The organism is Pseudoalteromonas ostreae (assembly GCF_018069805.1).
Classification (GTDB): domain Bacteria; phylum Pseudomonadota; class Gammaproteobacteria; order Enterobacterales; family Alteromonadaceae; genus Pseudoalteromonas; species Pseudoalteromonas ostreae.
On record NZ_JAGPYN010000009.1, the window covers coordinates 1 to 115,343 of the forward strand.

Here is a 115,343-nt window from a genome sequence, read left to right on the forward strand (position 1 = left end):
TATTTAAACTCTAAGCAGAGTGTGTAAAGGATGGTGGGCGCAGGAGGATTCGAACCTCCGACCGCTCGGTTCGTAGCCGAGTACTCTATCCAGCTGAGCTATGCGCCCATTCTTTACTATACAAGATAACCATTTATAAAATAAATGGCGGAGAAGGAGGGATTCGAACCCTCGATAGAGCTACAAACCCTATACTCCCTTAGCAGGGGAGCGCCTTCGGCCACTCGGCCACCTCTCCGTCTTGTGGGGCGTATAATAAAGATTTCAGAAAATATGTCAAACACTTTTCTTGTTTAAAGTAACTGTATGGTTAGAGAACACCCATAACAGCCAAAAAAGAGTCAATTTTGTTTAATCGTTAATCAAATTAAGGGGTTTTAATATCAGTGGATACACCGAGAACAGGCACTAATTCGTCAGTTAATTGTTCGAGATATTGATCTTGGTAGCCTAATTGCTGAAATTCAGCAATACATGCTCGATAATAGGTTTCTCTTTGTAATTCAATACTGAGTACTTCAGAGGGTGAATCAGGTTTATTATCTTTCATATAAAATCCGTTTATATAAGTCTTTTAGATCGACGCGAGTTTAAAAAGCCATGCTTTATGCTGCTTTTTCAGTCAATAGTTTAGCTAAACTTAGAAATAATGCTCGTTCATTTTGATGATTTTATATAATTAATTTTTATTTTCAATAATTCAATACGTTAAAATTAAAATTTTATTATTACTAGGCCAGTATAATTTCCATTGACGGGACCCGCTACAGACACAAAAACGCCGCTATTAAAGCGGCGTTATAATATCAACTTAATCTAACATAGCATTAGTCAGCTTGTGGGCGCATATGCGGGAACAAGATAACATCTTTAATTGTTGATGAGTCAGTAAATAGCATGACTAAACGGTCGATACCAATCCCCTCACCTGCCGTAGGAGGAAGGCCATACTCAAGTGCGCGAATGTAATCTTCGTCGTAGTGCATTGCTTCATCATCGCCGGCGTCTTTTTCTTCCACTTGGCGAGTAAAGCGCTCAGCTTGATCTTGTGCATCATTAAGCTCAGAGAAACCATTTGCAAGCTCACGGCCACCAACAAAGAATTCAAAACGGTCAGTAACAAATGGGTTTTCATCGTTACGACGAGCAAGTGGTGATACTTCCCACGGGTAACCAGTGATGAAAGTCGGTTGAATAAGCATGTGCTCTGCTGTTTCTTCAAAGATTTCACATAAGAACTTACCTGGGCCCCACACACAATTTTCAGGAATTTTAACGTGCACTTGCTTTGCGTACGCTTTTAATTCGTCAAAGTGATTTTCTGGGTCGTTAAATACTGCAGCATCAAACTCAGGATTATATTTTAAAATCGCATCCGCCATACTTAAACGGGTAAACGGTTGGCCAAAGTCATACTCTACTGAGTCAACCACTTCGCCGTTCTCGTTTTTAGTCGTATTAACCACAATTGGGCTGCCCAATACGCTAGTTGCAACAGTACGCAACATATCTTCGGTGATGTTCATCAGGTCGATGTAATCAGCGTAAGCTTGGTAGAATTCGATCATAGTGAATTCTGGGTTGTGACGCGTTGATAACCCTTCGTTACGGAAGTTACGGTTAATTTCAAATACGCGGTCAAAACCACCTACCACTAAACGTTTTAAGTAAAGCTCTGGTGCAATACGTAAGTACATATCGATATCAAGGGCATTGTGATGAGTCACGAATGGACGCGCAGATGCACCACCAGGGATAACCTGTAGCATTGGCGTTTCAACTTCCATAAAGTCACGATCTGCTAAGAAGCGACGAATACCTTCAACCACTTGCGAGCGAATACGGAACGTTTCACGGGTTGCTTCATTAGTGATCAAATCAACATAACGTTGGCGGTATTTAGTTTCTTGATCAGATAAGCCATGGAATTTTTCAGGAAGTGGACGTAGTGACTTAGTCAGTAATTGATACTCTGTCATTTCTACGTATAAATCGCCTTTACCTGATTTATTAAGCGCGCCTTTAACACCAATGATATCGCCGGTGTCTAATTGACCGTATTTTTCTTTCAGATCTTTTTGGACATCTTTTGACGCATACGCTTGCACACGACCTTTCATGTCTTGAATTACAAAGAATGGTCCGCGTTTAGCTAGGATACGACCCGCGATAGACACAACGTGGTTAAGCTCTACTAATTCTTCTTTACTCTTATCACCAAACTCGGCCTGTAAGTCTGCCGTGTAATGCTCACGACGGAATTGATTTGGATGACCGTTGGCAGGGCAATTAGCGCGAATAGCGTCTAATTTGCCACGACGCTCAGCGATTAACTTATTTTCGTCTTGGATTTGATCAGTCATTTTTTAGCTCTTTTTTAGCTTGGTGGTTATAGGCCAGATTTTAAGCTGGCTTCAATAAATTTATCTAAATTGCCGTCAAGTACCGATTGGGTATTACGGTTTTCAACGCCGGTACGTAAATCTTTAATGCGCGCATCATCAAGTACGTATGAACGTATTTGACTGCCCCAGCCGATGTCAGATTTGGCATCTTCTTGGGTTTGCTTTTCAGCATTTTGCTGCTGTAGCTCAAGCTCAAATAATTTCGCTTTTAACTGCTTCATCGCTTGTGCTTTATTTTTATGTTGAGAGCGTTCGTTCTGACACTGCACTACCGTATTTGTCGGTACGTGGGTAATACGTACCGCAGATTCTGTGGTATTTACGTGCTGACCACCCGCGCCTGATGCACGGTATACGTCGATACGTAAATCAGCCGGATTAATATCAATCTCAATATTATCGTCAACTTCTGGATAAACAAATGCAGAAGCAAACGAGGTATGACGACGGCCACTTGAATCAAATGGGCTTTTACGTACTAAACGATGAACCCCAGTTTCTGTTCGTAACCAGCCATACGCGTATTCACCAACAAAGCGCACGGTTGCGCCTTTAATACCGGCAACATCACCGTCAGTGGCTTCTACCAGTTCAACTTTAAAGCCTTTGGCTTCACCCCAGCGTAAATACATGCGTAATAACATGTTACACCAGTCTTGAGCTTCTGTACCGCCTGAGCCTGATTGTAAATCAAGGTAAGCATCATTTGCGTCATGTGCGCCAGAGAACATGCGACGAAATTCTAAACCTTCAAGCTGTTCGTTTAGGTCTGTCAGTTCGCTTTGTGCTTCATTGAAGGTCTCTTCATCTTCTGCTTCAACTGCAAGTTCAAGCAACCCTTCAACATCATCAGTACCAGTTACTAGATTATCGATAGTTTCAACAACCGCTTCTAATGCTGACTTTTCACGACCTAGTGCTTGTGCTCGCTCGGGCTCATTCCATACGGCTGAATCTTCAAGTTCGGCGTTAACTTCTTCTAAACGTTCTTGTTTAAGAGCGTAGTCAAAGGTACCCCCGAAGCAGTTCAGTACGTTCGCGAATTTCCTTGATTTGATTAATCACAGGATTCACTTCAAACATGTACATTACTCCAAAATGGCTGGTTTACGCGGCTAATCGCCAGGTAAAATTATGCTAATAATTATTTAAATTTCGCTTTAAATAATAAAACGCCCGATTTTAACAAAAAACCGTGCGTTTTATTAGTACTTTATGCATCGATAATAGATATTTTTTAAGCTACTTTTTGCAGCTCACGGACAATTAACTGTAATGAAAATTTACCTCTAAACTCATTGATATCGAGCTGATAGGCCAATTTCACCAAGCGCGCTTCAGTATCAGGCCACTCGCGTACATCAATACCGAAGGCAATAGCATCAACCAAACGCCCTGAACGGTGTTTTAATACCAGCTTTAAGTGCTTTTCACCAACAATGCGCTGCTGTACGAGTTCAAAAGTGTGTTCAAACACGGGTTCTGGAAATTGCTGCCCCCATGGCCCTGCTTGTTTGAGTACATTTGCAAACTCCATGCTAAAGCAGTCATCAGCAAGCTCGCCATCGGTTAAGATAATACAGCGTTTATGCTCTTCACTTAACTGCCCACTTACCGCCTGCTCAAACTCACGTTTAAACTCACGAAAGTGCTGCTCATTAATGCTCAGACCGGCCGCCATAGCATGACCACCAAATTTACTGATCAAATGTGGATGCAAGGTATTTAAGCGCTCAAGCAAGTCACGCATGTGCAAGCCTTCAATCGAGCGGCAAGAGCCCTTTATTTCACCGCTGTCGCCACCAGCAAAAATTACTGTTGGGCGGTGGTATTTCTCTTTTAAACGTCCCGCTAAAATACCGATCACACCTTGATGCCAATCTTCTTGATATAAACAGATAGCATCAGGTGTTTGTTCATCGCTAAAAGCGAGCTTATCTAGCACGGCTTGTGCTTCAAGTTGCATGCCCTGCTCTATCTCTCGACGCTCATGGTTTAAACTATCCAGCTCAGCGGCAATACGCCTTGCTTGATTAATATCAGTGGCCAGTAAGCAAGCGATGCCTAAACTCATATCATCTAAACGCCCTGCGGCATTTAAACGTGGTGCAAGCGAAAAACCAAAATCACTGGCGCTTAAACGCGCTGCGTTACGATTAGCGACCTCAATCAGCGCTGTAATACCTGGACGTGTTTTGCCGCTACGAATTCGCGCTAAACCTTGGTGAACTAAGGTGCGATTATTGGCATCCAGTGCCACCACATCAGCAACCGTACCTAGCGCTACAATATCAAGCAGATCGGCTAAGTTAGGCGGTGGTTGCTGCGCAAAATGACCAACATCACGTAATGCACTTCTAAGCGCAATCAATAAATAAAATGCAACCCCCACTCCTGCGATTGATTTTGATGGAAACTCACAATCATGACGATTAGGGTTAACGATAGCGTCAGCATTGGGTAGTTGTTCGCCTTGCAAGTGATGATCGGTAACCAGCACTTTAATGCCCGCGGCTTTTACAATTGCGATGCCAGCAATACAGGAAATACCATTATCAACAGTGATCACTAGATCTGGTGCCATAGTGACTATTTGCTCGGCCAACGCGGGACTTAAACCATAGCCTAAGCTGAATCTGTCTGGCACTAAATAGTCTAAATGAGCAAAACCAAACATCGCTAAGCCTTGCATTAAGGTAGCGGTGCTGGTTGCGCCATCGGCATCAAAATCACCCACGATCAGCACTTTACTTTGCGCTCGCAGAGCATGTTGAAGTAAAGCGGTGGCTTTATCTATGTCTTTAAATAATTTGAAGTCATGTAAAGTGGCTGCGCTATTATTTAGCTCATCGGCATGATTAACTTGGCGGCTGGCATAAATTTGTTTAATAACAGGGTGCAAATGACTTGGCAGGTGTGAATCATCATGATGATCACGAGCAACAATTAATTTTTTCATGCAGGCGCGGTACTTTTAGATTAAGGAATAAAGACAAAAAAAGGCCTTAACGGCCTTTTTATAAAAAGCATAATACTATGACGATTTATTAGCGTCTAACGCAGCAGCTAATGCGGCCGCAGGCTGATAACCTGGGATCATCGTACCATCTTCTAAAATAATTGCTGGTGTACCGCTAATGCCAAAACTTTGGCCAAGCTGATAATGTTCTGCAACTGGGGCATGACAACCGGCCATTACTTTTGTATCAGCGCCCGATTTTGCTGCTGTCATTGCTTCTTGTTGATCTTTAGCACACCAAACATTCATTAGATCTGCATAGCCTGAGCCTTGTAAACCACCACGTGGAAACGCTAAATACTTAACGGTAATACCCGCTTCAAGTAAATCATCAAGCTCGCGGTGTAACTTACGGCAATAACCACAGCTAATATCAGTAAACACAGTTATGCTATGTTTCTCATTTTTAGCTTTGTAAACAATCATTGAGTCTTCGTATTGCGCTAGGCCTTCTTTACGAACGCCATTAAGCGCTTGCTCGGTTAGATTGTTACGGTTATTTAAATCAATCAAGGTGCCTTGCATTAAGTATTGACCATCTGCGCTTGCATACAGCACGCCTTTATCAGTGATCAACTCTTTTAAACCGGCCACTGGGCTTGGGCTAATTTGCTTAACAGTAACACCTAGCTCTGCAAACTTAGTCACGATTGGATCGTTGGCATCAGGAATGGCTGCAACGCCATTGGCAAACGCACTTATACTGGTGCCTAATATCGCACCGGCTAATACTAACTTTTTCATAATGTTCTCTTATATCCTGATAATTCTTAACTACTCAGACCGCCGAAGTACGAAAAAATTCTCACTAAGCGCGCGGATGATGTTGTTGATGTACCAATTTTAACCGTTCATTAGCCACATGGGTATAAATTTGTGTGGTTGATAAATCACTATGCCCTAACATCATCTGTACGACTCTGAGGTCAGCACCATGATTTAGTAAGTGTGTTGCGAACGCATGGCGCAACGTATGGGGCGATAAAGGCGATTCAACTGCTGCCAAAATAGCATAGTGTTTAATACGATGCCAAAAAGTTTGTCGAGTCATACCTACTCCACGCTTTGACGGAAACACAAAGTCGGTGGCATGTTTGATCATTTGCGCGCGCCCCACTTTTAAAAATTGCTCGAGCCAATACATAGCCTCTTCGCCAAGCGGCACTAAGCGCTCTTTATTACCTTTACCTTTAACAAACACCACCGCTTGGCGCAAGTTAATTTGTTCAATGCGCAGCCCAACTAACTCGCTAACCCGTAAACCCGTTGCATATAATAGCTCTAACATAGCTTTATCGCGCAAGCCCATCGGCTCTTCAACATTAGGCGCCGCCAAAAGTGCTTCTACTTCATTTTCTGACAACGTTTTCGGCAATGATAGCCCCGCCTTAGGCTGAGCAATATTTACCATTGGCGAATCAGTAATGTGTTTTTCACGTACAAAGTATTGGTAAAAGCGCTTTAACGCGCTAATACTGCGCGCCGTACTGCGAGGCTTTAAACCTAAATCAACACGATGCGCTAAATAGCTTTCAATATCTTGGCCGCTCACAGTGAGTAAATCTTGACCTTTTAAAAAGTGGCAAAATTTATCCAAGTCGCTGCGATACGCAGATAAAGTGTTATCGCTTACGTGTTGTTCTAAATAGAGGTTATCTAAAAAAGATTCAAGATAATCACTATTACCAAGTAGTTCGTCGTGATCTGTAATGGCTGAGTCTAATGACTCATGATCAGGTAGCGTGCTCACAGTTATTCTCATAGTTATCAAGGTATCAATTAATAATACCTTACGGTAAACTTCAGCCTATCATATCAGGCAAATACACAGTGATAAATACGATGCAAATTGGTTTATTTTATGGTTCTACCACATGCTATACAGAAATAGCAGCAGAAAAAATTCGCGATATTATCGGTCAAGACATTGTCAGCCTGCATAACATCAAAGATGAACCATTAAAAAATGCAGAAAATTACGACTTTATCATCTTTGGTATCTCCACATGGGATTTTGGCGAGTTACAAGAAGATTGGGAGTCGATTTGGGATGACATTAAAGATGTGGATCTCAACGGCAAAACCATCGCTTTATTTGGCATGGGCGATCAACAAGGTTATGGTCAATGGTTTCAAGATGCGCTTGGTATGTTACATGATGAAATAAGTAACCAACAATATACTTTATTAGGTTTGTGGCCGAACGACAGTACGTATGAGTTTGAAGCCTCTAAGGCACTCACCGAAGATGGCAAACACTTCGTTGGTTTAGCCCTTGATGAAGACAGCCAATACGAACACAGTGATGAGCGTATCGCTAACTGGGTTGAACAGATCATGACTGAGTACAGCGAGACATTATAAATCTCGCTGCGTAACACTGATACCCAAACCGCCTCAAAATGCAGAGCTCACGGTTTCATAAGGGCTTAATATCAAGGTGTTGCTTTGCAACAGTGGCAATCCCATTTAAGAAACAACAACGAATAACTAAGTTTACAACCCAAGGGTACGCTATAGACTTCATCCAAGCTGCTTATTTAAACTACTATCTTTAATAACTTACTCAGCTTCTGAACAGCTCAGTTATCCCACAAAGATGAATCAGCGGCCTTTTAGGTCGCTGATTTATTTCCAGCTCAATAGCTTACAAGCCAAATACCACTTTTTCACTTTTCAGCATACGCGCACTTAAAAAGCTAAAGGCTGCACATAATACCAGTGTGATCACTGTTGATAGCAGTAACTGTGGGACAGGAATGGGATTACCTTTAATAAATTCCATTAATGCAAACTGCTGTGCTGCTATCGGCAACCACTGCACCTTATCTGTCGCAATATCATAAGTGGTTATCATGCTTAACGCCATTGGGATAAATAACACCATAGTGACGTAAGATTGCGCTTCTTTAAATGACTTAGCCATAAAAGACACAAACACTTGTAAGCTTGCCGACAGCAACGCGATAGGTAGGCATATCGCGATACTAAATAACATAAATGCAGGGGTAATAGTGATGCTAAAGCCCATTTGCTGCCACGGCACCATTGCATACGAAAACTTAGAGACAACTAAAATTACCACTAAACCTAACATCGAAAACGTGGTGATAGCGCCTATTTTAGCAAGCACAATATGTAAACTATGTAATGGATGACTCAACAATAGCGATAAAGAATTACGCTCTCGCTCACCCGCGCTGGTATCAATTGCCAAATTCATCGCCGCGTAAAATAAAGCTAAAATAAGTGTTAATATGACAATACCCAAAATCATGCCGCCTTTTGAATCAGGTGTAGCTTGATCATGTACTTCAATCGCGAGTGCACGCATCAAACTCGGATCCATACCACGAGAGACTAATCTCAGGCTGGCTATCTCAGAGTTGTACAACGCCATTGCTTTTTCAACTTGGTTGATATGTTTACGCAATTTATCATCAGATTTATCTGCAATTAGCGTTACCGTTGCTGGGCGCCCTTCGCTCATTTTTTGTTGGTAGTCATCACTGATTGATAAAGTAATATCTTTACGCTCATTAGCATCAGTGCTGGAAAAAATATCACGACTATTAAGGTAAGCAATCAATCCTGGTGCACGATCGCTATTTTCAATATTAATTTTTAGTGCTTCAGGCGATGCAAATTGCTGTAGCAAAACACTCATTAATAAGCACACACCAATTGGCGCACCTATCGCATAATACAGCCCTGCCATTATCGAGCGTTTATCACGACTAGCATCCAGCACTTCTTTTTTAAATAATACTTTTAATAAATTAATCATGCTGCAATCCCCTCGTCACTACCAATTAATGCAACAAATGCTTCTTCTAATGTCTCTTTACCAGCTTGTTCACATAGCTCAGCCACGGAGCCTTGGGCTATTACTTGGCCATTGGTCATGATCACCACGTGATCACATAACGCTGCAACTTCTTGCATAACATGCGATGAAAATAACACGCAGTGTCCTTGTGCTTTGAGTAGCAGCAGCAGCTCTCTTAATATACGGGTACTCATTACATCAAGACCACGAGTTGGTTCATCTAAAATAATGTTTGATGGGTTATGAACCACGGCTTGTGCTAAGGCGGTTTTCATCCGTTGGCCTTGAGAAAAGCCTTGGCAACGGCGATCGGCAATATCATGCATAGCTAATTTATTGATTACATCTATTGTTGCTTGCTTAGCATCTGTTACGCTAAGACCACTTAACTGAGCAAAAAAACTAATGTACTCCCTTGGTGTTAATCGTTCATACAAACCACACGGATCAGGAAATAAGCCAAGCTTTTGCTTTGCTACCATCGGCTCTTTGGTAACATCAATACCGTCAATTTCAGCATTTCCGCTATCAGCCTTTAACAATCCAAATACGGTGCGTAAACAAGTGGTTTTACCTGCGCCATTTGGCCCTAGGAGGCCAGTTATCTTGCCGTCCTGTGCAGTAAAACTTAAACCATTTAGCGCATTAACATCGCCAATCTTCTTATTTAGGTTGGTTACTTTGATCATCACTTACTCCTTGTTAGCTGCATCAGTTGGGTGGCTATTGGCAACGGCTACGCCGTTAATATTCATAAAAAAAGATTTGTCATTTGCATCATTAATACAGCTTGTGTCAATGTCTTGCATACTTTGCTGGTCGATAAACTTGGCAATAATTTTCGGCGCACAGGTTTGTGAGCCAATGCCATGGGTGGCGGTCGGTGCAACTAAATGAGTGGCATTTGTCATCTCAACCATCGCAAGTTCGGCCCAACTTGCAGGTGTTGCAGGATCGCGTCCACCAGATAGAAGTAACGTTGGCGTGCTGGTTTTTAACGGTAGGTAAAATGCTTCATCAACGGCTTTTACATTCAAAATTGGGCAGGCTATGTCTAGTCCTGCAATCATTGCTTTACCCATATAACTTTTACTGTACTGAGCGCGGGTTTGCGTTGTTAAGCGTGGCCAATCTTCACCACAAACGATGGCGTTATGCATACCCATTGCTAAAGATTGTGTTAAATCAACATTCGCCATCATGCCTGCCAATGGTAAGTAGTTGCCGTTTAATGCTTTTTCAATAAGCATCGGTACAATCGCGCGTTGCGCATGGCCGTATAGCGCAAAGCGTATCGCACTGAAAAACTTCATTTTAGTGATAGTAAAATCAATAAGATCATTGGTACGTGGGTGTCTAACCTGTGTTTGTACAGGCTGTTGTTCAAGCTGGGTGAGTAATGCATTAAAGTTATGTGCTAAGTTGGGGTAATGGGCTGCGCATAAAACATCAGTTTCACAGCGCTTGAATAATGCAGCCAGTGAACCATCAACCGCTCCGCCTATGGCTGCCAGACTTTGTTGCATTGGCACAACACCATCTAGGGTACTGGTTAAAACAGCATTAGGAAATTGGCGCATATATTCCTGTGCTATACGTGTGCCATATGACACCCCATATAAATGAAAACCTTTATAACCTAATGCTTTTCGCACCGCTTCAAAATCCTTTGCCGCTACAGGCGTGGTAAAGTGGCTTAAATCAATATTGAGCCGTGCTTTACATTTTTGCGTATCTTCTGCTCCCATAACTTGAAGATCAGCAATCATATCATTAAAAGCAAACTGAGTTTTTAGATCATCACTATCGCATTGCAATTGATGTGAATAGCCTGTGCCGCGCTGGTCAACCAAGACTATGTCACGAGTTTCGCGAGCAAAACGTAAATTATGGTTGAATACTCTCGCTAAATCGATAGCTCCTTGTCCTGGACCACCGGCAAAACCAAGTACCGCTTCAGCAGGATAGCTGGGCTTGATTGCAGGTATAACTGCAAAATGGATATCAATTTCCCCTTCACTTGGATCATCTGACAATGGTTGAGCGATACTGCCACACATCAGTCGATCAGACAGTCCTTCCATATAACATGGTGTCAGTTTTGGTTGGTTATTTTGATTGTTTTCTGCGTATAACCCAATTGATACAATCATTAAAATTGGCATCATCACTATACTTATCAGTCTATTAGAACAATTTGATATGCTATTCATCACTTTTCCCTTGTTTGCATTTTACACTTAATGTGATAACTTATTACTTAGTGTATCGGTGTATTAATGTATTAATACAGTAGAGAAAGAGTAATGCTAGAATTTATCAATGTCAACCCCAATAGTGGCGATCCCATTTACAAGCAACTGCATGAACAAATTGTGCGTTTGATTGTAGGTGGCCAAATAGCTGCGGGTGAAGAGCTTCCGTCCGTGCGAAAAATAGCGGATCACTTTGCTGTAAACCCTATGACAGTTTCCAGAGCGATTGGTCAATTAGTCGATCAAGGCTGGCTAGAACGACGCCGTGGCCAAGCAACACGGGTTGCACAAAATACAACTCAACAAACCGACCAACAAGAAAGCTTACTATTTAAAGCCATCGATCAACTTATTCAGCAAGCCAAACAGCTCGATGTACCGCAAGCAACTTTAGCCGAACTAATAAAAAAACGGTGGGAATTATAACAATGACAAGACCACTTCTTAGCTATAAAAATGTCTCTAAACAATACAATCAGCGCCAGATATTAAATAACATCAACCTCAATGTCGAACCTGGCATGGTGATTGGCTTATTAGGTAAAAATGGTGCAGGTAAAACAACCTTATTACGCAGCGCCCTTGGGTTAATAACTCCAGATCAGGGTGAGATTCAGGTGCTAGGTGAATTAAGTCATCAATTAAGTGCCAGCAGTAAACAAAAAATTGGCTACGTAGCACAACAAACTTTTGGTTATGAAGGGTTTAAAATTGCTGACGCTTTGGCATTACATCGCAGTTTTTACCCAAATTGGGATATGCAATTAGAAGCAAAATGGCTCGCGCGCTTTGAATTGAATAGCAAAGATGCGATTAATGATCTTTCAATCGGCCAGCGTCAAACTTTGGCCCTTATTATGGCCATGGCTTATAGACCCCAGCTACTTATTTTAGATGAGCCAGTGGCGAGCTTAGACCCAATTGCTCGGCGTGAATTTATGAGTGATCTTTTCGATTTAGCATTAGATTCGGGCTCCGGAATTTTATTTTCATCCCATATCACCTCTGACATAGAGCGCGTCGCCAGCCACATTGCACTTATAAAACAAGGCGAGTTACTGTTACTCGACGAATTAGATGTCATTCGCGACACTGTTAGAAAAGTCAGCTTTAAAGAGTCGACAATTGATCTCAGTGCATACACGATACTTAACAGGCAGCAAAATTGTGCCATTATTTATGGCTATACAGGTGAAACTGTTGTTGGTGCTCTAGCAATCAATACACTGTCTCTTGAACAGCTGTTTGTGGAGTTACATGGATGATGCAAGCCAGTAAACGCACTTGGTATCAAGGAGTCGTCAGTTTTTGGTTAAAAGACGTCGGCTGTGCCATTTATTTAATCGCTGCAATTATAACGACTTTATTATGCTTTATAGCTACAGGTAGTGAAGATCTACTCGAACTCATGATCATGTTTTCAATTATTTGCATGTACACCGCGATAGCTTGGCAAAGTATTCGCTTGCAAGCTACTGAATGGCAAAGTTTAGTTGTTGGTTACCGTAAACATGTGATGTTTCAAGGTAAGGTATTCATTGTTTTTAGTAACTTAATTACGCTGTTGAGTATCATAATTGCTGATAATATCAATCTATTAGCAACGCTTACGCTCGCCAATCTTGTTGGCATTCTTATCTGGTTTTTAAATCGCTCATTCAGCCATTTATTTATCTCAGTGTGCAATTTTAGCTTCTTTACCACTACGTTAGTGTGTGTGCTTATTGAGCAACTGCCAGTTTGGCTAATACCCGTTAACGTCGTTGCTTTTATTGTTATTGTGTTATTTCATAAACGCTTTACACCTGCGTACAAATGGCGCCCTGATTCATTAGTAAATTATCGTAATGGTCTGCAATCTGGTTGGTCGCCAGTTCCCAGTGGTTTTTTATCAAATTACGGCAGCTCAATTAATAAAGGGTTATTCCCTCTTAGCTACTTTGTTGGTGCTAGTTTATCTCAGTATCTGATCCTCATTGCCCTTTTTTGCGCGGTGGCTGTGACTGCAAACCTGTTTATTAATATTATCGAACATGTCATTTTTGTATTAACGCTGCTCTTATTTACCATAGTAACCCTGTGTTTATGGAGTAAAATACAAAAACAAAACTCATGGGAGCTTTTATTTACCCTGCCTATTTATAACTCTAGTCAAAGCGTAAAACTAGCCCTTAGTCACAGTGCACTCAAATTAGCAGGCATGGTCGCTATCGCGTGTTTTATTACCGTGGTGGCGTTAGTGATTCCCCATCAAGAGTTACTAATATTCAACACGCTGGGCTATGCCTTAGGCTGTGCTGCTGGTGTGCTATTTAGCTTTGCAATCAGTAATGTATGTAAAAACATTAATTTATTGAGTGTATTTCTTTGCTTATCGTTTGGTCTAAACATGGGGTTGGCGAACTACATGTTCGAAAATGCTGATAATTTATTTATGCTGGTTTTGATCAGTGCATACACCGTCATGATGGCAGGCTTAAACCGCTTTACTGTTAGATACATGTAGCCAATTACTGACACCTTAAAGAGCGTGGTGAAAGATAAAAAACGGCCATGTAACATGGCCGTTTTGGTGCTTAAACAAAATAATCTGTTAACACTTAAAGTGAGAAAGTACGGCCTATCAACAGCACAATACGTTCATCGGCCGTATCGATATCTAAACTGGTATTCTCGCCCGCAACTTCAATATCAAAGCCTTCAAAACTTGTTTGATAGGCTAAGCGATAGTGATTGTATGATTTGCCATCGGTTCCATCCCATGCGTACTTGTCACCATCCAAAGAGTTTGAAATATCAAAGCTAGCCCGCAGTGCGTGGTTAGGCGCAAGCTCAATAGTGTGTGCAACCATAGAGATCACATTGCCTGCACCTGTACCAAAATAATCCCAACTATACCAAAAGTTAAGCTCTGTTTGCCCTAGCTCACTGGCGTAACCAAATTTAGTGTAGGCTTCAAAGTAATTGCCATCGCTTGAATTGCTTTGCCCATGGTAGCTATAATACGAAAGGCCATAATCAATACTGAGCGCTTCATTTAACTGCGCATAACGACCAAAGTATGCATCCCATTCAATATTTGTGTCGTCACCAAAGTCAACGTTTGACGCCCACGTGCCAGCATACATGCCTGACTCGCCAAATGAATAATCAAGGCTACCTTGTAACGCTGGGTCGTTTTGCGTTTGGCTCACACCATTAAAGGTATAATCTGATGCCCCGGTTACGGTTGCTGACCAATCAGCCAATGCTGAAGTTGAAAAAAGTGCAAACGGTAATGCGACTGCTAATAATGTTTTTTGTGTTGTCATGTTAATTCCTTCGCTACTGTATAAGCTAATATCTAGCTAACTGATTCGATTTTTGTGTAGTCAATTTTGTTGTCTTTCGGTGAACTATCAATATTACTCACTGTTTTAACTTTGCTATAACCAATATAGGTTGCACACGCAAAGAATAAAGCAATTACTAACATTCCGACCCACTGAATTTGTAAAAAATTCAGCTTAAATAATAGGGTTAATAATGAAAGAGCGACAACATTTAGCGCAATATATTTAAATTTACCTAAACGTTTAACCGTCATACCCATATTGTCTGTGTATAAACGGATCAGTGAATCAAGCGAGTTGATCACAAACACTACACCAACAAATACCATTGCAATATTTTTAATTCCTTCGGTCGGTATACCCGCTTCATGATAGTGGTAAAGTACGTTAAACCAAATTGCAATTGGGATTGAAGGGAAAATCAACATAGCGCCCAATACTTGATAGGTTTTTAATCCACCAACAAAGCGCGAAGTGAATTGACCAATCATAATACTCCACGCAAACCACCAAAATAAATAAAACTCATGATAATCATTGAGTGGCAGTACAAATTGATTAATATTGCCAAAGTAACTACCAATTAACGTTAAATTATTTGTAAAATCTGACACTTGGCCATTTTCACCCATAAACGCGCCAAACCACATAAAACCAATTAGCGCTATAAATAACCAGGTAGTTGAAATACTTAGAAAACGTACATATTTAATATCAGTGCTTGAATACACTGCAAAGCAAATAGCTGCAAATACAATTAAATAAAATGATGGGATTATTGACTCACCATCACCTAAACTCGGTAAATACCAAGGTAGGTTAGAGAGCAATAAGAAGGCGGTGAAGGCACAAGTACCAATAATAACTGCATTATTGATTAATTTAACCCAAGGAATTTCGAAAAATTTTACTTTAGGTTCTATTACACAGAAATAAAAGCACGTAAGAAAATAAAATCCCCAGATCAGAAAGCCCCAATAACCAAACTCGATGGCTAATGGATTGGCAAACGCGTACTCTGGGCTTGCTTTTATGTCTGCATAACCTGCAAACTCAGTGAGTGGAAACATGATCAAGCCAACATCTAAGCCTGATGTAAATAAGATGGCAATAAAGGTAAATGTCCTTACTGGTGTGACGCCAACACACTTTACATTGCCCCATTTTACTAAAATTGCCACAATTGCTAGTAGGGTGAAAATAATGCCTGCGCTAAGCCATAAGGTCATAATTTGCCCCCCAAAATAAATGAAAATACGTCATTTTTTCTCCGTGTTTTAATCTCGCATTAACGCATCACAAACTACTTATGATGCGCGCCACTGCAAGCCCTGAGACACAACATGTGTCTCAGGTGACTTTATTAGATCTCCGAACTACGCTGCACAGTTTGCCATTGTGAATCGATGGCAACCGCTGCATGCGATTTACTAAGTGGTGGCTTACCTAAAATTAAGTCAGCCGCTTTTTCTGCCACCATAATGGTTGGCGCATTTAAATTTCCGTTAGGAACCGTTGGGAAGATTGATGAATCCACCACATGCAGTCCCTCAATGCCATGTACTTGAGTGTTTGAGTTTACTACTGCCAGTTCATCTTCACCCATTTTGCATGAACATGAAGGATGGTAAGCACTCTCAACTGCCTGACGTACAAAAGCATCTATTTGTTCATCTGTTTGAATCTCTTTACCTGGTTGGATTTCGCCATCGCGGTAATCATCAAATGCACTTTGCTCAATGATTTCACGTGTTAAACGCACACAGGCTCTAAACCCTTCAATATCATCTTGATGCTGTAAATAGTTAAATTGGATCTTAGGTGCAACCGTTGGATCAGCCGATTTAATTGTTACTGCACCGCGGCTTTTAGGTTTGTTATGCCCTACATGGACTTGAAAACCATGGCCATCAAAAGCACTTTTACCGTCATAACGAATTGCCGCAGGTAAAAAGTGATATTGAATATCAGGCCACTCAACCCCCGGTTTTGAGCGAATAAATGCACAAGATTCAAAATGATTAGTCGCCCCAAGACCGCTGCGGTTTAATAACCAACGCGCGCCAATAAGGCCCTTTGAAATAAGGCCAAGCTTGCCGTTTAAGGTAATTGGCTGCTTACACTTATACTGGAAATAAAACTCCAAGTGATCTTGCAGGTTTTGCCCAACTCCAGGTAAATGGTGCTTAACCTCGATACCTGCGGCTTTAAGTATTTCGCTGTCGCCAATACCCGAAAGTTGCAAGACATGCGGCGAACCAATCGGACCGGCACTTAAAATAACGTCTTTACTGGCCTTTGCCTTAACAATATCGCCATTAACTTTGTACTGCACGCCAACGGCTTTTTTGCCTTCAAGCAACACCTTTTCAGCCAACGCACCAGTAACAATAACTAAGTTTTTACGTGACTTCACTGGGTCTAAATATTCACGACTTGCAGAGCTGCGCACACCGTCTTTAACGGTCATGTGCATTGGACCAAAACCCTCTTGCTGCGCTGCGTTATAATCGTCAGTGGCTGCATATCCGGCTTGCTGGCCCGCTTTGATAAAGGCTTTATAAAGCGGGTTCGCCATTTCATTACCGTTGTTCACACCCAAAGGGCCACGATCACCACGATAGTCGTTTTTACCTAAATAGAATGATTCTGCTTTTTGAAAATACGGTAAACAGGATTGATAATCCCACCCTTGTGCACCATGTTGTTGCCATTCATCAAAGTCTTTAGCATGGCCACGTACATACACCATGCCATTGATAGATGATGAGCCACCTAACACTTTGCCACGCGGACAGTGCATTTGACGATCATCTAGATACGGTTCAGCTTCACTATGAAACTGCCACGCGTATTTGTCTGAATTCATCGGAATTGATAGCGCGGTAGGCATTTTAATAAAAATGCTTTTATCGCTGCCGCCAGTCTCTAATAATAAAACGCGGTTGCTGCTATCTTCGGATAAACGATTAGCCAGTACACAGCCCGCCGACCCTGCACCCACTATGATGTAATCATACGTTAGTGCAGTCATTAAAATGGGCTCTCTATATTAGTCATACCGACATAAATCGATTTAGTTTGGGTGTAATGATCAAGTGTTTCAATGCCATTTTCACGACCGATACCTGACTGCTTATAACCGCCCACAGGCATTTCTGCAGGCGAATTGCCGTAGCTGTTGATCCAACAAATACCTGCTTGCAGCTGATGAATAACACGATGTGCGCGCTTAATGTCTTTGGTAAACACGCCTGCAGCAAGGCCTAAGTGAGTATCGTTAGCACGGTGAATTACATCATCTTCGTCATCAAAGGTTAATACGCTCATTACGGGACCAAAGATTTCTTCTTTGACGATCGTCATATCATCAGTGCAATCAATAAATACCGTTGGTGCAACAAAGTAACCGTTTGGTGCAGAAGCTGGGCTCAGTGCTTTACCACCCGTTAATAACGTTGCACCTTCGCTGATGCCTTTCTCGATATAGCTCATCACTAATTGTTGATGCTTTTTGGAAATTAATGCGCCAAAGTTAACGTTTGGATCGAGTGGATCGCCCGCTATAATATTTTCTTCAGTGCGTGTTTTAAGCTCATCAATAAATTGCTGATAAACATTTTTGTGTACATAAATACGGGTGCAGTTAGTGCAAATTTCACCTTGCGTATAAAAATTACCTAACATTGCAGCACTTACTGCCTGTGAAATATCGGCATCATCAAATACTAGCAGTGGTGATTTACCACCAAGTTCCATGGTGACATCTTTTAATGAACCCGCAGCACTAGCAACTACTTTTTTGCCTGTGCCTACTTCGCCGGTAAACGATACTTTCTCAATATCAGCTGATTGTGTTAACCACTGGCCGACTTCTGCTGCACCTTGCACCACATTAAATACGCCCGCAGGTACACCCGCTTCAGTGAATATTTCGGCAAGCTTGATTGCGCCAAGTGGTGTTTCTTCTGAAGGTTTAAATATCAATGCGTTACCCGCAGCCAGTGCCGGACCTGATTTCCAACAAGCTATTTGCAGCGGGTAGTTCCACGCACCAATTCCGGCACAAATCCCTAATGGCTCTTTGCGGGTGTAATAAAAATCTTCGCCAACCATTTGCTGTTGGCCAACTTGGGCAGGTGCTAGCCCTGCAAAATACTCGATTACATCAGCGCCAGTTTGCACATCAACACACTCGGCTTCTTGCCATGGCTTACCGGTATCTAGCACTTCTATTTTTGCAAGTAAATCATTACGCTCGCGCAATAATGCAACCGCTTTTAGTAAGATACGACTACGTTCAATCGGACTCATAGTTGACCATGCAGCAAATCCTTGTTTAGCGCTTTGAATAGCCGCATTTTGAATAAACGCATCTGCCACTTCTACATAATAAATTACGTCATCTGTTGCTGGGTTTTTAACTGCAAATGTTTCGCCACTTTGATTTTTTAAAAAGTGACCATTGATATAATTTTGATAAACAGGTGTTGTCACCTTAAGCTCCATACTGTTTGATAAGTGAACATACAAAGTTTTTTGCTAGCTGTTCACAATGTGCAAATTGATCTTGATCAGACTTACTTAGTACCGCTCTTAACCATAAGCCATCGATCATTGCCGCACATAACTGCGCAGCAAGTTTGGCTTCATCATCACCCATCAATTGTTTAAATGAGCTGACTAAATTACTAAGAAGTCGTCGGCTATTTACGTTCTGTAAGCGATGCAACTGAACATCGTGCATCGATTGCGCCCAAAAGCTTAACCAAGTTTTAGTGGTATCGCTGCGCTGTTGTAATCTGGCAAAATTAGCTTCTATTATCAGCATTAACCTTTGCTCAGGGGTCGTTGTTGGCGTTACTTGCTTGATCAGCTCGTGTTTTAGATTGGTTAATAAATAACGCACAGTGGCTTCTATCAAGCCCTGCTTACCACCAAAATAATGGCTAATAATACCCGATGATAACCCTGCTTTTTTACTGATACTATTAATGGTTGTTGCTTGTAAGCCAAGTGCAGCAACCGAACTTATAGTCGCGTCAATTAGCTGCTGACGACGAATAGGTTCCATTCCAACTTTAGGCATATTTTTATTAATTGAATGTTCAATAAAGATAAAGGTTAGAGTAATGGAACTGATTATTCAAGGTTGACAAACTGTGAATGGGCTAAAATCAAGTGAGTTAAGTGACCCTAAGTAACTGTACTAGCGTCGATAAATCGGCTTATGAAAAAGTTGCGAAAAAAATCGAAAAATAGCTGTTATTAATGTAAATGCGACAAAAATCAGCTTTATTGGGTTGAAAACTATACCTGCCCAGTCCCAGATATCACTTTTAAAATCACAAAATTATCTATCAAAAAACCAACTGTAGGAAACTCAATGTCTAATTTTAATGAATATATTGGTTTTTTGCTGCAAATTTACACCACTTTTACTTAGGTAAATTTCAAGCTGGTGCGGTGAATATAACGCTGATGCTGATTGGCATACTCACTATTTATAGCTTTGCCGTATTTTTAATCATCGTTTTTTGTTAATTGAATTACCACAGTTTTTAAGAGCTAATAACATTTATCGACACTCAATGCAGACACTTATTAGAGCAAAAACACGTCGATTTCATTAATAAAGTAAACCGACTTACTGAGCAAGGCCAGTGCATGCTGGCACGCATTTATTCTCGTAAACCTTTACTCGTAGCAATCACCACGCTTAGTGATGACGAATATCAAGCTTTAGCAAATGAGCTTATTAATCAACCGGCCGAAGGTACATTAGCAGTAAACCTTAAAAACAAGCTCCTTTTACGACTTCACCAACAACTTAAATTTCAAACTTTTTAAATAAACAATATTGAATAACAACTTTACCAAATAACGGCGAAAAGCATCAACGTGATAAGTTAGCGTTTAGGCATTTTCTCACCCGCTGATGCATTTAACTTATTCGGCCTAACCACTGTAAAAACTAAAACAAACTTTGATACTGCTCTATTAGATAATCTGTGTAAGCAATATCACCACGATAACGCGATAAATGCGTGGTATCACGGTACATTTTCGGGGTTATTTGCGGTATATTTTGATGGTTTTTCATTTTAATACCAGTGGCTTGCTCTATTTGCGCTATTACTTCTGCTAAACGTTTTTCAGCCTCTGGTGTTGTTTTTATCCACTTGCTATTTTTTGGCAGCATGATCACTTCAACGTTCTCAGATACACGTTGAAAGTTTTTTATAATATTAATAAAGTGCTCAACTAATAACGGCTCAAAATGCAGTTCTTCTATATCGGCACTGCGAATACGACTAAGGCGATCGTTTTTCATTTCGTTATCAGTTTGCGTAACGCGGTAATAGTCGTTAAATATAGCTAACGTTTCTGCTGATCGCTCTTGTGGGATTGTACCGCCCCCTTGCCATTCATAGCTCCATTCTGCGCCCTTATAATTAGGGTATTCTTCATCAAACTTCTCACCAAGCAATCGCCCTAAGCGACGACGCTGAGCAATAGTTTCATCATCATCTTTAAACGTTTGATGTGACTGAGGAGGAAACACCCCTCGGCCAAAAAAGCTGGTGATCATTTCTGCTGAGATATTACCGCGTAAATACTTTATATTGAATAACCGTACGCCACGAGTAAGATCATTTTTTGCAATTGCCATTAACTCCTCGTCATTGGCAAGCAACGTTAAAAACGAGTCTAATACTGGCGCAGCTCTATCCCAGCGTGTTTGCGTGGTTTGAAACGGATTAAACTCAATCATGGTTAGCTTGATTTTACGATCTTCTTTGACAAATTCATCCGCAATACGTCGTGATAAAAAATCTTGAAAATATGGATTTAACCCACCAAAGCCATAATTAAACGATTTAACCTGCTTACCCCGCTGCGCTAAATCAGCATCAAATTTTCGCGGCGAAAACCCAGCTCGCGTCATTGATGAACCAAAAAACATGACTATATCGTTCGGCTCTTTCACTATTTGTGGCAAAGCCGCCCGTGACTCAGTGACCCTACCTAATACGCCTTGTGAATTTGCCCCCATCCCATGTAAAATAAGATGAATACTGATAAGTGCGAAAGCCATGCATAAGCCAATAACAAGAATCGACTTTCCATATAATTTTTGTGATGTCATTATTGCTGTACCTTGATGATTAGAATTGGAAATAGATAAACTCATTACTTGGCTCCCCGATAAATAAACACACACCTTGTCCTAACATCATTAACAGCCAAAATAGCCATGGTTTATTTTCCAGCTTATCAGCGCCCTTAATCACGTAAAAGTCCATAATATGTACAAGTAACACCCATACACTGGTCATTACAAAAATAGTCATTGCGTTGTTTCCTGCTGCTATTGTTGAATTAAATACATGTAAATTAGTAATAATATCTATGGCAGAAGTTAAGTCGTTAGCTGCAAAAAACACCCAACCTATAAGGACTAAATAAAACGTGATGGCCCACTTAATGAAAGTGACAAGCAGCGCGCTGGATTGATTAAAACGTGCAAATATTTTCAGCCCAGCTAAATAGTGCGTGGCAGTAATAATAGCGCCATGAAATACGCCCCACGCAACAAAGGTCCACGCCGCACCATGCCATAAACCACCCAATAGCATAGTTAAAAACACATTACGGGTGCGGTTATTATTTCTGTTCCCGCCTAATGAAATATATAAATAATCTCGTAACCATGTAGAGAGGGAAATATGCCAACGACGCCAAAAATCAACCGGAGAAAGTGCGAAGTAAGGTACTCTAAAATTAAGTGGAATACTAAAACCGAGTATCAGCGCAATACCAATTGCCATATCGGTATAACCCGAAAAGTCACCGTATATTTGCCCTGCAAATGCCAATACGCCAGTCCAAAGCTCCAGTGTGCTTATGGGGCCTTTTGCCTCAAAAGCATGTTGTGCAGGGATAGCCAATATATCTGCACCAGTTTTTTTAATCAGCCCCACAGTGATCAGTAAAAAACCATGTTTTACAGCAGTGTATTTAGGCAAGGCAATGGCGTGCATTTGTGGCAAAATATGACTTGCACGAAGAATTGGGCCTGCAACCAGTTGTGGGAAAAACGATAAAGCAGCAACAAATTCAACTAAGCCTTTACGTGGTTTCATATCGCCACGGTAAACATCAATGGTGTAACTTAAACTTTGAAAAGTATAAAAAGAAATACCAACAGGCAGTACCCACCCTAATGTCTCAATGGAGGTATTGTAACCCAGCGTAGATAGCAGTTCAGACACAGAGTTGAGTACAAAGTCAGCATATTTAAACACCGCTAATAAGCCTAAATTAAGCAGCACAGATAACGTAACCCATTGCTTTTTACGTTGCTGTGTTGATGCTTTGAATATAGCTTGAGCAATAAAGTAATCGGCTACCCCACTGCCCACCAGCAAGGGAATAAAACTATAATTCCATGCGCCATAAAAAACTAAGCTGCCGACTAAAATCAAATACACTTTGGGCTTTTGTTTAAAAAAAACAAAACCGTAAAACAAAATAAAAATGGCAAAAAACCAAAAAAATATGGGGGTATTAAAGATCATGGTGTCACCTTCGTTGTTATTTTTTGTGTGATATGTATTCTTTGATAACGAATAAACATACTATTTCCTTTATTTAGGACGAGTTTGGCTAACCCACTAGAAGTAGGGTGAAAATCAATCAACAGTTAATTGAAGTAATTTAAATAAATTTGACGCAGGCTGACTTGCATTCGCTCATCAGCCAAGTTAGATCAACGCATTCAGGGGGGGGAGTGAAGTGAAATATAGATCATTCGCGTGCCCCATTGGCTATTAGTAGCGCTTTAATTGACTCAGTACGCGCACGGTTTAGGGGCGAGCGTCGCTGATAACCATCAGAAACCCCTGTCGTAACGGCTAAGTTTACATCAGCGCCCCGTGAAATTAATAGTTGGCTCATGTCGTAAAAACCAAAATATGCAGCATTAATAAGGGCCGTTTCATCTCGCGGCACAATTGCATTTATATCAGCGCCGTTATCTAACAATAGCGTTGCCAGTTCAATATTATTGCTCATCGCAGCAACTATCAGCGGGTTACCATCACCACTTGATGACTGATTTACATCAGCGCCTAAGTCAATTAATGCCTGTGTCATTGCTTTGTTATTTTGTTTCACGGCAATCATTAACGCAGTGCCATCACCAATCACTGGGACATTAATATCAACCCCACCATGTTGCAGCACACTTATCGCATCAATATCATTACGCGTGACCGCATCAATTAATAAAGTGCTCTCGATTTGTGGTAACAGTGAATAATGACGGGCATCTGCTACAGTATGTTTAATACTAATTTTGGGTGAAAATGCCTGCGTTGCTTGAATCGTTGTAGCAGCTAGCACTGCACACACCAAAGCAATTATAGCGATACGTGGCTTTTTAAATTGCTTATTTTCTAACACTGCACCAATGCGATAATTTAGCTCTTTTTTCTTACTAAAAAGCCCCATTGCCAACACACTTCTTTGCTGCATTACCATTAACTTTGCACAATCAATCAGTGATTGCGCATATTGTTGCGTATTTTTAATTTCGTTTACTGCGCGTAAATCACACGCTATTTCACGCTCTACATGAATTTGCTTATTAAGCAGGCGGATCACTGGGCTCCACCAAAATAAAATAGCAATAACTTCTTGAAATAAGCCAAACCAGTTATCTTTTCGTTTAATATGCGCGTTTTCATGAAGCACTATCGCTAGTAATTGCTCATGCTTGAGTTGCTCGGTAAGGCTTTTTGGAAGGATAATTTTAGGTTGCTTAATCCCTACAACTAAAGGAGAGGATACTTTGCTTGAAGTATAAACATCTGTATTAATATGGGCTGATAAATGTGGCGCTTTTTCAATTGTTGAGCTTATTAAATAGCGTGTTTGAAGATATGATGACAATACTGTAAATACTCGCCAAACGCTGCCTGTAAGCCAGGTGAATACAGCTATACTTAGCAAAAATGAAAAATTAAATATAATTTCACTGGGTAAATGCCAGTTACTCTCCTGATCACTCATAGCGACTTTATTATCCGTTGCTGAAAAGCTATCTTCAGTTTTTAAATCAACTGATTGCGCAACTGAATTTATAACGCTTGAAGTTTTATCCGCATCCATTGTGATCAAGGTAAAGGGGATGACTGTTGCGGCAATAAACGCCGTCATCCACAACCAGCTTTTCAACTCAGCCCCCGATGGAACACATTTATTAATTAACGTAAGTCCCAATAAAAGTGTAAAACCAATAACAAGGTGATGAAATGCTAACGTTGTTAATAAGGTATATTCAATCATCATTGTCCTAACGTCCTTATCTAGGTTTGTTAATCTTTACTTTGGTCAACTTTACGCTGTAATGCTTCTAAATCATCAAGATCAATGTCAGTCTCTTGCATTAAATGCTGTGCCAATACCTTAGGTGAGCCACCAAAAAACTTATTCAGCATTGAAGTTAATGCACTTTGCCGCGCTTCTTTTTGAGTAATCTTTGGTGTATAAATAAACGCTTTACCTTCTTTTCTAAAATCAGCATAGCCTTTTTCAGCAAGGATCTTACATAGCGTTTGTACTGTGGTGTAAGCGATTTGTTTTTCTTTTGATAGTTCATCTGTTATATCGCGCACAGACGCCTCATCACTTCTCCAAAGCACTTGCATAATACTTTGCTCACCATCGGTAAGCTGATTTGATTTGTTTCTAGCCATCGTATTTAACCTTTTTTAAAGTTCTACTAATTAATTAGTTTTAAATACTATAGCGTGCCCAATTCAACCTATCAACTAATTAATTAGTTTTTAAGCTTTTGTATCAGTACTCGTAACCCTAGCTAAAAACTCTTTAAAATTTGTAAATAATGGCTACATGATCTAAACCTTAAGAGTAGCCTTTAGAGGAAGCTCCTTATGCCGTCAACAAACACTATAGATAAACACTCCGAGTTTGCGCGCTGTTTAGAGTGCAATAAGGTCAGCACTTTTTCTGCTTTTCATTGGCTTGCCTTAGCGTTTAAAGATATGGCCAGAGCCCCTATTTTGAGTTTAATTTATGGGCTCGTTTTTACCCTCATTCCGTTGGCAATTGTCTATTTTGCAGTGTTCATAAATAGTTACTTAGTTGTTTTACCAGCCAGTGTCGCATTTGCTTTGATTGGCCCTGTATTTGCAGTCGCTCTCTATGACGTTGCCTGGGAGCTAGAAAAAGGTCATACACCAACGTTACTACATTCATTAAAGTCAATGTTCAGAAACCCAGTAGGTGAATGGGGATTTGCAATTTTACTGATGGTAATAATGATTATATGGATGCGCCTTGCAGCAATAGTTCATGCACTTTACCCAAGCCATGCTAATCCTACATTTGAAGAACTCTCCGCTTTTTTAACTTTAGGCACTATTATCGGCGGAATTTTGCTGGTTACTGTATTTGCTATTTCAGCATTTACCCCACAAATTATGATGGAAAGACGGGTAGATATAATGACCGCCGTTATGTCATCAATGAATGCAGTTAAAACCAACTTTTCAGCAATGGTTGTTTGGTCTGCGTGCATTTTTATACTGGTTGCACTTGGTTTTGTCACTGGTGCTACTGGCTTTATAGTTATTATGCCGCTGCTAAGCTATGCCAGCTGGCACGGCTATATTGCTGTAATTAAAACCAAGAAAGCTCGAGAGTATGAGTAAATTAAAACGCATTGATACTGTGATGACGATCAGCGGCGAAAGAGGAAAACTATTTCAACAAATTAAAAAACTTCGCTCTAAAGTTAACTATTACCCCTGTTAGGATTTATTTTTAGATCTAAAGTTGTGCATATTTAGATAAAAATCAGGAGAGATATTGCAATATTCTATATTGGATGAAGTCAATATTTATATCTATGCGCAGAGTAAGTGTTGCCCAAAACCATAAAAGCAAGTTAGCCTTCAACATGGCTATCAGCAAACATTGAATTTAAAAAGCACCTTGATAACCCGATTTGCATTAACTGTTTTAAATAACCTAGCAGGTCATCCTATTAAAATGACAATGCCACACTCACTTCATAACTTTGTGGCTCTTTCCTTACGTCATAGTAGCTATCTGGCGCATAGGTAGGGTTATAATGCTGCTTATCAAACATATTTTTTACACCAATAGTCCATTGCCACGCACTTTGCTTACTAGGGCGATAACTCAAATGAGTATCCAAAGTCCAGTAGCTGCCTTTATTATCTTGTTGTGCAATCTCTGGCACTTTTACACTGCTATGATAGCTTAGGCTTTGGTTACGCCGACTAAGGTAATTAATTCCCGCATAAAATGAAAATTGCTCATCCTCCATAAACAGCAGCCAATTTAATGTATCTTTTGCCAATGACGCTTGATCTGAATTAACTCGGGTATAATTAAATGAAGTGCTAATACGGTTAAAGTGAGACCAGTCTGCATAATATTGATTATTCCACTCAACTTCATATCCAGGAACGTGTAATTGCTCACTGCTATTTTCGTAAGGCTTACCATTTACAGACTGAATAAATTCACTCAAATAACTGCTAAACCCGCGCAGAGTAATATTATTATTAGCTGAAAAATGATAAACCCACTCACCTTCAAATGTCTCTATTTGTTCAGGATTTAGATTTGGATTTCCGGATATATTATTGTCACTGCGCACTTCATATTGCTGTAAAAAAGTAGGCGCTCGAAAAGCTGTTCCCCATATCAATTTACCAGACCACTGTTCATTACCTTGATAAGTCACAGCAATTCGCGGGGAAGTTTCTGAGCTGAACTCAGGGTAGTCATCAACCCGCACACCAACCGTCAATCCTAAGCGTTGTTCAAAAAATAGTGATTCTTGTTGAAAGTAAATAGCCCGATTATGGCTTGATGGTGTTAAATCACCATCTCGCATCACCCTTGATTCATACTCATTAACTTCTACTGCGTTTTGTTTTTTTATCGTCTCGTGATATTCACCAACTTGGCGTTGTTGAAAGTTCAGCCCGACAATAGCATGGTGATTTGGATTAAACGCGTAACTCCACTGACTACGCACACCATTTGATGTGGAATCCAAGTCTGAGTCAGAATAAAAATCACTATTGCCCTGTGGATCGGTAATCGTGCGCTCAAAGTAGCGTTTCACCTTGTAAGTATACACTTGGTTTTCTATCGATAATTTATCAAAACTAAGTTTATTTTGGATGTGCGCACTGAGTGTTTGATAGCGTTGAGATTTATATTGGTTTGACGAATAATGAGGGTACTCTGTCGTGTAATCACCATAATTTATAGCAAATTGCCACTGCTCGTTGCGTAATGACATTCCTAAGCTTTTAGCATCAACATTATTATCATGTGTTGATACAAAACCATTGCGGTCATATTGTTGAGGATAGCCTTTGCTATCTAAGAATCGCCCTGACAAAACAAATGTTCCGCCCACAAACTCTTTCCCGGTATTGAGAGTGGCTGATTGACGGTCATAACTGGCAACCCCTGCTGAGATGCGAGTTCGTTCAGGCGCTTTTGCTTTCGTAAAAATAGAAATCAAACCTGAATATGCATCACCACCATATAACGCGGATCCTGGACCGCGAATAACTTCTATTCGCTCAATATTATTTATTTGTATCTGTTCATCAGGAGACCAGCCTCCAATTAAACCTTCCCGCTGAGGTACGCCATCAATAGTTAACATTACTTTGCTGTTTCGACCTGATGGAATGCCTCGGATCCACACCATGTCTCGGCCATTTCGCCGCGACAGTATTTGTACGCCAGGCAACATTTTCAATATATCTGATAGCGTTCGCGCGCCCATACTTGCAATTTGGGTAGCGTTAACTGAGCTAATAATATTCGGCGCTTGGCTTATCTTTTTTACGGTTTGTGACGGGCTCACAACTTCAATGTTAAGTAAGCTCTCAAGCGGGAGCTCAAATAGGTTGATATCTTGCTCATTACTATATGAAAAAATTGGCAAAGTTGCCAAACACATAACTAATGAATTAAGCGGCAAATAACGAGTCAAACGTTCAGGCTTCATATCATACTTAATAAAACTAATAACCATAAAAAGGCTAGCTTAATTACCACTATATTGCCACAGAGAACACCAATTTTTACCCTAGCCGATTAATTTTTTTGAACAAATAGCAAAATAGCTATAAGAATAAATGCGCAGCTAGGTACACTTCTTGGCGCAGCAACTCTCGCCTTTGTTTAAGTGCATTGTTATATGAAGGTTTATTATCAGCATGAATGTAGCCAAAGAAAAATTCAAAATCTTGCACATGCTGTTGATAATATAAACGCTGCATTGGGGATGCAAAGCCCTGTCCTCTAAATTGCCCAGTAATAAAAATATCACTGATTAGTAAACCGTTAAACCCTAGCTCATCACTCGACTCAGCCATTATCATACCCAGTGGCTCGCCTCTATAAAACGCCGCGCTGCACAATCCGGCTGCAATAGCTTCGCTGATATCGTCTTTTTCGCTAATTGGTACTATTGTTGCCATTTCAGGATGCTGCATTAAAAACTGAGTATAGTCACGCTCATACCAAGGCCAATCTTTATCAAGTTCAAACGGCTGCAATGCAATATCTGCACAGAGTAATTCATCAACAGTCAGTTTAGGATCTTGTGCTGCTAACAATGAATCAACAGCGCGGCTACCGGCCAAACTTAGCAGTCGTTTGGCTGGTATTGATCCAGGTGCTGGCCATACACAAATATATCTAGGCGTACACCAGCAAAATACCTTACTAATATAGCGGATAAGCTGTGCAAGTAATGGTTCTGATAACGGATGCTCACTAAACACTTCAAACATAGTCTCGTCATCATCATTACGACAAACACTGACTATAAATAAACTGCCATCATCAGCTTCTACAACTTGCGCGTATAGATCATCATCTGGCACGCTGTCACTAATTTCCCGCCTTTGACGAAGCTCGGCAAAATGCTCTGCATTACAATCTTCATTCAGCGCAAGTAAGTCTTCACACTCTTTAGCGATTGCTTTTTCAGTATCTAAACCTATAATTTTATTTAAATTATAAGTTTTTAAAACACCCAGACCTAAGCGACGTAAACATTTTTCATCAATTTTATATAATGGATAATGACGCATAACTTCCCTTTAATGACTGTTTTTAGTTAATATGGGGACAATAAAGACGTAAATCAACTAAATGATAATTAAGTGATTAATGAGCTCTTTGTAATACGCAATAACGGTTGGTTAACGCATCTAGCAGCAACATATAAAATGCCTGAAAGATTATATTTATTATCTTGCTATCGGCCTTATTCACTCCTATAGTCTGCAAATTATCACTCCTTAATTTTGAATTACTTTGTCTATTAAATCCCGCGTTACTGTCAGTCAGTTTGGTGAATTATTAGGTTATGCGCCTGGTAATGTTGCTGTTTATTCGTCTGATTATGATACAGCTGATGAAACAATTTATCCTAACCGTAGCGCCTACCGTAGTTACCTCGATGGTATTTACATGGGCTATAAATGGCAATGTGTTGAGTTTGCGCGACGCTGGATGTATCTCAATCGTGGCTATATTTTTGATGATGTTGCAATGGCTTACGATATTTTTGAGCTACGCTCAGTGCGTGACATAAACAATCAAACCAGGTTGCCTTTACAAGCATTTCGTAATGGTGCAAAACACCACCCAGTGGTAGGAAGTTTACTCATTTGGGAAGAAGGCGGTGAATTTGAAGAAACAGGCCATGTTGCGGTGGTGGTTGAAGTACATCAGGATAAAATTCGTCTTGCTGAACAAAACGTGGCCCATCAGCTATGGCCGCAAGATCAACAGTGGTGTCGCGAACTCAAAGCGAAAGTCACAAAAGAAGGTGACTACTGGATTGAGTGCTCTTACAGTGACGCCAGTATTTTAGGCTGGATGACACAAACTGAGCACAGCGAATTTAGTGAACCGACGCCTGAAATAAACACTGATCTGTTTGCCATAAAAGCCCAATATGCCACTGATTATGGGCAAGCCACTAAGTCATGGCTTAACATTGCCAATGACGATGAAGCAGCCTACGTAGAGATGATGCATGGGCATAAATTGACTTCAGTTAATGCTGATCAACATCATTATTTTACAATTTCAAAAACCGCTCAACAAACTATTGAACATGCTAGCAATGAATTACATGGCTTGTTTATGCATGCAACAGACTATGTACTGCAGCATCCTGAGCTATTAAAAAAGTTTAATTTACCCGATGCGGTGCTCAATAAGATCCGCCAATCCTGGGATAATCGCTTAAATCAACTGATCACCAGTCGATTTGATTTTGCATTAACTCCTGCGGGCTTGAAAGTCTATGAATACAACTGCGATTCAGCATCATGCTATATGGAAAGTGGCAAAGTACAAGGTAAATGGGCCAAACACTTTGGTGTTAAAACGGGTATTGATGCCGGCCATGATTTATTTAAAGATTTAGTAAGGGCATGGCGAAAAAGTGAAGTAAACGGCCTTGTCCATATATTGCAAGATGATGAGCCAGAAGAACATTACCATGCATTGTTTATGAAAGAAGCCATTGAAGCCGCTGGTTTTGAGTGCAAAGTAATCATTGGTTTGACTGATTTACACTGGGACGCAGCGGGTAATATTGTTGACGCTGATGGCGAAAAACTCAGTTACGTTTGGAAAACATGGTCATGGGAAACCGCTCTTGATCAAATAAGACTAGAGTGTGAGGCAGATCAATCCCAAAGCGATGATTTTGAGCCGCACTGGCAATTTGGTAAAACCCCACGCTTGGTCGATGTATTACTTCGTAAAAATGTGATGGTTTTTGAGCCGCTATGGACATTAATACCCAGTAATAAAGCAATTTTGCCAGTACTGTGGAGTTTATTTCCAAATCATCCGTTTTTACTCAATACTGCATTTGATTTAAATGATGAGCTATTGCAAACAGGCTATGTCGTTAAACCGATTGTTGGTCGATGCGGTGCAAATATTCAACTCGTTGATGAACAACAACACGTAATAGAAAAAACAACGGGTCATTTTGCCTCTCAAGAGCAAATATACCAGCAGTTATTTGCCCTTCCTAAAGTAGCTGACTACTTTGTGCAAATATGTAGTTTTACCGCAGCAGGTAAATACGCCGGTGCTGGCGTACGCGTTGATAAAAGCATGATTATAAACGGCGACAGCGATTGTATGGCACTGCGTATCAGCGATGATAGTTACTATAGTTCGTAACTAAAGAAGAGCCATTCTAACAATAAAATGGCTCTCTTCACATAAAAAGCTGACTATTGCCTGTGACTTCTATGTGGCTACAAGTTTATCAAAAACTTACCTTAATATGTCCTAATGTTAAATCGAAGTAACATAAATAACTCCAGCATACTTATTAAAATGAAAATCCCTTTATGTGCAAATTCCCTACACCTAAATTTTTTCATAACACATGCTTTAAAGGGTTCTTTACGCAAACAACCCTCAGTGCTAATATAGGAACCAAGTCGATTTTGAATTTAATACTCATTTAAAATCAACCTATTAAATTAGAAATAAGGATCATAATATGAAATTAATTAAAACCACTTTGTTGCTTACAACTTTTGTATTTACAGCAATAACATCTAATGTTTCTGCCGCTACAGATCAATGGTACGTATATGCAAGTAAAGTAAATGGTTATAGAATGTGTGCCCAAGCCAGCCCTGGATCAGGCTGGTATAAAGCAAGTCCAAATGGTTATTCAACTAAAGGCGCATGCAACTACTATGAAAGATAGTATCTAATTAATACGCCTTAATTTGAGCTTTGCGAGCAAAGCTCTATTAACCATTGATACGATAGATTCTATAACTATTTTACGCCCGCTCATCTTTTGGTGAGTCCATCACAACATGCGAAGTGATAGTTCGTACCTGTGGGATTGATCCTAAAACATCAGCATGGAATGCTTTATAAGACTTTATATCAGCAGTTTCTACTCTAAGTAAATATTCAAATGCGCCAGTGACATTATGGCACTCTTTAACTTCATCAATAAACTCAAGTGCTTGTTCAAAAGCTCGTTGTGATTTCGTAGAGTGTTCATTTAAACCCACCCCCACATATGCGACAAAACCAAGTCCAAACGCTTGATTATTAATAACTGCTCGGTAGCCTTTGATCACACCAGCTTTTTCTAACTCTTGTACACGGCGCAAGCATGCTGATGGGGATAAACCAACCAAATCAGCAAGTTCAGCGTTGGCAATTCGACCACTGCGCTTTAACTCTTGCAATATCCTGTCGTTAATTCGATCTTTTTTCATATTTAGTTGCTAAAGTAAATTTATAATAGATTAATAAGCGCAAAAATTGCGAGCCATACAAAATATAATTGCACAATCATTATCAACTGAGCAACTATAAATGAATATTGAATTGGTATCAGCATTAGCATTATTTGCACTTGTATCTTCCATCACCCCAGGTCCTAACAACCTGATGTTAATGAACTCAGGCGCTAACTTTGGTTTTAAACGTTCATTGCCACATTTACTCGGTGTAACAATTGGCTTTGTGATCATGCTCGTATTGGTTGGTTTAGGTGTCATGCAATTGTTTGACTTTTTGCCATGGAGTTACCAGCTATTAAAAGTGCTTTGTATTGCTTATTTGCTTTATCTTGCTTATAAAATTGCCAGCAATAAAACTCCTATCGGTGCCAAAAATAGCGATACTAGACCTTTTTCTTTTGTACAAGCATCTTTATTTCAATGGGTTAACCCGAAAGCATGGACTATGGCATTAAGTGCAGTGAGTGTTTATGCCCCATCCAAAGGAATTGGCGCAGTGGTACTTGTAGGCCTTATTTTCGGTCTAATTAATTTACCCTGTGTCTGCTCATGGACGTTAGTCGGACAAAGGCTACAAGTATGGCTAAAAGATCGCAAGCGCCTACGAGCATTCAATATTTTTATGGCTGTATTGTTAGTCGCCTCGGTACTTTTTAGTATGCTGTGAGTAACCAAACAAATAAACACCTTAACAATGGCAAACTTTTGGGGATACTTACCTCGTCCGATTTTGTTTGCTTAGCGGCCGCTTTATTATTTTAATGCAAGGTGATAATAAGACCGCTATCCGTATAAAATAAATATAAACTCGTATATGCCAAGTAATCCTTGGCATATGACTACAACCAGCCTTTGTGTTTAAAAAATAAATAAGGGGCAAAGCCCGATAGCAACATAATGCCAATTGCAAATGGGTAACCCCATTCCCATTGCAGCTCTGGCATTATATTAAAGTTCATCCCATACACACTAGCCACTACAGTTGGCGGTAAAAAAACCACAGAGGCAATGGAGAAGGTTTTGATAATTTTATTTTGTTCAATGTTAATAAAGCCTTGTGTTGAATCCATCAAAAAATTCACCTTATCAAACAAAAAGGTACAGTGCGACATCAACGTATCTATATCGAGCACAATTTCTCGTAGTGATTCGCGATCCTCGTTTTGTACACTTAAACGACGTATTAAAAACGAAATATTGCGTCGCGTATCCATTAAACACAAACGCACTTTCCCATTGGCATCCTCTAAACGCGCGATACGACTGACCGCTTCTTCTAAATCAGAGTCACTTTCTTCTAGTACATACGCACTGAGTTTCTCTAATTGATGATGCATGTCCTCGATCATATCAGCATGATTTTCAACTTTTTGATCAAATAAGGTAACCAATAACTGTTTTGCCGTATCACACATTACTTGACCTTTACGTGCTCTTAAGCGTAACAATCGAAAGTCAGCCAGCTCATCATCACGAATGGTCAGCAAACAGTTGTCCTGTAGTAAACAGGCCACTGTTACCATATTAAAACGTCCTTCATTTGGTGACATAAATAATGCATGCACATGCAAGCCTTCATTATCGATAAAGCATCGCGATGAAGCTTCAATCTCTTGTACATCCCCTGACTCAGGAAAAGTTATATTGAGCGTTTTTGCGAGCGTGTTTCGCTCATCTTCCGTTGGGTTGATTGTGTCAATCCAGTGTGCATTTCTGATTGATGCTTCAATAGAGGTATCGGATGAAGGCTCTAACTCTTTGATCACCCCCTGCTCGATAGAAAAAAATCTCAACATACACTTCTCCTTTAATAACAAGATAGGTTGAGTATATGTAATTGATGATTAATCAACAATAACAATACACTCCTGCTTCGCAGTTATTATTAAGAGCAAGCAACTCACTAACACGTAACAACACCTTTTGTTTTGCAGATTTTACAAAAAAGTGCATATTTTTCATGGCATATCAAAGATAAGCTTTCATCCCCCTCCTTTTAAAAAACATATAAAACACTAAATATCAACAACTTAAAAAACAACTTTTATCGGCACAGCCATTGCTTTATACAAACTAACGCATGTTCATAGACTTTATTAAACGCTGTGAACATTCCTTATAAATGCAGGAGGAATAATGAGTAACAATAACGAAACAAACAAAATAGCTGAATTTACTGCCCCAGGTATAAATGAAGAATCTGCAAAAAATACCATTGCTACACTTGATAACCGCATGGTCGCACTCATCGATTTACAATTGACTCTAAAACATATTCATTGGAATGTGGTTGGCCCTAATTTTATTGGCGTACATGAAATGCTTGATCCGCAAGTTGAGGTAGTTCGAGAAATGACCGACACCATCGCTGAGCGAATTGCCACGCTAGGTGGTGTGCCAGTCGGTACTCCTAAATCCATTGTCGATCGCCGCTCATGGCAAGATTATTCAATTGGCAAAGGCTTGGTAAAAGATCACTTAGTTGCGCTTGATGAAGTATACAATGGGATTAATGCCGATCACCGAAGTGCGATTGGCAAGCTATCAGAGCTCGATCCTGTATCTGAGGATATGCTAATTAGCCAACTTGCCGATTTAGAACAGTTTCAATGGTTTGTTCGTGCACACTTAGAATCGTCGACTGGGGAGCTAAAAACCAAATAACCTCATAATACAACGTTAATATCCAGATAACCCTGCCCGTAGTGCAGGGTTTTTTATCGCTATTTTTTACCTACGCGCTCAGCTTCTTTATAAAAATAATAATCGTCTTCGCAGTCATATTTATCATAGTCTCGATGACTTATAGTAAACGTTTTAGGGTCAGCTCCAAGTACTTTTTTCTCGTGCCAATACACGGCATCAGCATCTTTTAGCAGCTTATCTCGATTAACAACCTCCATGCTATCAAGATCTACCCCATGTATTTTATGGTGACCAAAATACACTGTTTTCCCATCACAGCCGTACATAGCAAACCGCTCTAATAGCGCAAACTCCTGTACATCAACAGATTCCAATTGCGTGCCTTGATAGTAAACTGCATCAGTCGTTTTTAAAAAATCATTGTTGCTTAGCTCTACTCGCTCGTCGCTATAAGGGCCAATAAGCTGTTGTTTAAAATATAGGTGATTTTTATCGCTGGAGTAATTTCCGGATGGAGATAATAATGCAAAATGTTCAGGCACTACTTTTTCTAGTGGTTTAGCTAAGTAAAAAACCTGCTGTGAGTCACACCCAAATGCAAAATTACTTAATATCTCAAACTCATTAGCTTTGGCATTGGGTAATTCCTCAGCCCCTAAATACACTTTATTATCAATAATAAAGTAATCGTCTTCGAGCACTTTTAGTGTATTAATATCTTTGTATGGCACGCATTCAAGCCATGTTGTTGTATTAAAAGAACCATCAATATCCTGCTCATATTTGCCTTGATGCCAATATAAATGGTTATCGTCGTATATGTAGCGCTCATCGAATGCTTTTACGCCAACGCCACTGACAGCCGTTCTATTAAACGTATCATCGCATTTAATAAACACGCTATGTTGATCTTTCACTATAGACTCAGTTAAACGTGAAAACGTGTCGTAACTGATATTCTGGCGTACAAAGTTATAATAATGGTGGTTGCAGTCTTTTGCCCAAAAATCATTCATTAATACAAATGTGGCAGGATCTGCACCATCTAGAATGATGAACTGTTGTTCTGGTCTTAATTGGCTCGCGATGGCAAAAGACACGCTGTGCTTATGAATAAAAATATGGTATTTATCGCGAATAACATCGTGACCTATAATTTCAAAGCTATCGTAATCCACTTGACCTGAAATAACATGGCAACCGTAATAAAGCTGATACTTATCTTTTGCAAAGTTACGCGCGATGACTGAAAATGAATCAATATCAGCGCCTTCAACTAAGCTATTACCGAGTGAGAACCAATTTCCCATTGGAGAAAAACGGATCTGCTTTTTATTGACCGAGTAATAATATGAATCCGAACGTTCACTATCAACAGGTCCTGAAAAAACCATTGACGGGCTTACTAAAAAATTAAACAACGAGCTCTTATTTTTAAGCGTAGGAAATAGTGAGTTTAAAATTTGTAGCACGGTAAAAAAAGCAAACAATACAAAAATACAGGTCCAAAAATCCATTCTAATATTTCTATCCATAGGGGGAGTAAGCATCTTAACTCAAATTTTATGTAAGCTAAACTTTAGCTTACATAAAAATAGGTAATCAAGTCATCACAGATACATTACTAGGGTCTTAAGGTTATTCTATATAACCTAAGTTATTGCTATTAAGTAAAAAAAGACTCTGCGCTATACTGATTAGATTAAACTTACTATCAAAGTGTAAAAAGGAAACTATGCTGCTCTCTCGTTTGTATGATTTTATGCCCGGCTTAAATACGTTACTTCACTATGAACGAAAATGGTTTGCTGATGATGTAAGAGCTGCACTCTCTGTCGCAGCGGTGGCATTACCAGTTGCGATTGCCTATGCACAACTTACTGGGGTTAACGCCGCTGTCGGGCTATATTCATGCATCTTACCGATGATCTTTTACGCCCTGTTTGGTAGCTCTAAACAACTCATTGTCGGGCCTGATGCAGCTACTTGCGCCGTTATTGCAGCAGTAGTCACCCCCCTTGCTGCTGGCGACACTGTTAAGCATTGGCAACTCGTTGTCACGATGACCGCCATGACCGGCTTTTGGTGCCTAATTGCCAGCAAATTTAAATTAGGGGTATTGGCCGATTTCTTATCTAAACCAATCCTCATGGGCCTATTAAACGGAGTGGCCATTACCATTATCGTCGGTCAGTTTTCTAAAGTATTCGGGTTTACCTTCGATGATAAATATTTACTCGAACGATTAGGTGGCGTGCCCACGTATTTAGCACAAACCCATGTCCCAACCTTATTGATGGCGTTATTTACTGTTGCGACTTACTTTGCAATGAAACGGCTAAAACCGACCTGGCCGACATCCATGTTTGCTATCGCATTTGGTGCCCTATTAGTATGGGGTTTTAATTTAAAACAGTTTGATATCAACACCATTGGCACTGTAACCGGAGGCCTCCCTGTGTTTAACACACCTATTTATGATATTGGTATTATTCGTGAGCTTGTCGTGCCTGCACTTAACTTAGCAATCGTTAGCTTTGTCAGTATGATGCTAACCGCTCGCAGCTTTGCAGCTAAAAATGGTTACGACATCGATGCAGACAAAGAATTTAGAGCCTTAGGCATTGCTAACTTTGCCTCTGCTTTATCGCAAGGTTTTGCTGTAAGCGGCGCTGATTCGCGTACTGCAGTTAATGATGATGCAGGAGGAAAAACGCAATTAGTATCCATTATTGCTGCGGGGATCATCGCTATCATTGCATTGTTCTTAACAGCGCCACTTGAATTTATCCCCAGCGCAGCATTAGGTGTTGTGCTTATTATTGCTTCAATTCATTTGTTAGACTTAAACGCCGTATGGCAATTAAAACGTAAAGATAAACATGCCTTTTATCTTGCGCTAGCCACCTTGTTTGCCGTGTTATTTATTGGCGTAATACCGGGTATTACACTTGCGGTATTACTTGGTTTATTTCAGTTTATTCGCACCGTAATGCGCCCAACTGATAACATACTAGGCGTTGATATTAAAGGCGTTGTTAGGAGCCTTGATGCCACTGATAAAGCAAAAGCAGTACAAGGAGTATTTATTTATCGTTTTAATTCTCCGTTAACTTACTTTAACGCAGGTTACTTTAAACGGCGTTTGCTAGAACAATATGCGCGGCAAAAAGACGACACTCAATGCATTATTATTGATGCGGTGCCCTGCTTCACCCATTTAGATTTAAGTGTGATGGCCATGCTCGCCGATTTAGACGTGATCTTTAAAAAGCGAGGTATTAGGTTAGAAATCGCGGGGAGAAAGCGGCAACTCCTGTCATGGTTCGAAATTGCAGGTATGACTTCCGGTAAAGAAGGTATCTACGTACATTCAGATCTGTATATCGCCTTACAAAAAGTTCGTTTACAGTAACAACAATTATTTCGTTGCATCTATCTCCCAGCTCATTACCCTTTTGCATATTCTATAAGCAAAAGGGTAATAAGCCAGTACAATTACAATAGCATAATAGTCAAACTAGCTTAGTTTCGACAGCGGCTAAATAAATCTAGCTCTTCAGAATATTCACTTGTTTGAATATTCATCAAACCAAGTATGCTATGAAATATATTGTCATGTGAATAAGTCAACTCCTTTGCTTCACTCATTAGGCAGTCAAAGCTTAATGAATTTTGCTCAGAAAATTGCTGATTCATCCAAAATAACATCGGAACTTTCGTTTGCTCACTTGGGGCAAAAGAATATGGTACTCCATGCAAATAAACACCACTTTCTCCCAAAGATTCCCCATGATCCGAAACATAAATCATAGATAAATTATATTGTTCTTCTAGGCCTAATAATGTCTTTATAGTCTCACTCAAAATATAATCTGTATACAATATCGTATTATCATATGTATTTACTAATTCCTCATTGCTACAGTTTTGAATATCGCTCTTCGGGCAATCTGGTGTGAATTTTTTAAACTCATCAGGATAACGTCTATAATAAGTTGGGCCATGACTTCCGATCATATGCATCGCAATGAACTTATCTTTTTGCAATGGTATGCTAAGTTCTGCTTTTAATTCTTTTAGCAACGCAACATCGAAGCAGTAAAAGCCATCACAATCCTCACTCTTTGGACTTGTTGGTATTTCAATCGTTTTGATCCGATCACATACACCTTTACATCCTGAATTATTTTCAATCCAAGTAACATCAACATCTACTTTTTTTAAGATATCAACAACATTGTCAGAGTTCTTAGCTTGATTTCGAGAGTAGTTTTCTCGTTCCATATTTGAAAACATACAAGGAACAGAAACCGCAGTTGTTGTGCCACACGATGACACATTTTGGAATGGAATGATATCATACTGAGAAGTGTACTGATTTGTATCTCTAGTATATCCATTATATTTAAAATTAGCAGCTCTGGCAGTTTCACCTAAAATAAATACGACCAGATTATGTTTTTCTTTTGCAGGAGGTAGTTTTTTTACAGCATTGCTACCAAGACTTAAGTACTTTAATGGCTCACTAAAAAACTCACTATTTGTGAACTTTATTAAACTACTTATATAATATGTTGGAATTACAGAACGTTTAAATTGTTCATTATTTCTTACAAAAGAAGCATAGTTTTGATACAGAGAAAAAACAATAGATAATATAACAATCAAAGAAGCAACAACGATAAAAAAGCGCTCCTTTATCTCAACTAGGAAAGGCTTATATTCAACTTTAACTAATAAAAACAATACTGCAGGTATTACCCCTAGAATCATCACAGATATAAATGAATTAACATTAAAGTATGTTGATGCTTCTGATGCATCCGTTTCATAGAAATTTTGAAACATTGTACTATCAAATACAATTCCATATTCCTTTGTAGCGAAAAAAACAACTGCTGAAAAAACAATTAATATAGGAATAACTACAGAAACATATCTTGAGAGGAGAAAGCTAAATATCATTACCATAAGGAAGAATATTACAAATGGAAGCGTAACAAGTACAAAATAGTCAGGCTCGCCTGAAGCTAGTATCTTTTGGCTGTATTCGAACAACATGTGCGAATTCAAGATAAGGGTAAAATAAAGCGATATGATCAAAATAAGCGTCTTTGAGGGCAAAGACTTAAAAGAGTTAAGTGTCGTCGGTAAATTCATAACAAGTTCCTGTAGCAAACATAGTGGTAGGTAATTATACGGTAACCAATAAAAAAATAATAAAACCTTTTAGTGTCTATTCAGATGCCATCCCGACTTAATTAAAAACCAAACAAAACCTGTGTGCATTTCATTAAAAAACCAAGGAGGTCAATTAACACACAGGTTTTAATTAAATAAAAACCAATAATTCTTTGTTTTTTTATCTGACTGATATAGACAACCTTTTATTGGTTAAAAAACTAATTGTCACCAAGTAAATTGAACACTCACTCCTACTGTATCACCGCCAATAATTGGTTGAATGGAGTAATTAAGCTTGCCATCATTAATAGTGTTAGTTTTTTGCACAGCATCCATTACTTCATAAGCAAAATACCACCCTAAAATAGACTGAGATGTATAATGAGATCCATCATTAACCCTAGACCATGCTGCAAGGCCTGAAGCAAAGTAAGCAAAGTATTTTATGTAATCATTATCTGTGTTTCTTGCGATTGCAAGAAAGGGCACAGCACCTACAAATGCATGACCACTCACACCATTATTATCTTCAAAAGGTCGCCAATCAGATCCATCCAGTTCAATTGGTCTAGATGCACCAGTAAGGTACTGGGTCGACCAAACGAATGGTAAACCCAAAGTATATGCTCTAGCAACATCACTTCCCCAAGCGCCCACTTTAGAATCCGGATCAAAGTTGATTGCTTGACTAGCTAAAAATGATAAAGGCAAAAGGTACTTCCCCTCTCCCGCATACTTCACTATTTTAGAAATGTCATCCGTTTTATCGGAACGGATGTCTTCTTGATACCAGTCATAAATCTCCCGGTCAATTGAGCTATTCGCTGCGATTCCAGCCACCGCACCAACCCCCACAATACGAGTAAAGCGATCAAATTGATAAAAGTTTTTATAGTCATCTAGTACTTTGTCTTTAAACGGCAATACTTCATATGCCAAAGTACAGCTAGACCAAAGAACTAACAAGCTCAATGCTGAGAGCTGCTTACATTTCCTCAGTAAAAATTTTATAATTACGCACATAAATTATCCTTAATAATTAAAAAATACAAACACACAAAACACTGTAAATTTCAGGTACAATAGTTAATTTCACTTTTTAGCTCGCAAACTTGAATTATTCTTAAGAACTTTAAAATGAATACTTAATTTAAACGCTGATACCAGCCAATAGCAGCAGCAATCCATATTAATGAACAAATGACTAATGTGAGTGTCACAGCAGCGGAGGCCATGTCTTTTGCACGCCCTGATAATATGTGGTGTTCTAAACCCACTCTATCAGTCAAAGCCTCTATTGCTGAGTTAATAAGCTCAATGACTAGTACTAAAAGAATACAACCAACTAATAACGCCCATTGTGCGACACTTTCAGCTATGAAAATTGATAAAGGTAAACTGAAAAAAAATAGCCAAGTTTCTTGTCTAAATGCAGATTCTTCTCTGTAGGCAGCTTGCATTCCTTGTGCTGAGCAGCGTGTTGCTTTAATTATTCGCGCAACCCCCACACCATTTGGTTTATTAGTGTGCGTCGCCTTCGTCTTTGTGTTCATAACACCTATCTTGTCCCTCTTTGTTCTGTTGAGCATTATACTAAGAACGCACCGCCACAACAGAGCTAATTTGTTAAAATGTGTAGCCTACTCAAAAGCCACATTAACCACATGATTTAATTGAATTTTAATGTAAAGTGTCCAATTTAGCTGATGCTACCTTGGACACTCAAAATCACTTATTAGCTACTACCCAACCTCTGTGATAAGTTGGCTAATATGATTTGCTATATCAATTGATCCTTGGTTTAGCAGCATAGAGTTATGGTTCCCCGAAACAGAACATGAGTAAGCCGCAGCTGCTGTTAACAGCGCCCTATTCTCACATTCTATTCCACCATTTTCTTCATTAGCGTAAAGTAATATAACATCATCGCTAGAGCTTCCCGTCGGGCGATACTCTTCAGATAACGTTTCATGTATTTTACTTACTGCAATGAAACGGCGAGTAAGTGCTTTGTCCTCAAAGAAACGTTCAAGAAGTTCCGTGCCTGTTTCTTTTCCAGAGTTACTGGTTTTGCTACCTCTATTCAAAAACATTTCGACAATTTCAGCGGCGGCCTCCTCCTCTTCTTCAAGAGTTGGTTCAGAGGAACTTTGAGCTGGCAAACTTGCTTCATTTATCGGGCGAATATAACTGTCAATAAGTATCGAAACTGCACTCTGTGCTTGTTTTTGCAACTCTAAAGCAACCTCATAAGCCACCTGCCCGCCTGAAGAATGACCTGCAATAAAGTAAGGGCCAGAAGCCTGATGCTTTCGTATCTCAGATACAAAGTCTGTTACCATTGCTGATATTGATTGGTGAGGCTCTGCGTCTGAAAGAATTCCTCTGTGATCAAAGGCCATAACAGTAAACCTTCTATTTGCTGCAGAAGCAATGTCCATATATGCCAAAGCAAGCCCCCCCGCTGCAGGAATAAAGTAAACCGTTGGCGAATCAGCTTCCCCTTGATGCAATTTAGATAGCAGAGAGTTAGCATTTGCTTCTTCATTTTCACTATCAATTAACTGTGCTAAAGATGCCAGAGTATCTACTTCAAAAATATCTCTAACACTTAAATTACGATTAAATTGTTGCGTAATTTTTGTCAGTAACTTTACGGTTAAAATCGAGTGGCCACCACAGTTGAAGAAGTTTGCATTCGCACTCACGTCCTCCAAGCCCAGTAAATTACACCAAATATCTGCAAGCTTTCGCTCAGTAGGAGTGCAAGGCTGTACAAAGTCTTCACTGAGTGTAAATGTCGGCTCTGGTAAAGCTTTACGATCTATTTTATCTGCACCATTCAATGGCATTTCAGCCATGAGAGTAAAACTAGCTGGTATCATATACTCTGGCAGTGATTGTCTTAACTCTCTACGTATGTATATGTCATCAAGCTGTTTACTTTTATCTACGATATAAGCAGCTAAAAAATTGTTACCGTGTTTATCTTGTCTGATAATTACAGCGCATTCACAGACCCCTTCAACTTTAGCTAACGCAGCTTCAATTTCACCAATTTCAACTCTAAACCCTCTCACCTTTACCTGACTATCTATTCGACCAATATACTCAATAGTGCCATCTGGTAACCAACGCCCTAAGTCTCCAGTCTTGTATAAGGTCTTGCCGTGTACCTCAACCCCCTGATACTCCGAATAAGGGTTTGCCACAAAACTGTGAGAAGTTCGCTCTGGATTTCTCCAGTAACCTTTTCCTACACCTACACCAGAAACACATAACTCCCCTGGCACCCCTATAGGCTGAAGCTGTAACCCTTTATCTAATACATACATGGTTAAGTTTGGTAAAGGTCTGCCTATCGGTATACTCGGAGTCGATAGCGGTAACGTTTCGCGAATTACGTATTCTGTAATATCGTCAGACGCTTCGCTGGGGCCATAACCATTCATCACTGGAATTTCTGGGTACAGTGTCAACCAATGATTGACTAACGGTACTGCTGCGGCTTCACCAATCGACATCATCCACTGTAACTCAGTTAGACCACGTTCAGACTCAGGCAAGGTCTCTAAATAATCAATAAATAATTGAAGCACTACAGGTGCAGCCTGCATCAAATGTACATCATTGGACTGCAAGAGCCTCAGCAGCTTAGGCATATTACTCATATCATCTAGAATAACCGTTTTGCCTCCACACATTAACGGGGCGAGGAATTGCCACACTGATATATCTGAGGATGAAGCTGCGCTTTGTAAAAAGTTTTTCGCTAACAGCTGATGGTTTTCATCCATAAAGTCAAGTACATCAAATTCAGCATCAATGTGATTCAATGCACCAGCATGATGCACTAAAGCTCCTTTAGGGTGCCCAGTAGAACCCGACGTATATATCATATAGGCTAAGTCATCACCATTATTACACCATACGGGGTTTTCATCACTCCACTTAGCTAACTCTGCAAAGCCATTGTCCATTTCCAAAGTCTTTATTGAATCGTCCAAACTAAGATTGCTAAGCAGTTCCTGCGAACTAATCAAAAGAGTTAGCTCCGAATCCAACAACATGTACTCAATCCGTTCTTGAGGATTGACAGGATCAAGCGGTAAGTAGGCTCCTCCTGCCTTCATTATCGCTAAGATACTGATGAGAAACTCCGGTGAACGTTTCGCATATATGCCGACTAACGTATTTTTCTCAACCCCAGACTCGCGTAAATAATGCGCCAACTGGTTTGCTTTTTTATTTAACTCCAAATAAGTAAGGCTCGTATTATCTCCAACAACAGCAATATTATCAGCATGAGCATTAACCTGCTGCTCGAACCTTTGATGAATACAAGGTTCCCCTAGATACTTGACCGTCCTGCCATTAAACTCATTTAGAATATTACGTTGCTCATCTAACGTTAACATTGAAATTTTGCTTAAAGGCATATTAGGGTTTTTAACTAGTGCGCTTAGTAGTTGGTTAAAATGCCCAGCCATATTTTCGATTGTAGTTGCATTAAATAGATCAACGGCATAATCCCATACCAACGTCAGTCCGCCATTACTTTCACTAATATCTAAGCTAAGATCAAACTGTGCTGTTTTGAATGTCTGATCTAGTGCTTGAATGTCTAAACCGGGTAATTCCACAGTATCTTCTGAGCTGTTATCTAACGACAGCATAACTTGGAACAGCGGATTGTAATTGATGCTTCTCGCAGGCTGCAACTTGTCTACCAGCATTTCAAATGGTAATTGTTGATGTTCAAATGCTTCTAAAATAAGCTCACGGCTCTGGCTCAAAAGTTCGTTCATACATGGATCCGAAGAAAGATCCGTGCGCAATACCAGTGTATTAATAAAACAGCCAATTAATGGTGCAACTTCAAACTGCTCACGATTTGCAATTGGCGCACCAATTACAATATCTGACTCGCCACTATAGCGGCTTAATAATGCAGAGAACACCGCATTAAGAGCCATGAACAGGCTAGCATTATTCTGCTGTGCTAAGGATTTTAAATCAGAACAGAGATCTACATTTAATATACTGGTAAATTGAGCGGCGCGATAACTTGACTCTTCTGGACGCGCATGATCTAGCGGCAAGCTGTGGATCTGTGGTAAGTCCGCCAAATGAGCCAGCCAATAATCCAAATCGCGCTGTAGGTTATCTTGCAACCAGCTTCTCTGCCAATATGCATAATCGCCATACTGGATTTCAAGCTCATCTAATTGACTCTCTTTGCCGTCAACCCTTGCTGTATATAATTCTGCAAGCTCAGACAGCAAAACATTTTCTGACCATCCATCAGAGGCAATATGATGCATCGTTATAAGTAATATGTGGCGCGTTTCGCTTAAACGTAATACCACACCGCGCAGCATAATATCACAGCTCAGATCAAACGCAGTCTCTGACTCTTTATCCACCCACTCTTGAACAGCCTTTGATTGTTCATCCTCAGGATAATCAGCAAGGTCGATTAACGGTAACGAGAACTCATGACTGAGATTACGCTCAATAGTAGGCTCACCATCTCGCAACACAAAACATGTGTGCAAGACATGGTGACGACTAATAATACAAGACAATGCCTGGCGTAGTGCATCAATATCGACAGACCCATTGAGCTGATAAACTGAAGGCATATTATATTCACACCCATCAGGATCAGCCTGTTGAATAAACCACATTCTTTGCTGTGCAAAAGATAACGGTATTATTTCCTCTTGCGTTACTACTATTCGTGACGTATTCCCCGTAGTCGCTTGATCAATCATTTGAGAAAGTGCGATTAATGTTTGCGCTTCAAACACCGCCCTGACCGGAATATCAATCTCGCAAACTTCTCGGATATGAGAGACTAGACGTGCTGCAAGCAGTGAGTGCCCTCCTAACTCAAAAAAGTTGGCATCGGTACTTACTTGTTCAATCTGCAATAGCTCAGACCACATTGTGGCCAACATTATTTCTGTTTTACTAGTAGGTGCGCTATATTCGCTCTGGCCAGCAATAGTTGGCTCTGGTAATGCTTTCCGATCTATTTTATCCGCGGCGTTTAGCGGCATTTTGTCAAGAATAGTAAAGCTTGACGGCAACATATAATCTGGCAGCACCTTTGACAGCCCATTACGTAACTGAGCTGCTGTAAGCGTATTGTCTCCTTTTACAACTAAATAAGCTGCAATTGTGTTCTGGCCAAGCTTATCCTTGCGGATAATTACCGCACACTCACCGACATGCTCTAACTTGGCTAAGTTTGCTTCAATTTCACCAAGCTCAACCCTGAACCCACGTACTTTAACTTGGTTATCGATCCTTCCCATAAACTCTAAATTACCATTTGGTAACCACCGGCCAAGGTCTCCGGTACGATAAAGTCTGTTACCGTGTACTTCACTGCCATCTAATTCAAAATAGGGGTTTTTTACGAAGCTTTGCGCTGTACGTTGTGTATTGTTCCAATATCCAAGGCCAACTCCAACACCAGAGACACATAGTTCACCCGGCACTCCCACTGGTTGCAATTGGAGATTGTTATCTAAAACATACATTGTTAAATTCGGCAAAGGCTTACCGATCGGAATACTTGGTAGCGAGGCTGGTAAGTGCTCACGAATAACATACTCAGTAATGTCATCAGACGCTTCACTTGGACCATAACCATTCATTATCGCAATTGCTGGATAAAGATCAAACCACTGGTTAATAAGAGGTACAGGTGCAGCTTCAGCAATAATCATCATCCACTGTAAATGGGTTAGCGCGGATTGCGAAGGCGTTAACTTTTTCAGGTGATCCACAAATAATTGCAGCACTACTGGAGCTGCCTGCATAAGATGAACTTGATGTTTTTGTAACAACTTCAGCATTTTCTCGGTATTTGTCATGTCGTCCAAAATAACAGTCTTACCACCACACATAAGTGGCGCTAAAAACTGCCAAACCGAAACATCAGAAGAAGAAGCCGCACTTTGTAGAAAGTTTCGAGGTAATAACTCTCCCTGCTCATCTATAAACCCGAGCACGTCAAATTCAGCTAAGATATGGTTCATCGCACCAGCATGATGCACTAAAGCCCCTTTAGGTAACCCTGTTGAACCAGAAGTGTAAATCATATATGCCAAGTCATCGGGTGTATTGCACCAAGTGGGGTTATTATGATCATAATTATCCAGCATTTGGGGCTCATCATCTAATAGCCATGCCTGCTGTGTTAACTTGCCATCAACACTTTCTTCAAGTTCTTTTAGCAGCGTTTGTTCCGTTAATAAAACATTGATACTCGAATCACTTAACATGTAACGGATACGCTCTAATGGATTCACCGTATCTAAGGGTACATAGCCGCCTCCGGCCTTCATAATGGCCATAATTGCGACTAAAAATGAAGGTGATCGACGTGCATATATCCCGACCAGTTGACCAGCACACACTCCCTGCTCACGTAAGTAATGCGCAAGTTTATTTGCCTTCGTGTTTAACTCCATGTACGTAAGATAATAATCATCTCCCACGACTGCAATTTCATTGGGCGTACGGCTAACTTGTTGTTCGAAACGATGATGAATACACATATCACCTTGGTAATCAACTGACTTACCGTTAAATTCATTCAGTATTTGGGTACGCTCTTTACTACTCAAAATAGACAAGTCACACAGTGGCGCTTCTGGCTTGGATACGATTTCTGCAAGCAATTGTGTAAAGTGCCTTGCCATACGCACAATACTCTCATGCTCGAACAGCGCTGTCGCATACTCCCAATTGAATTGAATTTCATCGTCTGATTCAACAACATTTAAAGAGAGATCAAATTGAGATAAACATTCATCCTGCTCTAAAATGCTTACCTGTAACCCCTGTAGATCGACCTCATTGCGGCTGTTATTTTCAACCGACAGCATAATTTGGAACAACGGATTATAACTGAGGCTGCGACTTGGCTGTAATCGTTCAACAATTGCTTCAAATGGTGCCTGTTGATGCGACAACGCTTTCATCACATTTTCTCGGCTTTGTGCCAAAAGTGATACAAAGCTTTGTTTGCTATCAACATCGGTACGTATCACTAAAGTATTAACAAAGAAACCAATAATTGGCTCTAGCGCAGATTGTTCACGATTGGCGACAGGGGAGCCGATAACAATATCAGACTCACGACTGTAACGATTCAACAAAGCAGAGAAAGCGGCATTTAACAGCATAAACAAACTTGCATTATTTTCTTGTGCCAAGCGCTTGACTGACAATGATAAATCGCGATCCAATCGACAGTCGAATTGTGCCCCTTGGTAATTTTGTTCTGACGGCCTAGCCTTGTCTAATGGCAAACTGTGAACGGGTGGCAGATCTTGCAAATAGTTAAGCCAATAGTCTACCTGCTTAGTTAATTCATTATCTTGCAACCAAAGGCGTTGCGAATATGTATAGTCACCATATTGATATTGAAGTGGTGAAAGCGGGTTAGCATGACCATTAACAAAGGCGTTATATAGGGTACTTAACTCAGTAATCATCAGCTCTACAGACCAGCCATCTGAAGCAATATGATGCTGCGTTACCAGTAGCACATATTTCTGTTGTATGCCGTTATCAGCAGTAAGCTTTAATAACTTCGCACGCAACATAAGATCCCGATTTAGATTAAATGGGGTCTCTGCTTCTTGGTTGATATATTCTTCAACCTTCTTTCTCTGAGCACTATCTGACAAAGAGCTCAACTCAATAACGTCAATTTCAAGAGACACTTCTGTTAACACAACTTGAACTACATCTTGCCCCTGCTCAACATAGATGGTGCGAAGCACTTCGTGTCGATCTAGAATTACATTCATTGCACGTATCAGAGCATCAACATCTAGCTCACCAACAAGTTCAAACGCCGAGGGCATATTGTATTCACAACTATCGCTTTCTAATTGATCAATAAACCATAAACGTTGTTGGGCAAAGGATAACGGCAAGTTATGCTCTTTCGGCTTCGCCAGCAAGGGCATCACGGCTTCATTATTACGACCCATCGCCAACATAGTGTCAATTTGCAATGCAAGCTGTCTTAAGGTTTGTGCTTCAAATATCGTTTTTATTGCAAGCTCAATTTGCCACATGTCACGGATCTGAGAAGCTAACCTTGCAGCCAATAAAGAATGGCCTCCTAGTGCAAAAAAGTTACTCTCACAACCTACCGCTGTGACCGACAGGAGCGACTGCCAAATTAGAGATAGTTGTTTCTCTGTTTCTGTACTAGGTTCGACGAATTCCACCAGCTGTTCAAGGTCGACTTCTGGCAGTGCCCTTCTATCAATTTTATCGCTCGCAGTTAACGGTAATTCGTCAAGTGAAACATAGATAGACGGAACCATATGCTCAGGTAGCGTATTGCTCAGCCATTTAAACATGACAGAGCTAAGCGCAGTCTCACACTCAGTAACAAGATAAGCGACAAGTTGATCCAACCCTGAGCGACTCTTTCTTATTATTACAACAGCTTGGCTTACTTGTGGGTGCCTAATAAGTGCCGTTTCTATTTCTCCAAGTTCTATACGGAAGCCTCGCAATTTAACTTGCTCATCAACACGACCAATAAACTCTAACTGACCGTCTCGTCTGAATCGAACCAGATCTCCTGTCCTATATACTTTATCATCTAGCTTAGAACTAAAAGGATCAGCAAAAAAACGTTCTTTTGTCAGTGACTCATGACCTAAATAACCATCAGCTAAGCAGTCACCTCCAATTAACAGCTCGCCAACCACACCAACAGGAACACGTCTTAGCTCATTACTAACAACGTACAGTTTACGGTCACCACATGCTTGACCAATAGGAAGCGTCGCTAAAGTCTCCAAGTCATTTTCTGTTATTGTACACACTGTACTTGTGACCAACGCCTCTGTTGGGCCGTATGCATTAATGAAACGCTCACAAACATTGCGATGGTAGCAATCTTCGACTAATGCCTTAGGTATTACCTCGCCGCCAACAATTAAGAGTTTCAAGGCACGAAGTTCAAGGGTTTTTCCATCATTCACAGGCTTATCTAAAGAGTGCAAATAATTCAGGTATTGGCTTAAATATGCCAGTGGTAAATCAGCAATTGTTATTTTATGTTCATCCAAATAAAGACCGAATGCTTGAGCCGACATATTCTGTAATTCAAGAACATGCAGTTCAGCACCATTTGTAAGTGGAACAAAAATCTGCTCAAAAGCTGCATCAAAGTTAACAGAGGCTGATAATAAACATTTATCGTCGGACTGTATTTGATAGTATTTATTAATAGAGCTGATGTGCTTTGACGATGCTTTACGACTCACACTAACCCCTTTGGGCATCCCGGTAGAGCCAGACGTATAGATGACATAGTTTGGTGCAGCTTCTGATGTCACCAGCGTTGCTAAAGTCGATGATTGCATCTCTAATTGTTCAGCGATCACAGTGTCATCAAGTAATACAAACTCAAGATCTTTACTAGCAAGACTTGATGTGTTCGTTGACTCAGCGATAACCAAGCGCACACCTGAATCACTCACCATGTGTTCTAGTCGCGCTAATGGATAAGCTGGATCCAATGGTAAGTATGCTCCTCCAGCCTTAATAATCGCTAAGATAGCAACAATGAGATTACTATTTCTAGGCAAGCATAAGCCGACCAATACTCCGTTACTCACTCCTCTTTGTATTAAAAGGTTTGCTAACTGATTAGCCTGAGCATTTAACTCAGCATATGTTAAACGCGTACCGCCAGAAACCACTGCCGTAGTATGAGCACAGCAGTTCACCTGCTCATTAAACATCTCAAGCAACGTTTGCTCCACCGCACCTTCCTGCTCAACATTCACCCAGCTTTGCAGGCAGTGTTCATCACTTTCTGCCAGCAATTCTAACGATGCCAATGGTATCTTTGGTGTTGTAGTTACAACTTCTACAAGCTGAGCGAATAACTGCATCATTGCAGTGATCGTTTCTTGTTTAAATAACTCAGTATTATATTCCCAAACCAGCTCCAAACCGGTTTCCGACTCACTCGCATCAAGCGTAAGATCAAATTGCGCAGTATGACTCTCTATCTCTACTTGTGATAATACTACGTCATTCAGGCTTAGTTCTTTTAACTCAATGTTGTTTAGTGACAGCATTATCTGAAATAACGGATTATGACTGAGACTACGCTCCGGTTGTAATTCATCCACAAGGGCTTCAAATGGTACTTGCTGATGCTCCCAAGCAGATAACAGTGTTTCCCTGCTACGCTTAAGCAACACCTCAAAACTTGGGTTATCAGATAGGTCTAGCCTTAATACAACTGTATTAACAAAAAACCCTATTAAGCTCGAGGTTTCTGGTTGATCACGGTTGGCAACAGGTGCTCCCATTACGATATCTTGCTCTGCACTATACAAGCCTAAAAGATAAGAAAACAGTGCATGTAGACTCATAAATAAAGTAGCATTATTTTGCTTTGATAAAGTCTGCAAACGCTCTAGAGTGCCTGACTCTATAAACTGTTTAAGTTGAGCTCCTTGGAACCGTTGTTCCGCTGGTCGCTGATAGTCAAGCGGCAGACTATGAACTTGAGGTAACCCAGCCAACTGCGTACGCCAGTATTCCAAATGCGCTTGTAAAACTTCACCTTGCAGCCAATTTCGCTGCCAATGTGCATAATCACGGTATTGGATTGGTTGTTGTGCAAGTGGGTCAGGTAAGTCTGATGCAAACGCTGTGTAAAGCTTTGACAATTCATCAATAAGCAACCCGACAGACCAACCATCCGAAGCAATATGATGGAGAGTCAATAGTAATACATGCTCTTGCTCAGAAAGTATCAACAATTCAGCACGGATCATAAAGTCGCGTTTTAAATCAAAATATTTTGAAGCTTGCTCTGCGCCTTTGTGCGAAATAGCATGTATTTGCTGCTCATCATTCAAAGCCATTAAATTCGTTTTATGAATTGAAAACTGAACAGTGCTAGGTAATAAACTTTGGAATGGCTGTGAGTCACCTTCTCCACGCTCTGAGTTATCAACCTCCAAGTAGACTGTTTTTAATATTTCATGTCGATCAACGATCCTTACCAACGCCCTTTCCAGCGCTTCAACATCCAATCTTCCCTGAAGCCTTATTGCAGCGGGCATATTGTACTCACTGCCGCCAGACTGCATTTGATCTATAAACCATAACCTTTGTTGAGAGTATGACAGTGGTGCGAGAATATTGTCTGGTACGCGCAAAACAGGAGGCATTGCGAAAGTATCTGATACCTCGAGTGCTTCATCAATTTTACTAGCTTGTTCTTGCAATGTTTGGGCATCAAAAATAAGCTTAATATTAAGCTCAATTGACCATGTTGCTTTTAAAGATGCGAGCAACCTAGTCGCCATCAATGAGTGCCCACCTAAGATAAAGAAGTTACTTTGCTTGCCAACAGAATCTACTTTAAGTAAATCACACCAAATCTCGGCTAGGGCACGTTCAGTTTTGGTTTCAGCGGCCTCAAACTCATTCGACTCGATTATTTGTGGCTTTGGTAATGCTTTCTTGTCCACCTTACCATTAGCCGTCAACGGTAGTGAATCCATCAATGCAAATGCACTTGGCACCATATAATGTGGTAGATATTGCTTCACATGAGCGGTAAGTTCATTAACAGTCAAACTACCGTTCAACTTTTTGCTATCCACCACAACCCAAGCAATTAACTGCGTATCTCCCTCTTCAGTATGTGCTAGTACGACAGCATCTTTAACCTCAAGGTGTTTTGTCAAAGTGGCTTCTATCTCACCAAGTTCAATCCTAAAACCACGGATCTTGACCTGATCATCAACCCGCCCCATAAATACTAAGCGACCATCCGGTAACCATCGAACTAAATCACCCGTTTTATACACTCGTTCAGAGCGTTGATAACCTAACTCTAATTGGAAAAAGCTTTCCGCAGTTAAATCCTCTCGATTCAGGTAACCTCTAGCTAGCCCAACACCGCAAACGTACAACTCACCCACAACACCAACTGGCAAGGTTTGTCTTTCTGCATCCAACACATATAAGGATAGGTTATTTAACGGGTATCCTATCGCTACGGTTTGATTTGGGAATACCTTGCAAATCGAAGCGCAAACTGTACTTTCTGATGGCCCGTAAGCATTGTATAAAGGAAATTTTTCAGCCCACTTCCAAGCAAGTGATTGTTCACAAGCTTCCCCACCGACGATCAATGCTTCAAAACAATAGTCACGCTCAAAATCTAGGTGAGCAAGTAAAGATGGCGGCAAAAGCGCATGTGTAATTTGTTTTTCTAATAGGAAACCCGCTAACGCTTCTGTATCTATGCGCATATTATCAGAACATATATGCAAACTTGCACCGTTTGACAACGCCATCATCCATTCCCATGATGCAGCATCAAACCCTAACGAAGCGAACTGAAGAACGTGACTTTCTGCGGCAACAGAAAACATAGGCTCTTGATTTTGAATTAAGTTTACTGCTCCCTTATGCTCTAGCATAACCCCTTTAGGCATGCCTGTTGAGCCTGACGTATAAATAACATACGCAAGGTTAGTTGACGTTAAGGGAATATCCAGCTTTGGTTCCGTTACAGGAAAGCGATTTAATCTTGCCGATGTTTGAGTTTCATCGATAACAATTATGTGCTGTGATGCAAAGCGAACGGCAAACTCTTGCTGTGTAACAACGATGTCTACTTCACTATTATCGAGCATATATTGCAGGCGTTCATCAGGGTTTTTAGCATCCATAGCAACGTACGCTCCGCCCGCTTTCAATATACCCAGAATACCGACTAACATATCAATTGAGCGATTCAGAGATAAGCCTACTAATGTGTCTGGCTTAACGCCTTGCTCTACTAAACAATGCGCTAATTGATTCGCCTTTTGGTTCAGCTCATTATATGTCAATACTTGCTGTTGTGAGGTAACTGCAATGGCGTCACCATTATGTAATACATGCCGCTCAAATAACTGATGAATACAACTCTCATCTTCAAATGGCTGTTGCTGATGATTAAACCGATTTAGAATAAGCTCTTCGTCAGATGGCTCTAATAAAGGTAACCTTTGGATTTGTTGTTCTGGTTGGTTAGCGATGCTTTGTAACATTACATTAAAACTATCTGCAAGCTGACTAATACTTTCTTCAGTGAAGAGGTCAGTTGCATATACCCAATTAAAGGTAAGCTCCTGCTCCGACTCTTTCGCTTCTAATGTTATGTCAAATCGAGCATAATTATCGTCTAACATGTCGACTTCAACCTCTAAGCCTGGTAGCGCTAATTCTCCATAATCATTATTTTGCAACACTAACATAATTTGAAATATTGGATGAAAGCTAAGGCTTCGCTCTGGCTGCAACTTTTCCACCAACGTATCAAATGGCATTTGTTGTTGAGCAAATGATGCGAGCGATTGCTGCTTAGTGTGTATCAATAACTGCTCAAAAGACTGAGGCTCAGAGACATCGGTGCGAAGCACTATATTATTTATAAAACTTCCAATCATCGCTTGCTCATCAACGTTATCTCGATTAGCAACGGGTGTCCCAATAACGATATCTGTCTCGCCGCTATAACGTGCGATAAGGCAACTTAACGCTGCATTTAATACGCTAAACAAAGTCGTATTATGCTTGCGGGCAAGCTGGTTTAAAGCGACTAATGTTGGCTTCGGTAGCATTCGATCCAGTTGTTTCCCCCGATAGCTTTGCTGAGGAGGGCGAGGAAAATCAGTTGGTAAACTATGCAGAGCAGGTATACTCGCCAAAAGATCTGTCCAATAAGAGCTTAACTGTTTCAGCGCTTCCCCTTTTAACCACTCCCTTTGCCAACAAGCGTAATCACTATATTGCAATTCGATACTTGGCAGCGGGTTTTCCTTATTTTGAGTATAAGCTATGTATAACTCCATAAGCTCATTGACCATAATACCTTGCGACCACCCATCTGATGCTATGTGATGCATGACGAGAATCAAAACATTTACATCATCATCTAACTTGATAAGCTCTCCTCGGATCATAAGATCCTCAGAGAGATCAAATTGTAATCCTAACACCTGTTCAACTTGTCTATCTAACGCATCTTTTTGAGAGTCACGTTCCATGTTAGAAAAATCTTTACAGGGCAAAGCAAACTTATATTCTGTTTGAAGGACTTGATACGGCTTTCCATCTTGCGCATGGTATGTGGTTCGTAAAATATGATGCCGATTGACTATCGTATTGAAACACCACGTCAACGCATCATGATTTAAGTTACCCTTTAATCGCAAAACAATTGGCATATTGTACTCAACGCTGCCTTCTTGCATCTGGTCAATGTTCCATAATCGTTGCTGCGTGAAAGACAACGGTATCATGCTACCTTTCTCATGGTGTTTAACCATTTTTGGCACAGCAGATTTTTCTTTCAACTTTTTCGCTGCCATTAATGCTTTTAGTTTTGCGCGCTTTTCATCAACTGCAGAACGTTGTTCTACGTTGTAATTATTTTCACCTGAATTCATCTGATTATACCTCCACACCTTGTTCTGACAGCATTTCCAAATAGCGATCTAACTCTTCTTCAGATAAATTATCTAAATCAACATCATCACTCAGTGTTTCTAATTCTTTAGCATTTTCAATCAAAATGGCAATATCTGAAATTGAACTGGCTTCAAAAACAGCTTTAAGAGGGAGCTCTACAGCCCACAACTCTCGAATCTCATTTATCATCCTTGTCGCGAGTAAAGAGTGCCCACCGATATCAAAGAAATTATCATTACGACCAACTTTTCGACCCTTAAGCAACTGCTCCCACACAGCAGCCAGACCTTTTTCTATGTCTGTGGTCGGCGCTTCATACTCACTCTGATTATTTATATCTGGATCAGGTAATGCATTACGATCTAACTTGCCATTTGTAGATAAAGGAAAGCTGTCTAACTGCATAATGATGGCTGGAACCATGTAATGTGGTAAATGCTGGCGCAAGTAATCTTTTAACTCGGTAACACCAATTACAGCCTGTGCCTCCTGAGTATCTGTAACGACATAGGCAACGAGTTGATAATCATCTTCATCGCGCAATGCTGACACCACAACAGCATCTTTAACCAATTCATGGCGTGTTAACACTGACTCTATCTCACCAGTTTCAATTCGATAACCACGAACTTTTACTTGGAAATCTTTTCGGCCAAGGTACTCTAAACTGCCATCGATATCTCGCTTCACGAGATCTCCTGTCAAATACATCTTCGAATCAAAAGCGTCTTGTGGCCATGGATTATCAATAAAAACTTCCTTCGTTTTGTCATGTAAACCAATATACCCTCGACCTACAACAGGCCCAGAAACAGCCAACTCACCAACCACTCCTATTGGTGCAAGTGCTAAATCAGGTGTTACAACATGCAAGCGGGCATTAGCAATCGGCTTCCCAATAAGAACACGATCTACAGGTCCACTAATTGGTTGGAATGCAACATCATCAGAACATTCGGCAGGGCCATAAGCGTTCATTAATGGGATTTCGGGGTACTGTGCAAACCACTGCTTCACCAATACAGGGGTTAACGCCTCACCCGTTGGCAATACCCACTTTAGGCTTGGCAACTCAACGTTATAATGCAATGCAGCTTTCATCACTGAAGGAACCGGCTCCCAGTGAGTTATTTGGCTAATCCGTAAATGATCCAACAATGCTTGAGGATCCTGCGTTATTTCATTTGGTACAATGCTGAGCTTTGCACCAATTATTGGTGCTGTTAAGAATTGCCATACAGAAATGTCGAAGCACTGAGAAGCCGTTTGTGCTATCACACTCGCTTTTGTCAGCGAAAGAGGAGCAATTTTAGAGAGCATATTATTTACCATACCACGATGCTCTACCATGACCCCTTTTGGTGTACCTGTCGAACCAGAGGTAAATAAAATATACGCTAAGTCATTCAAACTAGGGAAGCTTAAGGTTATCTGATCAACGTATTGCAAAGTAGTAAGTTGTGAATAAGAATATACGTTCTCACTTTTCCAATTACGATTTAACCAACGGGACTCCAATGAAAGCTTATCACCCACCAGAATTAACGCAGGGTTACTATCACCTATGATTTGTAGCCAGCGATTGGACGGTTGTTCGGGATCTAAAGGCAGATAAGCTGCCCCTGATTTTAACACCGCAACCATCATCACTAAATAATCAAGCCCACGGTGGTCTAACACCCCAACAATATCGCCAACTTGAACACCATGATGGCATAAGTTCTTCGCAATGATTTCAGAAGCATCATTAAGCTCAGCAAACGTTAAGTGTTGGCCTTTACACGTTGCAACAATTGCATCGGGAGTTTTTGCAACCTGCCTTGCAAATAGTTCAGGCCAGCTAACAGACATAAGAGATGGATCCGATGTGTTATTCCAATCAACCAGTGAATGCGCCACCTCCTGCTCGCCTAGGTATTCAAGCATATTAACTTGGCTTTCTGGTCGCTCAACCAGCGTCGATACAATATTGTCTATATAATTGTGAATACGCTCGGAAAACCCCTCATCAAAACAGCCACTGTCTAAGCTAATACTGGCTTCTAGGCTATTCGTTAGCGGATCTCTGCTATAATTGGCGTCAAATAGATAGTTTGTCATCTCAAAATCATCAACCGCTACAACTTGAATTTCATCTCCCATATTTTTATAAACATGAAAATCAATGTAATTGAACAAGGAGGCCGAAAACTCCATACCTACAGCATCCTGTATAGCAGAAAGTGGGTATGTGCGATGCTCCATCAAGTCTAACAGCTCGCCATTTAGCTGGCGTATTAACTCACACCAACTCAACTTGAAATCTTTAACACGTAAAGGTAACGAGTTTAAAAATAATCCTAGTGCGCGTTCACTGCCTTCAACTTCTGGGCGTCCATTTGCCACAACCGAAGTCGTCACATCTGAATTACCACTAATTAAAGCTAACAATGTTGTATGAACAGCTAACAAAACACTCTTCTCTTGCACATTTAGCTGATGCGCTAGCGCTTTGATTTTTTCATTATGAGTTGAAGAGAACTTGTAAGTTAAGAGACGCTGCCCTTCCTGCTCTGCAGTTGCCCACCAAGGCAGCTGAGCATCTTGTAACTTTTCTTTCCAATATTGCTCTGATCCAGCACTTTCAACTGCATTTTGCTCTGCAGCAATAAAGTGACTATAAGATAGCACCGAGCTTGGCTCAGGCAGTGAGCCGCCATTGCATAGTGTCGAGTAATAATTAAAGAGCGTTGTATTAATATTAGCAACACTCCAACCATCCCATAATGAGTGATGGAAAATAATTTGATAATAAAACTCATCATCCTTTAAATGATGCACAACAATCCGCCATAGCGTTGAGTCGAAATCGAACCCTGTAATATTGTCTTGCTCGGTCCAGCTCGCTATATCTTCCTTCTGCTGCTGGTGATTTAATTCGCGTAAATCTCGATATTCAAACGGTATCGCCAACTCTTCAAATACAAGTAGCAAAGGGCGCTCTGTCGTATTACAAAATACAGTGCGGAAAGATTCGTGCTCAGCAACCAACGCCGCAACAGCTTGCTCAAAATACGTTAAATTCCAACGTGCTTTTAGGTGAAAACCAAATACATCTCTATACATCCCCGTTTCCGTATCAAGCAAGTTATGTACTATCATTCCCTGTTGTAAAGTGGACTGTGGATACGCATCAACTAGCCGCGCGCGCTGTGGGTGAGAATCAAGCCAATTTTTCTCAGTTGCATTAAGTAATGAGAATGCAGAAACACTTTGAGACTCAATTACCTGCGTTCGCTTCTCTTCAATCGCACTTGCCAAACTATGAATATTTGGGTATGCAAATAAATCTCTGATTGAGTAGTTAAGGCCCGCTTTTTTACTTGCAGAAACAATTGATATTGCACGAATTGAATCCCCACCAATATGGAAAAAGTTATCCGTTATACCCACACTTTCAATCTGCAATCCAGCCTGCCACACATCACACAAAACTCGTTCAATTTCGCTCTTAGGTGCAACATAATTATTCTCATCGTGGCCCATAAAAAACGGCTCTGGCAGTGCTTTCTTATCAACTTTACCGTTCGCTGTTATTGGTAGCTTCTCTAGCTTTACGAAGGCTGATGGCACCATATGCTCAGGCAATTGAGCACTTAATGCATCACGAACAAAGATGATAGACGACGACTCATCATACGAAACATCTTTGGACATAACGAAGTATGCTGCTAATTGCAATGGCTCATTTCTAGCAACCACTACCGCTTCAATCACTTCTGGCAAGCCGAGTAAACATGATTCGACTTCACCCAATTCAATTCTGAAACCTCTTATTTTTACCTGCTGATCACATCGCCCAAGATATTCTAATTCTCCATCTGTGCGATAGCGTGCAAGGTCTCCGGTGCGATATAAGCGCTCACAGGCATTAAATGGGTTTACAATAAAACGTTCATTGGTCAGTGTTTTTCGATTCAAATATCCACGGGTAACACCTTTCCCCCCAACATACATTTCTCCTGGGACGCCGACAGGTACTAAGTCTAAGGAGGGTGTTAAAAGATATATTGATAGGTCATTTAAAGGCGCGCCGATCAAACTCGCATTCCCACGCAACGTTATGTCACTACGATAAATACGACGATATGTAACATGCACTGTCGTCTCTGTAATGCCATACATATTAACCAGCTCTGGTTTCGCATCACCATGACGCTCAATCCAAGGAACTAATGCATTCAAATTGAGCGCTTCACCTCCAAATATCACACAACGTAATGACAGTGCTTTACACTGCTCCAAATCGACATTAATTAAATGACCGAATGCGGTAGGAGTTTGGTTCAATACCGTTACTTTTTCTGTATCTAACAAGTCATAAAATTCTGGTGTAGAACGAGCAACCCAATGTGGCACAATCACCAAACGTCCACCAAATGACAATGCTCCCCAGATTTCCCATACCGAAAAATCGAATGCATATGAGTGAAACAGCGTCCAAACATCAGTATGATTAAAACGAAAATCGGCGGCATTGGTTTCAAATAAACGACTTATCTGCTGATGCTCAACCATTACACCTTTGGGTTTTCCTGTAGAACCGGAGGTATAGATAACATAAGCCAAATTATTTAAGGTTGTGCTATTTTGTGGATTCGTATCCGGATAAGTTAACAACCGCTGCTGGTCATCAATATGTAAAATAAGCTGCTGCTCCAAAGGCAGCTTTGATTCTAAGTGAGACTGACACAAAATAATGTTTACACCTGAATCCTCTAGCATATGAGTAAGTCGATTTTCAGGGTAAGCTGGATCTAACGGTAAGTAGGCTCCACCTGCTTTTAAAATGGCAAGTATACCCACAATCATTTCTGCTGAGCGTTCAACACAAAGCCCAACTAACATATCTGCACCTACACCTTGTGAGATTAAATAATGTGCCAGTCGGTTTGCCCGCTTATTTAGTTGATCATAACTAATAGCTTCACTTTCAATCGTTAGCGCTATTGCGTCAGGGCGCTCATTCGCCTGACTTTCAAAGCGTTCATGAATGCAGTGTGTGCTCACAGAGCTTTGCACGCTGCCATTCCATTTATCTAGTAATGTCTGGCGTTCACATTCGTTGATTAAAGGTATGTCGCTTATCTTTAGATTTGGTTCAGAAATAACACTTTCTAGTAGTCGATTAAATTGCACCGACATAGCTTCAATACTGCGTTTTTCAAAAAGATCTGTTGCCCAAGTCCAATTGAACTGTAAGTAATCGCCATTCTGTTGTGCTTCAAGGCTTAAATCAAATTGAGAGCGAACGTTCTCAATAGGCATTTCAGTTAAGCAGGCTTCAGGTAGATTGATCTCACTTTGCTCATTATTCTGCAATGCCAGCATTACTTGGAATAATGGGTTATAACTCAAGCTACGTGTTGGTTGAAGCGCCTCTACAATCGCGTCAAAAGGGAGCTGACTATGGCTAAAAGCATTCAGTGCACATTCTTTAGAACGACTTAGCAACTCACTAAAAGAAGGATCGCCAGAAAGATCTGAGCGCATCAGTACAGTATTAACAAAGAAGCCAACCAACGGCGCTACTTGCGTCTGATCACGATTTGCTGTGGGCGTGCCAACAACAATATCTTCCTCGTTGCTGTAGCGACTCAATAAGCTTGCCAGCGCCGCATTTAACAACATAAATAGTGTAACGTTATTGTTTTTTGCAAATTGCTGCACCGCTAAGCTTGTCGATGCTGACAAAGTAGCTGATAGCATTTCACCGTTGTGGCTCTGTACCGCTGGGCGAGGTTTATCCAAAGGTATAGTATGCACTGGTGGAAGCCCTTGTAGCTCTTTCTTCCAGAAACTTAGCTCCGATTGTAAGCGTTCGCTTACCAACCAAGCTCGTTGCCAATGTGCATAGTCCGAATATTGAATTTCTAACTGTGTTAATGGATCATTTTGATCTTTGATAAACGCTGTATATAATGCTGACAACTCATCAATCAATACTTTCTTAGACCACCCATCAGAGGCGATATGGTGCACAGTAAGAATTAAGTAATAACGCGTGTCCGCCAATTTGAGCAGTTTAGCTCTGAGCATTAAGTCACAGCTCAAATCAAACGGCTTAAGAATTTGCGCACGAAGTTGTGCTGTATAATCTTTTTCTTGCTCTTCGGTATCAAGTGGAGAAAGATCTTGCTGTTCTAATACAAAATCAACATCAGATAAGCGTACCTGCTCAATCACATTATCAATTTCTCGATAAACAGTGTGTAGTACATGGTGACGCATAATTATGTGCTTTAATGCATCAGATAATACAGCTGTATTTAGCACTCCATCAATATGAAATGCTGCGGCCATATTATATTCAGTCGCACTTTCTTCGACCTGATCAATAAACCATAGCCTTTGCTGAGCAAACGAAAGCGGTAAACTTTCACCATGTGGAGCTTTACCTATTCTTGGTAATTCACTTTGGCTAGCCTGTTCAATTGTTATTGCTAAATCGGCTAAAGAGTCTGTCTCAAACACTGTCTTTATCGACAGTTCAACCTGCCAAGCCTCACGAATTACAGATACCAAACGAGAAGCTAATAAAGAATGCCCACCCAGTTCAAAAAAGTTAGCATGGGTACTCACACGCTCACGGTTAAGTAACTCCATCCATATATGAGCCAATTTTTCTTCTGTTTGCGTTTTTGGCTCTATAAATTCACCTTTTTCTTCAAACATTGGCTCAGGTAATGCAGAACGGTCAACCTTACCATTGGCAGTTAATGGCAGCTGAGCTATCTCGACGATTGCCTGAGGTATCATGTAATTTGGCAATTTCCCTTTTAGGAACTCTCTGACTTTGTGTAGATCCACCGCACTATTAGTAACAATATAAGCCACTAAACACAGTTGCTGGAACTTATCAGGCTTTGCATCAACAACAACTTTACGTACAGACTCATGACTTTGAAGTACACTTTCAATCTCACCAGGTTCGATACGATAGCCCCTAATTTTTAATTGATGATCTTTGCGCCCTATATATTCAAGACTACCATCGGATAACCTACGCGCGAGATCGCCTGTCAAATATAGCCGAGTATCTAAATCATCTTGAGCAAAAGGGTTGGCCACAAAAGTAGCATCCGTTTGTTCTGGCAAATTCAAGTAACCACGTCCGACAATAGGTCCTGAAACGGCAATTTCACCCACGGCACCAATCGGAAGTAATGCGAGGTGATTATCAACAATATGTAATCGAACATTTGCAACAGGCTTACCAATTAACACACGCTCAACTGGACTATGGATCGGCTGAAAAGCCACATCGTCAGCACACTCAGCAGGCCCATAAGCATTCATCAGCGGGATTTCAGCATAACGCTGGAACCAACGCTCAACTAATTGTGCTGTTAATGCTTCGCCGGTAGGTAAGACCCAACGCAAAGAAGTTAGCGGTAATTTATACGCAAGCGCAGCGTCTATCATTGAAGGGACAGGTTCCCAGATGGTTACCTCATACTTGTTTAAGTATTCAAGTAAGGCATTAGGATCACGACAAATATCATTTGGGACGATATTTACCCGCGCCCCTAATAATAGCGCGGTTAAGTTTTGCCAAATTGATATATCAAAGCACTGGGAGGCGGTTTGTGCAATAACATCATCATGAGTTAATGATAGCGGTTTAAATTTAGCTAGCATGTTGTTGATCAGACCAGCATGCTCAATCATCACACCTTTAGGCTTACCAGTAGAACCGGAAGTAAAAATTACATAGGCCAAATCTTGTAAGCTGGGGTAAACTTCGATAGGTGATTCATTTTCACACTCTAGCATTAGCTCAGCAAGTGTCTTGACCTTTTCCTTGCGCCATTTACGCTTCATAACTCGGTGCTCTAACATCATAGAGTCACCAACCAGCAACATCTCAGGTTCACTTTCTCCCAGAACATCTAACCAACGTTGTGAAGGGTGATTTGGATCAAAAGGTATCCACGCCGCTCCTGATTTAATAATACCAACTAGCATAGTTAAGAAATCAGGCCCTCTATGCTCTAGCACCCCAACAAGATTACCTGAACCTATATTTTTCATTCTTAAGGCATTGGCGACACGATTTGATGCGTTATCTAACTCACGATAACTTAAACAGTGCCCATCTTGCTGCACAGCAATAGCATCTGGTGTGTTTACAACTTGCTTTGCAAATAATTCAGGCCAACTGTGTTCAAGCAGTTCTTCTCTGCTAGTATCGTTGAAATCCGTAAGCAACGTGTCTCGTTCAGCCTGAGTAATCACTTCAATATCTTGCAATGAGTGTGGTTCTTCTTGCTTAGCTAGTTGCTCTAACACATGGATATAGCGCTTCCCTATTTGGTAAGCTTCATCTTTACTCACATATTCGTCTCGACAATACACATCCAGTGTCAATGAAGAATTAGCACCGTAGTCTGTCAGGCGAATATGAAGAGGGTCTCGCTCCGCATTCGTTGCCATACTTTCGATATCAACACCTAATGGGACATAGTTGTAAACAACCTCCGTTAAGAAGTCTCGCCCATGCGCTACAAGATTCAACATTCGTCCTAAATGATGCATCGGGAAGGCTTGATGCCTCATATTCTTACGTTGTTCTTTACTTATTGCCTTAATAAGCTCAGCAGGTGTTTGACTCGCGTTTAGTTCATAGCAACCTGGGAGGTCGGTAGTAAACATACCAACCGTATTACGTTGCTCTCTACTACGACGGCGGTGAGTAGGAGTAGAAACTACAACGTCATTGCGTTGTGCAACTTTAGAGAAATAAATTAGCAACGCAGCAAGGCCTAGTTGATTAATTTCTCCACCTAGCTGTTTTGCTCTAGTCATTAAAGCATTACGAAGTGATTCATCTAATTCAATAGTCACACGGTGACTCAGTGTTGTCCCTATTCTTTCTTGGTCCGAAAAGTTAGGTAAGAGCATTGGCTCATGCAATACCTGAAACTTTTCTCGCCAATACTGTGCATCTTGATTATATTTCTCAGATCCTAAATAAGCTTGTTCAGCGACGATAACATCTCGAAATGAACCTATTGTACTGAATGCTTCGATCTCCTGACCCTGAGCCAGTTTTTTAACATTATCTACCCATAATGCAATACCGAGTGCATCTACTAAGATGTGGTGTATTCTTAAACACCAAACATGTTGCTCCTCGCTAATACGATATAAACAGGATTCAATGAGTCGATCTTCACCCAAAGTAAAGACCCGATCAAACTGTTCTTTTGTGAGGGACTCAACAACTTCTTCGGCATTATCAACATTAGAATAATCATGGAACTCTAACGGAAAACTATCATAATAACCAAAACTCTGGACTAACTCTTTTCCTTGGTAAAATAATCGAGCACTAAACATATCGAACTGACTTACCAGTTCATTTAATCCTTGCTGTAATAGATAAAAATCAGCTTTCTTCAAACGAACAACACAACCAAGATTATAACATGGGTTAGTAGGTTTTATTATTTGGTCAAAGTAAATACTTTCTTGAGCTGTTGATAGGGGAAAAACGTTATCAATATTCATAACTATATTAAAGCCTTTTAATTCAAAATTCTAAGCTCAGTAATACCAAGCTTATCCTTGATAAAAATAGATAAAACTAAATACTAATCGTTACCTAAACGACTGCCTCTTCGAAACATTCATCTGATTCGTTTTTAACATTAATCAGTTTTGCTTTACCGGATTCAAACTTATAGAGTTTATCTGCTAATGAAAAATATCTATCATCGTGACTAATTACGATTACAGACTTTCCTTTACGCTTTAGTTCAGGTAGCAGCTCTTGATAAAAAAACTGTCTAAAATATGGGTCTTGATCGGCTGCCCATTCATCAAATAGACAAATTGGAGAATCTTCGATGTAAGATAAGACTAATGCCAAACGCTTTTTCTGGCCGTGAGATAGGTCTGTTGTCGATAGGCATCCATCTTTAACAGATACTTTATCCTCCAAATTAAGACGCTTTAGGTAATATTGCACCTCTTCATCTCTTGCAAGCTCACCATCACGGTTCAAGGCTTGTTTAAAGACATAGAAGTCAGAAAATATAGTGCTGAAATTTTTACGATATGACTCCCCACCATCGGCATAATTTATGGCCGAATCATCAATAGTAATTTCTCCATTATCAGGAATATATAAACCAGTAAGCAGCTTAGCAAACGTAGATTTACCACTCCCATTTCCTCCGGTTATAAATGTAACCTCGCCTCTTTTAAAACTGGCGTTTATTGGTCCAACTTCAAATTGAAATCCAGGAGACTCACCTTTTTTATATTTAAAAGTAATATTTTTAAGCGTTAACTCAGACCAATTGTCATTCGTTTTGACACTTTTTTCTGTATCAAATTCGGCCATATCTTCTGAAAGATTAAGGCTAGCTATCTTCCTATTTGCTACAATTCCATTACTAATTTCTTCAAAGCTATCAACCAAAAAGCTTAAAGGACCCATTAAATAAATCATGATCAAGACAAATCTAACCATCATCTCAACGGTAACCTGTGGGAAGAAATATTGACTGACAAAAACAACAGCTCCCATTGAAATAAATAAAGTTGCGTTTGCCCAATTTGTGATATAAACAAAAAACATTTTCGCCTTTACATCTGCAAACTTTATTTTTTCTGCTATTGGAAGCAATATCTTGTGATAAAAAAACCTCTTCCTATTGGTGTTAATATTTAATTCTTTGCCACCTTCAACCAACGCTTTAAAATTGGAAAAGAGCTCATCATCGCATTCCCTCAACTCTTCAAAACTCTTTATTCCTTTATTCAAAATTACTTTTGCTACTACCACAGCAAAAGTTAAAATGAACAAAACGACAAGAAACAATTCCCATGAAGAATATCCCATATAGACAAGACATAAGGCGACAGCTGTAAAGTTATAAGCAAATAAAGGTAGTATAGAAAGTGAATCAGAAATTGTTCTAACATCACCAGTAATTGTTGCATAAACCCTATGTCCCCCGATCTTCTCCAAATTAGAATAACTTGTAGCAAGCACTCGCTTGGCCATTATATCCCGGAGTCTCTCAACAATAGATGCGCTTAATTTTGTTAAAATAAACTGAGATAAAACACCAAAAAAAACCAATGCAATAACACCAAAAACCATAAAAGAAAGACCTTCTTTAAAGTTTTCAACACCATTATTTATATTAGAAAGGTAATCATTAATATGCGCTATTAATGCAATACCAGACAAAGCACTTAACATACTAAGAAAAGACGAAAAAAGTATAGAACCTTTATATTCAGAAATAAGTTTAAAAAGCATAAAAACTCACGAAATAATTTAAAACTAGAAACAAAAAAGTAAAGCGCAATGTATAAACCGCTTCCACTTCGACACATAAAGCTTATGATGTGTATAAATATTCAGCTTTTTGTCCCCCTAAACACACGAACTCATGTAAAGACTGATATTGCTCATCTTCAATTCGAGAGGTGCTTATCACAAAGTGGCTTTCATTTTTTACTCTCCAAATATAAAAAGGAGATATGCCTTCATTAAGAAGCAAATTATCAATCTCTTCATTAACACCATGAATAAATAAAAGATTGACGCTCTTACATTCATCATATTTTGAAATACACTCAGACTTTACTAGAAAGTGTTTTTCATCAAGGATCTCAAATTCATTGATAATATGAGCACTGTCAATTTCTGAACACAATCGACTGGGAAGCAGGCCTAAATTATTTATTCTAGAGACTAGAGGCGTATACTTTTCGGTTTGCACAACAATTTTTGTCCCCAAGCAATTAGGACTCATACTATTTTTAAGCTGAACCTCGCAGTCCATATCATAAATAGCTTCCAATGTTCGTTGATGAAGCACTGAACTGCCTGAATGAGCAAGTTGATTTGCTGTTTCCCAGCTAATTACAGAGTGGGGGAATGCGCTACTAATTACATTAGGATCTGCACTGTATACACCAGAGACATCACTCCAAAATACTAGTTTGGAGGCTGAAGTTAGACGGGCACAAACACTAGCCGAGTAATCACTTCCATTTCGTCCTAATGTCGTAGTTTTCCCATTTTCATCCGCAGCAATATAACCTGTGACAACTTTTATAACTTCATTATCTAGATTAAGATCTCGTAATTTATTGATACTAAGCTCAAAATCAACTTGGTTATGGTTCAAACTAAGAAAGTCTCTGGCGTCTATAAACTGAGCCTGAACGTCGAGATCGTTCAAAACGGCAGCCAGTAAACGTGCCGACCACACTTCCCCAAAGCACACCCAATCAGCTATTTCAAAAGCATTATCACAACTACTTTCAATCATATGCTTTAACTTATTAACATCTTCAAACAGAGAAACTTGCAGCTCCTCTTTTGTTACTTTATTGCTCACCGCACTTATTAATGACTCTTGATAATTAAATAAACTTTCTAAAGTAACACTTGCAGACGATGGGGATGCTTGAGATTTATTTGCAATTTCAATGAGATGATTTGTACTTTTTCCGGCCGCAGAAACAACTATTAAATTATTTTTATAAGAGCGAACATTATCTATCACTATATTAGCAACACGGACAAATGAACCAGGCTCCTTTAAACTAGACCCACCAAATTTATGAACACTAGTTTTCATACCTGACAAACAAGCTAATTTCATTATATTTCCTTACACATGAATGCAAAAACTAAAATTAAATTAAACTAACAAACTAAGCCTCTTCACAAAAAAATTTAAATGAAGAAGCTTTAAATTATGAAATATAGTTAAGGTAAGGCTTATACTTATTAAACAACCTGTCATTTTTAGGTTTTAATAATAACGCCTTAAAGGATTGATAATTATAGTAATGATTTTCTTTTGGCATCCCTTTAAAAACCGAAGAAAATGACTTCAAAACACTACCAAACGTATGAAAGTCAACATTGAACGATATACTATCTTCCAAGCTTCGAACATGGTGTATTGTTCCTGGAGGCATATAAAATATATCACCACTATTAACTTCCACCTGTTCTACTTTTACATTTTTGAAGTCTGGAAACTTTTCATAGTCTGGATTTTCTGGGTCTACTCCAAACCATCTCCATTTTTTCCTATAGCAGTACTTTCCATCCTCTGGTCGAATAATGGTAAATACTTTTTTTCCTTTGATCTGAAAAAATAAGTTATGAGTTAATAACGTATCAAAGTGCAAAGGCGTAACACTATTTTTCGCAGAAATGAAAAACTGTGCAAACCGAGACCAATCTTGGGCATACCAGTCAGGCATTACATCTTTTGGAAAGTTGCCAATATCTTCCAACAGCTCTTTGGCTAATAAAAATATTGGCACATCATGACAGTACGGGGCTACTTTATCGGTATCCTCACCTTCTTTTTCTTTGAAATTTTTAATTATTTTAACGTACTCTCCCATCAAAACATTTTTCACATCAATTTTTGATTCACTAAAAACCTTTGTTACTACAGGTATGTCAGGACAAACTTTTTCAAAATAATCTAAGTCCCATTTTTCAATCGCTGGCCAGCTCTTTGCGCCACCTTGAAATAATGCAGTATTAGCACTTAGGCACTTACTTCTAAACTCTGAAGATTCAAAACTGGAAAACTTCATAATAGACATATAATAATCCTTATACTTCAGCCTTGTTCTTACTCACATTCCAGTTCTATCTGACTAAAATACTTGTTATATTTTCTAATTATTTCTGATGCATCTTGAAACGCATCACCACCTTTCATATAAAAGTACTTCAGAACTTGAAACTCACTATCATTGCTAGGGTCATCCATTAAATAATCAATGTACTCCAGCGCTCCCTTCTCATGAATGAAATTCCATGTAATTGACACAGAGTCTTCGAGTACGATGACATCATGAAGCCATCCATGTGGAACATAAAGTAGTTCTCCTGGACCAAGAGTTCCATGAAAGTCTGGTTTATGGCTTAATTCATTTAAATTATCACCACGAACATCTACATACCCCCCGAACGAATTATCAGCCTTGTTAATTAAACTTAGCTCCTCAGCTCGATCTGGATGATACATCGCTACACTTTTCACACCGTAAAATTGGCTTACAACAGCATCGCTACAAAATGGATCTGTATGTAGCCGCGTTCTCGCACCGCGGGCCGCAACTAAAATTCCACGATATGGAAATTGGTCGGTGGTTGGATCAGGGTAATCCCCCTCACTTGCCATTGGGATTAGTAAATCTTTACCACTTAAGAAATCTGGTTTTTTCCAAAATGGTCTAACTCTCGAAAATGCTTCATCTCCCCAAGCATAATCAATATCCTTCAACTGGTTATACCAACGAACATAAGGAACGTTTGCTTCAAATGGTCCTTTTTTACCAAAATACTTATCTATATAGTTACTAAGTGTTGATAGATTCTGTAAATCGAACAGTGAGTCATATTCCTGAGTAGGTAAATCTCCAATTAGCTCTTTGAGGAAAGAGGGCTCCCACTTAGTAGCGTCAAAATCAATATTCTTTATGACCGCAGGGCGATTTTTCTTAATATACTGAGATGCAAATTCTTCTTCACTGATCCCATCGAGTACATCAAGTTCCATTTTATGCTTCCTCCGCTATCAATGTATGCTCAGCTGAACATAACTTGAAATCATTACAAACCGATACGATGATTTTACAAATTCTTTCCATCGATTCTTCTAACAAGTGAGAAGGTATGTTTAGCGCCGGCATAAACTTAAGAACGTGATCTCGCTCGCCGCATGTTTCGATGATTATTTTGTTTTCAAAACACTTTTTCGCTACCGCTACCGCTAGGATTTCATCATAAAACTCGAGTCCTTGAAAAAGCCCTCGCCCTCTAGACTCTTTAATGTACTCCTCACAGCTAACTAAAACTTTATCGAACGCATTGCGAATGATTGTTTCTTTATCACTCAACTCTTGCTCAAATGTTTTATCATGCCAAAAGAGCTCAAGCATTTTTGTAGACGCAATAAATGCCAAGTTGTTGCCTCGAAAAGTGCCGTTATCTTCACCTGGAGACCAAACATCAATATCTGGCTTAATTAACAAAATAGCCATTGGAAAGCCAATTCCTCCAATAGATTTGGATAAGCAGACTAAATCTGGTTGAATATTTGCGTGTTCGAAGCTAAAAAACGTTCCTGTTCGACCTACACCGGCTTGAATATCATCGATAATGAGTTTTATGCCAAAGTCATTCGCTAGTTGTCTAATACCTTGTAACCATTCAATACTAGCAACATTCACTCCACCTTCACCCTGAACGGTTTCTAAAATAATAGCCGCTGGTAAATCAACTCCGGAACTACTGTCCATAAATAACTTTCGATAAAAGGCAATAGAATCATAATCTTTACCTAAATATCCATCGTACGGAAGTCTTGTGACCCCTCCCTGAGAAACAGCTTGGCGCTTACTTCGATTACCAGTGAGACTTAAAGACGTACCTGACATGCCATGAAAACCATTTGTAAAACAAATAACATTGTGTCTTCCTGTCACTTTTCTGGCTAGTTTAACCGCCGATTCAACAACACTCGTACCTGTAGGGCTAGTAAACTGAATTTTATATGATAAGTTTCGAGGTGCCAGTATGTATTTGTTGAATGTAACAATGAAATCTCTTTTTGCTTCTGTATACAAATCGAGACTCATTAAAACACCATTTCTTTGCATGTAATTAATAACTGTGTTTTTGATTTCGGTATGGTTATGCCCGTAATTTAGTGCCCCGGCCCCACTCAACATGTCCAAATACTCAACGCCATCTGAGTCATAAATAAAACTTCCATGGGCTACATCGTAAGAAGCAGGAAAGCTTCTACAATATGTTCTTGCTTGCGACTCATATGACTTAAATACATCTTCATTCTTCATAATTTTCATAATCCTTATTTACTATTAATAGATTGATAACTCTAAAAGACATGCTGGCCAACCTTACTTGTCAAAACCAACTAAAAATCACACCAACTCATAATGCCGATAAAAGGTACACAAAACAACCACACTTGTAAACAAAAAAAACAATACGCTTTAAACTCATGCACATAAGTAACAATAAATAAAAAATAAGTGCGCATTTTGCAACAATTAAATTAATTGTAATAATCTAAAAACAACCCCAAATCTAAGTAAGATTAAGAAAAAGACTACACAAGATTTGTGTAACTTATATTAATGTACAGAAAGTTTTATCCACCCAGATACATCTCTTAAATGAACAAATATCAGCATGAAAATAAGGAACAATTGAATCCTTAAAAAGCTCTTTACACTATGACAAGATAAATGACGGGAGGTGAACCATAGAGTGTCTATTTCTAATCAAAAGTAATGCACTTAAATGGTCGAAATTATAATAACCCCGAACATAAAAAGTGCGCCTAGCATACTTTCATAAGATGTAGACAAATATCTCATGACGAAAAAACCGCTTATTTTGGTGCTTGAATAACAATCTATAAACGCTTAAATTTATAGCAAAATAAGAGTGACGTAGCGCAATAAGTCCTTTTACTATTGAATTAGAGAAGTACCCCACCAAGCATGTTTAAAATAAAAAATGACAGTTATACTGAATCTTTATTGGCACATACTAGATATAATTGCTTTTATAACAGGAAATAAACCACAGAAATGTGTGTTTCCAAGAAACCTTATTATTGACATTAACAAATCAATCAACTAACGACATGTAACGTACACTACTTAACCAGCAGCGAATTATTCGGCTAATATTGTTAAAACCGTTACTTTCCCTTCAGAATCGGCAAATAAAAAACGAATATTATTAGCCCTTAATGTAAAATAATCGCTATTCTCATATTTTTGGGTAGTAAATGGTTACTAAATCACCATATGTTGAAAACTACCCACTTATTGTGCAATCGCTAAGTGGTTAATAGTAGAACGACCCGACTACTCATTTACTACTTGGAAAATACTTTTAGTTACTCTAGTATCTATTTGTCTAGGCTAACTATTTGCATTTAAATGAAATCATTTCCTTCGTTGTATTTTGCTAATCTATTTTTAATTATTGGCACAGGTTTACTCACCACCTATTTAGCCCTCTATTTAGGGAAAAATGGCATCTCAACCTTTTGGATCGGATTAATGACCTCATGTTATTACATGGGGTTGTTGCTTGGCTCAAAGCTTGGTTATCACCTAATTAAATCGGTCGGCCATATTAGAACTTTTGCGGCGAGTACCGCCGCAGTTTTAGCGTGCGTTGCAGCACATGGTGTTAGTGATAATATTTTTTTATGGTTAGGCCTGCGGCTATTTGTAGGCCTTGGCATGATGTGCAATTACATGGTACTCGAAAGCTGGCTCAACGAACAAGCGGCTCCTGAATCTCGTGGTAGAGTGTTTTCGTTTTATATGATCACCTCTTATCTGGGTATGATTTTAGGTCAATTTGCATTAGCTGAATTCCCTGAGCTTGGCTATGCTCCTCTATTTTTAGTGTGCATGGCGCTGGCAATTGGCATTATTCCTATTTCAATCACTCGTAGAATTCACCCCAAGCCATTAAAACCAATTCAAGTAAGTCTATTTGACTACTTTAAAAAAGCACCGCAATCACTTACAGCCGTTCACTTTGCAGGCATTATCAATGGCAGCTTTTACGGCCTTGCGCCAACATTTGCCAAGTCATCTGGATTTAGTTCATCAGAAATTGCCATTTTTATGTCTGCCACTATTTTTGCAGGTCTGCTCGCGCAATGGCCGATGGGCGTCTTGTCGGATAAAATACGTCGTAGTGTGTTAATACGCACCAATGCAGTTGCGATTGGCGTAGTTAGTCTTGCTTTATTTTTACTACCTATTTCACAAACGCTCGCCTTCGCACTCACTTTTATGTTTGGTTTGTTTGCATTTACTTTATATCCATTATCCTCAGCATTAGCTAATTCACGCGTTGAAGATGAAGAGCGTGTTGGCGTATCGTCTGCGCTATTAGTTGCTTTTGGAGCTGGTGCAGCTCTTGGTTCAACTGCCAATGCACAAGTTATGACCTATTTTGGTCACCAAGCCCTTTATGCCTCCATCGCATTATTAACGTTAATAATGTATTTATTACTCACTTATATTAATTCGAAACAAAAAGTAGAACAACCAGAGCCTAGCGATTACGTTGTAGGCACATCAGATGTTACCAACTCGCCACTAGCTGCAACCATGGATCCACGGATTGAAGAAACCACCGCCCATGACCAAATGCTAGTGGTCGATGAAATTGATGATGAATATGAAGAAAACATTGCAGCCTTTGAGACGGAAGATGCGCAGGGAGATCTGTTTAAAGACCACTATGTATAAGCGCAAACTTTTTTATTTTGGCCTGACAACTGCCTTTATTTTATTTTTGGCGCTACTGAGCACCGCAATCTCGGCTCATTTAACGCGTGAAAATTTGCAGCAAAGTAATATTGCTCAGTCATTATTGGTCGAACATGAAAAGCTCTCGAGTATTTCTTACCGGTTATTTAAGCAATTAACCGATGAAATTATCTTTGGCCAAAATGCTAACCAAGCCTATGTTCGTAAAAAGCAAAACCTGATCCAACAATCAATCAGTCAAATTAAAAAACTAGAGATCGAACAGCGCAACGCGCTCGGCTTATCTTTTACCAAAGGTAGTATTGAAGACACAGATGAACTGGTACGACTCATTGATGAAATCACCGTTGAATTTAGAGCCGTAGTTAGTAGCGGTAATACAGCCCCTTTAAATCAGCAAGCACAACTAAAGCGCCTACTGGAAGTTACCATAGACGACCAATTTAGAGAGGCAATCAACTCAGCGGTAGCACGGCAAACCCGAGTGGTGGCGGCGATCAATGCAAAAATTGAGATGCTTAACAGCACTATCTTATGGTTTGCGATTGGCCTAGGTGCGCTCTCTATTCCATTAATATTGTACGGTTGTTATTGGTTGTTTAACCAGCTCTATCAACCACTAATACTAATTGCTAACGCAACCAACTCAATTGCGTTAGGGCATTACCAAAAGCCAATTTCGGTCACCCTCGATGATGAGTTTGAAGAGCTCGCCACCTCAATAAATCAACTTGCGCTGCGCCTGCAAGAGCACGAAAAAAACGCAATACAATCAAGAAAACAATTAGAACTTGAAGTTCAGCAACGTACCAGCGAGCTCACTGAAGCCAACCTGTTGCTCACTAAAATTGATTCAAGACGTCGCCAGTTTATCGCCGATATATCACATGAGTTGCGCACACCTTTAACAATTATTCGCGGGGAGGCACAAGTAACACTGCGCATGCAATCTGTGTCGGTTGATGACTTTAACCAAACGTTACAGTCGATACTCGGGCAGGCACTCAGTTTAAGCCGCTTAGTAGATGATTTATTACTGTTAACGCGGGCTGAAATGAACCAAATAAACCTTGAGATTACACCAACTATGATAATACCGTTGATCGCATCTGAGGTTATGAAATGGCAAAAACTCAATTTAGCTCGTGCAATCACATTTGAAGCCGGTACAAACTTAAACGAACTACTTGTGACTATTGATACACAACGGATACAACAAGTACTGGCGATTTTATGCGATAACGCAATTAAGTATTCAAAATCAGATCAACCAATCGAAATCACTCTACATAAAGCCAATTCAATGATCACCATTGCAATTAAAGATTATGGCGAAGGGATCTCAGCGGCTGAAGTTGACAATATTTTTGAACGTTTTGTGCGTTTTAGTAAACATAGTGAAGGATTAGGGCTTGGATTACCAATAGCAAAAGCCATTATCGAAGCCCATGACGGTAGTATTAGCGTTACCTCAACTCAAGGGCAAGGATCGATATTTTCAATCTCTTTACCGCTAGGAAACAAATGATGAATATTCTTCTCGCAGATGACGAATTACCACTATTACACTTTCTATCACGAGGATTACGCAGTGAAGGCTATGAATGTATAAGCATCAATGAATTACATGAAGTCCTGCCGTTTATTAAAAAAAACTCACCGCACATAGTGATACTCGATAGATTATTTGGTTCACAAGATAGTTTATCAATATTGGAAGCGGTCAAAGCCCTCCCCACCCCTCCTATGGTGCTAATGCTAACGGCATTAGATGAAGTGCCCGAGCGGGTTAAAGGGCTTGAAATGGGAGCGGATGATTATCTATGCAAGCCTTTTGATTTTGATGAACTATTAGCCCGTGTATTAGCGTTAAAACGCCGTATGACAGCACCGCAACAGCAACACCAAACAACGCTTAATATTGGCTCATTGGCATTGCTCATTCAGCAACGTATTGCATTACTTAATAGCGAAGAATTAGCACTGACAAAAATTGAATTTGAGTTACTACTATATTTTGCAGAAAACCAAGACAAGGTGCTGTCTCGTGAGCGGATACTTAGTCGTGTATGGCAAACTTACAGCGAACCCAATACTAATATTATTGACGTGTATGTCAGCCGACTCAGAAAAAAAATAGAAACTGAACCCACATTAGCCATTCAAACCTTGCGCGGAAATGGTTATAGGATGAGTCTAAAATAGTGCGAGTTGACTACTCGCACTTTGAATACAGAATTAAATCACTGAGAAGTAGGTGATAACAACTTAGGGTTTAGCACTAAATTACGCACCCCATGAGCATGATCTTCGTTAAATACATTCTCATTGCACCAATTACCAACACTATTAATATCGACTACGGCAACTTGTGGTCTAACACTCCAACTAACTTGTAATGGCGATGCTTTTTCATTGTACGCAGGGCCCGTTGTTGAACCTAAATACTCCACAGGGATACCGGTATTAGTAGGAATATTAGGTGCTTGATAATAACCATTAACTTGCTCAACATTTGCAAGTTGTGCAAAATTAATAGCATGTTTATCATTGGCCAACACGATTATTTGCCCTTCAACCCTAAGAGCTGGATTCATAGTATTATCGGCTAAACAAGCCCCCAAAGTTGGCCCAGGGTTCACTTTTGCTGACGAATATACAAAGTGCACAGCTAAGGTATCACCTACTTTTAATGAGCCAGTTTTTGTAGCACAAACATTACCCTCTACAGGCTTTAATTGTGCAGCTGATAACTTGCCATCGTAGACATAACCAGTATTATGCCCTTTACCATCTCCATTGCCCGCATAAGTGGTAAACTCCCCGCCTTTATGCTCCGCATTTTTATGAAAATGAATATTGCATAAATTAAGCTCGCTACGGTTTGGCGCCATCCCAAAGCGACGTAAGTTAGTACCATAATTTTGGTCTATATCTCGAGGTGATTGCGGCCCAAAACCTTTACCCTGAGTATTTTTATCAAGTGCTTCACGTTGCTCGGCCACAATACTGTCACTAACATTCTTTGCGCTCACAATCGTACTAGTTACTGCTGATGTAAACAAACCAATGACACATGCACATTTTACAAAAGCTGCTGTTTTAATCATTTTCACTTTCATTTATGCCCTTTATAAAGTTAATAAAACCATTGTATTGAAAGTATCTAAAAAAGACTTATCAGGAACATTAAAATTAGATTAAAAACACAAAATAGTATTATAAAAAAATTACTTGCAATCTATACAAGTTATAGCGCGCATAGAAATGCGTTAATGAAGCTTTTTAGGGCCTTGACGAACCATGTCTTTACCATTTTCAAATACGTCTTGCGTGACCCAACGACCAAGCAATAATTTATGCTCATCATCAAGCACTGCGATAAATGGACGACCATTACTATTATTGGTTGCTAACGCTAAACCTGAAACATTTTTTAAACCCAATCCACCACCTTCAACTAGGAGTAAAAATGCCTCTAGCTCTTCAAGTGTATCAATTACATCATTATCGTTAATCATGCTAATTACTCTGTTACTATTTGATAAACGAAGAATACCAGTTATAAAAGCTAGGATAAATGTTATTAATAATAATCGGGTCCCTGGATTTTTCTTAATAAATAAGAAAACACGACCACTTAGAGTATCGTGTTTAGTTCATTATAACGCTTGATAGTTTTTACCTTATCGCCTACAGATACTAACGCACCGTTATAAGTCAGATGAATATAGCGAGCGATTGTGCCATCGACATGCCGAATAAAGACATGATTCTCATGTAAATCTTTACCATTTCCATCATGAAAGTGCTCCTTAACAGCAGCAACACCGTGAATCGATTTGCGATAGTATCCAGTTGAAACAACAACTTGATGTTTTGTATCAGCTCTATCAAGGTAACATATAAGGTGAGTCAACTTGTGTAGAGTAAAGACGACAATCAATGTCGGGTTGAACAAACACTAGTAAAGGCGAACTAAATAATGCGCTTAAAATCAATATGTTTAACCGAACACTTAACTATTTTATTTGCACAAACGAGGCATTCATATGATAGTAGGCCTTATAAATAGCAGTAATCGCATAGGACAAATATGATCAAACTACTTTTAACCTCAAGTATAATTCTATCCTCCTTTTCCGTCTTTGGTGCCAACCTAACAGTTGAAGAACAACGTATTGAAAAAGCAAACAGCGCGATGCCGCAAGTTTTAACTGCATTTTCAGAGCAAATAAAACTATTTAAGAACAATTGGAAAAGTTTAAAAAGCTATAAGCAGGCAACCGACTTAGTTCATGATCATTCAAGCCGGCTATGGCTCGACGCAAAACAACGCATTATAGCTAGTAAGAGTTATGATGATCGCGAGCTTTACTGGGCTCGTCTACTTTTAAGCAAAATAATCCGTACCACAAAACCTGAATTTGTACTAACAGCTGCCGAGCAAAGTACATTATTAACAATGTTAGAAATTGGCAGTCGCGGCCGCACAGACCTTGCCTACTCTAAAAACACCACAAAAAAGATTTTATTAACAGGTTTTGATCCATTCTTATTGGATAGAAACATCAATCAAAGTAATCCATCCGGTGTTGCCGCATTATTACTCGACGGCCAAGTAATTACTTATCAAGGTATCAGTGCCGAAATAAATACTGTTATGGTGCCTGTTCGCTATAAAGACTTTGATCAAGGTATTATTGAAGAACTACTCGCCCCTTATTACGCACTGAATAACGTAGACATGGTAGTTACCGTTAGCATGGGTAGTAAACACTTTGACCTAGAACGCTTTCCAGGTAAACGGCGCAGCGTAACCGCCCCCGACAATGCAAATATAGTTTACGGCGGTACAGCAAAAGCACCACTTATTCCAAGTTTAAACGACCGTCCATTACCAGGGAACGAATTTGTAGAGTTCAGCCTACCCGTCACGCAAATGCAGCAAGCCAAAGGGGCATTTCCAATAAATGACAATCACAACGTTATTACACTCGAAAAAGCCTTTGCGCCTAAAATGTTAGCGGTACTAAAAGATGCGATTGCAGTAAAAGGCGGCGGTGGCGGTTACCTGTCTAACGAAATTTCGTACCGCAGTATTCGCCTGCGTGATCAACTCAATTCAGATATTCCAACTGGGCATATTCATACTCCGCGTGTAGCGCAGTTTGAACCAGAAACAGAAGCTAAAATAGTTAAGCAAATTCAAGCAATGTTAGAACAAAGCCTTGTAGCTTTATAAAACGATTTATAAAGTAAATTATTGCTAAAAATATGACTACAGGCTTACTCCTCTAGTTAGTTTAAATGCTATTTCGCGCCCCATGCAGCAATCAATTTTTCAAACTGAGCCTGCACATTGTTATTATTGATACCTTGTGTTTGTTGGTTAATTGCATTAACGAGCTCAGTAAATGACGTTTGGTTATTGTTACTGGTAACCGCCGCAGTTAGCGCATTCACAGCCGCTTTATTATCTAAACCTTGAATATTCACACCAAGGCTTTGTAATAATTGGCTGTAATCGTGGCTTAGGTTGTTTTTACTGAGTTTAGCTGCAATCTCTTCCAGTGATTGATGCAAATAACCAATTTGCTCCACCGCCATCATCACTGGACTGCCGGCGCCATCAAGTTTATTTAAACGTACAAAGTCACCTTTAATTTGACTAAAGCGCTGCTGCTGCTCTGCGCTTAAGGTGCCACGCAGTTCACCGAGTTTAAGTAAGTTCTCTTCAGAGCCTTTACTGAGTGTTTGCGCTTCACCACGATAATGGTCACAAATTAAGTTTTCTAGCTCTTCGTCATTCATGGCAGCAACGACTTTTTCTGCCATTTTATTCATATTACGGTAGCTGCCTTGCAATTTAAATGGCGGCTCTGTGCGATAATTATTATCTTGCGCGGCTGAGGCAATATACTGGGCGTTCACTTTTAGTACGGTATTGCGAATAGTGATTAATCGGCTGAGTACCGCTTTAATTTCGTTAACTTCCGCTTGTGAATAGCCGTGCTCAAGCTCATTTAATGAAATATCTTCGCCTTGGCACATCCGCACTAACTTATACAAATCTTCCATGTTGCGGTTAGCCAATGGCGCTAATACTGCATTAGATGTTAGCGCATTTTCTATAAAGCTCATGGCAAACTCTTGCTCACACCCGGCTAAGGTATCGCCAAGATTATAAATATCGGCGCGGTTTGCCAACATATCAGGAATTTTAAAGCTCTCACCAGATTCCGTATACGGGTTACCTGCCATCACTACGGCAAACTTTTTACCGCGTAAATCATAGGTTTTACTTTTACCGTTCCACACCCCGTCAATACGTCTTGAGCCATCACACAAAGAAATAAACTTTTGTAAAAACTCAGGGTTAGTATGCTGAATATCATCTAAATACAGCATCACGTTATTGCCCATTTCAAAGCTCTGATTGATTTTTGCAATCTCTTTTTCAGCAGTAGCATTAATGGCTTGAGCAGGATCGAGTGACACCTGATCGTGCCCTATCGACGGGCAATTTACTTTTACAAAAGTCAGCCCTAAACGGTTAGCAACGTATTCAACTAAGGTGGTTTTACCGTAACCTGGCGGCGAGATCAGTAATAGCATGCCCATTAAATCAGTGCGTTTGTTTTTACCTGCTGAGCCAATTTGTTTTGCTAAGTTATCACCAATAATTGGGAAGTACACTTTATTGATCAGCTGATTACGTACAAACGAGCTAAGTGGCCTGGCTTTAAATTCATCAAGTTGCAGACGCTCTTTTTGCGCCGCTAAAATATCACTGCGCAATGCATGATATTGCTCAAAAGCAGGTACTTGCTCAGTGATGTATTTACGAGTTCTGGCATAAAACTCTGCATAATCAACATGTAAAGTTTGCTCTTGCACGCGTTTATGCTGCCCCATTAAACGCTCAACTTGGGTGTTTGGGGTGACGTCCAACACAGTGTATTTTAATGGTGTGGTGGCACTGAGATGCAAGTAGTTAGCCGCTTCCGCCTGCACCATCGCCGACACTTTAGGATTTTGCATGCAGTACGCATTAAGCCAACTTAAAAATAATAATGCCCGCTCATCAGTTTGCTTTACGTTTTCACAGGCCTGAGCAAGCTCGTTGCTATAACCTTTAGCTTTAGCGTCACTACTAAACTGTTCAGCCAAATTTTTAGCTTGCTGAGAGACGATAAACAACTGTTGATCCGCGGTTTTTTGTTGCGCTAATTGCTGCACTAAATAAGCGGCGGCTAAGTCAGTGGATAAATCAGCAAAGCGTGCTGATAATTTGCTAACTTGAGTTAAAAAGTCGTTGATCTGTTCACTTAATTGCGCGGTTAAGGTGCTGATAAAACTAGTCGCGGCAAAGTGTTTATCCATCAAAATAGCATTGCTTGCTTGATGGAAATACTCACTCTGCTGCGCGGCAGATAATTGCGCACTAAACAGCTGCGCAACAATGCGGCAACTGGCCGGATAAATAAGTAAGTCTAGACTATTTTTTTGCGTCAATAAGGTGTCAATAATTGCCCATGCATCGTGGTCATGAATGCCTTTTTCATAACCTTCTTGATAGCGTGGTTCAGCAAATTTTTTCACCAGCTGCAATAATTGTTTATCTCTTTGTGCTTGCTCTAATTGTACAAAAGTCAGCGAGTGCTCACTGTTTTCACAAGCGAGTAATATTTGCGCAGCTAAATACTCACCACGATAAACCGCCTCACTTTCCGAAACTAATGTTTGTTGCCACAAATGACGGCTTTGCTGTAACGTTTGTAAGCTTTTCTCATCTGTTATTGGCTCAAAATAATCAGTACCCGTTAAGTGTAGCATCAGCTGCTCGTCACGCGGCAATAAGGTTAAATCGAGTAATTGCTTATTAACACTAAAAGCGTGCTTACCAATACTGACCGTATTGCCGCCGTCAGTGAAAATATCTTGTTTATCACGTAACGAACGTATGCCCTGATCTTTACTGGCTTTTAGCTTTGATTGGATGTCATCGGCACGAATTTCATCGCCTAACTCTTTAAGCTCACTAGTCAATGCACGAAGCTTGCTGATCATAGGATCGGCGGCAAAATAAGTATTTAATGCATCAAGCTCAGTAAAGCTTTGCGCACGGCGGTTAACGCCTTGCAATATACGCTCAGCAGCATTGGCTAAATTTAGAGCGCGGCGCTGACGGGTATCAATTAAGCTTTGTTTATGCGCTTCAAAGTTTTCGTATACGTCATCACGTTTGGCAATGATCTCTGTCAGGTATTCGTCAAAATCACTAAATTGCGATTCCAGCTCTTCAAGCTGAATTAGTAAACGCGAAAGCTGATCGTCACATGCCTCTGGAGTTTTGGCATTATTCAATGCATTGGTAATGCTTTGCGAAAACAGTTTAAAGCGTGCGGCAAATTCAGCTTTAGCTTCAACACTGCCAAGGCTCTTTTGGCGGATTTCAATACTCGCTTTAGCACGATTAACCAACGCATAAACAGCACTGATATCTTCGAGGATTTGTGTGCGCACACGGCTGTCGTCGATGTCTAAATCAAGCATAGTGTGGTTAAGTAAATCCAGCTCTACACTTTGCGCATCTAATTGGGTAATATAGGTCTTCAGCTCGCTAACGCTTTCGCTTTTACTGCTTAGCTCTTCAAGCTCTTTAAGTTTTTCGTGGTACGGCGCCAGCGCGCTGTCTTGTTGTAAAAACGCAGCAGTTGCTTGGCTTACTTCCACCAACCGTGTATCAATCTCACTTTGTAAGTTATTCAGTGCAGCAATATCTATATATTTAATATCTTCAAGGCTTATTACTTGGCCTTTGAGCATTTTTAATGCATCAATACCTTGCACAAATTGCGGTGCGACTTTAAAGCTATCAGGGCGTACTTCTCGGGTTACATCAGTGTAGTGCTTATTAATATCCACCAAGGCTTGCTTGGCTTTGTTTTGAATTTCGGTGACTTTTTCAAACTCATCAAGCACTTGCTCGGCAGTTTCAAAAATACTATGCAGATTTTTCGCGATTTCTGCAAATTCGCTTTCGTTAAGCCAATGATAACGGTCAAAAATATTTCGGCTAAGAGCAATCAAATCTTCATAATGAAATAAGGTCGGGCTTTGCTCGCTAATAGCTTTGCAGACACTGTATAAATCAGAAATACCGCGAACTAAATCTGGGTTCCCGATTTTGCCAAAAAAACTAGTAAGTGGCGGCGCATTAGCTGCAAACTCGGCGGATACAAATGGGCTTTGCCAAATTTGAATTGGGTGTACTCGCTCCGCTTGGTCTTTATCAGCCTTAAAGGTGAGTGTTATACCATCGTTGTAAATAGCATAGCCGTGACAATAAATCGGGTTTTGTAGGTTTTTATCAATAATATTATAGGCAAAAAGTGCGTAACGGCCTTCACTTGGCTCGTAAAACACGTATAAAACATCTTCGCCGTTCGGTGACTTTATATGTCGGTGAAATTCTAAATCGTCTATTTGCTCTTCAAACGAGCGTGCTTGTCCTGATTGTAAGTAGTAACCGCCTGGAAAAATAATGCCGTGATCTTCAGGTAAAGTAACGCATGCACTGCCGATTGCATCTTGGCGCATGACCTGCTGAGTGCGGGTATTATAAATAAAATAGCGCCATATTTTTTCACGGTACGGCTGAATTTTTAGCAGCACTAAATCACCGACCAGCGCGTATTCTACTTCGCTATCAGCAAGGGATTGGTTTTTATCATCAACAGGCTCTTGATAAATCCCTTCACCGGTGTCGGTGCTGTTTTCTATTTTAATGGTCAGTGAGCCGCCGATCGTTTCAACAAACACTTCATCGGCGATGTTGATATGAGCGTGGCGCCCTTCTATGTGGTTACTTCGGTCAGTTTTGAGCCATTCAAAATCATAGTCATGTGCGTGTTGAATATCACGCTCACCACGGTTATCGATATAATTAATGGTGTTGTCTGGGTGAATTTCCCAGCGAAAAACCCGTACATCCGATAACTTGTCACCGATTTGGAATAACGCAAACAGCTTGCCATTTTGTTGGTATAAATGCTGTAGGCTAGTTTGTTTGTAGTAGGTATACAGTTCTTCAAAATCACGAATAAAACGACTATCGGTTAAAAAACGCGTTGTCTCTGGGTAAGGCTCAATTTCGTAATGGTCGTCTTGCTCCACCAGCTTTTGTACACTAAATACATCACTGATTGCGATTTCTTTTTTTAATCCCAAAAATACGTTGTAAGCAAAGATAACTTTATCGCCAATAATCACGATATCGCGCGGGGTACAATTTTGCTCCGTACGAACGCGAACACGCCCTTTTACTTGTAGATCAGTGCTACCAAACTCGTTAATACGCTGAGTATTTACATCGTCTATTTGCGTTTTTAAATCAGCACCAAAATTATTTAAGCGGCGTTTAATTAAGTCGTACGAGCCTTGCTCTAGCGCGTGTTGAGTTGCGTCCGTCATGAAACCAATCCTGAAATTTAATAGAAGTTAGCCGTAACAACCGCTGTTACGGCTAATAAACTTAGCGCACTAGTCTTTTGGATCTAGCTTAATTTTGTCATCTAAGCCACCACCTAAGTTACCGCCTAACATGCTTAGCAATTGGCTTTTTTCAGCCGCAGAGGTATTACTTAACTGCTTTAATAACTTACTCATGTTAAAGTTTTTCAGTGTTTCGGCTGAACCATTCGCCCCAGCTAACACCCCTTTTAGGTCTTCAATTAAATTACGATCACCGTTTAAGTGATCTTTAAATACGGTTTGTACGGTTTTACTTTCATCAACTAAGCCATCAATTGATTTACCCAAACTGATTGCACTCATAAATTGATTAAAGAACTGACCATCGCCACCCATAATATTAATATCAGCATTACCTAAGGCTTTCGCCATAATGTGTGCTTGATGCTCGGCAATATCTTTGCTGGCTGAAATTTTTGCCAATACGAGCTCTTTTTGTTGGTTAAGCTGCAGCGTAAAGCTTTCGTAATCGCGAGCATCTTGATCCATCGCGTTCAAGGCTTGTAGCTTCTCTTCTAGGCCTTTTGCTTCGGCGCGCATCTTGCGCTCAAGGTTAATCGCTTCCACTTCACCCTGTTTCTCATTCGCATCAGCCATGGCTGTTTGTACTTGCGCCTGAGATAAACCAATTTCACGGTTACCTTGTGCTTCAGCTTCAAGTTTTTGACGCATTACTTTAGCATCAGTTTCACCTTGAATTGCATTTGCTTCGGCCTTCGCTTTAATAACATCCGCTTCCGCAAGGCCCTTAGCGGCTGTTTCAACTTGCTGTGCCTGCGCTAAAATTTTCTTAGACTCAGCCTGTTGATTGGCAATTCTAAGCTCTGCATTGGCCATTGTTTCAAGCTCACGGGCCTTGTATTCTGCCGCTTGCTCTTGTGCTTTTGCCGCTTCAATGTCTTTTACTAATGACTCTTCAGCTTCGGCTTTGGCACGAATAATTACCGCTTCTTTTTCACGCTCTGCACCTGCGAGTACTTTCACATCTTTAATGCGCTCTTCTTCTTCAGCCACTGATTTTTCAACAATCACGCGATCACGCACTACATCGGCAATTTCTTTACGTTCTACTTCCAGTGCTTTTTCTTTATTGATGCGCAGGATTTCGGTTTCTCTTTCACGTTCGATCACTTCAATTTCACGTGAACGAGCAACTTTCTCTTCTTCAATACCCAAAACGCGTAATCGGTTTTGCTCAGCAATATCAAGTTCACGTTGTTTGTTTTGTTCGGCGATACCAATTGCTTCATCGGCTTGTAAGCGTGCTTGCTCTGATTTGAGGCGTTCTTCTTGACGCACTTTTTCAGCTTCTGCAAATTCACGGGCTTTTACAGTCTCTATTTCGCGCACCTGACGTGACATGGCATCTTGTTTTTGACGCTCAATTTCCAGCGTCTTCTCGGTGGCTTCTTGATTTTGGATCTCAATCTTAGCGCGTTCATCACACTTTAATTGATTGGTAGATACATTTTGTACTGCAGTCATTTCAGTGATGCGGCGAATACCTTCGGCATCGAGAATATTTTGCGGATCGAGCTTATCAATTGAGGTTTGTTCAAGGTAATCAATAGCAACATCTTCAAGTGAATAACCCGATAAATCTTGGCCAATCACTTCTTTAATATTATCGCGAAATTCATTTCGGTGAGTAAATAACTCAACAAAATCCATTCGCTTACCAACGGTTTTAAGTGCTTCTGAGAATTTCGCTTCAAACAATTCTTGTAATGTGGCGTGCTCTGATGCACGGGCGCAACCGACTTGCTTAGCAACACGTAAAATATCTTCTTTGTTTTCGTTAACACGAATATAAAAAGTAATGGCGATATCTGCGCGAATATTATCTTTACAGATCAAACCGCCTTTATCTTTACGTTCAAGCACCATGCGCTTGGTTGAAATGTCCATCACTTCCATTTTATGGATCACAGGGTAAACGATTCCGCCCGTAGTGGTGACATCGGGCTCGTTCTTCATTTTATTAATGATCAGTGCTTGGCCTTGCTCTACCTTACGATAAAACTTGCCGATAATTAGCAAAATCGCAAAAATAACAGCGATTGCTATACCTACAAATGTCAATATAGGTATGAGATTATCTAAAAATTCCATGTTATGTCCTAACGTGATTATCGATTTATTATGTGTTACTTACCCCTAAATAAACTAAGGTATTACCAAGGTTTGGCGGTAATAATGTAACAGTGTTGCTCTTTGAGGTGTTCAAGCAACACCGCAGTGTCACCTGATGTAAATTGCTCGTCATTTTCAGCTCTAACTTCAAGTAACTGCTCAGTACCTTGAAATTTAACCCGTGCTTGGCCAAATGTATTAGTTACTTTGCCAGTAACAACAACACATTCTAAACCCAGTAAATCTGAACTTTTCGAGGTTTGCGCGCTGCTAAAAAAGCGCTGTAAGGGCCGAGATATAATGGCCGCAATTGGCATAGCAATCAGTAAACAAACGCCCAGCATTAGCACGCCAAAAATATAAAACCAGATACCATCGCCTAACAGATAGGCAAAAAACTTATGGGCATAGATGCTGATCAACCAGCTACTCATCACTACGAGACTAATAGATACAGTAATTGGGATGCCACCAAACCCCATGCTAAACCATGAACTCAAGCCTGAGCTTTGCGACGCATCGGCTTCAATTTCTAGATCTGATTCAAACATATCAATGTCAGCAAAGCCAATAAGGGTTATTAGCCAAAACAACATCACAACTAACAACAGGGCTGAAAAAATAACGGTGGGGAAAGTAAGCGCTAAGTTTAAAAATTCCATCATTACAACTATCCATTTATTTTAAACGCAGTAGGCGATAAAACTTTTTATCATTTAGTCGCGTAAATGTTAAGTGTTTTATGGAAAATCAACGTTGTTAATATAAAAAATTGTAAATGAATGACTACTTTGAAACGTTAACTTAGCTTAATTAACGACTTAAGGGCTAAATTAATAGTCGAGTAGAACTAGCAATCAACATTAATTGGCTATAACATTCGCGCTTTATTTTTGTACCCATAGCAACGAAACTATATATAAATCGTCAAGAAAGGACACAAATGCGTTATTTTCTGCCTATTTCATTACTTGCGTTATCTTGCTCTGCCACTGTTAATGCGCAGCAGTCTGAAACTCGTCAATGGTTCAACTCAATTCAATACACAACCTTAGAAAATACAGGTTATGACTATGACACTATGTACTTATCGAGCCATTATTATTTTGCGCCGCAGCAAAACTCTGGCGTATGGGATGATTACGGCTACTTAGACACTGATTCAAATATCAAATTAGATTATTCCAATAATGATTTAGCCAACAGCTTTGGCGTATTTGGCGAAGGTTTTTACGGTAACTGGTTTGCAAACTTAGAATTTTCTGATTTGAGTGAAACAGATGATTACTCTGTAGGTGTTGGTTATTTATTTGCTGACGATCTAAAAGTATCTGTGCAAATGCAAGAGTTTGAAAATATCGACACGATCTATCGGTTTACAGCGCAATATAACTATCAACTTAATGATAGCGATTACCTAGGCCTTACAGCTAACACTGACGATGAATTAGAAATATGGAGCTTATCAACTCGCTATTTTGCACATCTTAATGCTGATAGTTATTTAGCTGTAGATGTTGCTTATCACTATAATAACTTTAATCCTTATATAACTAGCCTTGCAAATTATTATTTTAATCGCCATGTTGCGGTTGGTGCAGGTGTTGCTGATTCTAAATTATTACTTGAAGCTAAGTACTTCATTGATAGTCAATATTACTTCACTGCTAACTTTTTCGACAGAGCGGACGGTGAGGTATATAGCATTAAATTTGTCGCACAGTTTTAATAAGTAAAAAGTCAAAAACGCCGCTATTTAGCGGCGTTTTATTTTGTGGCTATGACAACCTAAGTTACATATTACCCAGCTTTATCATCATTGCTGTATACATTTTAAGGTTGAGCTTAAGTTGTTCAACTGTAATAAACTCATGCTCTGAGTGGCCGGTGTAGCGCTTACCAGGCATTGATGGCCCAAACGATACCGCATTATCAAATAACTTGGCATTGGTGCCACCACCAATAGATACAAACCCAGCCTCTTGATCACCGGTAAAGTGTTTAAAAATATCTAATAATGCTTGTGCGTGTGGCGCGTTATCTAGCAACATAGGTGTGCCAATAACAATATTTGTCTCTTTAAGCTGTACTTGATTATTCGCCTGCCATTGTGCAAGTGCACTATCAATCTGCTGTTTAAGAAGCGCTTCATCTTTCCCCATTGGGCGGCGCATATTAACTGATAAAGTAATGGCATTGCCATCACGCTTTATAACCGTAGGAGAAACCGTCATTGGTCCCATAAAGTCATGGCTGTAAGCTATATCACCAAACTGCTTACCATATAAATCAAGTCCAATTAGCTGATTGATAAACTCTATCGCTTGGCCATCGCTATTGTTTTCAAGCTCAATACCTTTAAACACTTCAGCTAAATGAGCAATCGCGTTATGTCCTAATTCTGGTTCAGATGAATGCGCAGACATGCCTTTAACTGCTACTTTAATACCAGAATCAAGCTCTGTAATAGCAATTTTTACATTACTCATTTTTGCTACATTATCATTTAACTTAGCAATATTTTCCGCAGTCGCATTGTGTAAAATCACACTGGCATCTTCTGGTATTTGGCTAACAAAGGCACCGCCTTGTAACTGATTAACATAAGGACTGGTTTGCTGCGAAGTACCAACAAACGTTGAGCCTATTAAACTCCAGCCCTTTTCAGCGACAACCACTGGGTATGAGGCATCAATCGTCACCGCATATTTAGGTTGTTGATAGGTTTTCATAAACTCTTCAAGTGGGCCCCAATCAGATTCCTCGGCTAAATAAATCATCAACTCAATGCGGTTATCAAGCTCAATATTTTGATCTTTAATTGCTTTCATTGCATAAAGTGCCGTGGCAATGGCGCCCTTATCATCTTCAGTTCCACGCGCAATCAATTTGCCAGGCTCTGAGGTGCTGTCTATTTTAAACGGGCTGTGCAGCCATTTACTGGCATCCGCTGGTTGCACATCACCATGGGTCACTACAGTTACTTTATCACTTTGTTCACCCATACCAATTAATACTGTGTAACCTAAGTCTTGGTAGTCAAAACCAAGCTCTGCCGCTTTCATTTTTAACAGCGCTTTAAAACCAATGAAGTCTGGATTATCAGGAGTATCGATACCGCTTTTATTAACTGTCGGGTATGATACTAAATTAGCTAAAGTATGAATTTGGGCATCTTGATATGTATCTACTGCGTACTTTGCAGCGGCATCACTAACTTGATTAAGATTCGCATCGGCGCTGGCAACTACAAGAGCGAGACTGGCTAAAACAAACTTTTTCAAAGCAATTTCCTATTTTTTAAGACCAAGAATTGGATAAATCAACATACTTACCGATTGTAACGCCGATTTGCATTACGAAGCCAGCATTGTAGTCAGAGAGTTTTGAGTTTTACCGCAAATATTTAAATAGCTAATAACACCAATAACGCTGTATACTACGTCACCAATTTTAAGCAGCAGATCTTGTAAAATGAACCGTAGAAAGAAGATCGTAACTAAATTTCAGAAAAAAGATAAACGCGCTAACGCAAAATTGCACAAAAGTAATAAGCCTGGTTATGTTTCAAAAGCAGAACGTGAAAAGCTTACTTTAGCCAATTTTGAACCCCCTACATTTTGTCAGGAAAGTACCGAAACTGATGAGAAAAACAACGCGCAGTGAAAAATAAAGTGTTCATTAAAACGCTCAAAACCCGCCTGCGCAATATTGGGTACTAAGCAATTATGCTGACAAACTTCAATAATCACTAAGAGGCGTTTATGTACAACTTACCTACCGCGATTCTTAGTGCTCATCAAGAATGTTCTGTGAACTACCACTTAAGTTAATAGTTCCACGAGTAAAAACCTAAATTTTATAAATGAAAAATACTGAGCCTCGTGTTAGTAGACTTTGCTATAACGGCTATTACTTATTAAAATTTTTTCAATCTAAGTAAACTACCCGCCAGTGTGCGCTTGGCATTTATGATAAGTTATCGCCTATTTATGGGAAGTAACCTGCAAAAAGAACCATGAAAGATCAACAGGTCCTAGCCATTAAAACAAAAAAGCAACTTGAGCAATTTCAATCAGGCAGGCACTCTTTTACTTTGTCACACTAGCGTCACTTCTGAATAAATATATAACGAGTAACCATGAAAAATACACACCTGCAACGCATTCATCATGTTTGTGATTATATAAACCATCATATTGATGAGCCACTGACATTAGATAGTTTAAGTGTTGTTGCATGTTGTTCTAAATTTCATTTCCATCGCTTATTTATGTCAATAACGGGGGTAAGTGTTACTAAATATACACAGTTTGCACGCTTAAAACGCGCCTCTTATCGGCTTGCTTTTGAACATCACAAACGCATCATTGATATTGCATTAGAGGCAAATTTTGAAAGCCCTGAAGCATTTAGCCGTGCTTTCAAACGCGTATTTGAACAATCCCCGAGTCAATTCAGAAGCACACCAAACTGGCCGCATTGGCATGCGCAGTTTGACTTTAAAACACCTGAATTAAAGAGTAATGATATGAAAGTAGAAATTGTTCACTTTGCACCACAAGCTGTTGCACTGTTAACTCACAACGGTGCAGCCACTAAGCTAATGGAAACAGCTGCACTGTTTATTCAATGGCGAAAAGAGTCAGGCTTATCACCAGTAAAAGCCAGTCATACTTATGGCATCCCTTATAGTGATCCTGCGGTAACTGATGACGACGATTTTCGCTTTGACTTCGCAGGTAGTGTAGAGAAACCCATTAGCGATAACCAATATGGAGTAAGAAATGGCGAGATCCCTGCCGGTCGTTGTGCAGTAATTAGGCACCTTGGTAGTCATGACTCTATCAGCGACACTGTTTATTATTTATATCGTCAATGGTTACCAAACAGCGCTGAAGAAGTCAGAGATTTTCCGTGCTTCTTTCATTACTTAAATCTCATTCATGAAGTAGATGAGTGTGATTTAATAACTGATATTTATTTGCCGCTAAAATAATAACTAACTGTAGAGTCAAAATCTGATAATTGCCTCTACAGTATATTCCCTATTACAATTACCTCACTTCTAAGGGCTTTAAGAAAGAGGTAAAGTGATACGTATAAAGGCTCGCCACATAGCAAACGACCCCACTTGCCACGACCAGTTCAAACGTTGCTAAATACTGGATTTGTTTAACAAACAGTAGATTAATATCCAGTGTCTGCATCCATACGGCAAGTTTAAATAATGCGGTAGCGCCAATGACCATAGGAAAGGTAAATGCAGCGTAGCCTGGGCAAAATGGACGGCGCAGTAATTTAAAAAATGCGACGTAAATTATAACGGTCATCAGTACCGCAATCCCAAATAACAAACCAATAATAACCGGCGATGGCTCGCTTATCACCGTGAAGTAACCAGCTAACGATAAACTTGCCGGCGCGGCTAAAATAGCCAGTGTAGGCTGTGCAGCATCTACAATGTGAGCTGCAAAAATGATTCGGTAAATCATCATAGGTAACATAACTGCATACATAAGCATGCCAAAATACAAGGCGCCTTGTGCTAAAAATAGCAGAGCCGGATTCCCCGAAAACGCGACATCGGCAACGATGATCCCAACCGGCGGTACAAACCAGCTTGGTAGCATATGTTCAATTTTAAATTCACTCACACGATGAGCAATAAAGCAGATTAAAAACACCACATGTAATAAAAATGCACCAACCCAAAGCACATCTCCCGCAAGGGAGTAAAACTGCCCTAAAGAATTAGACACCACTAAAGTGGCCATTGCAAAAGTAGGCACCACACTGCCTGCAACAGGGTGTGCTAAATCGGCTTTAAGCAGCTGAGGATGCAATAAAAACTTAAGTGTTAATAATAGCAATAATAAGCTCGCAATAGCGGCACCGGTAAATTGTGCCACGCCATCAAGGTTAAACATATTCTCCCAAGCCCAACCTAGGCTAGCAATGCCTAATGCTAATCCACCCATAGGAGTGGGTGCGCCTGATACTTTCGTTTTTATATGCTTAAACATCTCTATTCTACCCTGTGGTTTTAACTTACAGAGAAGCTTACGCTTGCATTTTGTTTAATTAAATCCAATCATATAGAACATGCGTTCATAAAAACTAAACACAGCATCATGAATATTTCCCTTAAACAGCTCAAAGTGTTTGTAGGCATAACCCAGCACAGCACGCTTACAGCAGCGTCAGAGTCACTGTTTTTATCTAAAGCGGCGGTGAGCATGGCACTTAGCGAGCTTGAAAAGCAGTTAGGTCAGCCGTTATTTGATCGTGTAAATAACCGATTACTATTAAATCAAGAAGGGCAAAAGCTACTGCCCCTTGCTGATGAGCTATTAAGTCGAGCAAACACTATCGACAAGCTGTTTTTAGACAACGCCCCTACTAGTGGCAGCTTAAAAGTTGGTGCCAGCGACACCATAGGCAATCATGTATTGCCTGCTTTGTTGAGTAACTTTAGGGCGCAACAACAGCATTACTCGCAGCAAATACTGATTTCTAATTCGGCGCTTATTTGTCAAAAGCTCATAGATTATGAGCTAGATATAGCACTTATTGAGGGCCAAGCCCATCAAGGCGATTTAATCTCTAATGTGTTTAGCCATGACGCCATGTGTGTTATTGCGCCAATAAACCACCCACTGGCGGCAGTAAAGCAAGTTAGTTTTAGCGATTTAGATAATAGCCAATGGGTATTAAGAGAAATCGGTTCAGGCTCGCGTTCGTTCTTTTTACACAGCCTTGCGCCACAAATTAAAAACTGGACGCAAAACATAGAGCTCAACACCACTGAAGCGCTTATAAATTGTGTGGCTAATGGCTTAGGCTTAGGGTGCTTATCATCTCTCGCCGCGCAATATGCCCTAAAAGATGGCCGCGTTACAAAGCTTAATTTAAACCACTCAATGGACCGAGAGTTTTGGTTAGTGATGCATAAAGACAAATACAAAAATCCGTTGTTAACGCAATTTATTGATTTTTGCCACCAGCAATAATATAGCCATGTTGACCATCATGGCTATATTGAGGTAGTTTACTTAAAACGCGTAGCTAATACCTGCGTTGAGTGAGCGCCCTTGTCCTGCTAATTGATTAAACCCTTGGCTTTTATCCACTTTAAACTGGGCGATACTTACACCACCGAGTGGCTGCTGGTAGTATTCATCAAGTAAGTTGGTAATTGCCAACTTAACTGTTAACTTATTCCATGTCGCCTTGGTTGCTAAATTCACTAAGCTATAACTGTCGGTTTGGTTTTCTAAACGACGTGGATCAACGCGGGTTTTACTATCGACCCACTGCCAGCTTAATGAGTTTTGCCATTTTCCGAGTTGTTGCTCTAGGGCTATTTTACTGTGCAATGGCATTATTTGATATAACGGCTCATCACTGTCATCACGCTCGCCATGAGTGCTAGTAAACGCGGCGGTTAAATCCCATATGCCTGCAATTTTACTATCAATAACACGGATAATACCTTCAAGCTTAGTGCCATAAAGTGTGGCGTCTAAATTAGTAAATTGTAAAGTATTACGCTTTGTTGCTGACATATCAGTGCGGTTAGTGCTGCCAACAACAGTGCCATCAATATAATCATTAACTTGGGTATACCAGGCGTTAGCTGTTATTTGCCACTGACCATCTTTTGCCGATTTAGTGTAGCTGGTGCTGATGGTATAAGCGGTTTCGGCTGCTAAGCCTGGGTTACCAATATAACCATTACCATCACCAAACCAACCGTTCATACTGGTCGACATCGTGCTGACACCCCAGCTATAACGTTCATATAAATTAGGCGCGCGATTTTTACGTGCTAAGCCAAACTGTAGTTCATCTTCATTAGTAATTTGGTAGCGTAACAATAGGCTGGCATCCACAAGCGTGTCACTGCGCGCGCGATCCATGGCATTAAATTCTTTTGCAGCTGCAAGATTAGGATTAGCCATGCCATGCATACCTGCCATATCTGACATGCCGCCCATATTCATGCCATCGCCCATGCCCATGTCTGAATATGGCTGCACTTCACCGGCATTAGTTTGTACATATTCAATGCGCGTACCAGCAGAGACCCACCACTTGTTATTTAGCTGCTTTTGCAGTTCAGCAAAACCTGTGTAGCGGTCACGTTCACCGTCATTAATATTTACATAGTCGTTAGGCCCCATCATCATTGATCCTTCAATCGCAGGCCACCAATCATCAATGCGGTAACCATAGTATTCTTGGCCGAGTAATAATACAGTGTCAGCATCAAGGTCTAAACGCCAATTAAGTTGATAGCTGATATCTTGCGCGTCGGTATTCATCGGCATCATGCCGGTTTTTTCAGCGCTGAAAAAACCCATTTCGTGCTTTACATCATTAAAGTTTATTTGCGCTCGAAACTCACCACTTTCGATTGTGCGTTTATACTGAGTGACTAAACCATAACTGGTGTTATCCGTCATATCCATATATTGATTAGCGAAGCCCTGAAAGGGTATTTTTTGATGCGTTAATTTAACCACTAACTGCTGCTTTTCATCTCGCATTGCAGCGGTTAACGCATGGTTTTTCACCCGATAAAGTGTATCGAGCACTAAGTCGCCATTACCATCTTCATAGCTGTCAGCATCTTCATATGAACCTTGATAATTTAAGCTAAAGGTATCGCTGGCTAACCGCGCACCAACGCCAACCGCTTGCGCATTGTTTACACTGCGATACTGCGCCGACAAATAACCTGAATGCCAATCTAGAGTATCACTCTCACCATATTGCGGAGCAATGGTGTTTACTACAATAACGCCGGCAATGTTATCGCCACCAGCGCTTACTGGCGAAATGCCTGCAACCACTTGATAAGACGATAGCTGATTAGCCGAAATATAAGATAATGGTGGGTTCATTTGATTGCCGCATGCTGCAGTTATATCAGCGCCATCAACCAGCACTTTAACTCTATCGCCCATCATGCCATTTAATATAGGTAAACTCGATACGCCACCTGCCGCAGAAAAATCCACCCCCAGCTCAGTTAAAAGTTGTTCAGTAGAACCTAAATTGGCATGACTATTAAAATTTTGCCCTTGAACTTCAATCACTTCAATTGAGTCATCAGCAAGTACATAAGGAGAAACTAAACTCGCAATGCAAAGTGCTATCGGAGAAAGTGCATAACGTGAGTTGATAGATGAATTGTGGTTACTCATTTTATTTTTTAATTACAGCAGGTTTAAGATGAGCAAAGTATATAACTTGAAGGCGGCACTGAACACGCGACAAATTGTCGCACCCAAGCTCTTACCTGATGTTTATTGCTCCTATGCTAAAAACGCTTATTACTTTTAAAGGGCAGTTAAAACATTAAAAACACAAAATAACTACAACCACTGCAAATTTATTTTTCATCAGCATATTGCTTAATAACCAAGGTGTTCATATCAAGCCATTGAAAATTAGAACGTTCCTATTAAACCAAAAACGCTGCAATCTAAAATCGTATTTTCTGCACTAAATACACTGTTTTTAGTGCAGACGCTGTCTTATTTTTATCATACAATCGCAGTTTAATTGGTTCTTCAAAATTGCAGTTTCCTGCTTTTTATTAAATAAATCATTCATATTTTGTCGTCAGTCTTTTTACAAGGGTTATCTATGTCAGCTGAACCTAGCGTCGTGAACAATACGCTAAGCACTACCGCTATTTTGTTAGTACTTGCACTGGGTACATTTATTTTAGGGCTTTCTGAGTTTTCGATGATGCCAATGCTACCTTTGATCAGCGAAACATTTTCAGCAACGCCGGCACAATCTGGCTATGCCATAAGTGCTTATGCGCTAGGTGTGGTAGTAGGTGCACCTATTTTAATGCTCACCACAGCCAATATGCGCAAACGTAAAGCATTGTTGATCTTTTTAACTTTAATGTTTATCGCCAACGGCTTAAGCGCGCTGGCAAACTCATTGCAGCAGTTAATTTTGTTTCGCTTTTTAAGCGGCCTACCGCATGGTGCTTATTTTGGTGCAGCCATGTTATTAGCCGCAGAAATTGCTCCACAAGGAAAACGTGCCAGCTTTATGTCTAAAGTATTTATGGGCTTAACTGTTGCCACTATTGTTGGCGTACCTGTGGTAACTCTTATTGGCCAAAATTTCAGTTGGCGCTACTGCTTGGCTGGGGCAGCAATATTGGCGTTAATCGCACTATTTTTAGTTTATAAAGTCGTACCAAACAGAGAAAACCAACTGCCTTCTAATATTCTCAATGAGCTAAACGTATTAAAAAATAAACTAGTGTGGTCAATTTTAGGCATCATCATTATTGGTTTTGGCGGCGTATTTTGCATCTATACCTACATTGCCGACACTATTTTGGTTGTTACTCACACCCCTGCTTACACTATTTCGATAGCGATGGTTATGTTTGGCATAGGCTGTACACTAGGTAACTATATATTAGGGAAAGCCGCTGATCATTCACCGCTTTATACCACAGGTATAGCACTTATTAGCTCTATCGTATTTGCCGTTTTATATGTTAGTGCTAGCGAAAATATATGGCTAATGTATACAGTTATCTTTTTTATAGGTTGCAGCGTTGGCCTAGGCACTGTTATTCAATCTATGCTGATGGATGTATCACCAAACGGTCACGCTATGATTGGCGCACTTGTACAATGCGCATTCAACACTGCTAATGCCATTGGCCCTTGGGTGGGCGGCATTATCATTGCTAATGGCGCATTACCAAATCAAACAGGCTATGTTGCGGCGCTATTGTTTGTTGGCGGGTTTACTATGTGGTTTATCAGCGCCTTACAAATGAGTAAACAAAAAAGTTTAACAACAGCTATTTAATAAGAAAACTCACTCTTACAAATAACAATTGTAAGAGTGAAAAACCCACCTGTTAATATTACCTCACAATATTGTATTAAATTTAGCGTTACATTAGGATACAATCAAACTAATTTTGCTTAAATAACAATAATGAGCTAAGCATGAGCACATCCCTATTTTTTGTTGGCGAGTGGCAGATTACGCCTGCTACAAATACGCTGCGCCTCGGCGAGACAATAAAGCAACTAGAACCAAAAGCAATGGATGTGCTGCTGTTATTATGTGAAAAACAAGGTGAGATACTAACCAGCGAAGAGATCATTAATCACTGCTGGCACACCATAGACGTTGGCGATAACCCACTGCATAAAATTATTACCCAACTGCGTAAAGCATTTGATGATAAAGCAAGTGATCCCAAGTTTATCGAAACCATCCGCAAACGCGGATACCGCATTATTGCGCCTATTCGTTTCCCGTTAGATGACGAACAAAAAGCCAGCCATAGTAAATGGCAAGGCAGCTCACCCTTTGTTGGCTTAAGCGCGTTTACTCCCAATGAAGCCGATGTTTTTTTTGGCCGCAGCAAGCAAATAAACACACTATTACAACGGGTATCGGCACAAATAAGTTTTGGCCGTGCTTTTAGCTTATTGCTCGGCTCTAGCGGCTCAGGTAAATCATCTTTGGTCAATGCAGGTATATTACCGGCATTAATGAGTGAGTCAGGCTTTGATGGCTTTCGGGTTGAGTCATACTGCCAACTTGATTTTGCTGATATAACTAAAGATCGGTTATTTCTCGATTTAGCCTCTACCCTACTTGATTTAGAAATAAACGACGCCCCGGTACTTAGCGATATGAGTGCCGACACCTTGAGCGAGTTATTACAAAACGCGCCCGAGCAAGTTATTGAGCGTTGCCAAATGGCTTTAAAGCAAAGCCAAACACCCCATATAAAACCGTATTTATTTTTATTTATCGACCGCCTTGAAGTATTACTGTCGTCGCCAGTATTTAGCGAGCAAGAGCGCAGCCAGTTTTTAACAATTATAGAGTTACTGGCCACCGGTAACTGCATGATTATATTTAGCGCCTGTCGAAATGACTTTTATCCGCAAGTGGTTAATCAACCTAGCTTAATGGCGGGCAAAGCCAGTGGCGCTCATTTTGATTTACTGCCGCCAACGCGTTCTGAATTAAAACAGATGATCCGCCTGCCTGCTTTAGCCGCAGGCCTTAGTTGGCAGCTTGACCCTGAGCACCAAACACCACTGGATGAAATGCTCTGTAACGACACCGCCAATAATCCCGACGCCCTGCCAATGCTGCAATATACTTTGCAGCAGCTGTACTTACAGCGCAGCGAAGACGATGAGCTATTAGTCTCACAATACCAAGCATTAGGCGGTATTGAAGGCGCGATTGGCCAAAAAGCTGAGCACGTTTTTACACAACTGCCCAAGCAACAACAATCCCAGCTGAGCTTGGTATTATCAAAGCTCATTACCCTGCACGCTGATGGCGAAACCCTCACCAGCCGTGCAGCCCGTTGGGATGAACTCACCACCCCTGCACAAACACAACTTGCGCAAGCGATGGTCGATAGCCGCTTATTTGTGTCGCACCTTAAAAATGAGCAAGCCTGTTTTAGTTTGGCCCATGAGGCACTGCTACGGCATTGGCAACGCGCCATAGATTGGATAAACCAACATCAACAAAGTTTAGCCATTAAAAGCCGCTTACAAATAGCCACCGAGCGTTGGTTAAACGAGCAAAAACATGCCGACTTTTTATTAGCGCAGGGCAAGCCGTTACAAGAAGCACAAAGCCTGATAAATAACGCTATGTTTAGCCTCAGCGCTGCTGAACTGAGTTTAATTAAAGCATCAAACCGCAGGGCAAAACGTAAAAAAACAGTGTTACAAGCCACCGCGGTTGCCCTTATTTTACTCAGTTTTATAGCCACCTTTATGAGCGTGCGCAGCTACCACGCCGAGCAAGTCGCGCAGCAACAGCGCTTAGAAGCCGAAAGCCTACTTGGTTTTATGGTGGGTGAATTTGCCGATAAACTGCGTAGCGTTAAACGTATGGATTTGCTCGATGGTATTAGCAATAAAGCGCTGGAGTATTTTACTAATCAAGCACAAGATGAAGCATCATTTTTTAGTTTTAACGACCAAAAAGCCGAATTTAACAACCGCTTTCAATATGCACAAACCCTTGAGGCAATGGGGGAAGTGGCCTATTCCCGCGGCAAAACCGACGAAGCCTTCACCGCGTTTGAGAACGCCCGCACTCGCCTTGAGGCTTTATTAAAAATCCAGCCTAACAACTTAGAGCTACTCACGCTTGCGGGCGCCAATGCCTTTTGGCTCGGCCAGCTCCATTATGATAAAAGCGATTACGCTGCCACTGAGCCATTTTTTAAAAAATACCATGCCTACAGCGAAAAAATGTATTCATTAGCACCCAATGACTTTAACTCCATTATGGAGCTGTCGTACTCATATAATTCATTAGGTTCTTTGTATACGAACTTATCTAACTATAATGAGGCGAAAACGAGCTTCACTTTATCACTTGAGTTAAAAAATAAGGCCCTTGAACTTAAACCCAACAATAAAAACTTATTAAGAGACAGAGCAGATACCATAAGCTGGTTAGCAAAAACTGAAGAGAACTTAGGTAATTTTAATGCCGCATTAACCATGTTAGAAAGTGCATCGAAAGAATTAAATAATATGCTTATTAACTACCCAAATGATGCCAGTTTATTTAAAAGCATTGCAAATATTTATATTCAACAAAGTTACCTTTTGAGTTATCTACCAAACAAACAAGATGCCTACGAAAAGGCGCAACAAGCGACGAAAACAATAGATAAGGCTCGACTTCAAGACCCAAAAAGTAAATATTTTCAGCGCTCTTACTATCGTTTTCTGGCCCACCAGCTAATGCTTTCACCTAATAAAAATATTGATAAGCGAATTAGCTATATTATCAACTTTGTGCAAACTCAAGGGTTTAACAGTAACTTTACAATCAATACGCAAATAAGTCTTATTCACTACTTTATCAACAGAGAGTTAAAACCTGAGGCAGAAAAGTTATTAGCAGAACTTGAGGATAGCGAAGACTATAAACAACAAATAGCTAATCAAATGCAAACTGGAAACAATACAATCCTCACAAGAGTCGATTTACTAAAAGCGAAATTAGCTCTTAATAATGAAAAACTAAGTGAGTTTTGCTTAAGCGCTATTAAAGCTATTGCCGCAACAGCAAAAACAAGTCTAAGCATTCAAATAAGTTACCCGCTTGTGCAAGCTTATACCTGCTTAAACAGAGAAAACGAGATATCAGAAATAAAAACAAGCCTAATTAACTTAGGTATTGCTAATTTTGCACTATAACCATGAATACAAAAGGAAATAATATGAATAACACTCAAAACCTAATTCACTTTACTGTCAATATTGAACTAAACAGTAACAACAGCGCCAATTTTACATACTTTATAGATAACAAAGAAGTCTCTGGCGGTGGTGTTGTCAGAACCGAAACTGCGGGTATTTATAGCTTAAATGAAACAACTCTTGGTAGAGGTTTTTTATTCACCGGAGCCACTATCACAGATAAAGAAGGGGACTGTGCTGGTGATTTTACATCAGAAGTCAATGATGATGGCCAATCAATCACCATCACAGACAGCCATGAAAATAATGGCACTGTGTGCTTAATTTTTAACGTTGTATGTAAAGGAAAAGCGTATGAAAGCGCTGATCCTCAAGTTGAAAATGAAAAAGAAATTAATAACGCTTAATTTTTTAAATTGCACAGGGCTGATTTATTCCTGTGCAATTTTTTATAAGCCATACACCTTAACGCCAACACTTACGAATAAACACCATCAATAACCAACCCTTTATTACTACTCTATAATAAAAACCTAAACTTTCAATTGCTTAATGATTTAATATACGAAACAATCTAATAACAAATTGATTTATATATCAAAAATATAAAAATAAGGATTGTATAATTTATGTATATTAAAAAAACCCTGCTAAGCTGCTGCCTACTCGGTGCATTTAGCAGCCTAGCTGCAGATAACTTAACCAATAGCGACCCACTCACGCCTTACCAATGGCATTTAAATAACACCGGTCAAAATAGCTTTACGACAGACACGGTTGCTGGCGAAGATTTACATTTACTTAATACTGATATGCAAGGTATTCAAGGTGATGGTGTTACTGTCACTATCATAGACAGCGGGATCGAGCTTAGTCACCCTGATTTAGTCAATAATGTCACCGCAGGCTCACTTAATTTGTTAACTGGCACTGCAACACCAACCGATAACACCGGTCACGGTACCGCTGTGGCGGGTATTATTGCCGCGCAAGCCAATAATAATATCGGTGGCCGTGGTGTTGCGCCGCAGGCGAACATAGTCGGTTTTAATTACCTTGATGCACAATCTACAAGTCATTGGCTGCAATCTCATGGTATGCCATTAACCGGCTCTGCAAACGCTCGCGTTTACAACCAAAGCTATAGTAGCAAACCGGCATTATTTACCAATGTTGATGCAGAGCACGCCCTTAGCCTGCAATTAAAAGAGCGCGTAATGCAGCAAGTGAGCTTAAACAGTAACAACGGCTTAGGTGCATTATTTGTAAAGTCGGCGGGTAATGCGTTTTACCAATACACTACGTTTATTGGCGATACACAATTTCAGGTATTCCCGTATGAGCAGCAACAACAATTTAATAACGCGGGCTTACCCTTTCATAACGCTAATTTAAGTGCGGATAACGCCAGTTTTTGGAATATGCTGGTATCGGCCTATAACGCTAACGGTAAATTAGCATCGTACTCCTCTGTCGGCGCTAATGTATTTTTAACCGCCCCCGGTGGTGAAAACGCGCAAAGCCAAGCGGGTATTGTCACCACAGATATTAGCGGCTGTAATGCCGGTTTTAATACCATCGACAGCACAACAGACACCCCCCTTCAAAACACCGGGCTAGATAGCCACTGCGATGCCACCGCAGCAATGTATGGCACCTCTGCGGCAGCTGCAAATACATCGGGCGCTATTGCACTTGTTATGTCGGCTAACCCGCAACTCGATGGCAGAACCATTAAACATATACTCGCCAGTACAGCGCGTAAGCTGGATGCCAATAATACCGGTGTTGATATTAATTTTACTGATAATTATGGTGATGCAACCCGCTACAATGCCATCCCTGGTTGGCAGCAAAATGCGGCGGGATACAACTTTCACACTTTTTATGGCTTAGGCGCAATCGATGTTGATGCTGCTGTAACGATGGCTCAAAACACCACATCGTCATTACCGGCATTACACATATCAAACTGGCATAGTAAAAACACACCGCTCAGTATACCCGATGCTAACGTAAACGGTGTGCAAGATAGTCTAGCAATCACTGATAATCTAACCATTGAGGCTGTGCAGTTAAAGCTATCTATTGACCATGCGCGCATGCGTGACTTAGCAATAGAGCTTATTTCTCCAGTAGGGACTCGCAGCGTTCTATTAAGCCCAAGAACAGGGTTAATAAACGCGGCCGATACCCCAGTGCAAAATGCCCTATTATTAAGCCAACATTTTTATGGTGAATCGGCAGCCGGACAGTGGAAAATTCGCTTAATTGATACCGACAATGGCACGAGCCAAACCTTACTTTACAGTGAGCAAACGGGCTTACTCAGCATGAACGACACCAATAATAGTGTAGATGGCACGCTGCTATCTTGGTCTTTGCGTTTTTACGGCCACTAATAAAGGAATTTTTATGAAAACGAATATGTTTATTACAGTACTTACCCTTGCCGTGAGCATAACCTCACAGGCACACGCACACGGTTCAACCGCAGGTATAACACCCGGCGCTTCGATACTCGCCAGCTTAGCTAATCAACCCAACAACGCAAATAGCTTACAGCTTGGCGATATTATGACTGATAGCCAAAGCGGTACTGGCCTGCAACTCACCGGCGAAGTGTTACTACAATTAACGACGCAAGCCGATTTGTCTAAACTGGTTACAAAATATGACTTGCAGTTAAAGCACCGCGTCGGCGATATTGTTGTTGTAACAACTGCCGCTGATAACCTTCAGCAACACGTTCACCTGTTAGCGCAAGAGCCAACAGTCAAACAAGCAACTATTGACCTGCGTGAGTTAGGGCTAAGCCCCGACCCGCAAGTTAAAAATAGAGAAGAATAAACACTAACAACGCTTAATTTTTTAAATTGCACAGGGCTGATTTATTCCTGTGCAATTTTTATGAGCCAAACACTTTAACGCCAACACATACCAAGCAGCATTATTAATAACCATCCTTTAATAACTACTCTATAATAAGAACCAAAACTTTCGAATGGTTAATGATTTAATATACGAAAAAATCTAATAGTAAATTGATCTATATATTAGAAAGTCCCTCATAAGCTGATGCCTGTTCGCTACCTTTAACATACTGGCGATGTTAGCAGTCTTACAGTAATTCTCGCCAACTTAGTCAGCCTAAAACAAGCATGCTTTGACCTGCTTAAGTTAGGCTTATGCCATAATCCAAGAATAGTTAACAAAGGAAAAATGATTTACATCGCCGTACCGCATTAAATCAACCCTGCACACATTAAAAATAAAACCATTAAATTCAACAACTTAAAAACAGAAGGTTACCAGAAGGTATATTTGCTGTTTTTTTCATAAATTAGTAGACACCAAAAACGTATAGCAAAGCGTAAAGGAAAACAACGTGTCTAAGCAAACAACAAAAAATAGCCAAATACTCAGTACCACACAGCAATCAACAGCGGCCGGAAAAACATTGACGACCTGCCTGTCGCATATACAGTTTGGCGCATTAATTGAACTATTTAATGGTACTGCTGAAGGTGTTTTTGTGATCGATGAACAAGGCACATTTGAATTTGTTAATCCGATGGCGGCGCAGCTTTTAGGTGACTCTCAGCAGTCGCTGATTGGGCAGAGCTTACTACAATTTTTACACGAAACTGATCGTGATAAATACATGTATACGTTACTAAACTGGTTAGATATAAAAGATACTCGCCTTAACTTTGGTCCTAATGAAGTTAAAATAAATAAACTCGATGGCTGTATAATTGAAGCCGATTTATCTATTTCTAACATGCCACAAAGTATTGCCTGCGCACAAAAATTATACGTTTGTATATTACATGATTTAAGCGCGCATAAAGCGGTATTTAATCAATTAAAAATACAAGCATCGACAGATCACTTAACCGGCCTTGCTAACCGTTTTATGCTTGATGAGTCATTAAATAAATTTTGGGCAGAGAGTATTCAAAGCCATCAGCCTTTAAGCACAATACTGATTGATGTTGATTATTTTAAAAATTTTAATGACAACTACGGCCATATAAAAGGCGATAAATGTTTGCAAAAAATTGCCAAAGTAATTTTGCAATGTATACCGTCAAGAGATTGTTTAGCCGCTCGTTATGGTGGTGAGGAGTTTGCAGTTATTCTGCCGCGTTGTAACCGTGATAGTGCGCAAGTGGTAGCCAAGCATATACAACAACAAATTAATGCCATGTCATTTACTGATATTGGCCTACCGCCAGAAGTTAAAGTAAGTGTGAGCCAAGGTATTGCCTGTGAATTTGATAATCAATACCGCACCTGCGAAGCGCTAATATGTGCCGCTGATACGGCTCTATACAGAGCAAAAACTGACGGTAGAAATAAGATCAGCACATGCTTATAAACAACTATTTAACAATGAAGGTTTAATTTTAACAAACCGCTTTAATTACACATATACTATAGCTTAATATTATTTGTTCGTTCCTAATACGCTGTATACACTAGTTCAAAATATGACAGCAACATGGGATCAACAATGGCATTATTTAATAAGTTACCATTGCAACTTGCTATCGCAAGTACATTGGCTACCTCGGCGACTGCAATCGCTGTTGAGCAAAATGCTGAAAATACAGCAAAAGATATCGAAGTGATTTCGGTTACAGGCACACGTCGTAGTTTACGCAGCTTGTCGGAAAGTACAGTTCCTGTAGACTTGCTGACCAGTCGTGATCTAGCAACCACTGGCCAACTAGAAATAAGCCAAGTGCTTGCAGCGCAATTACCTAGCTTTAACTACCCAAGTGCAACCCTAGCTGATGGAACTGATCATGCAAAACCTGCAGTATTAAGAGGCCTAGCTCCCGATCACACCTTAGTACTGGTAAATGGTAAACGCCGTCACTCAGGTGCTTTATTAAATTTAGGTGGCACAGTTGGCCGCGGCTCTACGGCTGTTGATTTAAATAATATTCCAACCTCTGCAATTAAACGTGTTGAAGTACTACGTGACGGCGCAGCTGCACAATATGGCTCCGATGCCATTGCTGGTGTGATTAATATTGTACTTAAAGATGCTGATGAAGGCGGCAGTGTAAGCTACACCTACGGTCAATATGATTCGCAAATGGCAGGCTCTGCACAGTTAAAAGAAACAATCATCGACTCGCAAGGTAAGCTTGGTTTTGTTAAAGGTGATGACCGCCGCGTTAACGATGGTATTACCCGTACTGCAAGTGCCAATGCGGGCTTTTCGCTTAGCGAGAATGGCTTTATCAATATCTCTATTGAAACCCGTAACAACGAGCCAACTAACCGCTCAGGTATTGATGAGCGAGAACAATATAATCGTGATGAAAACGGCGCGCTTGATCCAAAAGAGCTGACATTTGACCGTTATAATCACCGCTTTGGTAAAGCCGATGTTGAAGATATCGCGCTATTTTATAATCTTGGCTACGACTTTAGTGATGACTTATCACTTTACTCTTTTGCCAGTTATTCAAATCGTAAAGGTAACTCAGGCGGTTTCTATCGTCGTGCCAAAGACAACCGTAATGTGCCAAGCGTTTATCCTGATGGGTTTTTACCAAACATCGACACTGATGTAGACGACTATTCGTTTGCTATCGGTTTAAATGGGGTTAGTAATGATTGGACATGGGATATCAGCACTAATTATGGTCGTAATGATTTTGCTTTAGGTGTTAGCAATAGCATCAATACCTCTATGGGTGCTAACAGTCCGACAGAGTTTGATAATGGCGCATTAGTGTATGAACAATTCCTTGTTAACATGGATGCCAGCAATAGCTTTGACTTGGGCTTGCCTGATGACGTGTTTGTTACTATTGGTACTGAATATCGCCATGAAAACTACCAAATCAAAGCCGGTGAACAAGCTTCTTATTTAACGGTGCTTGATGCACAAGGCGTACCTGTTGCCGCTGGTGGCGCACAAGTTTTATCAGGTTTTTCACCGGATAGTGCAACTGATAAAAGCCGCCATAACATTGCCCTATTTGCTGAATTTGATACCTACCTCACTGAAAATTGGAATGCTGTGCTAGCAGGTCGATTTGAAGACTATAGTGACTTTGGCAGTACTTTTACAGCGAAACTTGCCAGCCGCTATAGCATTACTCCTTCATTATCGTTACGTGGTGCTATCAGTAGTGGTTTTAGAGCACCGTCTCTTGCACAAACGTCTTATAAATCAGTCAGCACTGTATTTGAAAATGGCGTACCTAGAGAAGTCGGATTATTTCCAAGTAGTGAGCCTGCTGCCAAAGCGCTTGGCGCAAAAGATTTAGACGCTGAAGAGTCTGTCAATATGACCGCTGGTTTTATCTTCACAGAAGGTAATTTTAGCTTCACGCTTGATGCTTATCGTATCGATATTGATGATCGCATTGTGCTTTCTGAAAACTTAGAAGGCCCTGCTGTTGAAGCTATTTTACAACAAGCCGCTGAGCTTAATACCCAAAGTGTGCGCTACTTTACCAATGCGATTGATTCGCGTACACAAGGGGTAGATATTGTTGCCACCTATTTACTTGGTTTAGCTGACTATGGTGACTTACGCTTAAGTGCCGCTGTAAACTTTAACGATACAGAAGTTACTCATGTGAAAGACAATCCACCAGAACTGGAAGCGTTAGGTGATGGATATCAATACTTTGCACGACGTGAAATTTCTCGATTCGAAAAAGGCACACCAGCAGATAAATGGAACCTGTCTGCAACATGGGATTATGAAAATATACAGGCCACGCTTCGTGCAACACGCTATGGTGAAGTAGTTGATACCTCAAGTAGTGCAGAGGGCGATGAGCTTCTAAAAGCAAAGTGGCTCACCGATATTGAAGTAGCGTATCGTCCAACGGAGCAATGGAAACTTGCTTTAGGTGCTAATAATCTATTTGATCAGTACCCGCAAGATACGGTAAGTAATATAGGTTATAGTGATTTCAACCAAATTTTCACTTACAGCGGGTTCACGCCATATAGTTCAGATGGCCGCTTTGTTTATGCGAATGTAACGTTTAACTTTTAATTAAACAAATAACTACGGCCCATATAAATATGGGCCGTAGTTATGAAGGGTGCAATGATATGCTAAATTAAGCTGGTTTCTTTGACATTGAGCATGTCCTTTTTAATTATGTAACTCGCTACTGCGAGAGCTGTACTTTATGATAGAAAAAAACCAGATGATACGCGCCAACCAGTTTTTTACTAAAAGTTCATACATCAGAAGTAAAACTACAATCAATCAGAGCAAGTAAACACCACCATACTTCGCATATTAAAGTAGTAATAAACTACCTAACCCTAAGAAAGTGACAAAGCCAACGATATCGGTCACTGTTGTCAAGATTACTGAACCTGACAGTGCGGGATCGATTTTCATTTTATCTAAAATAGAAGGGATCACTACACCAGACAAAGAGGCTGCTATTAAATTAAGTAAAATAGCCACGGTGATGGTAATACTGAGCATTACATCACTAAACCAAAAATAGGTAAGCACGCCAATTACCATAGCCCACACACAGCCATTTACGGCACCTACCCGAAGCTCTTTTTTAAGTAGCGCCTTACGGTTTGAGTCGGTCACCTGACCAAGTGCTAAACCGCGAACAATTACGGTTAACGTTTGGCTTCCAGCAATACCGCCCATTGACGCAACTACCGGCATTAATACTGCCAATGCAACCACTTGCTCAATGGTTGCGCCAAATAAGCCAATAAACCAGGATGCTAAAAATGCGGTTGCTAAATTAATACCTAACCAAATACCACGGTTTTTAGCACTTTTTCGTACGTTGGCAAATAGATCTTCATCTTCACGTAAACCACCCGCTTTTGCCGTAGCTTCATCGGTAACCTCTTGGCGTAATTCGTAAGCTGAGGTAACTTTTAAGCGCCCCAGTAACTTATTATCGACATTAACAACCGGCATAGCCATTTTTTCACTGTGGATCACCACTTCCGCAGCTTCGTATAAATCATCGTCGGCATGCAGTGAAGTGATATCGTGATCAGCAAAACTTAATAAGGTGTCTGAGTCCTTAGCTTTAAATAACGTGTTAACCGATACCTCACCAATTAGCGCGCCTTTGCGGCTCACTAAATAAATAACCTCGGTATATTGCGGTAAGCCTTTTTGCAGAATTTTTCGTGCACCACCGACCGTTAGTTTGTCTGAAACCTTAAGTGAATCAAAATCAAGCCAGTGACCCAATTGCTCAGGGTTATATTGCTGCGCTAATTCGTATTGCTTAGTTTGTACTTCATCTAATTGGCGGCGAGCATATTCAACAAAGCGCTCAGGGATCACCTCTTCAAGTTCAAGTAGCTCGGCTGCGCTCACTTCATCAAGTAATTTAAAACCGGCATCTTCATCAAGTGTTTGCAATAACCAACGGCAGCTGTCGGCACCTAAATTAATAAAAATTTCGTGCTGAGTGTCTTCATCTAATAATTGCCAAATATCAATCCGCTGATCTTTTGGTAAGGCTTCAAATAATAACGATAAATGTTCTGTCGAGAGTATTTCTTTGGCGTCAGCTAGCAGCTTATTTTTACGCTCTGTGGTATCACATTGTAAAAGCCCGTCAATAAGCTGTGGGAGTTGATCAATCGGGTATTCAATCATGTTGAAGCCTTTGAATTTAACTACTTTGTATTTAGTTTACCTCAGCTTAAAAAAATAGTTTGAGAAATTTTGCGTAGTATTACCCACAACTCAAAAGCTGTGGGTAAAGTTATTTATTTAAACCAGCCTTGAGCTCGCTCCATCAGCAAGTAATTAACGGGCACCAGTAACAAGGTAATAAAGGTCGCAAAAATAATCCCAAAGCCCAAGCTTACTGCCATTGGGATTAAAAATTGCGCTTGAGTGGCTTTTTCAAACAACAACGGCATTAAGCCTATAAAGGTGGTTAAACTGGTTAACAGGACAGGGCGAAAGCGCGATGCACCGGCCATTTTTACCGCTTCCAGTAACTCCCCCCCTTCTCTGCGTTTTTTATTTATAAAATCAACCAATACTAACGAATCATTCACCACAACTCCGATCAAGGCCAACATTCCAAGTAAGCTCATAATGGTTAATTCCATACCCATGATCCAGTGTCCTACCACTGCACCTATCATACCAAAGGGGATCACACTCATAACGATTAGCGGCTGTAAATAAGATTTAAACGGAATAGCTAATAACGCATAGATAATGAAAAATACAAATACCAACGCCCAAGCAAGCGAGCCGAACGATTCACGTTGCTCTTTCGCTTCACCTTCAAGAGAGTGACTAACGCCAGGATATTGCTGCATTAATTCATCAAGGTAAATTTTTAAATCGGCTTGCAGTACTGTCATGTTAGTGTTTTCTTTTTCGATATCGGCTGTAACATTCAGGGTGCGGTAGCGGTCGATACGATTAATCGTCGAAGGACTTTGTCCCGGCACTAGTTTAGCTACGTGTGATAACGGTACTGTGCCACCGGTTGGGGTGTTAATAAGGGTATCTTTTAAGTCAGCCACTGAGCGACGTTCATTTAAAGGTAAACGCACCATCACTCTGACGTCATCACGACCACGTTGAATACGCTGTGCTTGAGCACCAAAAAACGAGTTTCGCACCTGCTGCGATACATCAACCCGATTTAAACCCAGTGCTAAGCCTTGCTCTGTAAGCTCAATTTGTAGCTCTTCTTTACCATCAGACATGCTATCAGCAATATCAAATACTGTTGGGTATGTCGCTAAACGTGCTTTGACCTGCTCAGCCACCTCTTGCAAGATTGATAGCGACGTTGCGCTAAGCTGAACATCAATTGGGTCTGAGCTGCGACCAATTTCAGCCCTAAAAGTTAAGCTTTCAGCACCAGGGATCACACCTATTAAATCGCGCCATTCACTGGCAAGCTCCCGCGAGCCAATATCAGAGTCGCGGCTTTCAGCTGGTGTTATTTCAAAACGAACACTGCCTGAATTAGACGCACCACCGCGCCCGCCGGTGGTGGCGAGTATATTTAAAATAACACTTTCACCCGTCTCTTGGTCACGGTACTTATCTTGTAATTGACGTGCTTTATCCGACATATCAATCACGTATTTATTAGTCACTTCAAATGGAGTACCTGTCGGTAATGTTAAGCTAACACGGACCGTTTCGCTCGGAATACGAGGGAAGAAAATAAACTTAGTCCACCCACTGGTAACCATGGTTAAAATAATTAAAAAGATCCCCACAAACAAGCTTACCGTAGCGAGCTTATGGCGTAAGGCCAAGTTTAATAACGGTTGATAATACTTTAAAATTGCATGCTCAAAACCATCAGCAAAACGCTGTTGAAATTTATCAAACTTAGATGGTTCGCCTTTTTGATGACGTAACTTTATGTATTTTAGGTGCGCAGGTAATACAAATTTAGACTCAATCAATGAAAATAATAATACCGGGATCACAACCACGGGGATCTGTGCAAACAGAGCGCCACGGCCACCTTCAATAAATGCCAGTGGTAAAAATGCCGCAACTGTAGTTAAAACACCAAACGTTACTGGCGTTGCCACTTCTTGAGTACCACGAATAGCCGCTTGCTCACCTGATTCAGCAGTTTTTAAATGAGTATAAACATTCTCACCAGTGACGATTGCATCATCAACCACAATCCCTAGCACTAAGATGAAGCCAAACAAGCTCATAATGTTTAGCGTTACCCCAAACAATGGCATGGCTAAAAATGCGCCCATAAATGATACTGGAATACCAATAAATACCCAAAAAGCGATGGCGGGTCGTAAAAATAACGTAAGCAAAGCCAACACTAAAATGCCGCCTTGTAAGGCATTAGTGGTGAGTGTGGCAATACGACTTTTAACCAGCTCTGAATCATCATCCCAATAACTTAAATCAAACCCTTGTGGTAATTTACTTTGCTGGCCTTCAATATATTCTTTTACTTCATCGGCTACTGTTATGGCACTTTGTGGACCAATACGATATACATCAATAAAGGCCGCTTGTTTACCGTTAAACCGAGTACGTACTGGGGTTTCTTCAAAGTCATCGCGGATAGTAGCAATATCACCTAGACGAATAATAGTACCATCTCTTTGATTTTTAACCGCAATGCGAGAAAATTCGTCTTTGCGGTATGCTTGCCCTTTAGAGCGAATAAGTACATCGCCCCCTTGGGTTTTTAAATTTCCCGCTGAAATATCAGTACTTGAATTTGATATCGCTCGTGAAATATCACTTAAGCTCAAACTGTATTGACGCAGTGTGTCTTGGCTTACTTCAATCGCTAATTCGTAATCACGCACCCCACTTAGTTCAACTTGAGTAACACTGGGTAAGCGCAATAATTGGTCGCGCACTTGTTCTGCATATTCACGGGTTTCTTTTTCACCATAGTCACTGGCAACGGTAACCGCAATAACCTCACGTTTACGCTCTGCAAGAGCAACAACTGGCTTTTCAGCATCTGCTGGGAAGGTATTGATAGCATCGACGCGGCTTTTTATGTCGGCTAATAACTCTCGAGGATCATAGCCACTATCAACCTCAATACTCACTGACGCTGACCCCTCAGATGAGCGACTCGATATTTGTTTGATACCTTCTAAATCTTGCACTGACTCTTCAATGCGAATGGTTACCCCTTGCTCTACATCTTCAGGGGTTGAACCACGTAATGATACGCTAACGCTGATCCGATCGGTTTCAAAAGACGGGAAAACTTCTAAAGGAATTTGCGTGGTAAGGCTAAATAAACCCGCAAAAACAATGCTGATCAGCAATAAATTAGCTGCAACATGGTTTTTAGTAAACCAAGCTATCATGGCTTATCTCCTTGCGAGCGTGCAGTTTTACGCTTTTGCATCAGCTCTTCAACAGTGATCCCTTGTTTTTTAGCCATCGCTGCTAACTGTTCACGTGACGGTCTTTTGCCAGTAGGCTGACTGCCCTCTTTATCAGCTTCACCAATAACTTTAACAGCAGTACCTGAACTAACTTGGCCAAGTGGTGTAAGCACTAACTTATCACCCATGTTCAAACCATCGGCAATAATTGCTTGCGTGGCATTTTGCCACGCTAAGCGGATATTTTTACGCTGTAATACACCTTGCTCAACAATATACACATAAGTACCTTGGTAAATAGCACTGTTTGGAATAACTAATACATCAGCGACTAATTTGCCACTGATCTGCGCTTTAATATATTGACCAATCTTAATCGGGTATTGGTTTTGAGCAGCTGCTTTGTAAGGATCATTGATTTGGGCAACAACATAAAGCTGCTGAGCATTTTCATCAATGGCTCCTTCTGTTCTGGCAACTTGTCCTTGCCACTTTTGCATGCCAACTAGGTCAGAGCTAAATTCGACAGTTGAGCCATTGGCATTTTTCATACCATCTCGAAATTGCTCCGGCAAATCAATAAAAGGTAAGTCTTTGTTTTTAATTGGCAACCGTATTTCAACACTGTCTATTGCGTAAATAGTTGCCAATTGTGTGTTGTTACTCACCACTTGGCCAAGATCAACATTACGACTTAATACTCGCCCAGCATAAGGGGCTGTTATCTTTGTGCGCTCTAAGTTTAAATTCGCTTTTTCAAGCTTTGCTTGTGCTGAAAGAACTTGCGCTTGAGCTGCGGCTAGTTGCGGTTCTCGCAGTACTAAATTACTTGCCTGCTCACCATTACCTAAACGCTGCCAATCGATAATAGCTTGACGACTACGTGCTTGTTCTTCTTGAAACCCTTGCTGCGTAGTGAGTAAATTAGCTTGCGCTTCTTTCACTTCAGCGCGGTGATCTCTGTCATCAAGCTGCATAAGCACATCACCTTTTTCAAAAAAGCCCCCCTCTCTAAATTGCTCACTGCTGGCGATGATCTGTCCTGACGCTTGAGCGACCAAGATACTTTGAGTGCGCGGCTTTACAGTACCAAAACTGTCAACCATCACTTGATACGGCTGTGGCTGTAAAGTTTGCACCGCCACACTTATTTGCGCTTTAGGTGGTGAGCCAAAACGCTTTGCTTCTGGTGGGTTTGAGCTAATAAACATTACTATCAAGGCAGTAGCTGCGATTATAGCCGCAGGGATAATAATTTTGGTTTGTTTAATATTCATAATTATTGCTCAGTTGACTCGTTGGTTGGCTGTGAAAAATCGCCACCAAGGGCAATATGGAGATTAATTCGGTTAATAATTAATTGGTTCTTAATTTCAATAACAGAGCTTTGTGCATCAAAAGAGCGGTCTTGTGCATCTAATACCGTAGTGTAAGTTACTAAGCCACTTTGATATTGCTCAAAAGAAAGTTGCTCTGCTGCCATAGCATTTTCTTGTGCTTTAAGCGTTGCTTGATAGCGCTGTTGTAATGACTGCTCTTGC

71 protein-coding genes and 2 tRNA genes (1 of these 73 running past the window's edge) are annotated in these 115,343 nt (G+C 40.2%); 26 read left to right on the forward strand and 47 right to left on the reverse strand.

The genetic code is table 11. The features are described from left to right. Positions 1 to 31 precede the first annotated feature (31 nt). The 8 genes from J7338_RS08780 to xerD all read right to left on the reverse strand — a co-directional run bounded on the left by J7338_RS08780 (position 32) and on the right by xerD (position 7,186). Positions 32 to 108: transfer RNA gene (locus tag J7338_RS08780), tRNA-Arg, on the reverse strand. A 37-nt stretch (positions 109 to 145) separates the two neighbouring features. Continuing rightward, positions 146 to 238 (reverse strand) — tRNA-Ser (locus J7338_RS08785). Positions 239 to 367: 129 nt separating this feature from the next. Beyond that, complete coding sequence (locus tag J7338_RS08790; protein ID WP_210796724.1) at positions 368 to 550, reverse strand: hypothetical protein; 183 nt, start codon at positions 548 to 550, stop codon at positions 368 to 370. Positions 551 to 827: 277 nt separating this feature from the next. Continuing rightward, entirely contained in the window at positions 828 to 2,363 is a 1,536-nt protein-coding gene (gene lysS, locus J7338_RS08795; protein ID WP_210796725.1) for a lysine--tRNA ligase, read from the reverse strand. Positions 2,364 to 2,389: 26 nt separating this feature from the next. Beyond that, a protein-coding gene (gene prfB, locus J7338_RS08800) for a peptide chain release factor 2 (protein WP_145240838.1) occupies positions 2,390 to 3,488 on the reverse strand; the annotation gives its coding sequence in 2 pieces (ribosomal slippage) (positions 2,390 to 3,412 and positions 3,414 to 3,488; 1,098 coding nt in all). Positions 3,489 to 3,642: 154 nt separating this feature from the next. Then, positions 3,643 to 5,364 carry a single-stranded-DNA-specific exonuclease RecJ gene (gene recJ / locus J7338_RS08805; RefSeq protein ID WP_210796726.1) on the reverse strand — a complete coding sequence of 574 codons (1,722 nt, stop codon included), beginning with the start codon at positions 5,362 to 5,364 and terminating at the stop codon, positions 3,643 to 3,645. Positions 5,365 to 5,439: 75 nt separating this feature from the next. After that, on the reverse strand, positions 5,440 to 6,168 hold the full coding sequence (dsbC, locus tag J7338_RS08810) for a bifunctional protein-disulfide isomerase/oxidoreductase DsbC (RefSeq protein WP_145240834.1): 729 nt from the start codon (positions 6,166 to 6,168) through the stop codon (positions 5,440 to 5,442). Between the two features lie 64 nt (positions 6,169 to 6,232). Next, complete coding sequence (gene xerD, locus J7338_RS08815) at positions 6,233 to 7,186, reverse strand: site-specific tyrosine recombinase XerD (RefSeq protein WP_215909042.1); 954 nt, start codon at positions 7,184 to 7,186, stop codon at positions 6,233 to 6,235. An 80-nt stretch (positions 7,187 to 7,266) separates the two neighbouring features. Between xerD and fldB the strand changes: the two genes are divergently transcribed. After that, entirely contained in the window at positions 7,267 to 7,788 is a 522-nt protein-coding gene (gene fldB / locus J7338_RS08820) for a flavodoxin FldB (protein ID WP_210796832.1), read from the forward strand. 283 nt (positions 7,789 to 8,071) lie between these two features. Here fldB and J7338_RS08825 read toward each other — a convergent pair whose 3' ends face one another. From J7338_RS08825 to J7338_RS08835, 3 genes are read right to left on the reverse strand one after another with little or no spacing between them, the layout of a single operon-like run. Beyond that, on the reverse strand, positions 8,072 to 9,211 hold the full coding sequence (locus J7338_RS08825; protein WP_210796727.1) for an ABC transporter permease: 1,140 nt from the start codon (positions 9,209 to 9,211) through the stop codon (positions 8,072 to 8,074). Continuing rightward, entirely contained in the window at positions 9,208 to 9,942 is a 735-nt protein-coding gene (locus tag J7338_RS08830; protein WP_210796728.1) for an ABC transporter ATP-binding protein, read from the reverse strand. The genes J7338_RS08825 and J7338_RS08830 overlap by 4 nt, the downstream gene beginning before the upstream one ends. A 3-nt stretch (positions 9,943 to 9,945) precedes the next feature. Next, the gene (locus tag J7338_RS08835; protein ID WP_210796729.1) at positions 9,946 to 11,466 is read right to left on the reverse strand and encodes an alpha/beta hydrolase; all 1,521 of its coding nucleotides are present in this window, start codon (positions 11,464 to 11,466) and stop codon (positions 9,946 to 9,948) included. Between the two features lie 93 nt (positions 11,467 to 11,559). Between J7338_RS08835 and J7338_RS08840 the strand changes: the two genes are divergently transcribed. From J7338_RS08840 to J7338_RS08850, 3 genes are read left to right on the forward strand one after another with little or no spacing between them, the layout of a single operon-like run. Then, positions 11,560 to 11,934, forward strand: coding sequence for a GntR family transcriptional regulator (locus tag J7338_RS08840; protein WP_210796730.1), 375 nt, complete (start codon positions 11,560 to 11,562; stop codon positions 11,932 to 11,934). 2 nt (positions 11,935 to 11,936) lie between these two features. Next, entirely contained in the window at positions 11,937 to 12,773 is an 837-nt protein-coding gene (locus tag J7338_RS08845; RefSeq protein WP_210796731.1) for an ABC transporter ATP-binding protein, read from the forward strand. Continuing rightward, positions 12,770 to 14,014 (forward strand): hypothetical protein, encoded by a 1,245-nt coding sequence (locus tag J7338_RS08850; RefSeq protein WP_210796732.1) that lies wholly within the window; start codon positions 12,770 to 12,772, stop codon positions 14,012 to 14,014. The genes J7338_RS08845 and J7338_RS08850 overlap by 4 nt, the downstream gene beginning before the upstream one ends. A 94-nt stretch (positions 14,015 to 14,108) precedes the next feature. On the opposite strand, the gene J7338_RS08855 is transcribed toward J7338_RS08850, so the two are convergent. The 5 genes from J7338_RS08855 to betI form a co-directional block, all read right to left on the reverse strand. Further along, on the reverse strand, positions 14,109 to 14,819 hold the full coding sequence (locus J7338_RS08855) for a TorF family putative porin (protein ID WP_210796733.1): 711 nt from the start codon (positions 14,817 to 14,819) through the stop codon (positions 14,109 to 14,111). Positions 14,820 to 14,851: 32 nt separating this feature from the next. After that, complete coding sequence (locus J7338_RS08860) at positions 14,852 to 16,069, reverse strand: BCCT family transporter (RefSeq protein ID WP_210796734.1); 1,218 nt, start codon at positions 16,067 to 16,069, stop codon at positions 14,852 to 14,854. A gap of 134 nt (positions 16,070 to 16,203) precedes the next feature. Continuing rightward, entirely contained in the window at positions 16,204 to 17,874 is a 1,671-nt protein-coding gene (gene betA / locus J7338_RS08865) for a choline dehydrogenase (protein WP_210796735.1), read from the reverse strand. Beyond that, the gene (gene betB / locus J7338_RS08870; protein ID WP_210796736.1) at positions 17,874 to 19,337 is read right to left on the reverse strand and encodes a betaine-aldehyde dehydrogenase; all 1,464 of its coding nucleotides are present in this window, start codon (positions 19,335 to 19,337) and stop codon (positions 17,874 to 17,876) included. The genes betA and betB overlap by 1 nt, the downstream gene beginning before the upstream one ends. A gap of 1 nt (position 19,338) precedes the next feature. Beyond that, a complete protein-coding gene (gene betI, locus J7338_RS08875; RefSeq protein ID WP_210796737.1) occupies positions 19,339 to 19,929 on the reverse strand; it encodes a transcriptional regulator BetI in 591 nt (196 codons plus the stop codon). A gap of 578 nt (positions 19,930 to 20,507) precedes the next feature. Here betI and J7338_RS08880 point away from each other — a divergent pair. Beyond that, positions 20,508 to 20,690: a hypothetical protein gene (locus tag J7338_RS08880; RefSeq protein WP_210796738.1), complete on the forward strand. Its 183-nt coding sequence runs from the start codon at positions 20,508 to 20,510 to the stop codon at positions 20,688 to 20,690. A gap of 124 nt (positions 20,691 to 20,814) precedes the next feature. Here J7338_RS08880 and J7338_RS08885 read toward each other — a convergent pair whose 3' ends face one another. From J7338_RS08885 to J7338_RS08900, 4 genes are all read right to left on the reverse strand, one after another. Next, the gene (locus tag J7338_RS08885; protein WP_210796739.1) at positions 20,815 to 22,035 is read right to left on the reverse strand and encodes a hypothetical protein; all 1,221 of its coding nucleotides are present in this window, start codon (positions 22,033 to 22,035) and stop codon (positions 20,815 to 20,817) included. Next, complete coding sequence (locus tag J7338_RS08890) at positions 22,010 to 23,422, reverse strand: MBOAT family O-acyltransferase (RefSeq protein WP_210796740.1); 1,413 nt, start codon at positions 23,420 to 23,422, stop codon at positions 22,010 to 22,012. Before J7338_RS08890 ends, J7338_RS08885 begins: the two co-directional genes overlap by 26 nt. Positions 23,423 to 23,651: 229 nt before the next feature. Then, a complete protein-coding gene (locus J7338_RS08895; RefSeq protein WP_210796741.1) occupies positions 23,652 to 25,196 on the reverse strand; it encodes a M56 family metallopeptidase in 1,545 nt (514 codons plus the stop codon). 26 nt (positions 25,197 to 25,222) lie between these two features. Continuing rightward, positions 25,223 to 25,603 (reverse strand): BlaI/MecI/CopY family transcriptional regulator, encoded by a 381-nt coding sequence (locus J7338_RS08900; RefSeq protein ID WP_210796742.1) that lies wholly within the window; start codon positions 25,601 to 25,603, stop codon positions 25,223 to 25,225. 198 nt (positions 25,604 to 25,801) lie between these two features. Between J7338_RS08900 and J7338_RS08905 the strand changes: the two genes are divergently transcribed. Next, entirely contained in the window at positions 25,802 to 26,581 is a 780-nt protein-coding gene (locus tag J7338_RS08905; protein ID WP_210796743.1) for a DUF2189 domain-containing protein, read from the forward strand. 335 nt (positions 26,582 to 26,916) lie between these two features. Here J7338_RS08905 and J7338_RS08910 read toward each other — a convergent pair whose 3' ends face one another. Continuing rightward, positions 26,917 to 28,935: a TonB-dependent receptor plug domain-containing protein gene (locus J7338_RS08910; RefSeq protein WP_210796744.1), complete on the reverse strand. Its 2,019-nt coding sequence runs from the start codon at positions 28,933 to 28,935 to the stop codon at positions 26,917 to 26,919. A gap of 118 nt (positions 28,936 to 29,053) precedes the next feature. Further along, positions 29,054 to 30,028 carry a hypothetical protein gene (locus J7338_RS08915; RefSeq protein WP_210796745.1) on the reverse strand — a complete coding sequence of 325 codons (975 nt, stop codon included), beginning with the start codon at positions 30,026 to 30,028 and terminating at the stop codon, positions 29,054 to 29,056. A 232-nt stretch (positions 30,029 to 30,260) separates the two neighbouring features. Here J7338_RS08915 and gss point away from each other — a divergent pair, with 232 nt between their 5' ends. After that, positions 30,261 to 32,150 carry a bifunctional glutathionylspermidine amidase/synthase gene (gss, locus tag J7338_RS08920; RefSeq protein ID WP_275074567.1) on the forward strand — a complete coding sequence of 630 codons (1,890 nt, stop codon included), beginning with the start codon at positions 30,261 to 30,263 and terminating at the stop codon, positions 32,148 to 32,150. Positions 32,151 to 32,478: 328 nt separating this feature from the next. Then, positions 32,479 to 32,691, forward strand: a complete 213-nt coding sequence (locus tag J7338_RS08925; protein ID WP_210796746.1) for a hypothetical protein — start codon at positions 32,479 to 32,481, stop codon at positions 32,689 to 32,691. Between the two features lie 79 nt (positions 32,692 to 32,770). On the opposite strand, the gene J7338_RS08930 is transcribed toward J7338_RS08925, so the two are convergent. Next, positions 32,771 to 33,220 (reverse strand): Lrp/AsnC family transcriptional regulator, encoded by a 450-nt coding sequence (locus J7338_RS08930; protein WP_149981764.1) that lies wholly within the window; start codon positions 33,218 to 33,220, stop codon positions 32,771 to 32,773. Positions 33,221 to 33,320: 100 nt separating this feature from the next. On the opposite strand from J7338_RS08930, the gene J7338_RS08935 reads away from it, so the two are divergent. Further along, complete coding sequence (locus J7338_RS08935) at positions 33,321 to 33,914, forward strand: LysE family translocator (protein WP_210796747.1); 594 nt, start codon at positions 33,321 to 33,323, stop codon at positions 33,912 to 33,914. A gap of 172 nt (positions 33,915 to 34,086) precedes the next feature. Here the strand turns inward: J7338_RS08935 and corA are convergent, their stop codons facing one another. Next, on the reverse strand, positions 34,087 to 35,043 hold the full coding sequence (gene corA / locus J7338_RS08940; RefSeq protein ID WP_210796748.1) for a magnesium/cobalt transporter CorA: 957 nt from the start codon (positions 35,041 to 35,043) through the stop codon (positions 34,087 to 34,089). Between the two features lie 340 nt (positions 35,044 to 35,383). Here corA and dps point away from each other — a divergent pair, with 340 nt between their 5' ends. After that, a complete protein-coding gene (dps, locus tag J7338_RS08945) occupies positions 35,384 to 35,911 on the forward strand; it encodes a DNA starvation/stationary phase protection protein Dps (protein WP_210796749.1) in 528 nt (175 codons plus the stop codon). Between the two features lie 59 nt (positions 35,912 to 35,970). Here dps and J7338_RS08950 read toward each other — a convergent pair whose 3' ends face one another. Beyond that, the gene (locus tag J7338_RS08950) at positions 35,971 to 37,410 is read right to left on the reverse strand and encodes a DKNYY domain-containing protein (RefSeq protein ID WP_210796750.1); all 1,440 of its coding nucleotides are present in this window, start codon (positions 37,408 to 37,410) and stop codon (positions 35,971 to 35,973) included. A 221-nt stretch (positions 37,411 to 37,631) separates the two neighbouring features. Between J7338_RS08950 and J7338_RS08955 the strand changes: the two genes are divergently transcribed. Beyond that, complete coding sequence (locus tag J7338_RS08955; protein ID WP_210796834.1) at positions 37,632 to 39,308, forward strand: SulP family inorganic anion transporter; 1,677 nt, start codon at positions 37,632 to 37,634, stop codon at positions 39,306 to 39,308. Between the two features lie 110 nt (positions 39,309 to 39,418). Here J7338_RS08955 and J7338_RS08960 read toward each other — a convergent pair whose 3' ends face one another. The 10 genes from J7338_RS08960 to ectB all read right to left on the reverse strand — a co-directional run bounded on the left by J7338_RS08960 (position 39,419) and on the right by ectB (position 72,532). Then, complete coding sequence (locus J7338_RS08960; RefSeq protein ID WP_210796751.1) at positions 39,419 to 41,056, reverse strand: phosphoethanolamine transferase; 1,638 nt, start codon at positions 41,054 to 41,056, stop codon at positions 39,419 to 39,421. Positions 41,057 to 41,305: 249 nt separating this feature from the next. Next, entirely contained in the window at positions 41,306 to 42,019 is a 714-nt protein-coding gene (locus tag J7338_RS08965) for a phosphatase PAP2 family protein (protein ID WP_210796752.1), read from the reverse strand. A 206-nt stretch (positions 42,020 to 42,225) separates the two neighbouring features. Then, positions 42,226 to 42,633, reverse strand: coding sequence for a diacylglycerol kinase (locus tag J7338_RS08970; RefSeq protein WP_210796753.1), 408 nt, complete (start codon positions 42,631 to 42,633; stop codon positions 42,226 to 42,228). Positions 42,634 to 42,822: 189 nt separating this feature from the next. After that, positions 42,823 to 56,604, reverse strand: coding sequence for a non-ribosomal peptide synthetase (locus tag J7338_RS08975; protein ID WP_210796754.1), 13,782 nt, complete (start codon positions 56,602 to 56,604; stop codon positions 42,823 to 42,825). A gap of 4 nt (positions 56,605 to 56,608) precedes the next feature. Next, complete coding sequence (locus tag J7338_RS08980) at positions 56,609 to 66,178, reverse strand: non-ribosomal peptide synthetase (protein ID WP_210796755.1); 9,570 nt, start codon at positions 66,176 to 66,178, stop codon at positions 56,609 to 56,611. 94 nt (positions 66,179 to 66,272) lie between these two features. Then, positions 66,273 to 67,943 (reverse strand): cyclic peptide export ABC transporter, encoded by a 1,671-nt coding sequence (locus J7338_RS08985; RefSeq protein WP_210796756.1) that lies wholly within the window; start codon positions 67,941 to 67,943, stop codon positions 66,273 to 66,275. Between the two features lie 82 nt (positions 67,944 to 68,025). Further along, a complete protein-coding gene (locus tag J7338_RS08990) occupies positions 68,026 to 69,300 on the reverse strand; it encodes an amino acid kinase family protein (protein WP_210796757.1) in 1,275 nt (424 codons plus the stop codon). A 94-nt stretch (positions 69,301 to 69,394) separates the two neighbouring features. Continuing rightward, on the reverse strand, positions 69,395 to 70,267 hold the full coding sequence (locus tag J7338_RS08995; RefSeq protein ID WP_210796758.1) for a cupin-like domain-containing protein: 873 nt from the start codon (positions 70,265 to 70,267) through the stop codon (positions 69,395 to 69,397). A 29-nt stretch (positions 70,268 to 70,296) separates the two neighbouring features. Continuing rightward, positions 70,297 to 71,229 (reverse strand): cupin-like domain-containing protein, encoded by a 933-nt coding sequence (locus J7338_RS09000; RefSeq protein ID WP_210796759.1) that lies wholly within the window; start codon positions 71,227 to 71,229, stop codon positions 70,297 to 70,299. A 1-nt stretch (position 71,230) separates the two neighbouring features. Next, on the reverse strand, positions 71,231 to 72,532 hold the full coding sequence (ectB, locus tag J7338_RS09005) for a diaminobutyrate--2-oxoglutarate transaminase (protein ID WP_210796760.1): 1,302 nt from the start codon (positions 72,530 to 72,532) through the stop codon (positions 71,231 to 71,233). Between the two features lie 1,119 nt (positions 72,533 to 73,651). Here ectB and J7338_RS09010 point away from each other — a divergent pair. Genes J7338_RS09010 through J7338_RS09020 form a run of 3 tightly spaced genes read left to right on the forward strand, consistent with a single transcriptional unit; the run spans position 73,652 to position 77,212 of the window. Beyond that, positions 73,652 to 74,986: an MFS transporter gene (locus J7338_RS09010; RefSeq protein ID WP_210796761.1), complete on the forward strand. Its 1,335-nt coding sequence runs from the start codon at positions 73,652 to 73,654 to the stop codon at positions 74,984 to 74,986. Then, positions 74,979 to 76,535, forward strand: coding sequence for a sensor histidine kinase (locus J7338_RS09015; RefSeq protein ID WP_210796762.1), 1,557 nt, complete (start codon positions 74,979 to 74,981; stop codon positions 76,533 to 76,535). Before J7338_RS09010 ends, J7338_RS09015 begins: the two co-directional genes overlap by 8 nt. Beyond that, a complete protein-coding gene (locus tag J7338_RS09020) occupies positions 76,535 to 77,212 on the forward strand; it encodes a response regulator transcription factor (RefSeq protein WP_210796835.1) in 678 nt (225 codons plus the stop codon). The genes J7338_RS09015 and J7338_RS09020 overlap by 1 nt, the downstream gene beginning before the upstream one ends. A gap of 38 nt (positions 77,213 to 77,250) precedes the next feature. Here J7338_RS09020 and J7338_RS09025 read toward each other — a convergent pair whose 3' ends face one another. Both J7338_RS09025 and J7338_RS09030 read right to left on the reverse strand, forming a co-directional pair. After that, complete coding sequence (locus J7338_RS09025; RefSeq protein ID WP_415837767.1) at positions 77,251 to 78,129, reverse strand: delta-class carbonic anhydrase; 879 nt, start codon at positions 78,127 to 78,129, stop codon at positions 77,251 to 77,253. A 150-nt stretch (positions 78,130 to 78,279) separates the two neighbouring features. Continuing rightward, complete coding sequence (locus J7338_RS09030; protein ID WP_210796763.1) at positions 78,280 to 78,528, reverse strand: hypothetical protein; 249 nt, start codon at positions 78,526 to 78,528, stop codon at positions 78,280 to 78,282. A gap of 575 nt (positions 78,529 to 79,103) precedes the next feature. On the opposite strand from J7338_RS09030, the gene J7338_RS09035 reads away from it, so the two are divergent. Beyond that, positions 79,104 to 80,252, forward strand: a complete 1,149-nt coding sequence (locus J7338_RS09035) for a hypothetical protein (RefSeq protein ID WP_210796764.1) — start codon at positions 79,104 to 79,106, stop codon at positions 80,250 to 80,252. Positions 80,253 to 80,320: 68 nt separating this feature from the next. Here the strand turns inward: J7338_RS09035 and J7338_RS09040 are convergent, their stop codons facing one another. The 3 genes from J7338_RS09040 to J7338_RS09050 form a co-directional block, all read right to left on the reverse strand. After that, entirely contained in the window at positions 80,321 to 85,486 is a 5,166-nt protein-coding gene (locus tag J7338_RS09040) for a DNA repair ATPase (RefSeq protein WP_210796765.1), read from the reverse strand. Positions 85,487 to 85,555: 69 nt separating this feature from the next. Next, positions 85,556 to 87,658 (reverse strand): flotillin family protein, encoded by a 2,103-nt coding sequence (locus J7338_RS09045; RefSeq protein WP_210796766.1) that lies wholly within the window; start codon positions 87,656 to 87,658, stop codon positions 85,556 to 85,558. 62 nt (positions 87,659 to 87,720) lie between these two features. Continuing rightward, positions 87,721 to 88,344 carry an OB-fold-containig protein gene (locus J7338_RS09050; protein ID WP_228732955.1) on the reverse strand — a complete coding sequence of 208 codons (624 nt, stop codon included), beginning with the start codon at positions 88,342 to 88,344 and terminating at the stop codon, positions 87,721 to 87,723. 278 nt (positions 88,345 to 88,622) lie between these two features. On the opposite strand from J7338_RS09050, the gene J7338_RS09055 reads away from it, so the two are divergent. Next, positions 88,623 to 89,408 carry a putative porin gene (locus tag J7338_RS09055; protein ID WP_149980860.1) on the forward strand — a complete coding sequence of 262 codons (786 nt, stop codon included), beginning with the start codon at positions 88,623 to 88,625 and terminating at the stop codon, positions 89,406 to 89,408. 64 nt (positions 89,409 to 89,472) lie between these two features. Here J7338_RS09055 and J7338_RS09060 read toward each other — a convergent pair whose 3' ends face one another. After that, positions 89,473 to 90,963 (reverse strand): dipeptidase, encoded by a 1,491-nt coding sequence (locus tag J7338_RS09060; RefSeq protein ID WP_210796767.1) that lies wholly within the window; start codon positions 90,961 to 90,963, stop codon positions 89,473 to 89,475. A 190-nt stretch (positions 90,964 to 91,153) separates the two neighbouring features. Between J7338_RS09060 and J7338_RS20800 the strand changes: the two genes are divergently transcribed. Both J7338_RS20800 and J7338_RS09070 read left to right on the forward strand, forming a co-directional pair. Continuing rightward, a complete protein-coding gene (locus J7338_RS20800) occupies positions 91,154 to 91,345 on the forward strand; it encodes a DUF2986 domain-containing protein (protein WP_228732956.1) in 192 nt (63 codons plus the stop codon). Positions 91,346 to 91,820: 475 nt separating this feature from the next. After that, positions 91,821 to 92,678 carry an AraC family transcriptional regulator gene (locus J7338_RS09070; RefSeq protein ID WP_210796768.1) on the forward strand — a complete coding sequence of 286 codons (858 nt, stop codon included), beginning with the start codon at positions 91,821 to 91,823 and terminating at the stop codon, positions 92,676 to 92,678. Between the two features lie 58 nt (positions 92,679 to 92,736). Here the strand turns inward: J7338_RS09070 and J7338_RS09075 are convergent, their stop codons facing one another. Beyond that, positions 92,737 to 93,705, reverse strand: a complete 969-nt coding sequence (locus J7338_RS09075; protein WP_210796769.1) for a TDT family transporter — start codon at positions 93,703 to 93,705, stop codon at positions 92,737 to 92,739. Between the two features lie 108 nt (positions 93,706 to 93,813). On the opposite strand from J7338_RS09075, the gene J7338_RS09080 reads away from it, so the two are divergent. After that, the gene (locus J7338_RS09080; RefSeq protein WP_210796770.1) at positions 93,814 to 94,692 is read left to right on the forward strand and encodes a LysR family transcriptional regulator; all 879 of its coding nucleotides are present in this window, start codon (positions 93,814 to 93,816) and stop codon (positions 94,690 to 94,692) included. Between the two features lie 42 nt (positions 94,693 to 94,734). Here the strand turns inward: J7338_RS09080 and J7338_RS09085 are convergent, their stop codons facing one another. Next, positions 94,735 to 96,891: a TonB-dependent receptor plug domain-containing protein gene (locus tag J7338_RS09085; protein ID WP_210796771.1), complete on the reverse strand. Its 2,157-nt coding sequence runs from the start codon at positions 96,889 to 96,891 to the stop codon at positions 94,735 to 94,737. A gap of 445 nt (positions 96,892 to 97,336) precedes the next feature. Between J7338_RS09085 and J7338_RS09090 the strand changes: the two genes are divergently transcribed. The 7 genes from J7338_RS09090 (at position 97,337) to J7338_RS09120 (ending at position 108,979) form a co-directional block, all read left to right on the forward strand. After that, positions 97,337 to 98,539, forward strand: a complete 1,203-nt coding sequence (locus J7338_RS09090) for an MFS transporter (protein ID WP_210796772.1) — start codon at positions 97,337 to 97,339, stop codon at positions 98,537 to 98,539. Positions 98,540 to 98,682: 143 nt separating this feature from the next. Beyond that, a complete protein-coding gene (locus tag J7338_RS09095; RefSeq protein ID WP_210796773.1) occupies positions 98,683 to 101,937 on the forward strand; it encodes an nSTAND1 domain-containing NTPase in 3,255 nt (1,084 codons plus the stop codon). Between the two features lie 23 nt (positions 101,938 to 101,960). Further along, positions 101,961 to 102,347: a DP-EP family protein gene (locus tag J7338_RS09100; protein WP_210796774.1), complete on the forward strand. Its 387-nt coding sequence runs from the start codon at positions 101,961 to 101,963 to the stop codon at positions 102,345 to 102,347. 222 nt (positions 102,348 to 102,569) lie between these two features. Then, positions 102,570 to 104,342 carry a S8 family serine peptidase gene (locus J7338_RS09105; protein ID WP_210796775.1) on the forward strand — a complete coding sequence of 591 codons (1,773 nt, stop codon included), beginning with the start codon at positions 102,570 to 102,572 and terminating at the stop codon, positions 104,340 to 104,342. Between the two features lie 13 nt (positions 104,343 to 104,355). Then, complete coding sequence (locus tag J7338_RS09110; RefSeq protein WP_210796776.1) at positions 104,356 to 104,790, forward strand: hypothetical protein; 435 nt, start codon at positions 104,356 to 104,358, stop codon at positions 104,788 to 104,790. 568 nt (positions 104,791 to 105,358) lie between these two features. Continuing rightward, a complete protein-coding gene (locus J7338_RS09115; RefSeq protein ID WP_415837770.1) occupies positions 105,359 to 106,324 on the forward strand; it encodes a sensor domain-containing diguanylate cyclase in 966 nt (321 codons plus the stop codon). Between the two features lie 135 nt (positions 106,325 to 106,459). Further along, a complete protein-coding gene (locus J7338_RS09120; RefSeq protein WP_228732957.1) occupies positions 106,460 to 108,979 on the forward strand; it encodes a TonB-dependent receptor plug domain-containing protein in 2,520 nt (839 codons plus the stop codon). A gap of 252 nt (positions 108,980 to 109,231) precedes the next feature. Here the strand turns inward: J7338_RS09120 and J7338_RS09125 are convergent, their stop codons facing one another. The 4 genes from J7338_RS09125 to J7338_RS09140 all read right to left on the reverse strand — a co-directional run. Continuing rightward, complete coding sequence (locus J7338_RS09125; RefSeq protein WP_210796779.1) at positions 109,232 to 110,584, reverse strand: magnesium transporter; 1,353 nt, start codon at positions 110,582 to 110,584, stop codon at positions 109,232 to 109,234. A 113-nt stretch (positions 110,585 to 110,697) separates the two neighbouring features. After that, positions 110,698 to 113,781, reverse strand: a complete 3,084-nt coding sequence (locus J7338_RS09130; protein ID WP_210796780.1) for an efflux RND transporter permease subunit — start codon at positions 113,779 to 113,781, stop codon at positions 110,698 to 110,700. Further along, on the reverse strand, positions 113,778 to 115,079 hold the full coding sequence (locus J7338_RS09135) for an efflux RND transporter periplasmic adaptor subunit (protein ID WP_210796781.1): 1,302 nt from the start codon (positions 115,077 to 115,079) through the stop codon (positions 113,778 to 113,780). Before J7338_RS09135 ends, J7338_RS09130 begins: the two co-directional genes overlap by 4 nt. Positions 115,080 to 115,081: 2 nt before the next feature. Then, positions 115,082 to 115,343, reverse strand: the end of a protein-coding gene (locus J7338_RS09140) for a TolC family protein (protein WP_210796782.1). 1,139 nt of this gene lie beyond the right edge of the window; only the last 262 of its 1,401 coding nucleotides appear in the window; the start codon falls outside the window, past its right edge — the gene reads right to left on this strand; the stop codon is at positions 115,082 to 115,084.

What these genes read in the sequence shown, in the direction of transcription:
- J7338_RS09095 (WP_210796773.1), top strand. Translation starts at nt 98,683, where the DNA reads ATGAGCACATCCCTATTTTTTGTTGGCGAGTGGCAGATTACGCCTGCT.
- ectB (WP_210796760.1), bottom strand. Translation starts at nt 72,532, where the DNA reads ATGAAGAATGAAGATGTATTTAAGTCATATGAGTCGCAAGCAAGAACA.
- J7338_RS08900 (WP_210796742.1), bottom strand. Translation starts at nt 25,603, where the DNA reads ATGGCTAGAAACAAATCAAATCAGCTTACCGATGGTGAGCAAAGTATT.
- J7338_RS08990 (WP_210796757.1), bottom strand. Translation starts at nt 69,300, where the DNA reads ATGAAATTAGCTTGTTTGTCAGGTATGAAAACTAGTGTTCATAAATTT.
- recJ (WP_210796726.1), bottom strand. Translation starts at nt 5,364, where the DNA reads ATGAAAAAATTAATTGTTGCTCGTGATCATCATGATGATTCACACCTG.
- J7338_RS09070 (WP_210796768.1), top strand. Translation starts at nt 91,821, where the DNA reads ATGAAAAATACACACCTGCAACGCATTCATCATGTTTGTGATTATATA.
- J7338_RS08825 (WP_210796727.1), bottom strand. Translation starts at nt 9,211, where the DNA reads ATGATTAATTTATTAAAAGTATTATTTAAAAAAGAAGTGCTGGATGCT.
- J7338_RS09135 (WP_210796781.1), bottom strand. Translation starts at nt 115,079, where the DNA reads ATGAATATTAAACAAACCAAAATTATTATCCCTGCGGCTATAATCGCA.
- lysS (WP_210796725.1), bottom strand. Translation starts at nt 2,363, where the DNA reads ATGACTGATCAAATCCAAGACGAAAATAAGTTAATCGCTGAGCGTCGT.
- J7338_RS09085 (WP_210796771.1), bottom strand. Translation starts at nt 96,891, where the DNA reads ATGAGTAACCACAATTCATCTATCAACTCACGTTATGCACTTTCTCCG.
- betA (WP_210796735.1), bottom strand. Translation starts at nt 17,874, where the DNA reads ATGACTGCACTAACGTATGATTACATCATAGTGGGTGCAGGGTCGGCG.
- J7338_RS08935 (WP_210796747.1), top strand. Translation starts at nt 33,321, where the DNA reads ATGAATATTGAATTGGTATCAGCATTAGCATTATTTGCACTTGTATCT.
- J7338_RS08930 (WP_149981764.1), bottom strand. Translation starts at nt 33,220, where the DNA reads ATGAAAAAAGATCGAATTAACGACAGGATATTGCAAGAGTTAAAGCGC.
- J7338_RS09080 (WP_210796770.1), top strand. Translation starts at nt 93,814, where the DNA reads ATGAATATTTCCCTTAAACAGCTCAAAGTGTTTGTAGGCATAACCCAG.
- J7338_RS08975 (WP_210796754.1), bottom strand. Translation starts at nt 56,604, where the DNA reads ATGAATTCAGGTGAAAATAATTACAACGTAGAACAACGTTCTGCAGTT.
- J7338_RS08970 (WP_210796753.1), bottom strand. Translation starts at nt 42,633, where the DNA reads ATGAACACAAAGACGAAGGCGACGCACACTAATAAACCAAATGGTGTG.
- dps (WP_210796749.1), top strand. Translation starts at nt 35,384, where the DNA reads ATGAGTAACAATAACGAAACAAACAAAATAGCTGAATTTACTGCCCCA.
- J7338_RS09100 (WP_210796774.1), top strand. Translation starts at nt 101,961, where the DNA reads ATGAATAACACTCAAAACCTAATTCACTTTACTGTCAATATTGAACTA.
- J7338_RS08950 (WP_210796750.1), bottom strand. Translation starts at nt 37,410, where the DNA reads ATGGATTTTTGGACCTGTATTTTTGTATTGTTTGCTTTTTTTACCGTG.
- J7338_RS08980 (WP_210796755.1), bottom strand. Translation starts at nt 66,178, where the DNA reads ATGAATATTGATAACGTTTTTCCCCTATCAACAGCTCAAGAAAGTATT.
- J7338_RS09075 (WP_210796769.1), bottom strand. Translation starts at nt 93,705, where the DNA reads ATGTTTAAGCATATAAAAACGAAAGTATCAGGCGCACCCACTCCTATG.
- J7338_RS08910 (WP_210796744.1), bottom strand. Translation starts at nt 28,935, where the DNA reads ATGAAGCCTGAACGTTTGACTCGTTATTTGCCGCTTAATTCATTAGTT.
- J7338_RS09040 (WP_210796765.1), bottom strand. Translation starts at nt 85,486, where the DNA reads ATGACGGACGCAACTCAACACGCGCTAGAGCAAGGCTCGTACGACTTA.
- J7338_RS08830 (WP_210796728.1), bottom strand. Translation starts at nt 9,942, where the DNA reads ATGATCAAAGTAACCAACCTAAATAAGAAGATTGGCGATGTTAATGCG.
- J7338_RS09050 (WP_228732955.1), bottom strand. Translation starts at nt 88,344, where the DNA reads ATGATGGAATTTTTAAACTTAGCGCTTACTTTCCCCACCGTTATTTTT.
- fldB (WP_210796832.1), top strand. Translation starts at nt 7,267, where the DNA reads ATGCAAATTGGTTTATTTTATGGTTCTACCACATGCTATACAGAAATA.
- J7338_RS08885 (WP_210796739.1), bottom strand. Translation starts at nt 22,035, where the DNA reads ATGAGTTTATCTATTTCCAATTCTAATCATCAAGGTACAGCAATAATG.
- J7338_RS08890 (WP_210796740.1), bottom strand. Translation starts at nt 23,422, where the DNA reads ATGATCTTTAATACCCCCATATTTTTTTGGTTTTTTGCCATTTTTATT.
- J7338_RS08855 (WP_210796733.1), bottom strand. Translation starts at nt 14,819, where the DNA reads ATGACAACACAAAAAACATTATTAGCAGTCGCATTACCGTTTGCACTT.
- J7338_RS08985 (WP_210796756.1), bottom strand. Translation starts at nt 67,943, where the DNA reads ATGCTTTTTAAACTTATTTCTGAATATAAAGGTTCTATACTTTTTTCG.
- J7338_RS08925 (WP_210796746.1), top strand. Translation starts at nt 32,479, where the DNA reads ATGAAATTAATTAAAACCACTTTGTTGCTTACAACTTTTGTATTTACA.
- dsbC (WP_145240834.1), bottom strand. Translation starts at nt 6,168, where the DNA reads ATGAAAAAGTTAGTATTAGCCGGTGCGATATTAGGCACCAGTATAAGT.
- J7338_RS09015 (WP_210796762.1), top strand. Translation starts at nt 74,979, where the DNA reads ATGTATAAGCGCAAACTTTTTTATTTTGGCCTGACAACTGCCTTTATT.
- J7338_RS09025 (WP_415837767.1), bottom strand. Translation starts at nt 78,129, where the DNA reads ATGAAAGTGAAAATGATTAAAACAGCAGCTTTTGTAAAATGTGCATGT.
- J7338_RS08880 (WP_210796738.1), top strand. Translation starts at nt 20,508, where the DNA reads ATGCTGGCACGCATTTATTCTCGTAAACCTTTACTCGTAGCAATCACC.
- J7338_RS08845 (WP_210796731.1), top strand. Translation starts at nt 11,937, where the DNA reads ATGACAAGACCACTTCTTAGCTATAAAAATGTCTCTAAACAATACAAT.
- J7338_RS08835 (WP_210796729.1), bottom strand. Translation starts at nt 11,466, where the DNA reads ATGAATAGCATATCAAATTGTTCTAATAGACTGATAAGTATAGTGATG.
- J7338_RS08840 (WP_210796730.1), top strand. Translation starts at nt 11,560, where the DNA reads ATGCTAGAATTTATCAATGTCAACCCCAATAGTGGCGATCCCATTTAC.
- J7338_RS08895 (WP_210796741.1), bottom strand. Translation starts at nt 25,196, where the DNA reads ATGATGATTGAATATACCTTATTAACAACGTTAGCATTTCATCACCTT.
- J7338_RS08790 (WP_210796724.1), bottom strand. Translation starts at nt 550, where the DNA reads ATGAAAGATAATAAACCTGATTCACCCTCTGAAGTACTCAGTATTGAA.
- J7338_RS09035 (WP_210796764.1), top strand. Translation starts at nt 79,104, where the DNA reads ATGATCAAACTACTTTTAACCTCAAGTATAATTCTATCCTCCTTTTCC.
- J7338_RS09125 (WP_210796779.1), bottom strand. Translation starts at nt 110,584, where the DNA reads ATGATTGAATACCCGATTGATCAACTCCCACAGCTTATTGACGGGCTT.
- J7338_RS08860 (WP_210796734.1), bottom strand. Translation starts at nt 16,069, where the DNA reads ATGACCTTATGGCTTAGCGCAGGCATTATTTTCACCCTACTAGCAATT.
- J7338_RS09010 (WP_210796761.1), top strand. Translation starts at nt 73,652, where the DNA reads ATGAAATCATTTCCTTCGTTGTATTTTGCTAATCTATTTTTAATTATT.
- J7338_RS09110 (WP_210796776.1), top strand. Translation starts at nt 104,356, where the DNA reads ATGAAAACGAATATGTTTATTACAGTACTTACCCTTGCCGTGAGCATA.
- J7338_RS08850 (WP_210796732.1), top strand. Translation starts at nt 12,770, where the DNA reads ATGATGCAAGCCAGTAAACGCACTTGGTATCAAGGAGTCGTCAGTTTT.
- J7338_RS08905 (WP_210796743.1), top strand. Translation starts at nt 25,802, where the DNA reads ATGCCGTCAACAAACACTATAGATAAACACTCCGAGTTTGCGCGCTGT.
- J7338_RS08995 (WP_210796758.1), bottom strand. Translation starts at nt 70,267, where the DNA reads ATGTCTATTATGAAGTTTTCCAGTTTTGAATCTTCAGAGTTTAGAAGT.
- J7338_RS09020 (WP_210796835.1), top strand. Translation starts at nt 76,535, where the DNA reads ATGAATATTCTTCTCGCAGATGACGAATTACCACTATTACACTTTCTA.
- xerD (WP_215909042.1), bottom strand. Translation starts at nt 7,186, where the DNA reads ATGAGAATAACTGTGAGCACGCTACCTGATCATGAGTCATTAGACTCA.
- J7338_RS09090 (WP_210796772.1), top strand. Translation starts at nt 97,337, where the DNA reads ATGTCAGCTGAACCTAGCGTCGTGAACAATACGCTAAGCACTACCGCT.
- J7338_RS09055 (WP_149980860.1), top strand. Translation starts at nt 88,623, where the DNA reads ATGCGTTATTTTCTGCCTATTTCATTACTTGCGTTATCTTGCTCTGCC.
- J7338_RS09000 (WP_210796759.1), bottom strand. Translation starts at nt 71,229, where the DNA reads ATGGAACTTGATGTACTCGATGGGATCAGTGAAGAAGAATTTGCATCT.
- J7338_RS20800 (WP_228732956.1), top strand. Translation starts at nt 91,154, where the DNA reads ATGAACCGTAGAAAGAAGATCGTAACTAAATTTCAGAAAAAAGATAAA.
- J7338_RS09030 (WP_210796763.1), bottom strand. Translation starts at nt 78,528, where the DNA reads ATGATTAACGATAATGATGTAATTGATACACTTGAAGAGCTAGAGGCA.
- J7338_RS09120 (WP_228732957.1), top strand. Translation starts at nt 106,460, where the DNA reads ATGGCATTATTTAATAAGTTACCATTGCAACTTGCTATCGCAAGTACA.
- J7338_RS08915 (WP_210796745.1), bottom strand. Translation starts at nt 30,028, where the DNA reads ATGCGTCATTATCCATTATATAAAATTGATGAAAAATGTTTACGTCGC.
- J7338_RS09045 (WP_210796766.1), bottom strand. Translation starts at nt 87,658, where the DNA reads ATGGAATTTTTAGATAATCTCATACCTATATTGACATTTGTAGGTATA.
- J7338_RS09105 (WP_210796775.1), top strand. Translation starts at nt 102,570, where the DNA reads ATGTATATTAAAAAAACCCTGCTAAGCTGCTGCCTACTCGGTGCATTT.
- corA (WP_210796748.1), bottom strand. Translation starts at nt 35,043, where the DNA reads ATGTTGAGATTTTTTTCTATCGAGCAGGGGGTGATCAAAGAGTTAGAG.
- J7338_RS08960 (WP_210796751.1), bottom strand. Translation starts at nt 41,056, where the DNA reads ATGAATTTACCGACGACACTTAACTCTTTTAAGTCTTTGCCCTCAAAG.
- betI (WP_210796737.1), bottom strand. Translation starts at nt 19,929, where the DNA reads ATGCCTAAAGTTGGAATGGAACCTATTCGTCGTCAGCAGCTAATTGAC.
- J7338_RS09130 (WP_210796780.1), bottom strand. Translation starts at nt 113,781, where the DNA reads ATGATAGCTTGGTTTACTAAAAACCATGTTGCAGCTAATTTATTGCTG.